The organism is Gottfriedia sp. NPDC057948 (assembly GCF_042887255.1).
Lineage (GTDB): Bacteria > Bacillota > Bacilli > Bacillales > Bacillaceae_G > Gottfriedia.
In genome coordinates this window covers 769,755-865,429 of the sequence record NZ_JBHVPN010000001.1, presented here as the reverse complement: position 1 = coordinate 865,429, position 95,675 = coordinate 769,755, and the positions used below count along the sequence as shown (strand labels likewise).

The window sequence follows — 95,675 nt, the reverse complement described above, 5'->3', positions numbered from 1 at the left end:
AAACCCCCTTGTAGTAATAATTTTCCTACAAAGGAGATTTTTTCTAAAATTATATGCTTAGATCTATTGACTAAGTTGTTTTTCAACACTCTGAAAACAAACCTTTTAAAATGAAGGTTTGTTTTTTTATATTGTATGAAAAATTGGTGATTATTCTCCATCAGCTCTTTCTCTTCTTTGCAACAAACATCCTTACTAGTCTCCTGTTTCATTACCACGAAAAAACAAACCCAAAAATACGTTTGTTTTCTTCACATAATTTACCTATACTTGACAACACTATTTTAGAAATTTATTTAAAGGAGGAATTTCATTTGAAGAGATATAATATTACAAATCATTCAGTCGAAACAATTGATGAATTTTTGCTTCCAACTAAAGATGAAATTCTTTGGTATCACTTCAATAATAAATCCTTAGATGAGTTAACTACGATTATTGAAAGCTTGAATATTCATCCTTTAGCAAAAAAGAAACTTCTACATAGCGATCATAAGCCTAGAATAAATGTCTTTAAAAACGAGGCAATTCTTTCCTTATATGCCTTAACTAAATTATTTAAACCAACAAAAATAAATATTCTTGTTTGTAGTAATTTAATTATTTCATATATAGAAGATCATGAAATAGATCTATTCAAATATGTAACTCAGGAATTCAGTCAAAATTATATTAAAGTAGACCATGCTGGTCATGTTTTATATCAAATTTTTCATGAAGTTATTGAGAAGTTCCTTATCTCAATTGATCGGTTTGCAAATGAGATTGAAGAAATTGAACGAGACTTATTTAATGACCCATTTCGAAAGGATTTAGATCAGAAAATATTCAATTGGAAAGTTCAACTTCAAGATTTAAGACAGCTTGTAGAACCACAAGTAAATGTCATTAACCAAATTGTAGAAGCAGATTTTCCTTTCTTAAGTCAGGATGCAGGCTTTTATTTTAATGAATTAAAAGAGAATTATGAACGTATTATTAATGCCCTTGATAATTTTAAAGAAAGTATGGGAGGCATAATAGAAATGCAAATGTTCTTAAAATCTGACCGTACAAATGATATTATGAAAACTTTAACACTCATAAGTGCCATTTTTTTACCGATGTCTTTTATCGCAGGATTTTATGGCATGAATTTTGTAAATATGCCTGAGTTAAAATGGAAATATGGTTATTTATATTGTATTTTCCTCAATATTTTAATTGGGGTCATTATTTCAATATATTTTAACGTTAAAGGTTGGTGGGGTAGAAAGCACCAAATAAAATAGCTAATAGTTCAATTAATCGAGTCGATTTTGTCTGAAGTAAACAGGTCTTTTTCTTCAATCCTCATTAATATTTCTCGATTAAATTCGGTCTCAGATACTAACCTTGTAGCTTGTGTCCTAATCGATTTTTCAACAATATTACGAACAAATCGCCCATTGCTAAAATGAGCACGATTTTCAAGTTTTGCCTTTTGGATAAAGTCTCTTAATCGGTATTCCGCTTCCCGAGATAGTATATATTCCCGGTCAACAAACATTTTTTTTGATATATCTAGAAGCTCCTTTACTGAATAATCCTTGAATTCTAAAATGAATGGAAATCTTGATTTTAGTCCAGGATTCAAACTTAAGAAATAATCCATTTCGGAAGAATAGCCGGCTAATATTAGTACAAAGTCGCCATGTTTATCTTCCATATGTTTAACAAGTGTATCAATCGCTTCTTTTCCGAAATCTTTTTCCCCACCACGGCCAAGTGAGTAAGCCTCATCAATAAAAAGAATTCCACCATTTGCTTTTTTTACTAAATCTCTAGTTTTTTGAGCAGTGTGTCCAATGTATTCTCCGACTAAATCAGCTCTCTCTGCTTCAATTAAGTGGCCTTTGGACAATACACCCATTTTCAAAAATAATTGACCAATAATCCTAGCAACAGTCGTTTTTCCAGTTCCTGGATTCCCTTTAAACAACATATGCAATACTTGTTTTTCGGCTTTTAAGTTTACTTCTTCTCTTTTTTTATTAATAAATATCCAAGCATAAATTTCATGAATCATTTTTTTTATTTCTTCCATGCCAATTAAATGTCGTAATTGATCTTCTATTTCAATTAATAACTCATGTTTAGGCTGTTTCACTGTTTCGATACTTGGATTTGGAGAAACCTCTCCCCTTTTCACTGTATTAAGTACAACATTTATTTGGCCGTTATCTTTTAAACGAATTGGCTGCTCCAAACATGACACCTCTCTTATTCTGTCGAACATTTTTTTTAGTATCTATAGGTAAGCACTCCACGAGAAATAAGATTACAGTTCTTTTTATGCGCTTTTGAAAGTATTTTACTAAATAAGTTTTTTACTATTATATGTACGAACAATTCATTTCAAAACTTTTATTCTCCAGACTAACTGTTAAATGGATATGATTGCTAAATTTTACTAAATTCTATTATCTTTTTTGTTATAATGAGAGAAAAAGAGAAGAGTTGATAAATTTGACGATTCCAAACTTAACGACTGCTACTTTACCTGATGTCATCTTGCAATTTGCCTCTCACTTAAATAGTAAAGGAAGAAAAGAATCTACTATTAAGCGTTATTGCTATGATTTAGAAGAATGTTTCCGTTACTTTAAAAAAGTTAATGACAGTTTTAGTACATTACAAGTTCAAGATTTTAATAATTATTTCTTTTTTTTAACATCTGAACGTGGATATAATGAAAAAACGATGCATCGAATTTATGTCGTACTAAATCAATTTTATAAATTTTTACATTCTAATAATTCTTCAATCGAGAATATCATTCCATTCACAAACTATTTAGCAGGACCTTCACGTGCTCTTTCATCGGACGATTTTATCTCAGAAGAAGAAGAAAAAAAATTGCTGTCAATCGTTCAATCCACGACAGATTTGTCTGAAAAGCAATTAAAAGCTAGATCATTTTTAATGGATCGCAACGAAATTATGATTCGTTTTATGCTGTATTATGGACTGACTTTAAAGGAATTAATTGATTTACAAATGAGAGACATTAACTTCGCTTTAAATGAACTTGTTGTCCATAGCAAGGAAGGTACTAAAAGAACAATTATTCTTACAAAAGAAGACCGAGTACTATTATATAATTATTTTGTCACGATACCCGAGCCCGTAAGACCCCACTATCATTCAACTCATCCGCTCTTTGTTGCTTTTGATTTTAACCGCATGACGTTCCATTGGGTATACGATACAGATTCACCGAAAGCACTAACTGAAATTGCATTTCAAAAAATGCTTAGATTGGAAGTTAAAAGAGCTGGACTTAGAAAAGGACTTTGCTCACAACATTTAAGAAACACTTTTATTCTACGGAAAATAAAAGAGGGATTATTAGTGGAAGATATTCAGCATTTAGTTGGATTAAAGACCTCCGTTTCTTTAAAACGATACTTTCTATTTTTTCAAGAAAATGAACGCCCAAATAAAAAGGAGTTATGATTTCGATCATCATAACTCCCTCCTTATTTATTGAAGATAACTTCTTTTTAAGAACTTGTATTTAGTTTTGCTTTCATCAGTTCTGCTATTTCTTTCGAAGAATATTTTTCTTCATTTTGCAAAGCTGTAATCACTTTTTCTCTTCTCTCAATCGAATGATTTTGACTTAATTTCTTTTTACCGATTAACTCTGTTACTTCAATTTTCAAACAAACAATGCCTGAAAGTAATTTTTCAACATATTCTGTGTGATCTTCGTATTTCCAAGGTTTAGATTGCCCTTTTTCAAAATAATCAGTCGTTTTTAAAACGATTTTTCTCATTTCATCCTTATTTTCAATTGTTGTTACTTTTCCATAAGCATGGATTGCTGTATAGTTCCAGGTTGAAACTGTATTTTTTTCTTCATACCATGAAGCAGAAACGTATGCATGTGGCCCTGGGAAGATGATTAAACATTCTTTTCCATTCATCGATTTCCATTGAGGATTTGGCTTAGCTAAATGTGTAATGATCATTAAATTCTCTTTGTCTTCTCGTATGATAAATGGTAAATGAGTTGCTTCTATTTTTGCCTCTTCATTATTCGATAATAATATTCCGAAGCTATTTTTCTTCATTTCGGCTATTAATTGATTTAAATCTGTTTCTTTAAATTCTTTTGGGACATACATTTGATTCCCTCCCTTTAGTTTACATAATATAATTATCTACATTAATATATCTAGCATAATTAAAAAAGAACATTGACCATAAGATCAATGCTCTTTTTTCAATTTATTTTACATTTCAATATGTACATTTTTAGATGGTACAAACGTTGAAATTGCATGTTTATATATTAATTGTTGCTTACCTTCAACATCTAACAATACCGTAAAGTTATCAAAGCTTTTTACTTTACCTTTGATTTGAAATCCATTTAGTAAAAATACTGTAACCGCTAGATTGTCTTTACGTAATTGGTTTAAGAACTGGTCTTGAATGTTGATTGATGTTTTCATGTCCTTTTCCTCCTCTTCTACCTCTACATATATTTATTCGAGATGAAATAGCCCTTTCCTTCAAGTATAGCTAAAATTTCCAGTTTTTTTATATCAAAATTATGTCCATCCATATCAAACCAATGGATGTTCATTTTATTTCTAAACCACGTCATTTGCCTTTTTGCATACCTTCTTGAGCTTTGTTTAATTAGATCGATTGCTTCCTCTTTTGTTAAGGTTCCATCAAAATAATCGTAAAGCTCTTTATAGCCAATCGCTTGCACAGATTGACAATTTCGAATACCTTTGTCGTAGAGCATTTTTGCTTCATCTACTAGTCCTTCTTCCAACATTAGATCAACTCGTAAATTAATTCGATTGTATAGTAGCTCTCGTTCCATCGATAATCCGATTATTTCTGCATCATATAAATACTCTGGCTCTTTTTTAAATGCGGTCTCTGAAAATTTTTGTCCCGTTAGTTTGAAAACTTCAATTGCACGGATTACTCTTCTGACATTATTCATATGTATTTGCTTTGCACTTTCTGGATCAATTTCTTTTAATTGATCATGTAATGCTTTATTCCCAAAAGCCATCGCAAAACCCTCTAATTGGTTTCTTAAAAGCTCATCACCTTCTTGCTCAGCAAATTCATATTTAGTTAATACACTTTGGATATATAATCCAGTACCACCAACAATAATTGGAATTTTACCTCGATTAGCTATTTCTTTAATTTTCTCTCTAGCTAAAGTTTGAAAATCAGCAACTGTAAAAGAATCTTTTGGATCAAGGAAATCAATTAAATGATGGGGAATTCCTTCCTTTTCTTCTTCTGTAATTTTAGCTGCTCCAATATTTAATTCTTTATAAACCTGTGTTGCATCACCATTAATGATTTCTCCATCAACAGCTTTTGCAAGTTCAATACTTAGTTTTGTTTTCCCTACTGCTGTAGGACCAACGATGACTATCACTTTTTGCATATTTACCATTGTAATCACATATACGCCTTTCTATACAACCTTTTCCTTACTTGTCTTACTAATTTTGAAAGTAGATAACTCTTTTTATTTATACCATATTTATACAAAAATTCCAATGCATTGTGAATTAATACACAATATAGAAAGAAAGTGTTTTCATTTTATATTTGTCAAAGTAAACTAGAAGTAATCTTAAAAAAATGAGGTTATGCTATGCCTGATTGGTCTTATCATACAATTTTTAAACCAATGCTCTCAAAGCTTCCTTCTAAAGTTTCAAGAGAATTCATTCATAGTAGCATGAATAAGATCTCAACTTTGCCATTTGGTCCGAATCTAATTGAATTTCTCGGTCATTTAAACACTGACAGCTCACTTGAATACGAGATTCATCATTTGAAACTTAAAAATCAAATTGGATTGGCCTCTAAGATTGACCCCAATCTATCTGGCACAAATGCTTTTATGAATTTAGGATTTGGTGTGATTGAAATTGGACCTATTTCTATAAACGATACCTATACAAACAAAATTCCTCTCATTGATTTGAAACATAACCAATTAATCGGAACAGAGGAAAATAAAGTATTAACCGTAGAACAAACAGTTTATAAACTTTCAAAAATAAATAAGACGGTTCCTATTTTTGCTAGAATAGCTGGGAGTTTTGATGAATTTAAACTGATCGAATCAAGGCTTTCTGATTTTGTTGATTTATTCATCTTAGAGCTTGATTTGGCCAAGGATTTAGCAGAAAATAATTGGGCTTCTACTAAACCTATTTGTCTATCAATTTGTTCAAATGAAATAGATGTTTTTCTTAAAAAAGAAAGTTATCCATTCGATTCAATTTTGATTGAAGAAATTCCAAATAATACTGATTTAGAGCAAAAATGTAATTTAGTAAGTACAATTCAAAAGATAAAATCAAATCAGTTTGAGAAACCGATATTTACAAAAGGCGGAGTGGTTGAACCAATTGATGCAATTGAATTAATCGATGCTGGGGCATCATTAGTATTTTTGACTCATGGATATGTACTCAGTGGTCCTGGTTTACCGAAACGGATCAATGAAGCGGTAAAGTATAGAAGAAAAAAAGAGAAACCTAGTTTAAATGACGGTTGGATATGGTACTTTTTATTTGGCCTTTTCATGTTTATTGGCGGATTACTTGCTCTATTTATTAGTTTAACTTCCATTGTCCTTCCATATGATGAGCACTTTTTAACGATTGATCGTCAATTAATTTTACAGTTTAATGATCGAATTCTCCCCTTTATGTCACATGATCGGATGACACTTTCTGGGACGATTATGTCGGGTGGAATCTTGTTCATGTCATTAGCCATAAATGGAGTTAAACATCATTATCATTGGGCAAAAAAAGCAACTGACACAAGTGCGTTCGTAGGTTTTTTAGCAATATTCTTATTTATAGGATATGGTTACTTTGACTGGTTACACGCTTTATTTTGGGTTGTTCTATTAATACCATTCTTAATTGGTTTCTTTAAAACCAGAGGGATAAATAGAAGTCCAGAATCTGAAAATTTAACAAATAACCGCTTTTGGAAACTAAGTTTAATAGGTCAATTATTTTTTATTATACTAGGATTTTCGATTCTAATCGGAGGATGTATTATTTCCTTTGTGGGTGTCACTACTACCTTTGTTAAAACAGATTTAAATTATTTATGTATAACTCCTTCTGGGTTGAATGCATTTAATCAACACTTAATACCTGTTATCTCACATGATCGCGCCGGTTTTGGAGGTGGATTAGTAAGTGTTGGCTTACTAGTACTCATGATTTCATTATGGGGTTTTAGACAAAATCAAAAATGGATTTGGTGGACATTATTGTCAGGAAGTTTACCTGCATTTATTACTGCGTTTGCAGTCCATTTTATGATTGGTTATACAGATTTTTATCATCTATTACCACCAATCATTGCCAGTTTGTTTTTATTGATTGGCGTTATTACATCTTATAGATTTTTGAATTTTACACTGGAGGATTCTTCTGAAAACATATTTATTGAAATAAGTAAATCTTAAAAAATGGCACAATTAGTAAATAATAAATTGGTAAAACCCCGTTTTAAAAAAACGGGGTTTTAATTTGGATAGTATAATAGCATACTTAATCGAGTTAAAGTTTCTCCAGAATTATGATAAGTATGAGGTCGATCTGCCTTGAATCTAATTGAATCGCCTTTTTTCACTGTATGTTCAACATTATTTACCCGGACAGTTAATTCACCATCATAAATTGTTAAAAATTCCTCAGTTCCTTCCTTGTGCGCATCAGCACTTAGGAAACCACCTTTTTCAATCTCAACAGAATATACTTCAAAACGTCTTTCATCTTCAAAGGGAAAATATGGATAAAGCCGATATTTCCCTTTATCCTCCACAAGGGTTTGAACCTCGCTCATTGAAATTACTTTTGTATCTGGCTGCGGATTATTGATTAATGAAGTAAAAGAAATTTTTAATCCATTTGCTATTTTCCAGATTGTTGTAATAGTAGGACTAGATTCACCTCTTTCAATTTGACCAATCATTGTTTTACTTACACCTGTAAATTCTGCTACCTTTTCAAGACTTAATTTTTTTCTTTCTCTATATGCTTTTAAGTTTTTTGCAATGATTTGATTTATTTCTTCCATAAAAACACTCCTAAAACAAAGTATTTACAATATAACGTACATACCATACAATATAAAGGAAAACGTTATATTGTCTATTTTAATCATTATAACATACAACCAAAGGAGGGTTCTATTTTGACTTTAATATCATTTTTGTTATATGTGTTTGTTACAGCTTTTACCCCAGGACCAAATAATATTATGGCAATGTTAGTTGCTAACAAATTCGGATTAAAAAGGTCAGTTAGGTTTTCGTTAGGGGTTGGTTCAGGTTTCTTTGTACTAATTTTATTGTGTGCTTATTTTAGTCTTTTGCTTAAAAGCTTCATTCCAAAAGTTGAATTTATCATGACTATTCTAGGGGTAATCTATATGTTGTATTTGGCCGTAAAAATTATTACGAGTAAGAATATTGGTAATCACAATGATGGAGACAAGAATAACAGTTTTTTAACAGGTATGCTTTTACAATTCATAAATCCGAAAGGTATTTTATATGGCATAACTACAATATCAACCTTTGTCCTTCCAAGTCATACTTCCAATATTAGCCTAATATTCTATTCATTCTTTCTAGCTTTTGTAGGTTTTTTAGGTACTTACTCTTGGGCTGTATTTGGTTCAATTTTCCGAAAGTTCTTATCAAAATATAATAATCAGTTTAATATTGTTATGGCTATTTTATTGATGTTTAGTGCAATTTCAATCCTTTTGGAATCAAGATGAGGGTGCTTTAGAAGGCAATCAAAAAGGTAGGAAAATTTCCTACCTTTTTCATTCATCATCTACTACAACGTGTTTTTTCTGAAACATATAATAAACAGGAAGTCCAATTAACGTTAAACCAATTCCCCAAAATGCTAAAATAGTTTCCGTCATAAGTGTATTTACGACGATAAAGACTCCCCCAATTATTGCGATTGAGAGAACTAAAGGTAAAAAAGGTACCCTATATGGCCTTTTCAGATCCGGTTCTCGTTTTCGTAAAATATAAACCGCAATAAATGTTAATGTATAGAAGATCCAAATGACAAATACTAACATATCAGTTAATAAGTCAAATCCACCTATAAACATCATAAATATGGCAACTATTAGGATAAATAGACCAGCATTATATGGGACTCCAGTTTTAGATAATTTACCAAACCAACTACTAAAAGGAAGTTTTTGTTCTTTAGCCATTACATATGGAATCCTCATACCTGTCATTGTATAGCCATTAATTGTACCAAATACTGAAATCAAAATTCCGATCGAGACGAGTTTCCCTCCAAAATTACTGAATAAAACTTTCGAAACTTCAGTGGCTGGTGTAGATGTACCAGCTAATTGCGCTGCGGTTAATACAAATAAAAATGATATGTTAATCAAAAGATAGACCGCCATTACAGCTGCTAAACCGAATACGATTGCTTTTGGCAAATCATTTTTAGGATTCTTCATTTCGCCGGCAATATTTCCAACAAGTATCCAACCGTCATATGCAAACATCGTAGCAAGTAAAGCTGAACCAAGTGCTGGCAAAAAACTTCGATCACTTCCTACCTCAATTGGAAAAAGCTGAAAAGTCACATTTCCTTCATGTAATAATCCAAATATAATTAAAATCGCCAAAGGAATTAGTTTACAAAACGTAAAAAGTGATTGAATACTACCAGCAGTTTTTGCTCCTAAGAAATTCATCAACGTGATAAAAATTGCAGTAATGACAGCAATAATCGTTACAGTGAATTGATTAGAATTGGCAGGGACCCCAAAAATGGAAACTGCTTGCGTACCAAATATGATTGAAAGTGCAGCAATATTAGCTGGAAAATAAATGATTGTTTGAGCCCATCCAAGTAAATAAGCTGTCAGATCTCCATATGTGTGTTTTAAATAAGCAACCATCCCTCCTGTTATTGGTATGGCTGCGGCAAGCTCAGCACCCGATAAACCAGCACAAATTGTAATGATTCCTCCAATAATCCATGCTAATAAACCTAAGCTTGCAGATCCAGTTGCGCCATATACAGCTGTAGCTTTAAAGAAAACTCCACCACCAATTACTGTACCAATTACAGTAGTTAAAGCTGCAATAAATCCCATTTCTCTTCTTAATTTATTTTCCGACAATAGGATCACCCATTCTTAAAAAAATCACTTTACTTCATTCCCAAAGAAATGTTCACAAACACTGGAAATTCTCTCTAGGTCAACATTTCCACCCGATATGATTGCTACTACTTTTTTATCTTTTATGTATTTTGAAGCTTTACCTGATAAAATTGCTGCTGTCGCTAGGGCACCTGACCCTTCCACAACTGCTTTACCTCGCTGTAGTAAATCCTTCATTGCAACTTCTATTTCATCCTCACTTACAAGAATGATTTCAGTTACTAATTCTTTTACAATTTCATAAGTTAATTTCCCAGGAACCTTAACAGAGCAACCATCTGCTATAGTTGGAGCAATATAATTACTCACTATTTCTCCGGCGTCTAATGATGCTTTCATGCCATGTACATTCTCTGCTTGAACACCAATTATGTCTATTGAAGGGTTAAATGATTTCAAAGCGACTGCAATTCCAGAAATGAGGCCACCACCACCAATTGGAGCAATTATTGTATCAACATCCCAGAGATCATCTAAAATTTCAATACCAATAGTCCCTTGACCAGCCATTATGTAAATATCATCGTAAGGATGGATGAATGTTTCACCAGTTTCATCTCGCACTTTAGCACAATAGTCTTTCGCATCATCAAATGTATCACCGTGTAAAATGATATTTGAACCGTAGCCTTCTGTTGCTTCAACCTTTGCTTTTGGTGCAGTTGAGGGCATGATGATTTTACTCTTAATATGTAGCAGCTTTGATGATAAAGCGACACCTTGTGCATGATTACCAGCTGAACATGCGATAATTCCTTTACTTCTTTCTTCCTCAGTTAAATGAGAAATTTTATTAAATGCACCCCGAAATTTAAAAGAGCCTGTTAATTGCATATTTTCAAGTTTTAAATAAATTTCTCCGTCCGACTTTGAAGTTAAATAAAATGATTTTACTAAAGGTGTTTTTCGTACTTTACCTTCTAAAAGTTCATATGCCGTTTTAATCTCTTTAATCGTTAATGGTAATCCCTTATGATCTAAATTATTCATTTTCTAACTTCCTTTTTTTTCAGCATTTTAATTGATCATTCTTGATACATGATAAGTTTGTGTCAAAGTACTAAACAAAATACCAAAAACAGGAATTAGTAAAGGAAGAGAAAATAAAAAGAAGGAGACAGTGGTCTCCTTCTTTTTTTAGGCTTGAGTTACGTTTAACTTTGCAGCTAATTTGTTTAACATATCTTCAGACATACGATCTAAATCAAATTTTGGATCGAAGCCCCACTCTTCTTTTGCAGCAGAGCTGTCAATTGAATTTGGCCATGAATTAGCAATTCCTTGACGAATAGGGTCAATGTCGAAATCTAATGTAAATTCAGGGATGAATTTACGAATTGATGCTGCGATTTGAGTTGGTTCAAATGACATCGCTGTAATATTAAATGCATTACGATGTTTAAGTTTTGATGGATCTGCTTCCATTAACTTAATAATTGCATCAATCGCATCAGGCATATACATCATATCCATGTATGTTCCTTCACCAATGAATGAAGTATATTTCTTATTTTTTAATGCCTCGTAATAAATATCAACAGCATAATCAGTAGTACCTCCACCTGGCACTGTATCATAAGAGATTAAGCCTGGGAAACGTACGCCGCGAGTATCTACACCAAATTTTTCAAAGTAATAATCACATAATAATTCACCAGCTACTTTTGTAACACCATACATTGTAGTAGGACGTTGGATTGTATCTTGTGGTGTGTTATCCTTTGGTGTTGCTGGTCCAAATGCACCAATTGAACTTGGAGTAAAGAATTTTAAGCTTAATTCTCTCGCTACTTCAAGAGCATTCACTAAGCCACCCATATTTAAGTCCCAAGCTAATGTTGGTTTTGCTTCTGCAACTGCTGATAATAGAGCAGCTAAATGAATGAACGTATCAATTTCATACTTTTTAGCAATCTCTAACATTTTTTCTTTATCCATTACGTCTAAAATTTCAAAATGACCAGTTTCTAAAATTGGACTTCCTTCAAGACGGCGAATATCAGTCGCAACAACATTTTCATTACCGTATTCATTTCTAAGACGCATAGTTAATTCTGAACCAATTTGTCCAAAACAACCAGTAATTAATATTTTCTTCATTCCTTAGTCCACCTTATAGTAATAAAATATCGAAATTAATATTTAAAGTTATTTAATAACGTTTAATTCGCGACCAACTTTTTCATAAATAGCTAAAACTTCATCTAGCATTTCTTTAGTATGCGCAGCTGTTGGCATATTACGAATACGACCAGTTCCAAGTGGTACTGTTGGGAATACGATTGACTTCGCATAAACTCCCTCTTCGTATAAACGTTTAGAAAATTCTTGTGTAAGATTTTCGTCTCCGATAATACATGGTGTAATTGGTGTTTCAGACTCACCAATATTAAATCCAAGTTTTGATAAACCAGCTTTTAAGTAATCACCATTTTCCCAAAGCTTTTCGATTTTTTCTGGTTCTTCAGACATAATACGAATTGCTTCAATACATGCAGCAGCATTTGCTGGTGTTAAAGAAGTAGAGAATAAGAAAGGACGTGCACGAACTTTTAACCAATCGATTAATTGTTGTGAACCTGCAACATATCCACCAACAACTCCAACTGCTTTAGAAAGTGTACCAATTTGGAAATCAATTTTATCTGATAATCCAAAATGCTTAACTGTTCCAGCTCCTTTACCCATAACGCCAGAACCATGAGCATCATCGATATATGTAATTAAGCCAAATTCTTCAGCAATTTTTACAATATCAGGAATATTTGCTACATCTCCATCCATAGAGAAAACACCATCTGCAATGTACATAACTTTTTCATATAAACCACAAGTTGTAGCTTCTTTTGCTTTTTCACGTAAATCATCCATATCTTGGTGTTTTACACGAATAATTTTTGCCCCAGAAAGTCTGCAACCATCGATAATTGAAGCATGGTTTAATTCATCAGATAGAATTGCATCTTTTTTCGTCATTACCGCTGAAATAGCACCCATATTACAGTTAAAACCAGATTGGAATGCAATAGCAGCCTCTGTATGTTTAAATTCAGCAATCGCTTTTTCAAGTTGATCGTGGATATCCATCGTACCATTAATCGTACGTACCGCTCCTGCACCAACTCCATATTTTTCAGTTGCTTCAATAGCAGCTTGTTTTAAACGAGGATGAGTCGCAAAACCAAGATAGTTATTTGAAGATAAATTTATAAATTGTTTACCACTAATTTGAATAGTAGCTTCGTTAGAACCTTCTAAAGAGTTAATCTCATTATAGAGCCCTTTCTCTTTTAACTCAGCTAATTGTGGAGTTAAAAATGCTTCTAATGTCTTGCTTGACATAAATACCAGCTCCTTAATTAAGTTTATTTATCTAAAAGGAGTAAGCCCCCATTTTATATCTATTATTTATTATTAAATAAATATAAAAAATTATCGTTTTATTATTTTCCATTTTTGTAAAAGAAAATTTTTTTATGTACTGATTACAATATACTTATTTGAGGCTTTCCGAATTCAATTATAAATCGGTTACATTGCATTAGGAATACTTTTATTCAAAATTTATTCGAAAAAGGTTGAATTTAAATTATTATAAAGATTCATATAATTCGAATATTATTCAATTTGTTTTTTTAGTAAAATATCTTTTGGTTAAAAATGGGTGAAAGGAGGGATCGTGTTTATTAACGTTTGAGGTGTAAATATATGTTTGAATTGCTGCAAATAAATAATGAAATTTCAAATAAAAGATGTAGCACACTGCAAATAAACATTTGGGAAGTGCAAATAAATAAAGACATTCAAATAAAAGATGTAGCATTGCATATAAACATTTGGGAAGTGCAGATAAATAATGACATGCTGCAAATAAACAGTGAACTGCAAATAAAATTCGAAAACAGCAAAAAAAAATTTCGTATTCTCTCTAAAAAAACTACTAAAACACAAGTACATTCCATTTTTCACATTAAAAGGGGGCACCTATTTGTCAATTAACTCGACACAACAGACAGCCCCAAAAAGTATAAATTATTTTTTCACAAAACTAAGTAATAAATTTTTTTACAACTATAAATTATCCATTTAGGCTCTTATTTGCGTGCCAACCCCTTGTCTAATTTTCTTTTCATTCATTAAATAACGAGATAATCCTACTGTTACAATTAAAGAAACCACTACAGGAATTGAACCCATCCATGTAATTGAACGGATCGACAATTGACTGACTGCAAGCCCTCCGATTGCTGCACCAAATGCAAATCCTAATTGCATCATTGACTGATTTAAACCTAATAAAACATCAGATGATTTAGGAGAAATTGTTGCTAAGTTAAATTGCTGTGTTGCCCCTGATGACCATCCAGAAAATGACCATAATGTAAGGATAATGATCACTGTATTGATTGAACTAGAGATGAATGATAATAATAAAATCGATAAAATATTGAGTACTAATCCTCTTTTTAAAGTAAGAGTAATTCCCCACTTGTCTGCACTGAATCCCCCGAATTTAGATCCAAATAAACTAGCGATACCAAGTAATAAAAGAGCAAAACTTAATACGTGATCGCTCATCTTAGTAGTTTGAATAAGGTACGGTGATAAATAAGTAAATACGATCCCATATCCGCTCATTAAGAAAAAAGTAATCGATAAAGCTAGTGCGATTTTTGGTTGTTTAATCAATGCAATCTGCTGCATTAATGGAATCGGTTGATCACCATTTGTTTGTGGAATTGCTTTAACGATAATTGCTAAAGAAATTAAAACGAATATGGCAACTCCAAGAAAGACTAATCTCCAATCATAAGCAGCTGCTATAAATCTGCCAATTGGGACCCCTATGATTAGTGAAGCCGTAAATCCCATGACAACAGTGGCAATTGAACTTGCCTTTTTATCTGCTGGAGCAATTTTTGCAGCCAAGCTAAGCACAGTTACAACCGTAACTCCCGCACTTAACGCCATTATAATGCGTGCAACCATAAACAAACCGTAACCAGGTGCAATTACTGCTAATAAATTTCCTAAAATAAATACGCTTAAAGAAAATAGTAGTAATTTTCGACGTTCCATTTTGGACAATACGGCCATTAATATCGGTGTACCGATCGCATAGATTAATGAATACACCGTAATTAGTTGCCCTGCAGCTTCAATAGAAATACCAAATTCATCGGCCATTTTATCTAAGATTCCAGAAATAACATATTGTGATGTTCCTACTAAAAAACTTATCATTGCTAAAATATAAATTTTCCCTTTATTTGTCATAAAATAATTCCTCTCAACATAATTATATATTTCTATAAATACCGTAATATGAAAATTTAGAGAAGGAAGCCACTTGATCAGCTTCCTTCCTATTATCTATTCATATCAAAGCTTAGATTAGAACATTTAGATGCTTTTTAACATCATATTCTTCAATTGCTTCACCATTTTTCAAACGGTGTAAAAGATCCGGATTCGAAATTAGAGGACGCCCGAACGCAGCAACATCAATTGTTCCCTCATTGATAGCTTTTTCTGCCATTTCAGGATTTAATGTTCCTACTCCAACAATAATTCCATCCCAGTACTTTCTAACAAGCTGATGCATCGTTTTACCATCTGCAAGTATACGATCAAATTGCATAATCGAAGGGTGTAATAAAGTTGCACCAACTTCTTTGAATGCTTCAATAAATGTACGAATTGCATATTCTGGGTCTTCCCACATATAGCCAGGAATATCAGCTTTATGAGCAGAAAATCGAATCATCGTTCTTTCAGTACCAATTGCTTCGATAACTGCTTTTATTACTTCCTTCATGAAGGTTAATCTTTGTGGAAGATCACCACCGTATTGATCTGTACGATGATTTGTAACATCTGAATTAAATTGGTCGATTAAGTATCCATGTGCAGCGTGAATTTCGACTCCATCAAAACCAGCTTCAATCGCATTTTTTGCTGCTTGAGCATATTGATTGATTACTTCTTTAATATCCTCGGAAGTCATCTCTTCTGGTATATCGTATGGTTTACGAAAACGAGAAACTAATCCTTCTGCAGGAATCGCTGAAGGTGCTTGTGGTGGCATATTTCCAGCAAGCTCGTGATGTGATAATCGGCCTACGTGCCATATTTGAGAAATCATTGTGCCACCCTCTTTATGAACAGCATCAGTTACCTTTTTCCAAGCTTTAATTTGATCCTCAGAATAAATACCTGGAATACCTGGGTAACCTTTTCCTCGTGGGCTAATTACTGTTCCTTCAGAAATAATCAAACCTACTCCATCTGCAGCTCGTTTACGATAATATTCGACTATAGCTTCTCCAACAACACCTGTTTGATCATCTGCAAAACTTCTTGTTAATGGAGCCATTGCAGTACGACTACGTAAATTCCATGCACCTATTTTTACAGGTTCAAAAAGTTTACTTTCTAGACCATTTTCTAATTTTCCCCAACTAGTTTCATCTTTGCTTACTAAACTCATATTCAATTCCCCCTTAGTTTATTCGGTATTTCTACAAATACTGAAATATAAATTAAAATTTTACCGCTTTATTTTTAAAGTAAAGCGGGTGCATATTTTTCCAAAACTTCTCGTTGTAAACTATAGTATCTGAAGGTTCCTTCTTTGCGAACTGTTAGCAAGCCGCAATCAAGTAATGGTTTTAAATGATGTGTCAATGTAGAATTGGCCGATATCTTTATTTGGTTTTTCATTTCTGAACAAGCTAATTCAGATTGCTTAGCAAGTACTTTAACAATTTGTAAACGAGTGGATTCCCCTAATGCTTTATAAACCTTTACTGCAATATCATCGTTCACCACTTTAACCTCCTTTCAAAACCAGCCCTTATTTCAGTATTTCTAGAAATATTGTATTTTAACTAATTTATGATGTCAAGAGTCATGATTGATATAATATAAAAAAATTTGGCTAATTGAAGAGCAAAGAAATAATTCATCTTGTTCACTTAATTTTAGAGTTTTTTTTCGAGAATATACAGTTTTAAGAAATACGTACTTTATTCATGAACCCATTCATGAACTATTTAAAAAAATATATATTGCTCTTGTATATTGTATTTTTTGCGAGAAATGAAAAAACCCCACAACGGAATTAATTACCTTGTGGGGTTTTTCACTTTCTACTAAATGAGTAGATTAAACAATGTTGGATTGTTGTTTATTTCCATGAATTGAATTTCATGACAATTCATTCTCTCAATCAGTGCTTTGTAATCGGATTTATTGGCCAATTCTATTCCAACTAGTGCTGGCCCATTATCTTTACTGTTTTTCTTTGTGTATTCAAACCTCGTAATGTCATCGTTTGGTCCTAATACTTTATCAAGAAATTCACGTAATGCGCCAGATCGTTGTGGGAAGTTGATGATGAAATAATGTTTTAGTCCTTCATGAATTAAAGACCTTTCTTTTATTTCTTGAAGTCGGTCAATATCATTATTTCCACCAGATACGATACAAACGACATTCTTTCCTTTTATTTCATCTTTAAATAATTCTAAAGCCGATACAGACATAGCTCCAGCGGGCTCTGCAATGATTGCATTTTTATTATAAAGCTCTAAAATCGTTGTACAAATCTCACCTTCTGGAATAGCGACAATTTGGTCGAGTACATCTCTACAGATTTCATATGTTAAATTACCAACTTGGCCAACCGCTGCTCCATCTACAAATTTCTCAATAAAAGGTAAAGTTACAACTCTTCCATTTGCAATCGATTCAGCCATCGAAGCAGCACCCAGCGGCTCTACTCCAATTACCTTAGTTGAAGGACTAATCCCTTTTATGTAAGTTCCAACTCCAGAGCTTAATCCACCTCCGCCGATTGCGACGAAAATATAATCTACTGGACGGTCAATTTCATTTAATATTTCAACTGCTACGGTACCTTGCCCTGCAATTACATCTTGATCATCAAATGGATGAATAAATGTCATTTGATTTTCATTGCAATATGCTTGTGCATTTTGATGAGCAATATCAAAGGTGTCACCGATTAAGATAACTTCAACAAATGGTCCACCAAAGAATTTCACTTGTGAAACTTTTTGATTCGGCGTTGTTGTTGGCATAAATATTTTCGCATACACCTGCAAATGATTACATGTATATGCTACGCCTTGGGCATGATTGCCTGCACTTGCACATACAACCCCTTTTTGTCTTTCTTCATTAGACAAGTTGCTAATTTTGTAATATGCTCCTCTAAGCTTAAATGAGCGGATTATTTGTAAATCCTCTCGCTTTAAAAATACGTTACAATCATATTTTTCACTAAGCATTGTACTAATCTGCAAAGGTGTTTTATTCGTAACTTCTTTTAACGTATTATAGGCAACTAAAATATCCTCAATCTTAACAGTACTTTTTACTTTCTCCATATAACTACCTACCCTTTGCATTTTTTTATATAAATTCCATTATAGTAAAAGTTAGTTAATAAATAAACAGAAAATTCAATTTCCTAATGAAAGTTTTATGTCAATTTACATAAATTAAATAAAATGTGCCTACTAACGGTTCTTTCATTCTAATTGGCAGTAATACACTAGTTATCATTTTCAGTAGGATATGCTATCATTTTTATATTAAATATATAGATATTAGGTGATTTAAAAATGGAAAATCAATCTTTATTATTAATTGATGGCTTTAACTTATTAAGTAGAGGCTATTTTGCAACTTCTTATGGGAGAAGTGATGAACAACTTTCTAAGACGAAAGATGGCGTTTATATAAATGCATTAAGAGTCTTTATTCCAAAGCTTTTTAACTTAATTAAAGAACATAACATTACTCATCTTGCCATTACTTGGGATGTTAAACGTGAAGAAACTGACCGTCGAAATAAATATGATTTTTATAAAGCAACTCGTGGAGAATTACCAACACCACTTATTGAACAATATTTCACTTTAAAAACAGCATTAGAAGAAATCGGTATTGCTCAACTAGAAATGGCACCGTATGAAGCCGATGATTTAATGGGTACTTTATCAAATAATTGGTCTAATTCTGTTAAAAATAAATGCTATATTTATAGTAATGATCGAGACTTACTACAATTAATAAACGAGCATACATCTCAAATCATTGCTCAAAAAACAGGTGAAATTGTATACTCTCTTGAGCACTTCAGTAATGATTATGGGATCCATCCGAAACAATGGGTTGATGTAAAGGCATTATTAGGTGATTCTAGTGATAATATACCTGGTTGCCCTGGAGTAGGAGAAAAATCGGCTATTCCATTAATTCAACTTTATAACTCAGTTGAAGAATTGTACGAGAATATGGAAAATCTTGATTCTAAATTTAATCGCTACAAAAAGAAATTAGAAGCTGGGAAGGACTCTACTTTTATTAGTAAAGAGCTTTCTGCAATAACAATTGATATACCTCATTTTGCAGAATATACATTTGAAGATTTAAAAATTAATATTGATGAAGATAAATTATCACTTAAACTTGAGGAATTAGAAATTCGTGTGAAGCGATAAAAGTCAAATTTTATTTAGGAGAAATATAAATGTCTGAGTATTGGAATGCGTATTTTAGTTTTATAAATGATAAACCCGCTACTGTAGTATTAGATATGGAAGTAACTGAAGAAGTAAACATTGAAGATTATCCAACTATTGTTTGTATAAAACTACAATTAAAAAATCCAGACGAACGAGGTTTTCCTAGCAAACATGAAATAGAAGTTTTAGAAAAAGTTAATAAAGATATTGAAAAACGTATTAATCTAAAGCTCTACCTTAATGTTGGAAGAGTTACGACTGATGGTTTTAGGGAACTTGTCTATTATACTTCTGAACAAGATCCTAAAATGCTTATCGAAGCTGCTGAACAAATTATTGAAGCGAATGATTACGAATTTGAAATGTATGGTATGGATGAACAAGAACTATGGGAATATTATTTCGAATTTCTTTATCCAAACCAATACCATCTGCAGCATATAAGCAATGCTGAATTAATCGAGCAATTACAAAGATCTGGTGACAAATTAAAATTACCTCGTAAAGTTGAACATTTCATTCTATTCAATGATGAAATAAAGATAAAAGAGTTTATTAGTGAAATAGCAAAAGAAGGTTTTAATTTTGAAGGAAAGTATTCAAATAATGATGAAGATTTAGATGAAGAGTATGAATTTACCGTACGTATTTCTAGATTAGATCATGTTGATCTAGATAGCATCGATGAACTAACTAATTACTTAATCGAAGCTTCAGAGCATTTCGGTGGTAATTATGATGGATGGGAAACTCTTGTGATCAAAGATAAACATTAACTTCAGTATAAAGAAAAGAACACTACCGTTTTTGAGTAACTAAAAAAGTAGTGTTCTTAATCATTTAGGAATTAACTTCTGATGGTTGATTCTTATAATAATTCATAAAAATCATCCATTAATAAAAAAGTGCTAAAAAAGGATGCAATCATTTCAATAACTATATATCAATGTTTAAGAAAAACTGAATTCATCATCTTTTATTATCCTATGTAATCTTATAAATTTATCTGACTTTGAAATGAAATGGTTACTTTCACCATTACCTAATCCTCTTGCTATCCCATCGATTCTCCCTATCATTTCATGTTTTTTCTTCCCAATTTCCCAACAATAAAGCTCATATTTTGAGCTATAGCCACCATAAAAATATGCATACTTACCTCTTATACTTATAGCATGTGAACCTCGAAATTCCCCTGGGACTTTATAAGTTTTTATGTCTCTTGATTCAGGATCTAGTTGTATCAATGGAAATTCAGAATATGGAAATAGCCATATAGACGAACCCTTTCCTTTAGAAATTGCATAACAATCATCTATACTCGGGCCTTTTAACAAATCAGAGTGATATCTAAAAAGAACTTTGCCTTCTAAGCTGAATAACACTAAACCCTCTGTAGAAATTCCACTTCCAAAAACACCTTCATCAAAATAACTAATCCAAATTCCTTCCTTACCTACTTGGACATCTTCTACTCCATCTCCACAGTAAAAGGAATCTACTATAATACCATTCATATTTATAATAAAAACATTATCTTTGTTTAATACTTCCCTAGAGTTAAGAAGTACTACTAGGCCATATTCATCTTTCCAATCTGCGTCTATTATTTCGTATGTATCAAAGCTAGATTCTAATTTTGAAAATGCAACAGTATCTAAAATTAAATCATTTAAATAATTCCCTCCAAACACGTTTAAACTATGATTCTAATCTTTTTAAAATTGAACTATCTAATGCGTTAATTGAATAAAACGAAAATTTTTTTTACTTAATTCTAAAAACACTATTTATATCCAATTCTTCTGAAATAGTTTTCGCTTGAAGGTCGAATAATAAATACACTTAAAAATAGCGCTAAAAATAACATAATAAAACTACCAGTAATTACTGACATTTTAACCGATACATAGTGAGAAGAAAATCCGATTAGCATAGTTGAAACGATCACTAATATCGCCTCAACAAAACCATAGATACTTCCAACTCTTCCCATTATCTTAACATCTACGTTGGATTGGTAAAATGTATCAAATCCCGTATTTGCAAAAGACAACGCAAATGATAATAAGAAAAATCCGAGCCCACCCATTGAAAAAGAATTAGAAAATGAATATACGATATATCCTAATGATAAAAAAATTGTCCCAATCCCCATAAGCCAAGAAGGTGTTAGTCTTTTTGCAAAAATTGTATTGATAATTGCACCTATACCAATTCCTGCACCAGCAATACTTACTAGAACTCCATATTCTGTATTACTCAAATGAAGTACGCTCTTTGAAAACACTGCTTCTAATGAATCAATAGCGGCCGTTAAAACTAATATACTATTAAACAAAAAATAAATTATCATAACGTAACTTAATTTACGGCTAAATTTTAAAACCTCAGTAAAATCTTTCTTAATTAGTTTGATGGAGAGCTTCTCATATTTTACATTTCGCACTGCTACCTTATCTAAATCAGGCAAACAAGCTGTAACAATTCCTGAAATGAGAAACGAGATCGCATTAATATTAATAGCGAACATTGGTGTACCAATCATAAAAAGTAGACCTGCAATGGCTGGTCCAGTTAGGAATCCTCCAGATTGAACTAAACTACGCAAAGCATTGAAGCGAATCCTCTGATTCTGTGGAATTAATTTAGTTATATAAGTTGTTGAAGTTGGATAAAACATTGAACTTCCCATATTAACGATAAAGACGATTACAAAGATCAGAAAGACTGATGATATACTTGGTAATAAGAATATTAATAATCCCCTCAAAAAATCCAAAAATACCATTAAATTCCTTTTGTTAAATCGATCAATTAAACTACCAGCCCATAGGTTAGTAAGTATTGTTGCTAGTGGTTTCAAGACATAAAGAGTGGATACAGCCAAAACAGATTTAGTCATATCAAAAATAATTAGATTTAGGGCGATTAAATAAATCCAATCTCCAATATTTGAAACGCCTATTCCAAATAGTAAAAGCAAAGGTTTTTTCCGAGTAACATACAACTTATTTTTTATCATTTAACACCTCTAAATAAATATTTTTAATCTGTACAAATAAAAAAACTCGCCCTCCAAGACCGTAGTCTTGGGGACGAGTTTACCTATCGTTTCGTGGTGCCACCCCAGTTTGTTAATATGTCATCATATTAACCTCGTTAAGTACATTAAAAAACATACTCAAGCTCTATAACAGGAGCGCCTGTCATACCATCGCCATTATTGGTTCCGATATGAAACTCAGAGTCTTGCTTCAATAGTACATTCATACTCCTTTTCACCAACTGGAGTTCTCTAAGATGAATGAATTCTATTTACTCTTCTCTTCAAAGTTTTTTATTTTGTTTTTATATTATTATAACTTTTCTGTCTTATTTGTCTACTGCTTTTTATTTATTCATTATTGCCACTATCCTGCCATTTAGGTCCATATAAAAAATAATTGTTTAAAAAATTAGGCTCTGCTATATCAGGTTGATTTTTCAATAAAGTGTTGGGATTTTACTGGTTCCCTAATTTTTAATAAATTCCGCGTTTTATCTGTAAACAGTTGTTTTAAATAGGCATGCTCATCGTAATGGTTCTATTTTTGAATCCAGTTTTTTCATACAGTTTAATGGCTTGATTACCTGCGTATACACTTAAACGAACTTCTGAATATCCATCTTGTTTAAGATGTTCTATACCAGAGTCTATCAATGGTTTTGAAATTCCATTTCCTCTAAATTGCTCTAACACAAATAATTCATAAATAAAACCATATTTCTTTTCAGTTAATTGGTCTTTACTTGCTCCTATAAGAATCCAACCCATTAGATTATCATTTTCAGAAGCTATTAAGTAATAGCTTCCTTTCTGCAATAACGGTTCAATAAGTTGTTTTATTTTTTCATCTGATGGTTTTGCCTCGCCTAATGTACCATCGAATAAGGCTTGTGGCGAAAGCGATAGAATCTTTTTATATTCCGACTCATTTGGTTTTCTAATTTCCATAAATTGAGTCCCCCCTCCAAAGCATTAATCTATCTACCAACGGTACTACGCTGCTATCCGACTCCCTACATCTGCTTTTGGTTTCCTTGCTTGTTATCACTTGTACACCATACTCTTCTATTAAATGAAAAGACCGGTAGAGTCTCCCAAGTTGCTGTATCATATCAATGTGTTACGTGCCAAGGTCTCTGACTCCGGAGAGGCTTTCCCCTTCTTACCTTAACGAAAGGTAAAATGTTGCTTTCTACTATGCGTAAGGCATCAGCCCTCTCGATTTACTAACATTTCAAAGCTCAATCCCTTCAACCATTTGGCTTTCGGCCCGCAACCTAACTGTCTACGCTTAAAGATTAAAGTTACCTTTAATCCTCCAAGACTCGCTACGAGTGAATGCTAGTTCTTTCTGGACAGGAATCCCACCCGCTATATGATCCGACCTAAGCTCGGTCGCACACGCATGCATTAGTTGCATTTTAAAACACTTTATTTACTTATTTTTCACAACAAAAAAAGCGCTCCTTAGAACAATGTTCATAAGGGACTACTCCCGTTAAAACATCGCACCTAAGAACGCTATAGAATGTTCGATATCCAGCGGACTTAAAAAGTCGACAAATAAAAAGAAAAATGAGATAAACTTAGTATATTAGATTTGTAAATTTATAACAATGCTATTAAGCCAATTTTACAAATACTCCCCTGACTTTTCCATACATCCCTTTTTGGTACTCATATGTAATGATGTTAACATGATGGATAGAAAAAAATGTAAAAAAGGACGATTGTTGCCATCATTTAACAATGTGTATATTTACGCAAGCATATCTTGATATTCCTTTTTGCGTTCAAATTCAGCCTTAGCAAATGGACAAAGTGGCACAATCTTTTTGTCTTGTTCTCTCATCTCTTCTACAACAGAAGCAACAAGTTTACTGGCAATGTTTTGTCCTCGCAAGGATTCATCGACAAAAGTATGATCAATGATCACTTTTGATGCTCCAGCTTGTACAAATGTAATTTCAGCGACAATTTTCCCTTCTTCATTCTCAATGAAGTGTTTTTTCTCTGCCTTTTCAATATTCATATTATTTATCCTCCTTTTTATAAATATATTGTAGTGCACCACTTGGACATAAATCGATCGTTTTCATAGCTGAATCTGCTTCTCCATTATCAGCAAGAATCCATGGCTTTCTTTTTGTATCAAACACTTTCGGCATTGTCCTTACACAATTACCTGAATGTGTACAGATATCTTTGCTGAAATAAACTTCAATCTCTTCTCCAGAATATTTCCGATATCCTTTACTTAGTAGGTCTTCTTTATTCATTTCATAATCCCTTCTCATTTTGTATATTTTCTCCTATTTTTAAGCAAACCAATTTTAAATAAACACACTCATTTATTATTAGACATCTAACCTAAAAAAAAGCACCTCCAAAATGTCGATAATTATTTATACGACTTTGGGAGTGTTTTTTCCTTTGTCTGAGGTTTTTATTTGACCGGATCCAAACCTATATAAGAATTTGGCGAGCTAAAACAGTTATTATAATTGACTCTAAAGAAGGCTTTAAACAAATAAAAAAGAAACCTAATCATTTTAAATTTATTTTTGGGTTTAGTAGTTGTTAATTCCTTATAGAACTAATGCTGATTTAGTTGAATAAGATTACATTTATTAACCAAAAATTTTGTTGATTAACGGAATGATAATACTGAATATTATTGGAAGAACTAAGAAACCAAAACTCAACGCAACTAATTTTCCAACAGAAGATAGACCCTTATTTTGTTCAACTTTTAATTTATCAAGTTTTTCATTTATTTCTCTTAATTCTTTTATAATCTCAATATTAAATTCATTAGACATTATTTAAAATCTCCTTCCTATTTAAGAATATTTTATTAGGTTTATTTACTCTGTTTTTTTAGAATTAATTGGGTAATTATGTATTCGTTAAGCTTATTCGACTATCCTGCAATTTAAATAAAATAGAGGATGATCCTGTGATCATCCTCTATTTGTTGTTTAACTAAAGCATTAGTTCGTTGCATAGCGTTCAAACGTACCAGGCATATTCTGTGAATTCATTCCATTCCACTTTAAAACTTTTCATCTTAAGTTTAATAGACAATTTCGTTGTTGTTCTAACACCTAATAAGAGACAGAAGCAAAAAAACTAACAGTAAGACTAAAAGAAACCATACTTTGTTATGATTTTGCTTTATACTTCCACTTTTTCAATTTTAAGACAAGCAGAAGTAGCGGCGGTTGTATACCAAATAAAAAAAACGCAACATTGCCCATCGTATCCCCAAGTTTAAATAGGTCATTCGTATTTTTCGGGGTCATGGAAATGATATAAATAACCGGAAGCAAGCCAAACATAAATGGATGAATGTTTTTTTTAAAGAGTTGGGCAAGCCCCAAAGAAGCAGCATAATGACTAACGTTAAAGCAAGTAAACATTTGCATTATCCATATTACAAGCAACAAAGACTCAAACCGTTCAAATAGCAAACCAGGCATTTCAAAACTTCGCACGAGATCAATCGTTGGCCAAGTTTTGGTTACTACATCATCGACGGATAGTCCACCGATGACCATTACGATAGTTATCAAGTAAAAGATCATTGGGATGAAAATTCCAACTAAAACAGCTTTTACTGCTTTGTTTGGCTGTTTCATATACGCCATTATAATCAACATGCTTTCAAAACCTATATATGAGAGAGCCGTTGTTTTGATTCCTTTTAGTACGGGCATGATCCCCAACCCCAGTACCGGGCGCAGATTATCCACTTCAAATATTTTAAAACTCATAAAAGCAACCACCAAAAAAACGCCGACCGTAATGGGGAGAATAATTTCAAACAGACGGGCAATCGGATTTATGCCGCCCGTAATTAAATAGAGACCTATCCACATAAATGGCATCGCGATGGCCCAAGTTGGGGTACCTTTCAACAAAAATAAACTTGTTACTTCTACTAATGCACAGATATGAAATCCACCCATCATTAAAAAATAACATACAAGGATTAGACTTAGTAACTTACCCATCCATTTCCCTACAATTTCTTGGCTGTATTGATAAAAGGTTTTTCCTGGAAACCGTTGTCCTAATTTGACCATAATAACTCCTGCCACCATCGCAATCAGCCCGCCTAAAATTACAGTTAACCAGGTATCTGGTGTTTTCACTTTCTCTGTAGCTGCTCGTGGCAAGGTCAGAATTCCCGTTCCAAGTATATAATTGATAATGATAACAACTACTTGAATTGTTGTAATACGGTCTTTGGGGCTAGTAATCATCGCAGGTCACTTCCTTATTCACAATTCAGGATTACTACTTTCTGAAGGCTCATTTCTTCTTATTTTTCCACATTTCTTCTTATTAAACGGTACAATTTTACATTTCCAAAAAAGAATAAAAATTATGCATATTGTATTCATGTGAAGTTTACATAATTGCAAGCCTTCCAATATCAGGATTGCTTAAACTTTTCCAATTCTCAAAACCGAATTCTTTGTTAAACTGTTTTATAATTAAAGACATCAAATTCCCATGTGTTACAACAATTGTAATTTGATTTTCACTTTTGATGATTTCATCTATTACGCTTATTGCACGATTAGTAGCTTCTTGATTTGATTCACCGCCATCGAATTTTAATTCTAAATCTTCAAATGTGGCTTTTAATTTTTCAAGCCAGTCAGGTAAATCAATCGAGCTTAGCTTACGTTCAGACAGTCGCTCATCGAGAACAATGTCTATTTTCTTTTCATTACTTGTCGGTTCGATTGATTGAATTGCACGTAAAAAAGGGCTTGAAATTATTTGGTCAACTTTAATCTTTGAGAAAAAATCACTCAATTGCTTAGCCTGTATTGAACCTCGCTTCGTTAGATTTGCTTCAAATGGCTGTCCTTCTGGTTCACAGTGTCTAATTAAATAAATCTCTTTTTTTCATTTTACCAGCCCCTACTTTTCATTAATTGATTGAAATTTTACTAATTTTCTTTCTTTTTTCTTATAATCATTAACCATCCTAATTTTGATGATTGAATTTTCTAGTTTCCAAATTGAATAATTTTTATTAATTGATGACGTTTCGAATTGAATGTATTATTTTAATTACAACAATCATTCGGGAAGGTAATTACATTTATCAAAAATTTAATGTTATTGAAATTAAAGAATATTTGATTTTAAGGAATATCATTTTCATGGCAAAATAGAGGAGTTTTCAAGAAATGAAAGAGTATTTTACAATTGGTGAAGTATCAAAATTATTCCAAGTCAAAATTGCGACTCTTAGGTATTATGATCAGATTGGTCTCTTACGTCCGGAATTTATCGATAAAAAGACCAACTATAGATATTATTCAACACAGCAGTTTGAACGGTTGAATTCAATAAAATATTTGAGGGCTTTAGATTTACCAATAAACGAAATTATAGATTTTTTTAATTATCGAGAAATTGATGCTCTTGTTGAAATGTTAAAAAAACAAAAAGATGAAGTTGCCCAAAAAAAGAAAGAATTGGAGAATATTGAAACTAAAATATCGCGTCGCCTATTGCAAATTGAAGATGCTGTTAGTACACCTTTAGATAAAATTTCGGAAATAACACTTCCTGAGATGCATGTAGCATATTTACGTCATGATTACGTTATAGGTGATGACATTGAATTACCTCTTACAGCGTTAAGGAACAGTTTTGGAATTAATGAGGAAATTTTTTTAGGGAAAATTGGCATCTCGATCTCAGCTTCTAATTTAAAAAATAATGTATTTGATAAATATTCTAGTATTTTCATGATACTTGAAGATGGTGATCAAATTCCTCCAACCTCCATTCTTATTCCATCAAGAAACTATTTGAGAGTTCGATTTAAAGGTACTCACATTGATGCAGTTGGTTATTATAAAAAATTGTTGAGCTATATGCAAAAACACGATTATGATCTGTTAGACGATTCGTTTGAAATTACACTTATTGATTATGGCTTTACCAACGATGAAGAAAAGCATGTCACGGAAATTTTATTACCTTATGAGTAAACTTAATGATAAAAACCCACTTGACCCTCTAGTAACTAGAGGGTTTATTTTTTATTAATACACTATTAATAAAAGGAGAAATGGAATTATGTTTGGCACGATTTTTAACACAATGATGATTATAGCCGGGAGCTTGATCGGAAGCATCTTTAAAAAAGGGATTAAAGAAGAATATCATGAAATTCTTATGCAGGCGATGGGATTAGTAGCTTTAGGTTTAGGTATAAACTCACTAGTTCAACATTTGCCTTCCAGCAAATATCCAGTTCTTTTTATTGTAAGTTTAGCTATAGGTGGATTAATTGGGCAAAAACTAAAGTTAGAATCAAGATTTAATAGTTTTGTTAATAAATATTCTAAAGGTAATTTAGCTGAAGGGTTATCAACCGCTATTTTATTATTTTGTATTGGAACATTATCGATATTAGGTCCAGTAGAAGCAGCCTTAAAAGGAGATTACACGTATCTCCTAGCAAATGGTACCTTGGATGGTATTACTTCGATTGTTTTAGCTTCTACTTTTGGGATCGGAATTATTTTTGCTGGTATCGCTTTATTTACGTGGCAGGGTTCCATCTATTTAATTGCAATACTAATGAAGAATTCCTTAAGCAATGATCTTCTAAATGAAGTGACGATTGTAGGAGGTATATTAATTATAGCGTCAGGCCTAAGTATATTGGGGATTAAGAAATGTAATACTTTAAATCTACTACCATCATTACTAATTCCTCCTATTGTATTTTTATTTATGCATTTATTCCATTTATAATGTTTGTGAAATTAGTTAAGAAGATTAGGGAACCTCACAAAATGAAGTTTCCCTTAATTACTATATAAAAATCAACATGTAAATGAAACAGAGCAAATAATAAGGTATTCCTAAACAAAAAAAATTGGAGTTTATTTGAACTCCAATTTCTCTTTCTATATTAATCTGTCTAAAAATACGTTTATAATTAAAAACTGAAGTTAAAAGTATTTTATTTATCCAGCTTTTTAATTATCCAACCACAAATGATAATAAATGCAACACAGCCAATCCCTACGAGTACCATTAACATTCAATCATTCTCCCCATTTAACGATCCCAGTCAAAATATTTTTATGATAGTGCTTTATTCACTCAATATAAATTCACATTGTATATAATAAAATTCCCCATCTCAGCCCCATAAACAAGCTTAAAACCATCCTTGTTATAGATAAAGAACAAACTGATAGAGTAAACCGTTATATTTTTTAAATATTGACTTTACTTTTAATTTGAATACCTTTAGTTAGACACCTTCATAAATCCTATATTCTTATGTAAAATAATTATATCAACTGGGATAATTTTTGTAACAATAAATAATCTGTTTATTCAAACTTTTTTGTCAAACCTACAAATTCTCTAGTTTTTTATTTTATTCTTTTTGCAAGTGGATGATTATCACTGAATTGTATTAAGTCCCATAGGTTTCCGTATAAATCCTTAAATACCGCAACCTTACCATAATCTTCTACTTTCGGTTCTCTTACAAACTCAATTCCTTTTGAATTCATTTCGTCGTAATCTCTCCAGAAATCATCCGTTCCTAAAAATAGAAAAACTCTCCCACCAGCTTGATTTCCAATGAATGGCTCTTGCTCTTGTTTCGATGCCTTTGCAAGTAAAATAGTCGTTCCAGAAGAACCAGGTGGACTTACAAGTACCCATCTCTTATCTTGTTCCGGCTGATATGTATCTTCAATTAAATTAAAATGAAGTTTCTTCGTATAGAACTCTATAGCTTCATCATATTCTTTTACGACTAATGCAATATGAACGATTGACTGGATCATTATCTTATCTCCTAACATGTTTTCTATTAAAAATACTACTAGTTGAACTATTTTTCAATCTAATTACCTCTTCAATTAATCTGCTATTTTAACATAATAAAAAGACTGCCGAAACAGTCTTCGTATTACTCATTTAATTTCGAAGCAAAAATTGGAATGAATAAGATTGTAATAAATATTAATGCCAAAACGATTAATGAATTTTTCCATCTAAAATCATTTTCCCCATCATTTTTATGTTTATTTATGAATTGATCATATACTTTCGATGAAACAAATTTTCCTGGATCTAGGATTTCACCTGTTTTTTCATCCAGTAAATACGTGCCATAATTTGCTGTTTTAAAGAAACGATCTCTTACAGTATCGTATTCTGCAGCAATAGCCACTACATCTTCGTTTGTGTTTTTTTCATTATTTGTTAAACTGAATTCTTTTTGTTCGACAATCACTGTTGATTTCTTAACGTAATAATTAACTTCCTTACGATTATTCTTATCTATATGATCTAAATAGCGCGATGTTGCATTTGAGGTTGATACATTCGATAAAAACAACAAAAAGAAACAGAAGATGCAAAATGCAACTCTTTTCATTAATATCCCCCCACTTCTATTCAAATCTACTAAATTATATTCACTAGATTTTTAAATAGTCCTAGAGAGTATTTCTCATCTGCCTCATTAATCTGGAGTTGTTAATTTTTTGCCGTAGATACCTTTTTATTTTACTTCTATAAAATTTAAAAATCTACGATTCCACATTTTTTCATAAAAATCAATTGTCTCTTTTGCAGACATAAATGGATTATTTAATGTAGAGGTTGCTCCGTTTACCATGTAGTTTTCGTAACCTAATCCATGTGCAAATTTAATTGTAGCATCCATACAATATTCAGTTTGAGCGCCACAAAATTCTATTTTATGTACTGCTAATTGATCTAAAAGATTTTTTAAGTTTGTTTTAAAAAAAGAATTTGCATGTATTTTGTTAATCAAATAATCTTGTTCTTGAACATCTAGATTAGCATGAATAGCCCAAAGTTCTTCTCCAGGTACTAATTCTTCATCACAATGTTGAACAAAAATAATTGGTTTATTTAATTCCCTATATAATGAAATTCTTTTATTAACTTTACTGATTAAATTTTGTAATTCGAATAAGTGCTCACCGCTGTAACATACACCATTTTGCAAATCGATAACAATCAAAACATCTGCGCCATTATCCATTGTTTTCACCTCATATAGATTTGTATTATATTTATAATTTCATCTAATCCGCTATAAATTTCATATTATATACTTTAGATATTTCGCAGGATTACCTGACACTACAGTATTAGAAGGAACATCTTTTTTAACGATAGAATCCGCATCTACAATTATTTAGGTATTAATTTCAAGATCTCACAAACCCCCTTTTAGTTTTTATTTAAATTATACCTCTTCATAAGAGTCTCGTTAATTCTTTATCAAGCCAAATGCCAAAATACTTATCAAAGGTTTAGTTTAACAAAACAAACCTCTAATGCTATCCAATGCACTAGAGGTTTGTTAATTAAGTATTAAACAGTAACTAATTCTTTTTCTTTATTTCCGATTTTTGTAACGATATCACGAGCAATCCATACGCCACATGCGCTTGCTTGAGCTAAACCACGAGTAACTCCTGCTCCATCTCCACCTAAATATAATCCAGAGATTTCACTTTCAAAATGTTCATTTAGCTTTGGTCGAGCTGAATAGAATTTTGCTTCTACGCCGTAGAAAAGTGTATGTTCTGCAGCAATACCTGGAGTTACATGATTTAATGCTTCTACCATTTCAATCAAACTTTTCATTGTATTGTATGGTAACACTAATCCTAAATCTCCTGGTACTGCTTCTTTTAAAGTTGGTTCTAAAAAGCCTTCTTTAATACGCTTTTCAGTTGAACGGCGACCTCTTAAAATATCTCCGTATTTTTGTATGATTACTCCTCCGTGTGAAAGCATGTTTGCAAGACGTGAAACCTCGTGCGCATATTCATTTGGTTTGTCGAATGGTTCTGCGAATTGATGCGATACTAATAAGGCAAAGTTTGTATTTGGACTACCTAATTTAGGGTCTTTATATGCATGTCCATTAGCAGTCATAATACCTGAATGGTTTTCAACTACTACGTGTCCAGACGGATTACTACAGAATGTTCTGACTTTTGTACCCACACTAGTATTAAATACGAATTTTCCTTCGTATAAGTGCTTGTTAATCTCTTCCATTACTACGTTTGAAGTCTCAACACGAACACCAATATCAACTTGATTCGTTGACATTTTTAAACGACGTTTTTTCATAACATCAGTTAACCATTTTGATCCATCACGTCCAGGTACAATTACAACTTTCTCAGCAAGTAATTCTTCACCTTTTTTTAATTTAATTCCCTTTATGATATGAGTACCTTCAACCTTTTCAGTTATTAAGTCCTCTACTTCAGTTTTATACTTCATATCGATTTTCGTTTTTAAATACTCATAAATGCTTTTTAGAATTTCTAAATTTTGTTCTGTTCCTAAATGACGAACTTGTGCACGTAATAATTTAAGTCCTGCTGCGTAACCACGACGTTCAATATCTCTAACTTCTTCTGTTAAAGGATCCGTAATCGATTCAGTCGCGCCATGTTCTAAATTAATTTTATCTACGTATTTAATTAATTCTACTACTTGTGAATCTGATAAGTAATCTGTCATCCATCCACCAAATTCGCTTGTAATATTAAATTTCCCATCTGAATATGCTCCAGCACCACCAAATCCATTTGTAATTGAGCAAGCTGGTAAGCAACCTGAAAATTCTTTTTTACCTGCAGCAGGCGGACATTTTTCAATTTTCTTTTGTAAAATTGGGCAATGTCTTGCAAATATATCATGTCCTTTATCAACAAGTACTACTTTAGCATTAGGCATTTTTAAAGTTAATTCATAACAAGTAAAGATTCCAGCAGGTCCTGCTCCAACAACGATCACATCATACATCTATATATACCTCCAAATAAGGTTTAAATTATTTCATTTGATCAACCTAAAATAGAATACCATCAATCAGAATACGTTTCAAGTAAAAACACGAACATTTTTTGTATTTTTCCAAAAAAATATTCGTTTATAAACAAAGTGAAACCTTTTCATTAGAAAATACCATCTGTCAATTAGCTTTTTTAACCAAATTTAGACAATTCAAATTTGAATATTAATTAATTGACATCAGATTATTTATAAATTAACAAATTTGTTTATTTCATCCTAATTTAACTAAAAGTTAATCATTGAAAAACGAAAATATCCTATTAGATAGAATCACAATCACATCAAGTTGAATAGTTATATAAATAACAGATATTTTATATTGGAGATGGAAAAGATGCTAGAAGAAATTATAAAGGAAAAGGATGGTAAAGATCATTATCAGAAAACTAATTTAGAAGAAGAGGAATTACAAGCAAGTCTTGAAAGACAAATTGTTGCTGCATCATGGGTTAAAGCAGTTGCACAATTATACGAAACGATTACATTATCAAAATTATATTCAATCGACAAAGATCCAATCTTCCAAGGAAAAAGAGATATCATATCGGGAATGTGGATTGGTACAGCCGGTCAATTATCCGTAGCTTTTTTCGTTTCTAAGCAATTGTTCACTTCAGATAAAATAGATTTACTTGAGTTACAAAGAAAAATTGTTCTTTCTGATTCAGTTCAAATAGTTGGTAACGCATTGGCACTTATTGGTGCAACTGAGGTAATTCAAGAGGAAATTGGTGATGGGGAAATATTCCTTTCATAGTCATGTAAATATAAAATCATTTATACTACTTAAAAATTTACATCTAATGTAAACATCTTCAAAAATGCAAAATTAAAAAATACAAAAATAAATAAATCCCACAGAAATTATGTGGGATTTTTAATATAGGTATTAATTTTACTAGGATTGATTCTCCATTGTAATTAATCATTTTCCTATTCTTGCACTTCTTGTTTTTCTCTCACTCCTGCATTTAATGCTTTTTGGAAGCTTGCAATCAAGTCTTCTATATCTTCTAAACCAACGGACACTCTTATTAATGTATCTTTTACGCCTAATCTTTCACGAACATTGAGTGGTATTGCAGCATGAGACATTTTTACAGGATATGAAACAATTGTCTCAACTCCACCTAATGAAACTGCAACTGCAACGTTTTCGACTGATTGTAGGAAACTTGTCGTTTGTTCGATTGTTTTTAGTGTAAATGAAAGGACTGCTCCTCCTCCAGTAGCTTGCTCAAAATGAACATCGTGACCGGGATGATCTTTTAGTCCTGGGTAATATACGTCCTCAACTTCTTCTTGTTCTAAAAGCCAATTTGCTAATTTTGATGCAGTTTGTTCATAAGCATCCATACGAACTTTTAACGTCTTTAATCCTCTTAATGTTAGCCAACAGTCTTGTGGACCTAAAATTGCTCCGAATGAATTTTGGATTGTGTATAAATCATTTGCAAGTTCTTCTGAATTTACGACCGCTAATCCTCCGATTACATCGCTATGGCCTGCAATAAATTTTGTTGCGCTATGAACGACAATATCAGCTCCTAAGTCTAATGGTCTTTGTAAATATGGTGATAAAAAACTATTATCTACAATGACAAGTATGTCATTTTCTTTTGCTATTTTGATTGCACTACTTAAATCAGTAATTTTCAAAAGAGGGTTAGACGGTGTTTCTAAATAAAGACCTTTTGTATTTGGCTTTATTCCGGCTTTAATCTCTTGTAGATTAGATGCATCTACAAAAGTAAAATCAATTCCGAAACGATTTAATACTTTTGTCGCTATTCTAAATGTTCCTCCATAAACATCTTCACAGATGACAATATGATCTCCAGCTGAGAACAAAGACAATACAGATGAGATTGCAGCCATCCCTGATGAAAACGCAAAACCTCGAACGCCATTTTCTAACTTTGCAATTGTATTTTCTAATGCTTCCCTTGTTGGGTTTCCACTTCTTGCATAGTCGTACTTACCAAAATTCTCTATATCAAATTGATGAAATGTTGAAGTTTGATAAATTGGAATACTTAATGCTCCTGTTGCCTGATCTATTTCATTTCCGTTATGAATTAATTTCGTTCCAAATTGCATGCTCATCACCCCAATGCATTTTCTAAGTCATTTAATAAATCATCAATATGTTCAATACCAACAGATAATCGAAGTGTATGGTCATCTAGACCAAGCTTTCTTTTAAATTCTTCTGGCATTTCTGAATGAGTTTGCGTATGTGGATACGTAATTAAGGATTCAACTCCACCTAAGCTTTCTGCGAATGTGATGACTTTTACGCTTCCTAAAACCTGTTCAACTAAACTTAAATCTTTCACTTTAAATGAAATCATTGCACCAAATCCAGTTGCTTGTTCTTTAATAATTGAATATCCTTTATGCGTTGGTAATCCTACATAATACACTTCAGTAACATTTGGATGATTTTCTAAAAATTGCGCAAGTACAATCGCATTTTTTTGACTGTATTCCATACGTAAATGTAATGTTTTAATGCCTCTTAAGATTAACCAAGAGTCAAATGGAGCTAATGTTGCACCTGTTGATTTTTGATAATAACGAATTCGTTCATTCGTATATTCTGAATTAGTCACGACAAAACCAGCAAGTGTATCATTATGGCCACCTAAATACTTTGTTCCACTATGAACAACAACATCTGCCCCTAATTCAATTGGTCTAAAGAAATAAGGTGTTAAAAATGTATTATCAACAATCACGATAATATCTCGTTCTTTTGCAATCTCTACTACTCTTTTTAAATCCGTTACTTTCATCATTGGATTTGATGGTGTTTCAATAAAGATTCCTTTTGTATTCGGTTTAAGTGCATCAAGAATATTTTCAATTTCAGTCGTATCAACAAAATTATGCTCAAGTCCATATGGTGAATAAATTTCTTCGAATAAACGATATGTTCCACCGTATAAATCATCTGAAACAATTAAGTGGTCACCTTTTTTAAATAAGCTTAATACTGCAGTAACGGCAGCATTTCCAGTTGAAAATGCAACTCCAAAATTTGCACTTTCTAATTTTGCTACAGTATTTTCCACTTCTTCTCTAGTGGGATTTTGTAATCTTGCATAATCATATCCAGTCGATTGATGAAGTCCTGCATGTTTAAATGTAGCAGATTGATAAATTGGATAACTAATCGCACCAGTTAATGGATCATAGCCTTTGCTTCCATGTACGGCTACTGTTTCAATTGATTTTTTATTCGTGTTTAAAGCCTCTTTTGTGTTAGTCATTATAAATCCCCCATTTTAGTCAAATAAAAAACCACTTCTTAAAAAATAAGAAGTGGTTATGTCCGCAAAATATACATATCGCTCTTATCTTCCAGGTTTTTCACCTGCAGGATTTAGCACTTTCTAGTTTTCACTAGAGTTGCCGGGTTTCGTCGGGCCAGTCCCTCCACCGCTCTTGATAAGATTATTTAATTATATTGATAAGTATATTAAAAACTCTGATAATTATCAATCATTTTTTTTCGTTATTTAATATATAGCTTTTTATTTCCATTCATCAGGTAATAAACTTTGATAAAGTGTGCTTCTATATCGATCATCAATTAGTAATAAAGTCCCTTCATCTGATTCAGAACGAATAACTCTTCCACCCGCTTGCATTACTTTATTCATACCCGGAAAGACATATGCATAATAATACCCATTTTTTCCAACCGAATGAAAATGCTCCTTTAAAATATTTCTTTCTAAACAAATCTGCGGCAACCCTACACCAACTACTACGACACCATTTAATCGATCACCTTTTAAATCGATCCCTTCAGAGAATATCCCACCTAATACAGCAAAGCCAACTAATGTTTCCTCATTATGACTATCAAACCGTAAAAGGAACTTTTCTCGTTCAATTTCAGACATACCATTTTCTTGAACGATTGTTTTTATGTTAGGGTATTTCTCTTTAAATAAATCAACACTTTGAATTAAATATTGATAAGACGGATAAAAAACTAAATAATTACCTTTTCTTTTCGTAATTTCTTTATACACCGAATCAATTAATCTTTCTAAATTTCTTTCACGATCTTGATATCGTGTTGAAAGTGGGTCAATTGTTACTTCCAGTTGTTCTCTATGAAAAGGAGGATCGATTGAAATTGTATAATCGCGGCTTTGATCACCAAGCATATCTTGAAAATATTGAATTGGTGTTAAAGTAGCTGAAAAATAAATTGTTGAGCGAAATCTTTTTATGACGTCATTTACTACTTTAGAAGGATCTAGGCAAAACAACTTTAAATGAACTTCACTTTTATAAAGTTCATAGTAGCATACGTAATTTTCATCAAAAAACTCTGCAATTTTGACGAAGTTGAGCGACTCAAAATAAGTATCAAGTAAAAGTTGTTTATTTTCGTCCTCGTCCATTTCCTGTAATTTTATTTCGACGATTTCATTAAATGTATGTAGAAGTTCCAATAAATCCTCATCAATTTCTTTTGAAACTGGTGATACAACGTCCTTCCATTTCTTTCTTAATTCAATCAATCGCTTATTTATTTCATTTATTATGGCATAAAGTTCATCTTTTAAATTTTTATATCTATTTTTCAACTCTAAAAATTTAGATTTGAATAGACTTGCAGAATACATTTCTCTTGCCCGATCAACAAGATTATGAGCTTCATCAATTAATAAAACTGAACTTCGTTTATGCTCATCAAATAATCTTTTTAACGATACTCGTGGATCGAAAATATAATTTACATCACAAATAATAGCATCTGAAGAATTTAATAAATCTAATGAGTATTCAAAAGGACAGACTGTATGTTTTGTTGCATATTCTTCTATTTTCTCCCTAGTTAGCGCTTTTTCTGATGAAAGTATATCAAGAACAGCATCATTTATCCGGTCATAATAACCATTGGCATATTCACAATAATCCTTTTGACACATCGTCTCTTCTTTAAAACAGATTTTATCTTTTGCTGTAATCGTCGTACACTTTATACAAAGCCCTTGATCTGTCATGCGCTTAAACGCTTCTTCAGCAACAGTCCTAGTAATCGTCTTAGAAGTTAAGTAAAACATTCGATTTATACTATTTTCACCAATACTTTTAACAGTGGGAAAAATAGTTGAAACCGTTTTTCCTATTCCGGTTGGTGCAACAGCAAATAAATTATTACCTTCCTGAATCGTTTGATATACCGCTCCAGCTAACTTTCTTTGACCTTTTCTGAAAGAAGGAAAAGGAAAATTCAATTCTTTTATTGACTCATTTCTTAACTCAATATGATCGTATTTCCATTTTGCAAAAGGATAATAAATTTCTAGCATTTTGTATAAGTAATTTGTTAATTCATCCTTTGTAAACAAAAGATCGAAGCTTATTTTCTGCTCAGTTAAAATATTAATATATGTAAGTCTAAGTGTAATCTTTTCAAGCTGTAATTCTTCACAAATAAAATATCCATAAACTTTTGCTTGTGCCCAATGAACAGGATATGAATTTTCATTTATTTCATTCAAATCCTTCATTGTTGATTTAATTTCTTCTATTATATATTGATCACCCTTAAATAATAATCCATCACAACGGCCTTCTATCTGAAACACCAATTGATCCAATGTTATAGTGCCGGATATAGGTCGTTCTTTTACATCCTCTTCACCATATTCTTTTTGGATTTTTTGATGAGCCTTTGTTCCTTCAATTAATGAAACCGAACTTTTATATGTTATATTGATACTTCCCGCTGTATGAGCATACTCAACTAGCGTTCGAACTGAAACCTTTATACAATTCTCCAAGTGAGTACCCTCCTTTTTTACATTTTATCATAATTCTTCTTTCTTGATTAAGAATGAAAAGTAACAATAAAAAAGTCCAAGTCAAAATAACTTGAACTTTTAGAGATTAGAATACACTATTCAACTAGCAATATAAAACTTGAATATTATATTTCCTGTAAAATTGTAATAATCTTTCCATGTCATCTTTTATTGCTTCTAGTGGCACTACAATGGCTTGCATACTTGTAAAGTAAATATAAAAGTAATTCTTCGTTCCCTTTATTTCAACTATATCATCCCACTTTATTTCATGAACACTTGATTGTGTAATTTCTTCAATCCCATTCTCATCTACCTTTAGAGAATGTTCGCCGAATAATGATTGATCGTTTTTTTCAGTTAAATGCTTAATCATTTTGTTTTTTGACGAACGGTAGAAATACTTTGGAAAATAAATGAACCAAAGAATGGCTGCTAACGAAAAGGCAAGTAAATAACCAAAAAGTGGTTGGTTGAAAAGAAAGGAAATTAAAAATGGTATTACTAAATAGATTAAACTCACAGCAATTCGTTGGTTAATTAAAGACTTTTGAACAGTTTTAGAGTGTTTTAAGTGATGTAAATTAAATTCAATATAATCATCCAAATTAATTTCATAATTAAGCTTCATACTTGACCTCCATTTTCGCAAAAATATTTTAATCACTACTATTTTAACACTAGAAAAAAACTGAAAATAAAGATATTTCATCTACTTATGTTAAGTTGATTTTTCAATATTCATAGAATTAATTCTTATATTAAAAATACGTAATAATTCATTTTAAAAGTTCTAATTTTAGATTATTGGCATAAAAATGGATCTCCTACCTGCAAATAAGGTTTTTAGAATCGAAATTAAATAGTGGACTGCAATTAAAATTACCGAAACTACAATTAAAATTTAAGAATCGTAATTAAACAGTTGACTGCAATTAAAATCTGAAAATCGCAATTAAAATTAGTGAAACTGCAATTAAGATTTGAAAATCGCAATTAAATTTAGCATAACTACAATTAAAATCCTAATAACCGCAATTAAAGTTTAAAAGTACCCCTACCAGTTAAGGTATTCAGTCCTAAATAACAGACAAAAGCAGATTATTTCAAATAGAAAACTTGTAAATATGCCCTCTGTCTAAATAAAAACTTGATTAGAACCTACAAAATAACTAAAAAAGCACGATTAGATCAACAACAAATGAAAAACGCCGTTGAAATACCCTAAAACATAGCAGCAGTAGATTTTCAAATAAAAAAGAGCCGCTCATACGTCAGTTAACCTGACTTTTGAGACAGCCCCAATCTAGTAAAAAACAAATCAATTATGCTCCATCATTAATAAAGCTATACTGCGCCATGTATAATTTATAATAATGTCCTTTTAATGCTAATAACTCCTCATGTGTACCGCTTTCCTCGACATTTCTGTTTCCGATTACCATAATTTTGTCGCAGTCACGAATTGTTGATAATCGGTGGGCAATGACAAATGAAGTACGACCTTCTAATAGCTTTTCAATTCCATTTTGGACAAGCTTCTCTGTATGTGTATCAATATTCGAAGTAGCTTCATCTAATATCAAAATTCTAGGATCGGCTAGTAGAGCACGAGCAAAAGAGATTAATTGTCTTTGACCTAATGAAAGTCTTGACCCCCTCTCGTTTACATCCGTATCATACCCATTCTCCATTTTAATAATAAAGTCATGTGCATGAACTGCTTTAGCTGCAGCAATTACTTCTTCATCTGTAGCGTTTAATTTACCGTATCGAATATTTTCCATAATCGATGTTGAGAATAGGAATGTATCTTGTAGCATAATTCCCATTTGACTTCTAAAAGATTCTAAATCTACTTTTTTAATATCGTTTCCATCTACTAAGATCTCACCTTTTAAAGGATCATAGAATCGACTTAAAAGTGAAACAATAGTCGTTTTCCCTGCTCCTGTTGCACCTACCAATGCAATTTTTTCACCAGGATTTATTGTGAAATTTACATTTTTTAGGACTGTAGATTTTTCATCATATCCAAAAGTCACATTTCTAAATTGAACTTCACCATTAATTCGTCTAATTGGAGGTGCATTTTCTTGACTAATAATTTCTGGATCAATATCCATAATGTCAAAAATACGATCAGCTGCCGAGAAGTTTGATATTAATGTATTATAAAAGTTAGATAAGTTCATAATTGGACGCCAGAACATGCCAATATACATTGAAAATGCGATTAATGTTCCGACTTCAATATCTTGACTAGTTACAAGCTTATATCCAACATAAAATACAATAACAGTACCAACACCCCAAGAAAGCTCAACTAATGGCCAGAAGAAGTCATTCATTTTTACTGCTCTCATGAATGAGCCCATTAATTCAGAAACCTTTTCTTTGAAGTCTTTTTCTTTATCTTTTTCTTTCGCAAAGGACTGAACTACTTTTATTCCTGAAAAATCTTCATGTATAAACGCAATTAAATTTGAACGTTTTTTTCTGTAATCATCCCATCTTTTACGTGCACGTGTTTCAATATAAAACATGGCAACTGCCAAAAATGGAAGAATTGATACTGATGCGATTGCAAGTTTTACATTTAAGATAAACATTACGACTGTAACGCAAACTAAGCTTAGTAATTCCGGAATTAATGTTTGAATACTTTGGTTGAATAAATTTTGGAGAGCACTAATATCCCCCATTACACGAGCCAAAATTTTCCCTACTGGTCGATTATCAAAAAAAGTAAATGATAGTTTTTGAATATGGGTGTAAAGCTCATGACGAATATTTACTAAAATATTATTCGTAACGGAGCTAATCATCGTCCAACGTATTTTTGAGGCAATCATTGCTAAGAAATTTAGAGCTAATAGTACAGCTCCAATCATTATGAGGCCTTTTACATCGTGATTTTTAATATTTGTATCAATCGCTACCTTTAGTAAATATGGGTTTAATATCCCAATAATCATTACAAATAACATTAAACAAATAACGGAGAATGTTTTTAATTTATATGGTTTTAAATACGTCCCGAGCCTAAGAATAAGCTCGGTTTTACTCCGATTTAGTTGGTCTTCATCACGATTAATCGTATTTTGTGCCATTAGACCACCCCGCTTTCTACTGTTTCAAAATCTTTGAATTGTTCTTCGTAAACTTCAAAGTATCTTCCCTTTTTATCAAGTAATTGTTTATGATTTCCTTTTTCTACTATTTCTCCATTTTCAACAAATAAAATTACATCGGCATTTTTTACTGCTGAAATACGGTGAGCAATGATAAATGTTGTACTATGTGAGAAACGTTTATTTAAATTGTGTAATAATTCATACTCCGTTTCCATATCTAATGCAGAAGTTGCATCATCTAAAATTAGGATTGGAGCGTTTCTTAGTAATGCGCGGGCAATTGATATACGTTGTTTTTGGCCGCCAGATAAACCAATTCCTCGTTCACCAATTTCCGTGTTGAAACCTTCTTCTAGATCTTCAATAAAGTCTAAACAACAAGCAATACGGCAAGCCTCACGGATTTCATTCATTGTAGCTTCTGGGTTTCCTAGTTTAACATTGTTTTCAATCGTATCTGAGAAAAGGAATGTATCTTGAGAAACGAGAGACATATTTTGACGTAAAGATGTAAGATTAAAATCTTTCACATTAACGCCATCTACTAGAACTTCTCCTTCAGCCACATCGTATGAGCGTCCAATCAGATGAAGAATTGAAGATTTCCCAGCACCTGTCGTTCCCATAATCGCTACTTTACTACCGCTTGGAATATATAGATTAATATCTTTTAAGACAATTTCATCATTGTATTTGAAACTTACATTTTTATATTCTACTGAACCGTCAACTAAATTCGGTGTATATGCACCTTCCTTGTTTTCAATTGCAGTTTTACGATCTAAAATTTCAAAAATCTTCTTCGCAGAAGCCTGGTTTTTAGAAAGTACATCTGTTAACCAGCCTAACATTCTCATCGGCCAAATTAAGTTCCAAATATATCCACTAAATGCAACTAGTTCACCTAGCGTCATACTATTTTGTAAAACGAAATATCCACCGAGGATAATCATTGCTACAAGCGCAATATTTGTTAGAAATTCAATATTAGGAAAATATTTACGCATTGTTCTGGCTTGAGCCATATTTAAATCATAATAGCCACGATTCATTTTCAAAAATTTCAAAGTCTCATGCTTTTCTCTAGCAAATGCTTTAACCAATCTTACACCCGCAATATTTTGTTGAGCTGTTGTATTGATTTCAGCTGTATGGTCACTTATTTTACCGTAACCTTTATTAAGTAAGCGATTTAGACGCGTCCCCATATATCCTATTGGGATCATAATTGCTAAACAGATTAGTGCCAGCTGCCAATTAATTAAAAATAAGATAACTGTACTGACAGTAAAATAAATGATATTTTCAACAAACAATCTTAGTCCAAACGCAATTGTTTGCCAGATATTTTCGACATCTTCATTAATTCTCGAAAGTAATTCACCCGTATTCATCGAGTCAAAATACTTAAATTCAAAACTTTGAATATGCTTGAACATATCATTTTTTATATCTTCATGTACCTTCGAACTTACTAAGTCATATAAATATTCTTTTACATAACCAAAAATTGATTTTATGATTGTGACACCTATAATACCTCCAATAACTGGTAGGACAACAGATGCTTTTCCTTTCGTAATACCATCATCGATAAGAATCATTTGTAAATAAGGAATTAAATGATCCACACCTATTACTAAAACCATTGAAATTGAACCAATAATAAATGAAAGCTTATGCCTAAAGACATATTTTAAAATTCGAGACAAAATTATACCTCCCTAGTATCAATTAACCTAACTCTACGCAACCCTCCACTTTTTTTGACAACAAAAAGACCATGGGAATATTTTCCATATCCCATGGCCATAAAAAAACGTTTCGCCCAAAAACAAACAGAAATGAATCGTTTATTTTTGGCACAAAAAAGCCATGGGTAATATAAACCCATGGCTAGATCGTCAATTGAAATCTAAATTTCAACGTGGTCCGTCCTGCGTAGAGATAGGGTTCATAATCATTATGAAATTTTGTGATGCTTCACAGTTTAATTTTCTTACAATCATCATGTTAACCTACCTCCTTCTTATTTGATATTCTTATCATATACGAGTGGACTTTAAAATGTCAAACTATTTTTAATAAATTTAATTATTTAATTTTATAAACAATTGCTTCATACGGTCTTAAGCTATTATTCACACCCGTTAAGCTTGAATCTTTATAATTACTTAAAATTTTACTTACTTCATCATAGCTATTACTATGACTAAATTTTGATTCCTCATTTGTAAAGTTAGCTACAACTAGGAATTTTTCGCCATTATACTGTCTTTCATATGCAAATACTTTTTCATCCTTTTCAGCAAGCATTTTAAAAGAACCATAAACAATTGCAGGATTTTCTTTTCGCAATTGAATTAACTGGCGATAATGATGAAAAATTGAATCTGGATCGTTTATTGATTGTTCAACATTTATTTTAGTAAAATTCGGATTTACTGTTAACCAAGGGTTTCCTTTTGTAAAACCTCCATGCTTTTCTCCATTCCATTGCATTGGAGTACGTGCATTGTCTCTACCTTTTGTATAAATCGATTCCATTATTTCTTCGTGCTTGTAACCTTTTGAAATACGGTCATGATACATATTTTTCGTTTCAATATCGTCATATTCATCTATGCTTTCAAATCGAATATTTGTCATTCCAATTTCTTCACCTTGATAAATATAAGGTGTGCCTTGCATTAAATGAAGGATTGTAGCAAGCATTTTCGCACTTTCAATACGATATTCCTTATCATTACCCCATCTAGAAACAATTCGTGGTAAATCATGATTATTCCAGAACAAGCTATTCCATGCTTTTCCATCAAGCTGAGTTTGCCACTTATTAAAAACTTCTTTTAGCTCTAACAAATTTAGTGGCTTTAAATCCCATTTTTCCTTCCCTTCTTCTTGATCAAGACCAATATGCTCAAATTGAAAAATCATACTTAATTCATTTCGAGCTGGATCCGAATAAAGCTTTGCAATTTCTGGCGTTGCTCCCCAAGTTTCACCAACAGTTAGAACATCATGATTTCCAAAAGTCTTTTTATTCATATCTTGCAAATATTCATGTAGCTTTGGACCATTTGCTGTAATCTCTTGATCAGGAATCTTCCCAATTAAATCTATTACATCCATTCGAAACCCACCAATTCCTTTATCAAGCCAAAAGTTCATCATATTATATACTTCTTCGTGTACTTTTGGATTCTCCCAATTTAAATCTGGCTGCCTTTTACTAAATAAATGCAAGAAGTATTGTCCAGATTGTTCATCATATTCCCATGCACTGCCACTGAATACAGAAGGAAGGTCATTTGGTTCTCTTCCATTCACAGGATCTCTCCAAACATAATAGTCTCTATATGGGTTATCTTTGCTTTTTCTAGATTCAATGAACCACGGATGCTCATCAGATGTATGATTCACAACTAAATCCATTACGATTTTAATCCCTCGATGATTCGCTTCTGAAATTAATTCATCCATATCATTCATCGTTCCGAACTCTTCCATAATGTCACAATAGTCACTAATATCGTAACCATTATCATCATTAGGAGATTTATATACAGGACTCAACCATATAACATCTATTCCTAAAAGCTTTAAATAATCAAGCTTTTCAATTATTCCATTTAAATCACCGATTCCATCAGCGTTACTATCCATAAAACTTCTAGGATATATTTGATAAACTACACTATTATGCCACCATTTTTTCTCCATTTAAATTGCCTCCTAGATTATGTATAAATCTTAAAAACTAAAAAAATTTAATTGTTATTTTTTCTAAATAGTTTAATATGGTACGTGAAATTTTAAATCTCAAACCCTTATACTAAAACTGTGCAATCGTGTGCATTTTTTGGTAGTAAAAGTGTCCTAGTTTTAAAAATCAATATTTCACAAACCCTATTTAAACGCTTACATTTTCTATTTTAACAAGATTGTTCATTAATGCAAACATTTACATTTTTCTTTTTTAATAATGCTTAACAGGTATTTTACCTTTAACCCAATATCAGACTTTGACTTATTAAAATAAAACTATTTTTTTACTATTTTTATTAGATAGGACAAGCGATCCTTTCATACTATATAAAGCTATGTATTTTCTATATATTGTTGGGGGGAAAAATTTGTTAAAGCGCTGTTTTATTTTTTTCATAGTTCTACTTTTATTTTTGAGCACTTCTTTTGTTCAGTCTTTCGCCGCAGAAACAAAACCTGTTTCACAATTTATCATTATTAATAAGTCGATTAATAGATTAGCTTTTTATGAGAATGGTAAATTGGTAAAAGTTTTTAAAGTGGCAACCGGTAAGAGCCAGGATTTAACTCCTGAAGGCAAGTTTAAAATCGTCGTTAAAATTGTTAATCGCCCTTATTATAAGGAGAATATTCCTGGTGGTGATCCGAGGAATCCGCTTGGTAATAGGTGGTTGGGTTTAAATGCTAGAGGGACATGGGGTACAACCTATGCAATCCACGGAAATAATAATCCAAATTCTATTGGAACTTATGCTAGTCACGGCTGTGTACGGATGTATGATGAAGAAGTAGAATGGTTATTTGATCGTGTACAGAAAAATACGACTGTTTTAATCACTTCATCAAAAATGTCATTTGAAGACATCGCAGTTGCAAATCATTTGTTTGATGATGATTCTGGCAGTGTTGTTGTAACAAAACCTACCGATATTCCTACTAGTTTACAACTTGGAAGTGTCGGTTCAGAGGTTGAATGGCTGCAGGATACATTAACAAAATTAGGTTACTCTACAAACGGGGTCGATGGTTACTTTTCTAAAGGCACAGATCAGGCAGTAAGAGCATTCCAACTTGATAATGGCTTAACTAGTGATGGAGTTGTTGGTGCTGGTACAAAAAAATTATTAATAGACAAACTCCAAGAAAAAAACCGTGAGCTAGTGTCGGCTTATTTTTATACATTTACATTAAAGAAAAATGTAAAAACGAATGGCGAGGACCGATTCGATAGTCAATTAAATGGAGTTCAAAAATTAAATTATTAAACTATTTGAGGGTGTCCAAAAGCCTAGCTTTAATGGAACCCTTGTTTTTAATGAAAATAAGATGGACTGCAATTAAAATCTGATTTCCGCAAATAAATTTAGAAAAACTGCAATTAAATCAAATAATTACCCATACCAGTTAAGGTATTACGACACCGAAACTTGTATACTAGCAGATCCTTTCAATTGGAAAACTAGCAAAAATGCACAATAGAATAAAAATTAAAAAAGTTTGCTAATTTTCTATTATAAAGAGCAACTTTATCAACTCAAAATAAAAAACACCTTTGAAATACCACATACTAGAGTTTCATTACCAAAAAAAGGCGTCCCGTGGACAGCCCCTTTTTCATTATTACTTTGTTAAATATAAGTACAATAATTTCATCGTATTTTCCATCGCACTATAATGCGTTCTTTCCATACCATGAGAAGCATGAACACCTGGTCCAATTAACGCGCCACGAATATCTTGTCCTCCGCGTAAAGCAGCAACTGTATCAGAACCGTACATTGGATAAATATCTACTGCATAGCTAAGTTCATTTTCTTTTGCTAAGTTGACTAAATCAGTCGTCATATTGTAATCATATGGGCCACCAGAGTCTTTTGCACAAATCGAAACATCGTATTCAGTACAGCTTAAATCATCTCCAATACAACCCATATCAACTGAAATTAATTCAGTAATATCTGATGGAATATAAGAAGAACCATGTCCAACTTCTTCATATGTTGAAATAAATAATTTTGTCGTATATGTAGGTACAATTTTTTCCCTTTTAAATAATTCAAGTAAGCCTATTAAACATGCAACACTTGCTTTATCATCAATAAATCTTGATTTTATAAATCCGCTTTCAGTAATTGTCGTTTTTGGATCGAAGAAAATAAAATCCCCTGGGCTAATTCCAAGATTTAATACATCCTCTTTTGACTTAACACATTCATCAATACGAACTTCCATGTTTTCTGGATCACGTTTTTTTGATTTACTATCTTCGAATACGTGAATTGATGGACTTGTAGATAAAAATGTACCTGTATATATTTTTCCTTCACGCGTTCTAATTTGACAATATTCACTATCAAGAGTTGGTACGATTGGTCCACCAATAATTGTAAATTTTAAAGTACCTTTACTTGTAATTGATCGAACCATTGCCCCTAATGTATCAACATGTGCTGATAATCCGATGACTTGCTCATTGCTTTTACCAGGAATTGTGATGACTCCACAACCTTTATTAGTCGTTTCAAAATCATATCCTAAACTATTTGTCCAAGACTGAATTAACTCCATAATTTCAAAGCAAAAACCACTTGGGCTATTAAACTCTAGTAATTGTTTAGCGGTTTGTAGCACATATTCTTTGTCAATTTTAATATTCATAGCTTTTCCCCTTCAATTTTGAAATTTTCATGCAATTCTCAACGTATTTATCATACATTTATTTGTGTTTGTTATCAATATTTCATCATCCAACCATATCATGTTTGGCGTATTGCTATTGGATTATTCTCATATATATGATGTATATCGTAGTTTAAATGAGGTGAAAATGTGTTTTTTTTCAAACCGATCACTGAGGAGATCCGATTATTTCAACTAAAATTTACTAAACAAAATAAAACAAAGAAATTTATTTTAGCTTCTATTTTTGCTTCTATTGCTGCACTCTTTCAAGCTGCAGGTGGTCTATTACCAGGTATAGGATTGTTTTTAAGTCCACTCACCACTGCACCTATTCTATTATGTTCCATGTTTTCCATTACGGATGGAGTAAAATCCTATTTTCTAACAATTATGTTGTTATTCATCCTACAGCCAACTGAACTGATTTTATTTCCTTTTACAACAGGATTAATGGGACTTGGCTTAGGCTTGGGTTTTCACTTTTTTAAAAATAGATTTTCGATTATTGCGACTGGAGCGTTACTTTTAATATTAGGCATTATGAGTCTATTATTTCTATTCCACTTTCCAGTCTTAGGGCCTGGATTTTCTGATTCACTTTCAATCAATACTGTTCTAATTATTTTATTATTTTCTTTCTTTTATTGCTGGTTATGGGTTGAAATTACTTTAATTATTTTTAGGAGATTGACTCTGATAATATAACTAATTACATAGAAAACGGTAAAAATCCCTTCAGCGAAATCTGAAGGGATTCATTTCGGTTCGGATTAAGCTGCCTGTTAGTCAAACACCACGAATCGCTCAACCTTTATTTTTTTACTTCTAATCTATGTACACGATATCATTATCTTGACACCATGCGATCGCTAAGTCTTTATATCGTCTGTCACGATAACTATACCAATCCATTTCAATATTTAACTCTATAATTACATCTTTAAATCTTCTAAATGCGCCTTTTCCCTCGATTGTTATAAGTAATAAGTTTTGTTTTTTCTCATCTTTAACTGTTAAACAAAAGTCTTTAATCATTTTATATTCATCAATTTCGTATTTTGAAGGTAATTCTTTATAGTCCTCAAAATTTTCCACTATTTCATTTGCGATTTCTAAATTTTCTATCTGCCAATCATGTAAATCATCGATAGGTTTTTCATCTTCAGCATCAATAAGATCATCTTCGGAAATCGAAAAAACTTCACCAGTTCTGATCTTAATAAATGAACGATAACCTTCCATTTGCATTTCCATTTCTTCAATAATATATTTTAACTTTGCTTTATTTGTCAAAAAGAATCACCTTCTTATTTTTTATATTAGGCAAATCAGTTGTTACATCGATAATTATACTTGATAGTTCTATAAATGAATGTACTTTCCTGCTTAACAAATCACTAAAAGAAATTAGAGCTTTAAAAGGCTCCAATTAGATGACATCAGTTGATCAATTTACATTATTTATACACTACATAAGTATTGGCTAATTTATCATGTAAGGCTATTTTCCTATTTGAAAAAGCAATCATTAGATAACCAATAAATAAAATGAAACTGGAAACAACCTGAGCTAACCAACGGCTAATTGCCTCAAATACGGATAACTTACTTCCATCTTTATTGATTACTTTAATGCCAACTGTGACCTTTCCGATTGTCCCTTGCAATTTTGTAGCTGGCAAAAGCATTAAGTAAATAATACCGATGAGATCAATGAGTAAGTTGTATGTAATATTTGTGTTAGTAAAGAATTTAAGAAGCAACGGACTTAGAATGAAACATAATAAAATAATGATACAATAATCAATGATATGTGCGCAAAATCTTATCCAAAATCCTGCATATTTAAATTCCAATATTGACTCCCCCTAAAAAGTAACTAATCTTCTATGAAAACGGTTTCAATCATTAAAATAATTATACCTATCTAGTCATATTCTGTAACTTGGGGTAATTTGCCTTTTTTTCATTGAAATTTAAATAGTCTTTATGCTTAACTGACAATTTGCTGAACTAAAAAAATGGAAACAGCACCTATTCGTTATGAAGTGTTGTTTCCATTTTTTTCTCTAATTTTCTTTTGAAACCAACTAATTAAGAGCAATGTTAATGGGATAATGATATGTAGTGGTAAATGTAAATAGTAAGGAATCTTCTCAAAACCTTCATTACGATGTTCAATATGGTTTGAAGCCATCAATAACGAACTAATTAATATGATTAGACAGATTGGATAAATTAACTGAGAACTTTTTTTTTACATTAAAAATATCAGCTGCTCCTGAGACAGCACAAAAAGCATAAATAGTTAATTTAATGAAGCCTCCACATACCAATAGAAGAATTAAAAATGTATCAAAACGTTGGATAAAATCAGCAATATTAATTGTACTTGCGGCTACTAGAATAGGATATTCTGATCTGCTCATTTCAGAAACACCTAAAATTGCTATACTTTTCATCGTAAATACTACTAACATTAAACCTGAAAAAAATATTGCAGGCATACCCACTTTAAATGCAGTTTCTTTTTTATGAAGGTGCGGCAAGATCATTGTGAATGTAATAATTTCTCCGAAAGGGAACATAATTCCCAATGGAAATATAGCCTTTATTACTAGTTCCCAACCATTTTCTAAAACCGGTCTTAAGTTACTTATCTGATACACATTTGAAATAAACTCGAAGCCAAAAATTAGTAAAATAAACATCATTATAAATAAAAATAGAAATTCTGTTGTTCTGGCAAATGTTTCAATCCCTTTGAATAGTCCAAAAATCACTACAAGCAACAATAATATACCGATTGATATTTATGATGAAGCTGTGAACAAAGTCATAGTCAACAAGTCTTCTAAATCCCGTAAAATTCTTCCTGCAATATAGATAAAAAAAATGATATAAATCATAGCTAGTATTTTTCCAGCATACTTACCTAAAATAAATTGCACGTATTTCGTTAATGGGTATTCTGGAAAAATCTCAAATAATTTTATCTGTACAAAAAATACCATAGAGCCTATAAATAAACTAATAATTATACTAATCCAAGCGTCTTGTTTAACTCCAGGTGTAATTCCAACTAATGAAGTAGACCCAATTTCAATTAGAAAAATCATACAAAAATATTGATAACCACTAATACTAGTTTTTCTGTTCATGTCTTTCCCTCGATTTAATGAAAAATTAAATTCGTTAAAACATATTTTTATTCTCACCTAAATCCTTTATTTAATTTACCTATTTTTGGAAAACACAATTACTTCGATTTATTTTTTAGAAAAACATTCAATCATACACCCCTAGATCATTGTTGAAATCTAACAAAAGTACTTAAGTAAAAAAACAGTGAATATATTGTTGTTATGTTGTTTAATTTTTTACTTAAGGAGTGATTAAATTATTATGGAGCAACCAATGCGTGTTCTTATTTCCGGAGCGAGCATTGCAGGGCCAGCACTTGCTTACTGGCTTCATCGTTATGGTTTCGAGGTGACTGTAGTAGAACGGGCTCCCGCTTTACGCCCAGGGGGATATTCTGTTGATATCCGTGGTGCAGCAATTTCTGTGCTCGAACGAATGGGTATTCTTGATCAAGTTCGGTCATTAGATACCCATATGACTGGAGTTTACTTCGTGAATGAACAAGGTAAAATTAAAGGTAAAATTAGTGAAGCAAGTATAGGCAATCAGCAAGGAATGGATATTGAAATTATGCGTGAGAACCTTGGTAACATTTTGTTCGATTTAACTAAGGATAAAGTTACATATATTTGGGGCGATTCAATTACCGCTATACATGAATCAATTTCAGGGGTAGAAGTTCAATATACTAATGGGAAACCAGATACATTCGATCTAATAATAGGGGCTGATGGAATCCATTCAAACGTGCGAACGTTGAAATTTGGTGACGAAGATCAGTTTAAACGTACTCTCGGTTGTTATATCTCAATTTTTGAATTCGAGAATTATCTTAACCTAGACCACTCTCAAATACTTTATACCGTCCCGGGTAAAACAGTTGGAATGTATAGCGCAAATGATAAAAAGGAAGCAAAGGGCATGTTAGTGTTCCAATCCGAGCCTCTTATATACGATCGTTATAATACGGAAGAACAAAAAATTCTTATTAAAAATGCTTTTGAAGAACTTAAGGGCTGGGAAACACCGAACTTGCTCAAAAAATTGGTTAATGCTTCGGATTTTTATTTTGATGAAATTTGTCAAATTCACATGCCCAACTGGTCAGATGGCCGAATTGCTTTAGTAGGTGATGCTGCTTATTGTCCCTCACCCCTTTCAGGTCAAGGCACTAGCATGGCCCTTGTAGGAGCTTTTGTACTTGCAGGAGAGCTGAAAGCTGCTAACGGTGATTACAACAAGTCCTTTATTTCCTATGAAAAAGAAATGAGAAATTTTGTTGAAAAAAATCAAAAAATAGGGCTTTTAACTGCTGGAGGAATGATTGAAAAATCAAACTTCAAAATTTTATTACGCAATGCAATGTTACGTTTTCCCATCTTAATGAATGGAATGTTTAAAATGATTACGAAAATGATCGCGAAAGCTGCCAATGAAATTGAACTGAAAGATTATTAAACTACTTTATTTATATAAAACATAAGACTTGTACAATTAAAAGAAACAACGCTCAGAGTATGTTCTGAGCGTTGCTTCTTTTAATTAATATCAAAATTTTTCTAAAGTACCCCATAATAATCAACTTACACAATAACACATTCCTTAATTTAAGAACCATTTTTCATTTTTCTTTTTTAAAATCCATTTCCCATCAACACTAATATATTTATAGTGCCTTGGAATTTTTTGTAAATCTGATGGATTTTTCGTGACAACTTCAATATCATAATATCTTTTTCGAATTAGTGTAAAGTTCCCATTTTCGGCATCATTATATCTGCTAACCATTTTAACTTTTTTTACTTTTCCTTTAACACCTGTTTCATTTTCAAATAATTCAATAGACTTTTTTGACAATTGACTTTTCGTTTCTTTTGTAAAGTAGCTTCTAGTTTCATATGATTTATATGTATTCTGAACGACTATAAACACTATAATTAGTGCGATAATTGTTGTAATTAAGGCAGTTACTGATACTACATAAGTCACTTTAAAATATTTCTGAAGTAAATAAAAATATCCATAAAAAGGTAAAAATACAATTCCTATAGGTAGGCCTACGTAGAAAATTGATAAAAATAAAGTTTGATAGAACAAATCAACAACCTTTAAAGGATCAGTAAGAAATATCAAGAGAACGCTTAATAAAAAAGGAATGCTATAAAGAACAAAAAACCTCTTTGTAAGATAATTTGGAATCGAAACTCTAGATAATATTTGCATTAATATTCCTCCGAAAAAAACATATAAATCTAACTTTAAATAAAAATGTTTATGCTTAGATAATCATTCAAACATATTCTTATGCAACTTAACTGCCATTTACTGCAATATTCTATGAAACTTGTTTAACAAACAAGGAGCTTTTAATAAGAAAAATAATTTAATATAATGAAATATCTTCCTTAATTTTTATTTTAAGTTTTCCATCTTCATCAACAGATTTGATCGTAATTAATATATTTCCTGAATAACCACCTTCAAAATACCCAATAACTGATTCTGTATGTAAATTACCTTTATTGTCTTTATACTGAAGCTCCATTGTACTCTCTCCAACATCTTTAGAGGGATTTATATTTAGCTTATAGTCCTTATGTGAAGCAATTTTAGGTATCCTGATATCTGTTTTAAAATGATCATAGGTCAAATATATTCCCGTTACATTTATATTTGTTTGATTTTTTATTTTAATATCAAATCCACTACGAAAAAGAAAATAACCTTTTATCCCTACGATCCCCATTATTAAAATCGCTATTACTACTAAGATTTTTTTCATTCTTACCCCCTATTAATTAAAATTAGAACTTTTTACCATTTCCATTTCATTAAATTATAACATTCTTTATTGCAAACTTTCTTTCAGTTTCGTGAACCTTTGGAAACCTATTACTTTATTAATTCTTTTTCAGTAAATCATAGAATAATATTTAAGTTCTAAAAATAAATTTTACAAAAGATTAATTAGATGAGGGGGGAAATTTTGAAAATAGTAAAAAGAGTAACCTTTATAGTAGTATCCATTTTAGGAGCCATTATTTTACTTTTTGTCTCTTCTTTTGCATTTTTAAATCTTGTTAAAATCAACGTTAAAAAACCTACTTCACCACTGTCAGCTGGAATAATGGGTGTGAATTGGGCGGATGAGCGCGACAATTTTGTTGATGGCGTCATTTATGTAAGTGGACTGACCAAAAATGATACATACGATTCTGCCAAAGAAGTTGGCCGACAAATCATCGGGCAGATGTTCGACGAAACAGGTGCTAACACAGTCAGGCTACCCATTAATGAAGCGACAGTCGCAAATTATTGGAGTACTTATACAGGGGCAATTGATGCTGCATTAGAGAGAGGCAAAGTGATTTTTTGCTATTGGCCTCCGAAAAATGGAAAACCTGAAGATCTCGAAAAATATTTTAGTATGTGGAGAACTGTTATCAAAAAATATGGAAACAACCCCAACTGCTATTTTGAACCCGTTAATGAGCCTTATGGCTATAATACAAAAGATTTACGTAATCTTTATAATGATTGGCTAACAAGTTTCAATGTTCCGAAGAAAAATGTAATTCTTGATGGAATTGGTTTGGCCGCTCTTTATATAAATCCTTTAGGTGATGACAAACGACTTGACGGAACAATGCTTGCCGTTCATTGCTATGCGTTTTATGCAGGGTATGTACATATTAATTCCCTCACAGAAACTGGATGGTCAAATATTTTAACAACTGAAATTGGAAAATACTCCGATCGTGCCATCATTACCGAGTGGGGAGCACCAATGAAAAGCGGCTTGGATTATTCGGTAAAAAAGAGTAAAAATGATATAAACTATGTTCGTGCAATGAGCAAAAAAATTAATACGATTGGTGCAGGAAGTGTTTATTGGCCAGGCTTGCGGGACGGTGATTCTTATAGTTTGATGGAGAAAAAAGTCACCAACAAACAAATCACTCTTAAGGTAACAAATCCATCTGGTCTTGAAAAATTGCAAGAATCCTGGGGTTTGCCTATTCACTAAAATCGCTCGAATGAAGTTGACCTCTTGACGTTAGTCGGGAGGTCATTTCAATTAAAATGTCTTTTTTTAGATAATCAATAAAATAAAAATTGTTACTAGTTTCTCATGGACGAAATTGATACCAGAAACATAATCACAAGGTTCTAATTTTCGTTTTTTTTAAACCGAGAAAAAATTTTTTCAAGTCCACTTCCGCTTGAAAACCTTGCTATTTCAGCGTTTTTTCAACTGGGACAATTCACGTCCACAGGGTGGGTAAAGTCCCTGGAGAAATCGTGATTCGAACGTGTTATAGTGGGTTTAGGAGGTGTTTCTAATGCAAATTTTAATCTGTAAAGAATGCGAAGAAACTATTGAGTACGCGGAGTATAAAAAAGTTGTGAAAATCTATTCAACTTGCGAAAACTGCAAAAACGAAGCAGCAACTTCAACTGTAAAATAACCTAGAACAAAAAAGCTAATATAGTAATTTTGGCCTTATTAAAAAAATACTTAATTTTTAAAGATTTAACAAAATATCAATTAATATATTATTAAAAATGAAAAAAGGATCTAACAAAACAGATCCTTTTTTATCTTTATATGGTCTTAATTCCACATTCTAAGTTCAATAGTTAGAATCCTTAAACAAATTTAAAATAGGAAGTTCGGGTGGATTTATTTCTGATGGAAGTTCATCAAAACTAAAAAAGCTTAACTCGAGCACTTCGCTTTCTTCTTGCTCAAATTGCCCTGTATATTCAGTACAAATATAAGTCGCAATGACATTATATACCTCATCTCCATGAGGATATTTATAATAAAATTCTTTTCCAGAAAAAATGTTAAAAAACTCAAGGTTTAATGCTGTTAGACCTGTTTCTTCCTTCAATTCTCTTTTAGCCACTTCTTCCAAATTTTCTCCCAACTCTAATGATCCACCAGGTAATCCCCAAGTCTTATTATCTTTTCTTAATTGTAATAATACTCTCTTTTGTGAATCTAGTAGAATAACATTTGCACCTGCCATTAAGATCGGTCTACTACCTACAACTTTTCTTAGATCCATAATATATCCCATTGATTTTCTCCCCAATATACGATGATTATGTTTAATTCAACTTTATCAAACAATTCCATTTTATTCCACTTATCTGACATTTACTTCAAAAAAACTAGCTGTAAATCTTAAACCTATAACCAAAAAAGTAGAATTAACAAAAGGAATATTTTACCAATTTAATTACATATATATACTCTAGTTGTTTTAATTTTAAACAATTAGAGAAGATTTAGATCAAACTATCTTTGTTAAAGGAGAAAAGTGAATGAGGTTTAATCATTTAAATTTATGTGTTGATGATTTATCAGAAGCTAGGCAATTCTTTGAAACATTTTTTGATTTTAAATTTCTAGAACAAAAAGGAAAAGCTCTTGTAGTGTTAAGTGATGGGCATGGATTTATTCTCGTGTTAAGTGATCCAAAGGCATTTAAGAGGCAAATGGAAATTAAATACCCTGAAGCTTTTCATGTAGGCTTTTTAGTGGAATCGGCAAGTGAAGTCGATCAACAGTATGACCGTTTAATAGCTGGGGGTATCCAAATAGACAAGGAACCTTATACCATGAGAGGTAATAGTTATGGCTTTTATTTTACAACGTTTAATAATTTATTGATTGAAGTTTCTTGCCTTGACTATAAAGATGGTAAAAAAATGTCAAAACTCTAAGTAATGAATAACTATAGATAAAAGCTCCTTCCCAAGGTCTAATAGAGATCTTGTATTTATACATTTTTTTTACAATAAATAACAAGATCACTTAACAAGCAAACAGACTTTTATGTTTAAGCAAGGCTCTATTCATATGAAAAACATCAATTATCCGCTAAATAAAACAACCACTGGAGTGTATTATTACCTCAGTGGTTATTAAACTCATAAAACACAAATTGACTAAAAGTTCACGGTACAATTTCATAAATCGTACCCATGTTTAAGTCAGTCACTTTCATAGAACCATAAACCGCTAAATAGATTTTTGTTTGATTTAAATTCGTTCCCACACCTACATAATAGGCCGGTTGAGATCCAAAGTCATAATCTGTTTGTATCACACTGAAATCACTTTGTTTACCATCGGGGCTAAAATTCGTATAAGCTAAAACTCCTTTAACCTGTGCTTGAGATCCCTTTCGTACCAAATCGGTAAATACAACGCTACCAGTTAAACTAGGTATTTCGTTTCCCATATATGGCTGGACTCCTGTAATTGCAGTTCCCTCAAATTTATCTGGTCTTGCATCTTTATGAAAATAACTAGTTAGAGGTTGAAGACGGCTCGCTGAAAGTGTTACTGATTGATCGTAATAAGCGATTGTTTTCTCATCCAAATCTGGATTTTCGGTGCACCCTTTTATTGTCGATGTAGGAAAAGTACCTTCCCAACCTCTCCAACCGAAGTTAATAAATCCTTCCATCTCAGATTCAGAATTCATGTGGACTAACTGAGAGACTGGTATTGGCTTATAATGAACAAATGAAAAAAGCGACTCGACTAAATCCTGACCGACATGTCCAACATATTTTATATATTGATTATAATATCTTTGATATGAAATACCTGTTATATTACGAACCCCTTTAGCGATAACTGTGAGTGTTTCTTGAATACTTGTTGGAAGTTCATTAAAACGAGTGACTATAGGTGGATTATTGCCGTTTATTTTTTTATCTACATCAATTTCAATTATTTTACCTGCAATTTCTAAATTATCCTGGCTTAAGTTAAACGGGTCATAGCCTGAGCCACCATCTCCTGTTGTTAAAACAAGTTTATTTGTTTCGGGTGAAAAATTTAAGGTGTTAAGTCCATTATGATTCAAGAATGGTCTTCTGATGTTCAATACTGTCCGACGTTTTTGAGGCTGACCATTTGATTGTAGTACCCATTCTTCAACTGTATCAATATGATTATATTGAGTTTCCCTATTTAGCCATTTTAAATTTAATGTCTTAGGATCACAAGGATTAGGTTTAAAAGAATTAGAAAGAGCACCTGGCCCCTGAGAACCAGCTATTGAATAATGAAGATAAAACAGCCCATTATGATAAAAATTAGGATGAAATGCTAGCCCAAGCAATCCACGTTCATCATAGCCTCCAGACTCACCTAATTTCAATACTCGAGGGCGAATATCTAATAAAGTCTTGATTTCTCCATTTCCTATGTAAAAGATCTCTCCTACTTGTGTTGCAATAAATAATCTTTCAACTGAATCACCTGGAAGAATAGTTGTTTTCATAACGGTTGGTAAATTAATCTTACTAACTACAGGACGTAATTTAACTTTTAACAACTAACAATACACCTCCTTCATAATATTTTCTTCTATAAAATTATGATGGGACTAGTTCTATTAGTACCGAATTTCAATTCACACAGAATGATAGTTTCTTTTAGCCTTTATTGTTAAAATAAGGGGCAAATACATGTACATATGTTTTCATTAATTTGTCTATTAATAGAAAGGAAGAATTACATTGATAACTGCAATATTTATTTTTTTATTAGCCGGTTTAGCTGAAATTGGCGGAGGATACCTTATATGGTTATGGCTAAGAGAAGGTCAATCTGCTTATTTAGGATTAATCGGAGGGATTATTTTGGCAGTTTATGGTGTCATTGCAACGTTCCAAATTTTCCCTTCCTTTGGTAGAGTTTATGCTGCCTATGGAGGCGTATTTATCGTTCTTTCAATTTTATGGGGCTGGGGAGTTGATAAAAAATCACCCGATTTATATGATTGGGTCGGTGCAGCAATCTGTTTAATCGGTGTGTCTGTCATATTATGGGCACCTCGTAATTAATACTCTTGTATAAGGATATCAAACAAGAAAATCGGCTATTTAGTCGATTTTTTATTTAAGGATTTTGAAGGATAGTACAATAAGAAATTGAACTATTTAAATAGAGGAATAATATTTTCACTTTTAAAGAGGAGAAAAATTGTCATTACAAGTGGGCGATATTATCTCATTTGAACGAACTTTTACGGTAGAAGACGTTGAATTGTTTACGAAGGTTTCCGGTGATGCGCAGTGCACACCATATTACGCCTGATGATCAAGGAAGGCTGGTTATTCAAGGTTTGTTGACTGCAACTTTACCAACAAAAATAGGTGGAGATCATAACGTACTAGCACGAACGGTAAATTTCGAATTTTTAAGACCAGTTTACTCAGGAGATACAATAACCTGTGAAGTTACTATTAAAAAATTTGAAAAAAAAGAGAATAGAATATCGATCATGTCTTCCTTTATATGTACAAATCAGAATAAAAAACAAGTATTAAGTGGGAGCTTTGCAGGAGTAATATTATAATCAAGGAAAGTAACTAGCATTCTTCTTTTCTAACAACTAAATGAAAGATGCCCGGCTCGAATTGGAGAAGCGGTAAGACTTAGACCAAATTTCAGCCAACGTCTCTAAAACGCAAATATCCTACAGTTGAGCCCGTATTAATTTTGATATAAAGACTGTAATGCCAAATCTTCTATATCTTTTTTTACATATATATCATATTGAGTATTCTCATAAAATCTCCTACCATTAAAATTCATCGGTAATTTCGTCTTATACTCAATCCCATTCTTTTTCAATTTACCAATAATCATAAAATAGTTTTGATATCCATACGTAGTATAGATTAATTTCCACTTTCGGTTTAAATATAATTGAATGAAACTATACAGTACTATAATGATAAATACATAGATTGCTAGATTTAACATATTTATTCCCTCCAAATTACACTTTTTATTTAACATATAAATAGCTACTAGTTTTTATGTCTGGATTTTATAAAATTATTATTTAAATGCCTTCTTTCTATTTAAGTAAAAATACTCCAGTAAATGAATACTGGAGTGTAAAAATTTTTAAAAGAATCCTAGTTTACTCGGTGAATAACTAACTAGCAGATTCTTTGTATTTTGATAGTGGTCCAACATCATTTTATGCGTTTCACGACCTACTCCTGAATTTTTATACCCACCAAAGGCTGCATGTGCAGGATATGCGTGATAGCAGTTTACCCAAACTCGACCTGCTTCAATATTACGTCCGAATCGATAAGCAGTATCCATATCACGAGTCCATACACCCGCTCCTAATCCGTATAACGTATCATTAGCGATTTCCAATGCCTCTTCTTTTGTTTTAAATGTAGTAACCGAAACAACAGGACCAAAAATTTCTTCCTGGAATACTCTCATTTTATTGTTCCCTTTAAAAATAGTAGGGTTTACATAAAAACCATCTTTCAATTCTCCATCAAGAACATTCCGACTACCACCAACTAAAACTTCTGCACCTTCATTCTTTCCAATTTCAAAATAAGATAAAATCTTATTCAATTGCTCGTGCGAAGCTTGAGAACCGATCATTGTTTGAGGATCCAATGGATTTCCTTGTTTAATCGCTTTAACACGTTTTACTGCTTTATCCATAAATTCCTCATAAATTGATTCATGAATAAGCGCTCTTGAAGGACATGTACATACTTCGCCCTGATTTAAAGCAAACATCGTAAAGCCTTCAAGTGCTTTATCAAAAAACTCTTCATTGTCTACTACATCTTCAAAGAATATATTAGGAGATTTACCACCTAATTCTAATGTAACAGGAATTAAATTCTTTGAAGCATATTCCATAATTAGTCGCCCAGTTGAAGTTTCACCAGTGAATGCAATTTTTGCAATTCGATCACTTGAAGCTAATGGTTTACCTGCTTCCAGTCCAAATCCGTTTACAACGTTAACAACTCCAGGTGGCAATAAATCTTGAATGAGTTCCATTAAAACTAACACTGAAGTTGGCGTTTGCTCAGCAGGTTTTAGAACAACACAATTCCCTGCAGCAAGGGCTGGTGCAAGCTTCCATACAGCCATTAATATTGGAAAGTTCCATGGAATAATCTGACCGACAACCCCTAATGGCTCTTTATAATGATATGCCACTGTATCACCATCAAGTTCACCGAGTGATCCTTCTTGCGACCTGATACATCCAGCAAAATAACGGAAATGGTCTATTGCTAAAGGAATATCTGCTGCTAAAGTTTCACGAACAGGTTTACCATTTTCCCAAGTTTCAGCGACAGCAAGATATTCTTTATTTGCTTCCATACGATCAGCAATCTTATGTAAAATATTTGCCCTCTCAGTTACAGACATTCTCCCCCATTTACCTTTTGCACCATGTGCTGCATCAAGTGCTTTTTCAATATCTTCTGAAGTCGATCTAGCCACCTCACAAAAGACTTGTCCAGTTACAGGCGATACATTTCCAAAATACTGTTCTCTTACTGGTCTTACCCATTCCCCACCAATAAAATTGTCATAACGATTTTTAAACGTAATTAATGAACCAGATTTTCCAGGTGTAGCAAATACCATAATGATTCCCCCTTAATAGCTTGTCTCTTTATAAACCTATGTAAGCGTGTATCTAACTATGACTAATAATAGATAATTTGTTTAATAGAAATTTTTTGATTCAAAACTCATTATTAGGTAGAATGATAGAAGTGAAAAAAATCTGTTAGAAAATGAGGGGTAACTGTGCGTAAAAACTTCGTAGATATTTTATATCTCCTTGTTGGATCAGCTATTTTTGCAGTCGGTGTTAATTTCTTTGCAATACCGAATAAATTAGCTGAGGGTGGTTTTACCGGCATTACGATGATAACTTATTATCTATTTAACTGGTCACCTGATGTCGTATATTTTGTTTTAAATGCTTCCTTGTTAATAATTGGATATAAATATTTAAAGAAACAACTAATAATTTATACAGTTATTTCCATCGTATCGATTTCATTTTTCTTACGAATTACGGACGGTTACGGCGTACCAACTAGCGAAACTTTATTAGGTACTATTTTTGCTGGTGTTTTAATTGGCCTGGGGTTAGGAATTGTCTTTCGTGCTGGTGGTACAACAGGTGGTTCTACGGTTCTTGCTCAAATGGTACATCAATCCTTTGGGTGGAGTATTAGTAAATCTTTACTATTATTTGATCTAATTGTCGTTTTAGGTGGTTATTTTGTAATCGGCTTTGAGAAAACATTATATACTGTAATTTCTATTTATATCGGTATTAAAGTTTTGGATTTTATTATGGAAGGATTAAATCCTAAAAAAGCGATTACGATTATTTCCGATCAAGCAAATGAAATTGCACAAATCGTATCAAATGAAATGAATCGAGGCGTAACAATTTATCCTGCAAAAGGCCATTTCTCTGGTCTAAGAAAAGAGTCCTTATATATTATTCTTAATAATAAAGAACTATTTGAACTAAAAAAAATAATTCACACAATTGATCCAAAAGCATTTGTCGTTATACATGATGTAAATGATGTACTAAAGGCGGGATAAATAGTTAAGTAAAACTCGGAAAATATGATAAAAAACAAATCACGATAAGTATTCCAACTTAAGTGATTTGTTTTTTATTTTCCCTGCACTTTTTTTATTAAGTTCTTATGCTCTTACCCTTTTTTCTCCCTTCTCTCTGTCAATAAACTTTCATTTATTCCATCAAGTTCCTTTTGTAGTTTGACGATTTTTGAAATCTGAGCTTTCTTTTCTTCATCCGTATCTTTTTCTTCTGCATTCATTGCAGCTATTTCTAGTTGTAATTTAATTCGTTCATTTAATAAAGCTTGCTGATCGTTTGAGATGTTCTGTCTTCCGTTCCAATCTGCAAAAGATCCTTTGAATTCATAAAGATTTCCATTTTCAATATGAATTACACGATTTGAGACCTTTTTTAGTAAATATGGATCATGTGACACTACAACTACTGCTCCAGGGTATGCAGCTAATGCTTCCTCAATTCTTTCTCTAGTGTGTATATCTAAATAGTTTGTTGGCTCATCAAGCACTAGTAAATTAGAATCAGAAAAGTATAATTTTACGAAAGCAACTCTACATTTCTCACCCATACTTAGTTGAGCAATATTCTTGTAAACATCCTCTCTTCTAAAAAGGAAACATGCTAAAATTGTTCTTGCCTCTGTTTCAGTCATATTTGGAAGTGATAAAATTTCATTTAAAATTGTTGAATCCTCATTTAACGCTTCAAGCTCTTGCATAAAATAACCTATTTTTAATTGAGGATTATGTCTTACAGCACCATTATTAGGAATCGTTAATCCTGTTAATAATTTTAAAAATGTAGATTTTCCAGAACCATTTTTTCCGATTACAGCTAATCGATCTTCTCTATTTAAAATAAAATCTACTTGGTTAAATAACGATTTTTCATCATATGAAAAATCAACTTTTTCAAATGTAATCATTTGTTTAGCTGAAAACGAATCATTTTCAAAGCTCGCTGAAATTGTTTTAACTTCTTTTGGTTTTTCTACTTTTCTTTTCTCTAATCGATCTAAATCCTTTTCTTTTGATTTAAATCTTAATGCGTTTTTTGCTGCTTGTTTCTTAGCAAAAGGATCACGTTCACTAGCAGCATTATGAGAGCTTGTAAACCATTGTTTATATTGATTAATTGTTTCAATAAGCTTTTTCTTTTCCGCTTCTTGTTTTTCATATTGTGCTTGCTGAGTTTTTCGCTCATGTTCTTTTTGTATTTTGTATGTTGAATAGCCACCATTATACTTAACTGTACCACTTTCACTTAATTCAACTGTAACAGTCGCAACATCATCAATGAATTGTCGTTCATGAGAAATAAAAAGGACACTACCTTTAAAATTTTGTAACCATTCCGTTAACCATTGGATTGACTCAGTGTCCAAATGATTTGTTGGTTCATCTAAAATTAATAGCTTTGGTTGCTTCATCATTACTTTTGCTAATTTAACTTTTGTTTTTTGTCCACCACTTAAATGACTGAATGGGATATTCCATAACTCTTGCGGTAATTGAAATTTCTTCAAAACTTGATCTATTTTTGTTTCCCAATCATAGCCATCTAATTCTAAATATTTACTTAAACTCTCGTTATAGTTAGCAAGATTTTCTTCATTAGACAAATCAAGTAAATACTTTTCTATATTCTTTTTGATGAAATATCGCTCTTGATCAAATGATTCAATCACTTCCCTAGCTGACAGGTTTTCCTGATTCTCTTCATCTGTTAAAAGCCATCCAATTTCATCTTTTGAATAGTGAATTTGCAGCATTCCTTTTTTCAATGGAATATTACCTAAAAGGGCATTAATAAAGGTTGACTTTCCAACTCCATTTTCACCAATTAATGCTACCCTTTCATTTTGTTTTATGTCTAAGTTTCCATTTTTAAAAATTGTTTTCCCATTTAATTCTATTTCTATATTCGATGCTTTTATAATAAACATATACTTCACTCCATCCGATTTTAAAAAATCACTCTACTTAAAAATACAATCTGTTTTCGAAAGTATTTTTTAAGAGAGAAAATAAAAAACACACAAGCAGTATCTGCCTGTGTGTAAATTGGATGTGATTTAATAAGCCATGTATATATAAAAATATATATACGTTAGAATATATTTCAAATGAAATATAATAGTAAATAAACCATGCATTTAAGACAATGGATTAATTTAATATTAGTATAGGCTCATAAATAGACATAGTTATCCAATTTCTCTGATTTCAGGCAGAGTACTTTTTTGCTATAAAATTCATTAGCTTAAAAAGTTATCGGATATTGTACATAGTGTCTAAATTTGATGCCTCCTTAAAAATATTAATTTAATCTTAGCTTAATTTTAGTATGTTTTCAATGCTTTCTTTTTATTCTTTCCAAATTAATGCCAATTCCTTACTCAATTTCTTTCTTAATTGGCGACTTTCTAAACGTTTAAATGCTAATTGCTGTAATTTAATTTCTTCCTCAGTTTCTGGAATTACCTCTACTACTTTATGTGGTTTTCCATCTTTTAGTGCAACAAATGTTACAAAACATGTTGCTGCAACCCTTTTTTCAGCTGAAAGTAGGTCTTCGGCAGTAGCTCGAACGAATACTTCCATTGAGCTTGAGCCTGTTAAGATCACGAACGATTCATAATATATACAGTCACTTTCACGAACTGGACATAAAAATTCTACTGAATCCATCGATGCGGTTACACATTCCATTCTTGAATGCTTTGTAGCTGAAATGGATGCAATTAAGTCCATTGCGGCAAGCATTTTTCCTCCGAATAATGTACCATGGTTATTTAAATCAGTTGGAAATATTCTACTACTATCAAATACTTTGGATTCTTTTACATATCTACCATTCATCGATTTCACCCTATCATTAAATAATTGAATAATATTTTTCTCGAACTTTTTTCGCAGATTTTACCATATTTGATAAGGCATCTATTACCTCAGTTTCATTACGCGTCTTTAAACCACAGTCTGGATTAACCCAAAATCTATTTGCATCACATACTTTTAAAGAACTAATAATATTTTCTTCCATTTCCTCAACCGACGGTACCCTCGGACTATGAATATCATACACGCCTAAACCAATTCCAAATGGGTAAGGGGACTCAGCTAAATAAGTAGAAAATTCTTGATGACTTCTTGCATGTTCAATTGAAATAACATCTGCATCTAAATCAATAATTGTGTCCATAATATCGCTAAAATTGCTATAGCACATATGAGTATGTATTTGCGTTTCATTTCGGACGCTTGATGTAGCTAAACGAAATGCTCTCGTTACCCAATGTAAATATTGAGCCCCATCTTTTTGCTTCAAAGGTAAACCTTCTCGAATTGCAGGTTCATCAACTTGAATAATTGAAATGCCAGCAGCTTCAAGTGCATTTACTTCTTTACGTAAAGCTAATGCAATTTCATTTGCTATTTCCTCTCTTGTTCGATCCTCACGAACAAATGACCAATTTAATATTGTTACTGGACCTGTCAACATCCCTTTGACTGGTTTTGCTGTTAAGCTTTGTGCATACTCAGTTTCATTTACAGTAATGGGCTTTGTAAATTCAACTTTACTAAAAATAATTGGCGGTTTAACACAGCGTGATCCATAAGATTGAACCCATGCTTTTTTCGTAAATGCAAATCCCTCTAGTTTCTCACCAAAATATTCAACCATATCCGTACGCTCATACTCACCATGTACCAATACATCCATATCAATATTTTCTTGAAGTTCAACCCATTCTTTAATTTTCAATTTAATTTGATTCATATATTCTGAATCATCAATTCTTCCTTTGCGCCATTGCTGTCTTATTTGTTTAATTTCCTTCGTTTGAGGGAAACTTCCAATTGTAGTCGTTGGTAAAATCGGTAAATTCATTACTTTATTTTGTAATGGATATCTTAAATGGAATGGTACTGGTCTTCTAAAATCTTCTTCATTAATGGATTCCAATTCATTACTAGTTGAATGATTTTTTTTGCTAAGCTGTTTTAAATTTACTAAACAATTACTTGCATATTTAACTTCATTTTCAAACATTCTCGCTTTGTTTATAAATAAACTTTTTAGTATAACTAGCTCTTCTAATTTTTCATCGGCAAACGATAATGCCTCGAACAATGTTTCATTTAATAATTTCTCTTCAATTTTTGTAACTGGTACGTGAAGCAAACTACAAGACGGTTGAATCCACCAATCTTTTGGACTTATTTCTTTTTTAAGAGAATTTAAAAAATCAATGGAATCATTTAAATCATTTCTCCAAATATTACGCCCATTAAGTATTCCTACGCCTAATACCTTGTCATTTGGAAATCCGTACTTCAGGATCGACTCTAAATTTCCATCTTTACCGTGAACAAAATCAAGACCAATGCCTTCTACTGGGAATGAAATTAGTTCTTTATATTGTTCAACTGCTTCAAAGTAAGTTTGAAGCATGATTGATAATGTAGGTACAGCTTTTGCGATTTGATCATATACTTCTTTCATAAAACGAATATCTTCGCTTGATTCTTCTAACACAAAACATGGTTCATCAATTTGTACCCACTCAACACCTTCACTTTCTAGCTCTTTAAGCATTTGTATATAAAGGCTTACTAGATTATTTATTATGTTTCGTTTTTCTTCTTCCTGGTAACCTTTTGCTAACTGTACAAATGAATAGATTCCTAGAATGACAGGTTTCGTTTTTATACCAAGCTCAATGAATGCCTCTTTGTATGCTTCTAAAGGCTTATTGAATAGTAATTTAGATTGCTTTTCTTTTTGATATTCAGGAACGATATAGTGATAGTTTGTATTAAACCATTTCGTCATTTCACAAGCTACAATGTTTTTACTTCCTCTTGCTAATGCAAAATACGTATCTAGACTTGGTCTATCATTAATTTCACCAAATCGACTAGGAATCCAGCCAAACATAGTGGCAAAATCTAGTACATGATCATAAAACGTAAAATCATTTACAGGGACTAGCTCCACACCTAAATCGTACTGTTTTTTTATTGAGCTTAATCTTAGTGATTTCATTTCCTTCTCAAATTCTTCTTGATTCATTTTCTTTTGCCAAAAGCTTTCTAACGTTTTTTTCCATTCACGATTTTCACCAATTCTCGGATATCCTAGATTACTTATGTGTACCACTTTTACCCTCTCCTTTTAACTAAAATAAAAAAGCATTTTTATCTCATAAGAGACAAAAATGCCTTTAAGTTGGAAAACATAAATAATTAGAATACGTTAACTTAAGCTTTCTTTCCATAAGGCACCTCCCTATCTCTCGTAGGTCAAACAGCGTCGTTAGAATAGGCAGGTCTCCTGACTTAAGAATCTTTGTAAATAAAAGCCTTCCCTATTTTAATAAGTGGCATCTTCATATTTACTCCTCTATTACAGTGGCGGGACCGTGTTGGAATTAAACCAAACTTCCCTTTTAAGTAAATGATTTCAAACTTTGAACTTCATTTACACCTATTCCCTACTATTTAGTTTTCATCATTTTGTCATAAAATGCAAAAATAGTCAAAATATTTATTTTTTATTTTCCGAACTATTTAAAAAAAATTTTTATTTTGGATTAAATAAATGCTGTTGATTTAGTAATTCAAGAAATTAAAAAATGCGTTCGTATATTAATCTCATCCAGTTTCATTACTGTTTGATCTTATCATACGAACGCATTGATTGTTTATAAAATTTATTTTTTTATTGAATAGCTATGTTCAAAGAAACATCTTACCATCAAACTAAGTAATGTATTAATTAGCTATTTCTTCATCTGATTGAGCATCTAATGGTACACGTTTTCCGATACCAAAAGCATAGAAACAAACGACAAGGATTGCCAAGAAAATAATCCCTACAATAAGTGAGATACGTGTGTCATCATTAAACCACATACCGATCAATACCATAACTAAATAGGCTAATGTTAAGTAGTTAGTAAATGGTGCAAAAGGCATTTTAAAAGGATGATTTTTAATTTCATCTCCTTTTACTTTTCTGAAACGAATATGACTAATTAAGATGACAAACCACGGGATCATCCCAGGAAGTACACTTGCACTGTATACATACACGAATAAGTTTTTTGGTGCAATAAAATTTAAAATAACACCAATTACTAAACCAATTAGTACACCGAACGTACCGAATAAAGGCACTCCGTTATTTGAGACTTTTGTAAAATATTTTGGTGCTTGTCCATTTATACCTAATGTATAAAGCATGCGACCTGCACTATAAATACCACTGTTACAACCAGACAATGCAGCAGTGATTACGACAAAGTTAATAATTCCAGCTGCAGCTGTAATACCAAATTTTGCAAAAGTTACAACAAACGGGCTACCAATCGAATTTAGTTGATCCCAAGGGAAAACTGTTACAATTACAAAAATAGCACCAATATAGAAAATTAAAATACGCCAAATAAGACTTTGAATCGCATCTTTTAATGTTTTTTTCGGATTTTCTGCTTCTCCAGCTGTAATACCGATTAATTCAACGCCTTGATAAGCTCCAACAACTAGTGAAAGTGCAAAGAAGAAACCTGACCAACCACCTGTAAAGAAGCCGCCATTTTTCCAAAGGTTAGATATACCAATCGCATTTCCACCGTTTCCAAGACCAAAGAAAATAAGACCAAATCCTGCAACAATCATCAATAAAATCGTAACGACTTTAATCATTGCAAACCAAAATTCAAATTCACCAAATGATTTAACCGAAATTAAATTTGCTGCACCAAGAATCACAATTGCAATAATTCCTGGTATCCAAGCAGGTAAGTCTGGAAACCAGTACTTCATATATGCCCCAACTGCTATAATTTCTGACATTCCAACAATAACCCACTGGAACCAGTTACTCCAAGCAGTCATATACCCTGCTAAAGGGTGTATATATTTATGGCCAAATGTCGCAAATGAACCAGTACTTGGCTCTAGGTATAACATTTCCCCCATTGCACGCATAATGAAGAAGATAAATATCCCCGAAATTGCATAAGCAAGCATTACTGATGGGCCTGTCCAATGAATGGTACTCGTTGAACCCATAAATAAACCTACACCGATTGTACCGCCTAAAGCAATCATCTGAATATGGCGCGCTTTCAATCCTTTTTTCAATTCCTTTTGTGCCATTCTATTTCCTCCCCTTCCTGATGAAACAATTGTCACTTTTTGAATCAACCTTAAAAACTTCTCCCCTAAAACCATTACTAACTTACTTTAGAATATTTACAGTTATAAAGCTTCTTTATTTTCCTATCATTAACTGATCTTTCGAATTGAACTTGGAATATTTTCCTTATTTTTCTTTCGTAAAATACTAATAAAATAACCAATAAAACCACCAATAATAGCTGGAAATATCCAACCTAAACCTAAACTATACAACGGGAGGTACTTAGTGAAGAAATGATGAATTACTTCAATTTGTATTCCAGCTGAGTTTAACCCATCAAAAAGGCTGACAATAAAAGTTAAGATCAAACTACCTTGATACACTTCTGACCTACCTTTAAATGTATAGTGTAAGAATGTTAAGAAAATTAAAGATATAGCGATAGGGTATAGTGTCATTAATACAGGAATTGAAACTTTAATTAACTGAGTTAACCCTATATTAGCTATAAGTGTACTAAATACAGTCATAATGATCGCAATTTTTTTGTAAGAAATGGCTGGAAACAATTCATGAAAAAAAGTAGAACAAGCAGTGATTAGACCTACACTCGTAGTCAAACATGCCACTGTAATCATTAAACCTAATAATATTGCCCCATAAGAACCAAAATAATAGTCTGAAACTTTCGCTAAAACTTCAGCTCCATTATCTAATCGACCAAGTTTCTCAACACTAGAAGCTCCCATATAAGAAAGAGCTGAATAGATTATTGCTAAAAGTGAAGCAGCTATTGCTGTTGACTTTCCACAAATGATCATAAGCTGTTTTTTATTCGTAACTCCTTTTCCTTTAATTGCGTTTACAATAATAATTCCAAAAACAAAAGCTACAAGAGCATCCATTGTTAAATAGCCTTCTTGGAAACCTTTAAAAAACACATTTGTTGTGTACCCTTTAAATGGCTCTTGAAATTTCCCAATTGGATGAACAATAGCGATAACAACAAGCAATCCGATAAACGTTAATTTAATAGGAGTTAGAAATTTTCCTACTACATCAATAATCTTTGTAGGATTAAGTGATAACAAGCATGTAACTGTGAAAAATAAGATTGTAAATATGATTAATGCACCAGGACTTGCATCATTTGATAAAAAAGGTTTAACGCCAATTTCAAACGATACATTCCCTGATCTAGGGATAGCAAAAAATGGACCAATTGCTAGATAAAGAACCGTAGTAAATACAATACCAAACCACGGATGTACACGTCTAGCTAAAGATTGCAAATTTTTTTCACCTGAAAAAACAAAAGCTGTAACACCTAACAATGGTAATCCAACTCCAGTAACTAAAAAGCCTGCATTGGCGATCCATAAGTTTTTTCCAGCTAACTGTCCAAGTATAGGTGGAAAAATCAGATTTCCTGCTCCAAAAAACAGTGCAAATAACATAAAACCTAGAATGATTATAAAAGTATTAGGTACTCTTGGTGACATAAACAACAACTCCGATTAATAATTTGTATAAAGTTCCAAATTGGACTAATTTTCAGACCAAACAATCTTACCTCACATTTTCATCAAATTCAATAAAATTATATATAATAAGATCTTGTTTCTTCGCGTGATTATATTTTGTCACAAATTTTTCAAAACTATATAACCCAATTCAATTGATTCTCTTTAGATTTGTTGCTTCTAGAGTAAAGAATTTGGATTTAAGTGATCTAAAAGTAATAAAAAAAAGCACCTCAGTTGATAAACTTGGGTGCTTTTTTGCTGTTGAAATACAACCTTGTCAATTAAGATCGAATCTATGTATTATAAGAATCATTTCAAACTTTTTTCAAACTTAGCTCTTAAATATTTTTAACTTCTCAAGAATAACCAATTACTAAAGTTTGTTGATCTTATAAACCCGCTCAAACATATTAACATTTAAAATCATTATTAGAAAAGCAAAAATGAATAATAATATATAACAAGATTCACTTAAATTACGTCTGTCCATTTTATAATTCAACCCTCTACAGATACCCCATTCGTTAAACAGGAATGCTTTTTTAAAATCTAGTTCTATTTTCCTATTTTTTGATCAATCAATGGTTATTTTAAGGTACACTTTCATATTGTGAGCTTGTAGGAAGATCAGTATTTTAAAAGTTATTGAATATAATCATAAATATTCTTCACTAATAGTAAACAGGTTACTGCAATAAAAAGAGCACGTACATATCCACTTCCTTTTTTTATCGCAAATTTCGAGCCACATATCGCGCCTGCAATTTGTGCAATTCCCATTATGATTCCATAAGTGTAGTTTACTTGTCCTAAAAACATAAACATTAACAATCCAGCAATATTACTACTAAAGTTTAAAAATTTTGCATTGCCTGCAGACTTTAAAAAATCAAACCCAATCATTAAAAAAGCAAAAATTAAAAAGGATCCTGTTCCAGGTCCAATGAACCCATCATAAAAGCCAATCGCAAATATCGTAACTAAAAAAATAATGAATTGATAATTGGGTAAGTTTTTTTGTGTTGAAATGCTTCCCCAATCTTTCTTGAAAATAGTAAAAATTGCTACTGCTCCGAGCATAATTAACATCAATGGCTTAAGCAGTTCAGGGTTTAACAAATGTACAGTGTATGCACCTAATAATGAGCCAACAAATGAGAGTGGAAAAAATTTAAGCACTGATTTTAATTCGATTTTACCAGAACGATAAAACATTAATGTACTTGTTAGAGAGCCAATTGTCGCTGCTAATTTATTGGTAGCTACTGCCGCGGCAGGGTTAAGTCCAGTGAATAATAGTGCAGGTAGTGTAATCAACCCACCACCCCCAACAACAGAATCAATAAATGAAGCTAAAAATCCAAAACAAATTAAAATAATTAATAAAGATGAGTCTAGATGCATTTCTATCAACCTTTCAAAATAGTCACTACTGAAATAGTAACTAACAAATTGCTATCTGTAAATAGTTATTGTAAATTTATTACATAAACAAAAAATAGGAGTGCGAAAAAATGGAAGATCTAGTGCAACAGTTCAAAAAATTAGGTTTTAACGAATATGAAGCTAAATCTTATGTATCACTCGTTAAACAAGGTCCTGTAACAGCCTACCAAGTTAGCAAGGACTCAGGTATACCAAGAGCGCGTATTTATGATGTGTTAGGTAATCTTGTTGAAAGAGGAATTGTCTTGAAAGAGGAAATAAATGACACGACACGATATTCACCTCTGCCGGTTGAGATCTTTTTACAGAAGGCCCAATCAGAGTGGCAATCAACTTATTCTGTAATAAGTGACTCTTTAAACGACCTAGAATCATTTGGTGAAAAAGAGGACAACCGTGTAATTACATTAAAAGACTATAAAACGATTATTAACTATTGTGAGACGCTGATAAAAAAAGCAGAAAAACGGATTGTGATTTCAATGTGGGACGAAATGTATGAGGTTTTGAAAAAAGATCTGGTTCATGCGACTGAAAAAGCTACCATACAAGGAATTACGCTACACGTCGAAAATCCAATAGGGAATCTAGAAAGTCATCGTATTACACCATTTACTGAGACCAAGTCTACAGATCATTGGTTTATTTTGTCGATTGATTCTAAAGAGATGATTTATGGACCATCAATTGAAGAGCGCAGTGTTGCTTTTTATACAAATGATCCAGTTCATATTTATTTATTAGAGGATTATATATGGCACGATGTATTAGTAAATAGACTTGTCCGACGTAGTCAAGACCATTTAGAGCAATGGATTACTTCTGAGCGAAGAGCCTTTTTCACTGAATAATATTAAGCAAATTTAAGGAACAAATAAAATAAAGCATAAGGTCTTGATGAACTTATGCTTTGTTTCCAGTCTATTGTCTGTTAAACACATTTTGGTAATAACTTTTTTCAAGGTTTGAATTTTATCTTATAATTTTTAATACTGACAATCCCTTTATGCTTTTTTGAGTAATAATTGGTTGAAGATTATTTATGTCATTTGACCTGCATTTTTTCCAGTCCAAAATTATTAACAAAAGTAAAAAAAATTACCATATATCTTTAAATTTAGGTCTGTTTAACCAAAATAATATTATGCACTAAGCCTCAAACCTATATTCTTACAGAACTACATCTTTCAATAAATAAAGGGTATCATTACCTAATCGATTACCACGTTGAACTTGTCACGTTCTTCATTGAATGTCGATTAGTTCTTAAAGACTGAACGATAATAAAATAAAGAGCAGTATACCACTACTATAATACGTAAAAGTTTCTAAGTATTATAATGAGGATACTGCCCTAATAAATAATTAACCTATAGTAGGAGAAAAGTAAAACATCCTGCTAGTTTTTTCCATTATACGAATAAACTTAATAAAAGAATAAAAATCAATCCACAAACGGAAATTATTGTTTCTAGTAATGTCCAAGTTAAGAAAGTCTCTTTTATGCTTAACCCAAAATACTCTTTAAACATCCAAAAACCTGCGTCATTTACATGTGAAGCAATTAAACTACCTGCTCCAGTTGCTAGAACGACTAAAGCTAAGTTAACGTCAGAATGACCTAGCATTGGAAGGACTAAACCAGAAGTAGTTAATGCTGCAACAGTAGCAGAACCTAGGGAAATTCGTAGGATTGCTGCTATAATCCAAGCAAGTAAAATCGGTGAAATTGATGTTCCTTTGAATAACTCAGCTACATAATCACCAACACCGCCATCTATTAACACTTGTTTGAAGGCACCGCCACCTCCGATGATTAAGAGCATCATCCCAATATGTGTAATTGCAGTTGTACAAGAGTTCATAACTTCTTTAATTGGTATTTTTCTAGCTAATCCCATTGTATATATCGCCACTAATAATGAAATCACCATTGCAGTACCAGCATTACCAATAAATCGAATCGCTACTAGTAAACTATTATCTTCAAATCCAATTGTTTTTTGCAGTAAATTAACAATTGTTGCAAATGACATTAAAATAACAGGAAGTAAAGCTGTAAAAACACTGATCCCAAAACCAGGAGTTTCTTCAAGTTTAAATGTTTTTTGTTCACCTAAAGATGCAATATTACCCGTTTTTGTGAAGGATGCAGGTACTAGCTTTTTAGCAAGCTTTGTAAATAAAGGACCTGCGATAATAACAGTTGGAATCGCAATAATAAAACCATAAAGTAATACTTCACCAAGATTTGCACCATATTCACCAGCAATTGCTGTTGGACCTGGGTGTGGTGGTAAGAAACCGTGTGTTACAGATAATGCAGCCGCCATTGGAATGCCTAAATATAAAATAGAAACCCTTAATTGTTTTGAAATTGCAAATACGATCGGTATTAATAAAACTAATCCAACTTCAAAGAATAATGCTACACCGATAATAAACGAAGCAACAACGACAGCCCATTGAATATTCTTTTCACCAAATTTGTTAACAAGCGTCATCGCAATACGTTGTGCGCCACCAGAGTCTGCAATCAACTTACCAAGCATTGCACCAAGTCCGAAGATTAATGCTAAATGCCCAAGTGTTGCACCTAATCCAGCTTCAATAGTTGTGCCAATATTATCTGGTTTTATTCCAAGTGCTAAAGCAACCCCAAATGAAACAATAATTAATGAAACAAAAGTGTTTAATTTAAACTTCATAATTAAAAACAGTAATGCTAATATTCCTATTCCTACTATAACTAGTGGCATGGAAATCCCCCCAAAAATCTATTTATTTTTTTTAATTAATCCTCTTTGATAATTAGCAATTCGCTTATAATCTTTTTCTAACACTCTCGATAGGCTAATAAAGATTGGCAATAATTCTCGATATTCTCTTACTGCATCTTCATTAGGAGTATGTTTGTGAGTATTACCGACCATTTCAGATACTACTTCAAAGGATTCTATTTTTCCTGTTGCATAAAGACCTAAAATACAAGCACCAAGACATGAACTTTCATAGCTTTCTGGTACGACTACATCTAAATCAAAAATATCAGACATCATCTGACGCCATACATTTGATCTTGCAAACCCACCAGTTGCTTGGATTTTAGATACTGGTCCATCCATACATTCAACTAAAGCTAAAAATACTGTGTAAAGATTGTATATAACCCCTTCAAGTGCAGAGCGAATCATATGCTCCTTCTTATGTGCCATCGTTAAGCCGAAAAAGGATCCTCGAACATCAGGGTTCCATAATGGTGCACGTTCACCCGCTAAATAAGGATGGAATAACAAGCCATCTGCACCAGGTTTTACTCCTTCGGCAATTTTTGTTAATACTTCATATGGATCAATACCTAATCTTTTTGCAGTTTCAACTTCTGAAGCCGCAAATTCATCACGAATCCAGCGAAAAATCATACCACCATTATTCACTGGCCCACCGATGACCCAATGTTTTTCCGTTAATGCGTAGCAAAATATTCGTCCTTTTTCGTCAGTTTGTGGTTTATCAATAATCGTTCGAATTGCACCACTTGTCCCGATTGTGACTGCAATTTCTCCTTTTCGAATCGCATTCACACCAAGATTGGAAAGCACGCCATCACTTGCACCAATTACAAATGGAGTTTGTGGATCAATTCCCATTTGTCTAGCTAAATCAGGATTACAGTTTGTAAAAATCTCCGTAGTAGGTACTAGTCTTGATAGTTGATCAGTTGAAATCCCTGCTATCTGTAAAGCTTCCTCATCCCAATCTAATTTTTTAAGATTCATCATACCCATGGCTGAAGCAAGCGAATGATCTACAACATATTGGTCAAAGAATTTTTTAAATACATATTCTTTAATCCCAATATATTTTTTCGCTTTTTGTGCGATCTCTGGTCGTTCGTTTACAATCCAGGTAATCTTGCTTAAAGGTGACATTGGATGAATAGGAGTTCCTGTTCGTTTGTATATTTCGTGACCATTTAATTCATCTTTAATTTTATGAGTCCAAGACTCACTTCGATTATCTGCCCATGTAATACAAGGCGTTAAAGGTTGATCATTTTCATCCATGGCAATTAGGCTATGCATTGCACTACTAAAAGAAATAAATAATATCTCTTTTTGAGAATGTTGTTTCATTATTTTAGAAACCGCTTGCACTAAAGCTGTAAAGATCTCCTCTGGGTCTTGTTCAGCTGTTGAAATATCAGGTGTATAGAGTGGGTATCCGATATTCTCTTGCTGGATGACTTCACCTGTTTCAGTAAATAAAACGGCTTTTGTGCTTGTGGTACCGATGTCTAACCCTAACATATAGTTTGTCATTATTCTTGTTCTACTCCTTTTGAAAACATTTGTTGAGATCTCCATAGATCTTCTACTTTTCCTTGAACATCATCAAAGTTTTGATGTAAAGATTGAATCATAAGATCTCTATTCTTCGTACCAATTGCATCAATATATAATTGGTGATTATCGACTATTCGTAGAAAGTCTTCGTATTTTTCCTTAAACCGTACTCTCATTGATAAAAGTATAAACGCTTCCATAACTGGTTTTGCATTATTCCAGATCATCAAAATATAAGAATGATCAATCGCTCGAATAATCGTTTCATGGAATAATACATCTTGAAATGAAAACTCATCGGCATCTTGATATTTAATGGCAATTTTCATCATTTCAAGAATTTTACTCAGTTCCATTACCAATTCTTTCGTGTCTAATTTTACTAACCGTTCAAATACAAATGTTTCGATTAGTAATCGCACATCATATATTTCTTCTATTTCTTTTTCAGTTAATCCAATAACAACTGCACCCATTCTTTCTAAACGAATCAGATTTTCAGATGCTAAAGTTTTCAATGCCTCTCTAATAGGAGAACGACTTACATTAAAATCAGCAGCCAATTTATTTTCTGATAACTTGGTACCGCTTTCAATTAGACCAGAAATTATCTGCATCCTTAATTCATATGTTACACGATCACCAGCTGAAGCTTTTGATAGCCATTTTTCCGGATAAAGATATTTCTTTAATTCTGTCATAAGTTCACCTTCATTTCCATACGAGTATACTTGTATACAAGTATTATAAGAACATAATTTAAAAAATGCAAGCGCTTTTACTTCAAATTACTCTACTAGGTAATAGATTTTGAATATCATGAACAATTTATTACAACAAGTTTTTTTAATACGACGCTCCCGCCTAATTATGTATAACTAGTCATTATTTGTGGCTATTCATTGTTTAGGATTCCCATAATATCAATAGATTAGAGCAATCGAAATGACTTTGTATTGCTTTTAGAAGTAAAAAAGAACATGAAGAATAAAGTCATCATGTTCTTTTTTTATAAAATGATTTAGTTGCGTAATTTACCACATATTCCCAAGAGAGTTGAGGTATTCTTGAAAAAATTTTTATCATGTTTACTGCACCCTTTCAAGTATTTTCTTCATTATCAATTGACATGAATTTATGATTGACTCTAAATTTCTCTCTTTAATAAAAACGACAGCCTCCATTATTTTGGAGACTGCCGTTTTCTACTTTAAAACCCATTTATATCGCGAATTAAATTAAATGCATCTGGTGTCCCAATACCTGAAGCCATATCATAGCCAAATGTAGCCGGATAGTACAAGTTTGTTCCAGACGTAATATCATGATATGCTGCATATTTTTGAGTTGTATTAAAGACTTGATAAAGAGTTGGATTTGCTTGACCGAGGTTGCCTTTGCCATTTGCTTGTGCAAATTGATTATTGAGTGCAGCGATTCCAGCCCATAATGGTGCGGCAGCTGATGTTCCACCGACTACATGCCAAGCACCTCCAGTATAGATTGAATATCCGGTGTTAGGGTCGGCAGCTGCCGAAACATCTGGAACCTCTCTTTTTCCATTCGAATAACTGTTTTGGACACCAGGACCTGATTGGAATGACGGCATAGCATAAACTTTAGATAACCCTCCACCGTCACCTGATTTGGTTGTTTTGTTACTCCAAACGGATTCTGAACTGTATGAAGTACCGCTTAAATTCAGGTGAGTTCCGCCAACTCCAGTCACATACGGGTCATTTGCGGGACTATCGACCTCTAAAGTTCTACCTCCGGAATCGTAGGCACCATTGTCTCCAGACGCAGCAAAAATACTTTGTCCTTGGGCAGCAAATTGCTGGAATATGGTATGTAAGCTATTCATCGTCGCAGTTGCTTCATGCTGCTCACCGATTCCCCAGCTAACAGAAATTGACTTTGCCGTATTATCAGAGGCAATTTTTTGATAAGTATCAATTAAGCCTTGGGCGCTATTTGGGCCTTCGTATACAACCACTTGTGCTTTTGGAGCAATTGCATTGATTACCTCAATATCAAGTTCAACTTCAATTGCACCTTGCCCGGCAGCACCACTATAACCATCAATATATACATTAGTTGGTGCAGGGCTTCCTAGGCCATAGTAGTTGTTATAGGTACTAATGTTCGTTGCTTTATATCCGTCCAATTCCATGACTGCTACAGTTTGGCCAGATCCAGTATATCCGGCAGTTGCCAGTGGGTTGACATCGTAAGCACCTTTTAATTCAGACGGTGTATAACCGCCAGCTGGACCACTGCCCACTTTCGGTGTCACTGCTTTATTCTGTTGAGATGAACTACTAATTTTCGAATGTGTATAATGTGGTTCATTATTCAGACCTTCAACATTCGTAATCACTCCAGAAAATTCAGCGGGAATGGAAGGAGCTTGATCATTGGCATAGTAGGTTTCTCCATTTGAATCTTTATAGTTATTTATAGTTACACCAAAAGTATCCTCCATTTGACCAATGGTGCCACTGACGGTAATAAAGGCATTATTGGAAGAAACATTTTCGACTTTAAAGCCTTGGCTTGTCAAATAACTTTTAACATTGGCAACAGTTGTATCAGTTGGTCCATATTGATTTTTAAATTCGTCGGGAGTTAAGTATTTCTTGTAGTTGATGGAGTAAGGGTTTTTTAAGCTGGCAATATAATTATCCAGTTTATCGCTGTTTCTTAGCTGAAGGGAGATCGTTATAGAAGCTTTGGAGTTACGGTTTGTGTGACCAATGGAAGTGCCGTGATTTGCAGCGGTTGGAACTGCCTGAATAAGTTGTACATGTTTGGAAGCTGCGGCAAAAGTTGAGCCTCCTGGGAAATACATCGATAATGTTAACAATGAAGCAACAGTCGGTACTAATAATTTTCGGTTTCTTATTTTCATCCTTATACCTCTCCTTAGTTCCTAAATAATATTTTACCAACAATCTAGAAATCAAAAGACTTTTTTGAGGTTACCCGACTACCATGAAATTAAAATTCCCAGTCATTCCTTTTGGCGATCGGCTTCGGGTTATGTATCACCTTCTTTCAATAATACAATTTTCCATTTAGCATATATTTTTGTTATGTAAATGTTTATGATTTGAGTTTGACGTAAAAATTAGAATCTCCTGCAAAATCCATTTTTTTTAATTGAATTATAAAGAATCTTAAAGAATCTTAAAGTAACTAAACTCCCGGATAATTGTCGTACAAAGAAAAAAAGAGTTATTTTTAGCAACTCTTTTAAACTTTTTCTTATTAAAACCTCTTTTTTCTCACTCATGAATCCAATATGAGTAATAAATATATTACGAATATTCCTAAATAGTTTTAAGTTACCTTCCTCTAGAATAGAATTAATTTAAAGATGCCCTCACCTGATTTTTCGTGTCATTTTAGCTAACTGTTTTCCATTAAGTTTCATTAGTTCGTTTTGAAGAAACTATAATGATAGAAGGTGATCTATTTTATGAGTCATTTCTTATTAAGTAGACTTGGCAACTGGAAAATACAAATTCATTGCCATCCCGGTATTAGAACAGTTGGGAATGAGCGAGAAGTGCTTTTACTCGATGAAGAACATGAAAAAATTGCACATTTTTCAATTGATACAAAGGGATCCTTTTTAATACTACAAACCCCTTGGGGTGGTTATGTAAAAATTAAAGAAGGCTACCAAACAATCGTTGTACATATTCCGTATGAAGAAGATACAGAGGAATAGTAGAATGCAATACTGCTTTAAAAATAACTGCATAATTCAATAAAAAAAAAAGAGTGTGCCATTTAGCACACTCTTTCCTCATTATTTACGTAATGTTAAAAATTCTAATTGTCTTAATCTTACTGTGAAGAATGTAATCGGATCAAAGTAAATACTTGGATTTGATTTCATATCTTCTAAAGTTTGATTATAGTTAGCAATAGCTACTCTTGTTTCATCAACTATTTCATGGATTTGCTCAAATGGAGCATGTAGGAACATTGATAAATCTCTTGGTAAAGTTTTTTCAAACATTTCAAATTGTAGGAAAAACTTCATTGATAATTCTGATGTTACATCATCATAGTTGACATTATCAACATACTTTTGATATTGAGCAACAAGCTTCGATTTATTTTGTGGTAGTAAACCTAATAAGATACCTGAGCTCTTTAAGATAAATTGAGATGGTGATGAATTTAATAAAATATTCATGTCATCTAGCTGAGTCATAGAAGTCATTCGATCAGCATCACGGCGCCAGTCATCTAATACTTTAAAATCACACTCAAGATTTAAATATTCATTTCCAATGTACTCATTTAAAGAATCACTCATTTCAGTTAAGTAACCTTGAGTACCTTCTAATAAAACACCTGATTCTTTAATCCAATTTTGAAGAGCATCATTTAGTTTCGGTAAAGTATTCTCTCTTACATACTCACCAATTCGAAGATTCATCTCTTCGTTAATCGTTTCAAGAATTGTACCGAAATCACTATCTTCTTTAATTAATTCTTTACATTCTTTGAGTAGACCAGGAATACTTAGCTTCAGGTCATATTTTAATTCGTCTTTTAATTCACGATACGAGCTTTTAATTGTATTTAAATGTTCCATTTCTTTATCTTTTAAAGAATGTAATAGACCATTTAATTTGTCATCAAGAACTTCATTCCATTTAACATTAGCACGTAATTCGTCTTCTTTCTCAACTCGTTTTTCTAATAAGAAATTAATTAATTTGCGAATAGCTAATAATAATTTCTCTGTTTGTTTAGAATTTGCTTCAGTTGAAAGAACGTTATCCTCTATAAATAATTCTAAATCTTTAAATTGATCGTGATTACTATAAATTGAAGAATAAGGTAATACTTTAGCGCTAGGGAAATCCAGATTAACTTTCGCTTGGATTTCAGCGCGAACTCGATCAATTTCTTCTTTACTATAAATAGAATCCATCTTATTTAAAATAAAGTGAATCGGTAGAGTTGGTAATTCTTTATGAATTTTAACTAGTAAAGATCGTTCGTTTTCTGTATAAGGTGCAGTAGCATTTAAAACATAAACAAGTCGATCTGCAAGTTTTACAGACTGAAATAATGCTTTTGTATTAACCTGGTTTCCATCAATTCCAGGTGTGTCAATGATTGATAGGCGATGCTTTTCTAAAAATGAATTTGGTAATTTATAATATACTAATTCATCACCTTTTAACAGATTATTTTCAACTGTTGTTAAATCGTAAAAATCTGCAAATTCAGCAAGCTTTGTATTTCCTTCCTTCGAAAATACGCTAATATTTGAATCATTATCTTGTTCAAATAATACAGGCATTGTCGTAGAAGAACCCATCATTTTCTCACCTAAAAGTGAGTTTACAAATGAAGATTTACCGTTACCTGATGTACCAGCAACAAGCATAGTTGTATTTTCAAATTGAGTTAATTTACTTGTCCACCACTCAAATCGTTCTCCAACTTCTATTTCATTTAAAGCAGACCATTGTAAAATGTTTTCAAATAATTCTTTTCCAATTTCGAAGCAATCAGGCGTTTTTAATAATTGTTCAAATGCCATTTCTGCGTCAGCAACAATTTGATAATCAATACGGCCTGGGAATAATCGATCCCATGCAAGTGTTGCAGTCGTTGCTAAAACTGCTCCTTTTAAATCGGTAATACGTAACCAATTTGTTAAGAAGCTTGGCATCACTTCCTCAAGCTGAGCTACAAAATAATCACCTTCAACTAATTCTTCGTATGACATTGAATAGATTGATGGCAAACGATTCCACTTCACACCTGTCTCAACATTGATTTGGAATAACATATCATTAAATGTTTGTAACCAATTTACATAAACTGATTGTTCTCTGTAACTATTCCAAAGTGCTTCTACCATTAATTCAAAGTGCTCAAGATCGACTTTAGCCAATGATAGTAACGGTTGCACAAAGTAACTTGGTGCCATTTCTTTTGTTACACCATTTATAATGTATTCTCTTAATATAATAAACCATTTTAAATCTTCTGTACGAATTGATTCATCTGAAGCTAGCGCTACAGCACTAGTCCAATCATGATTTTTTTCATAAAAATTACGTGCAATTCTCGTTACATTTGGATAATCAGGATTATATTTTACTGCTTCTTTAATAATACGATCTGCTTCCTCGTATTTCGAAACATCGATATAAAGAGAGAATAGATTTAAGAAAATTTCAGATGTCAAAGTACTACTATCTGTTTTAACTTCTTTATATAGCTTTTCTGCTGTTTCATATGCACCAATTTCATAATAAGAATCAGCAATATTTTTCTTTGCCCAATCGCTTAACTGGTTTCCTACTTTTTCCCATTTGAAAACTGCAGATTCAAAATCTTTATTTTCAAAATAAACTTCACCTTGTGCAAATCGGATAGATGAAAGATCCATATCATCATTTTGTTCATTGTAAAGGTCAGCTAAAACTGCAATAGGATGGTTATCGTTTTCATTTTCATTTAAATACGATTTATAAAATTGTTTTTTAATAAATTGTTCTTTCACTTTAACTTCAACTGTCATGTTATCACCTACTATGTATAATAAAATCAAATTAATTCCAAAAATATGCCAAAAGGATTATGTTAAATTTATACAGCATTATTATTCTACCAAATTAGAGTAGCTGAAATTGTGACAATTCTATGTCATTTTCAAAAGATTTTTGTTATATTTGTTACGTTACATACAAAACATAGGTAAAAGAATATTTTTTTGGAGGCATTATGCTAACTTACGAAGAAAAACTAACAATTATTGAATCATTTCCAGAATTAACTAAAAAGCCAGTCTCACTTGGACGTACAAATTTTCAATACGAAGAAAGTTTAAAAGAAAAGAAGAATGTGGTATATCATTTACATCCTAATGGAAACGGCTTTGTATATGCTGAAGGTATTAAAGGGTACAAAACAAACGATAAAGGTATGGTAAATATAAGAGAATTTACTGAAGACGAACTTCGTACACTACTTACTAAATCAATTGAAAGTCTATCTTTTGAACCTATTTTTGAAGAAGATGAAGAAGTTGAAGAAATCTGGGTTAATGCGAACGGTCAAGTCCTTAAACTTGTTTCAGAAATGGACATGTGGAATGTTTACGCAGGAGAAAATCTTGATGGTACATTCAATAGCTACGGTGAAGCTTGTGAATATTTAGATGAAGAAGGATTTAATGTTCAAGACTAAACATCGTTAGAAAAAATTTAGAGCTTGGGAAATCCAAGCTCTTTTTTAATTAAATATTTTAGTGTAATTCTGTTTGTGATTTACTACCTTTTTTAGAGCGATAGACATTTCCTTTTGTGTTGTCACCACTAGTAGGTGCTTGTCCATGAAGTTCAGGTGCGTTTTGATTTTTACTTCCTTTGCTGCCATTTTTACTTGTCATTTTGCTTCCTCCTAATACCATTTATCATAAATAGATTCCCATTTTAAATTAAAGATTATTCAAGGAATTTAAGCACATAATAATAAAAAAGGAGGGTTAAACATGGCAAAAGGACATACAAACAAAGGTCCACAGAAAAGTTCTGTAGATCAATTTGGACATTCAGAGGAATCTGCTTATTCGAAGAGTAAAAAAATGGAAGAGTTTCATAAAAAAAATACTGAAAAAGACAGCTAATAGAACTTTTAATTCTTTTAAATGTACTTGCTAATTTTCCTTCAACAAGTCATTATAAAAGTATGATTAAATTGGAGGAAACAAAATTTATGAGCGAAAATAACAATGAACCAAAAAAAGTTAGTCTTCAGGAATTAATGAAACAAAAGTTGGCTAGCAAAAAACAGCAAAATTCTATTCAAAATTCTGGAGTAAATGCTGTTAAAGATATGACGAAAAAGAATCAAATTTCTAAAAAGCCAAATAATCAACGCAAACGTATGGGTGTGTAATTAGAAAAAACGACTGAGGCAATCAGTCGTTTTTGATTTCACATTTTTATATGTCTTCTAAGAGATTTTGATTGCTATTATTTTCACCAAAGGTTAAAACTTCCTCTACTGGCTGATAAGATTCACCGTAAAAATGTGTATCTCTATATGTATGAATCATATTATATGTTTTTTTCATTGCTTTAAAAATCATCTCTTCACTCTCATTATTTGGAGACCAGTACAAAATTTCCATAGGGTTTATTTCTTGAGTAGCTAGTGAACGTCTGTTATAGCCAATCGATTGAGCATGCTCAAAACCTTCTCTTTTATAAAAGCGAAGCCTTTTTTCTGTATCCGTATCTTCATAATTAACTGGTTCAACCTCTAAAATAATCGGTTTGCCCTTCTTCTTTAGCTTTTCAAGCAATTTATACCCAAGACCCTGCCCACGGGCATCTTTCGAAACGAACAAGTAATCGATAAAGACAAAATCATCTAGTTCCGCATACATTAAAACATGATGTGGACCTTCATCTTTATGGTAAATATCTGGTCTCTCTTTCAATAAGGTTTCCATATGTTCCCTTGATTTCATTTCTTCAACTGGAAAATACTGATTTAGTTTTTCATACCAATGCATTGATATTCTCCTTTTCTTACATGCAGTTTATAGCATCACACTAGACAAGTCATTATTTCATTTAACTCATTAGTAAATATCTATCCAAAAATAATTAGTAAGTCCTTTCAAATGAAGTATTTGAAGTATTAATACTTTTCATGCAAGAAAAAAAGTTCATTGATATGAAATTAACATTATTTCCTTAAGGAAACCCAATCTTCCGCTAACATTCCATAAACGATGTGATCTACATAATGATCATACAACCATTCTGCTTTCCTGATCCGGCCTTCTTGAAAGAATCCTAACCTCTTGGGAATAGCACGACTTTTTGTATTTTCAACAGCAGCACGAATCTCGACCCGATTTAGCAATAGATCTGTTAATGCATAATGAACAAATGCATGACAAGCTTTTGACATTATGCCTGTACCTTCAAACCCCTTTCCTAGCCAATAACCGATACTTGTCGACTTATTTGACCAATCAATTTTATGGAACCCAATAACCCCAACAAGTTTTGAATTTGACCAAATACCAGCTTGAAATCCATTATTTTCAGCAAATTGTTTCATAGTTGATTTTATAAAATTCTCTGTATCCTCAGGTTTTTGATTATATGCTATTAATGGCAACCATTCTTTTAAATGTTCCATAGAATTGATTGTTAATTTGTATAACTCATCTGCATCTTGTAGAGTTAATAACTTTAATTGCAAGTTTTCTTCAATTTTATAACTAAACATAATCATTACTCCCTCAAAATTTGGTTTTTTTCAACCTAATTGCTGACTTCTTACTCAATAAAATCTCGGTCATTAATTGAACTAAGCTTTCCTGTCGGCAAATCATCAGGAACTCTTATAAAACGAGAATATAGTTCAGTTCCTGTTTGAAGCTTTTTATCAAATAAATTAAAGCAATCGATTACTCTTATGAACTTCCATTCTACTGTTTCATCATATTGATTTAAGTATTCCACTTCATTTTTTATTGCTACTTTTTCACCAATTAAATAAGCTTCTTCCTCTGAAGGTGCTTTAATAAGTAAAATGCTATCCTCAAATGTCTTTTGTCCGTCACTACCGTAATCTTCATCGATTTTTTCTGGTGAAGGATTTCCTGATATTTTACATTCATTTAACACTTTTACTGAAAACCATTCCCATTTATTTAATCTTTTTTTTCGTAATCTTTTTCTCATTTTTCCCCTCTAAATATATTACGATTAATAATAATACACTCGATTAATTATACCAGGAATATCCAATTTCTATTTCCGTACTTCCTCCCCGATTGTCTAATACAAAAAAGACAGCTTTAAGCTGCCTTAGTCGATTATGTCAACGATGTGATGGCCACGATCCTTGCATTTTTCTTATTTGAATAATTTGTCCGGTATGGTAAGCGTCATGTAGTAATAAATCCATTAATTTGACTTCAAAAGAATTTCTCATTAATTCCTCATCTGTCATATTACTCAATAGCTGTCTTAAACTACAACTAATATTTTCCAAACGTTCAACTACCTTCTTCCATTCATTTACATCATTCGATGGTTCAGTAAAAAAGAATGTTTGGTCACCGTCTAGATTCTGTGTCCACTCTCTACCTTCTAAATTTGCTACAATCCTCTCTTTGTAATAAAGAAGATGATTAACGTTTTCCCAAATTGATTTAGTTGCATCCCCTGATGGTCTCCAACCAGCTTGTTCAGCTGTAATTCCTACAATTGAATCTTTTAGTGGAGCAAACCAACTTTCCTTATCATATGTTTTGTCTAATACGTTTAAAAACATTTCTTTTCGATTCATAAAAATTCCCTCCTTTTTTTAAACTCTAATAATTTTAGAAATTACTTCTGTAAAGTCTCCTCATAACCATTAAACTTCATTAAAAAAGTTGGACTAAACTTGAACTAAATGATAACAATTGATTCATATAGAGGTCACCACTGTTTATTTATTCAACAAATGGCTATTTTTACCTTTTATTTTTAACTTTCTAATAACATTTGCATCTTTGGGATCAACCTTCTAGAAATTAGCCATAAATACATCTATTAAAAGAAAAAAAGAGTCACAACCATGACTCTCTAAGTAGCATTAACTTTTAACTACAATGTTAAGTACAAACATAACTATAAACACACCAGAAAGAACACTAACTTTTTGAAACTTTGTTCGTTTTTCAAACCAGTCCCATCTTTGGTACTCGGTATGAACAAGCCCAAAATGAAACATCAAATAATCAATCGTACTCATTAATAAAGCCCCTAATACAACCCAAATAATATTTGACATTCAAATTCTCCCTTTATAAAAACTATATTTAGAAATAATTTCTAAATTTTTCTTAATTGTACAATAATATTTGATTTTTGTAATTAGGGGGAATTTCACCATTCCAAGAAAATTATCACAAAAAAAACGATAAATTATCAATTTATCGTTAGCGTGTTGAAATAATACATAATCATAACATTTAATGAGTTAGTTAATGAGTTAGTTAATTAGCAAGCTGATGTAAATTACTTACTCAAAATGTTCTAACAGATCAGTATCCTCTTATTAATATCACTTGATCGTCAGCAAGATTTTTTACTATTTAAAGAATAAACCTCATATCCTCTTCCAACATCTTTTACACTATGGGAATCAGAACCATACATTAACTCTATATTTAAGGAATTCGCAATTTCAACGACATGGTTTGGTGGATATGTTTCCCCACAATACTCTTTAAATAATCCTGCAGTATTATAGTCTAAAATATAGTTTTTTTCTTTTATTAGCTTTAGTAGTTCAACTTGTTTATTTAAGATCTTTTCCGTATCTTCACATTTCAAAAATTGTTTAAATTTATTGCATAGAGTCATATGGCCGATTCTTTTTGGTTTAAACGGACCTAAATCATCAATGATTGACTGTTTTACTAAATCGTAATATGCGAGTTGAAATGCTTCTGTGCTACCATAGTAATGTACTAAACCAGAAAGAGTATCTTCAGCTTTATAATCAATACAATGCCAACCATTTTTTCCTTCCAGATAATGAACTGACAAAAGTCCTGTGTCACAATATTTACCATATTCTTTTAAAAAATCTTTAAACCATACTGATTCACTCGGTAAATAATCGTATTCAAATCCAATTTTTATACGAATTCGATCCTTATACTTGTCTCTTACTTTATACATTTCGTTAATATATTCGTCTACTTCATTTTCAGACATCGCAAGCGAAGCAACTGCTTCATTTGGCTTTAAGCAGTTTTGAAATGTTGCTGGTACTGGTGAATGCTCAGTGATATGGTATTCATCAAACCCAAGATCAATTGCTTTTTCGATCATTAATTGTACGTCATCACCACTTCCGTGCGGACAATATTGCGTATGTGTGTGGCCATCAATTTTCAAGATTTTACTTTCTCCTTTCTATTTATTAAGCAATTGTTTATCTCTTCTAGTTTTATTCCTTTTTCAACCATTAAAACAATTGTGTGATAAACTAGATCACTAATCTCATATATTAATTCTTCTGTTCCTTCATTTTTAGCTCCAATAATTACTTCGCTTGTCTCTTCACCTACTTTTTTCAAGATCTTATCAATTCCTTGATTAAATAAATAGGTAGTATAAGATCCTTCAATCGGATTCTCTTTTCGATCTCGTATCGTTTCATAGAGATTAGGCAAATAGCTTAATGATTCATTTTGAACAATATTTTTTTCTTGCATTAAAGTTAGTTTTTCGGAAAAACAACTGTAGCTTCCTGTGTGGCATGCTACTCCTACTTGTTCAACCTGTAGTAATATTGAGTCTTGATCACAATCATAAGAAATCGATTTAACATATTGAAGATTCCCCGATGTTTCTCCTTTTTTCCAAATTGACCTGCGACTTCTACTATAAAATGTGGCAAATCCAGTATCGATTGTTAGTTTAATTGATTCATTATTCATATATGCCAACATTAATACTTCTTTCGTATTAATATCTTGTACAATAGCTGGTACTAACCCTTGTTCATTAAAGCGAATTTTTTCGATATCAAAAAACATGTTTTCTCCTCCTATAGTCGAACTGGAATATTTTTTTCATTTAAATAGTCTTTTAATTCACTAATTTTGATTTCTCCAAAATGGAATACTGATGCAGCTAAAACTCCATCGACATTTGCATATTCAATCGCATCATAAAAGTGTTCTACTTTTCCTGCGCCACCAGATGCGATAACCGGAACATTAACGGCATTTGTAATTTTTTGCAGCAATCGGATATCAAAGCCTCTTTTCATACCATCTTCATCAATACTATTTAAGACGATTTCACCCGCTCCAAGTTCTACACCTTTCTTTGCCCAATCAATCGCATCCCATTCAGTCTCTTTCCGACCACCATTTATAAACACTTTATAATTGCCTACTTTATTTAACTTTACATCAATTGAAAGCACAACGCATTGCGATCCAAAACGATCAGATGCTTCCTTAATTAAATTCGGATTTAAAATTGCGGCAGAATTGATTGAGACTTTATCGGCTCCATTTCTTAATAGTTTCGTAATATCATCAATCGAACGTACTCCCCCTCCAACACTGAACGGAATACGCAATTCCTTCGCTACTTCTGAAACAAATTTCAATGATATATCTCTTTCTTCATTTGAGGCTGTAATATCATAAAATACTAACTCGTCAGCACCATTATCACTATAATATTTTCCTAGTTTTGTAGGTGAGTCAACATCTTGAATACTTGAAAACTGTTTTCCTTTCACGACTCGTCCATTACGAACGTCTAAGCACGGTATAATTCTTCTTGCAAGCATTTAAGTGCCTCCTCAACTGTAAATTTTCCTTCATATAATGCTTTACCTGAAATCGCGCCATAAATATTTAACTTACGAAGTGACTTTAGATCATTCAATGAGCTCACTCCACCTGAAGCGATAATATTTAAATTTGTTTCTTCAGTTAATCTTTTATATGCTTCTAAATTAGGTCCACTTAACATTCCGTCCTTTGATATATCAGTGTAAACGACTGTTTTCACACCGAGTTGCTCTAGCTGTTTACAAAATTCAAAGCTATCTTGATTTGTCGACTCTTCCCATCCATTTATGGCTACAAAACTGTTTTTTGCATCTACTCCTACAATAATTCGATCACTATATTTTAAAACAGCTTGTTCTAAAAGCTGTCTATTAATAATTGCAGCTGTACCTAAAATCACTTTTTCCACACCTAATTCTAACCAAAATGAAATCGAATCAAGTGATCTTATTCCTCCACCTAATTGAATGTTTAAATTCGTATTTTGAACGATTTCTTTAATAATCGAAGCATTTTTCCGTTCTCCAGTTCTTGCACCATCTAAATCAACGATATGTAATACTTTTGCACCTGCTTTTTCAAAATCTAACGCAACTTCAAGTGGTGAATTCTTATAAATTACTTTCTTATTAAAGTCTCCTTGCTCAAGGCGAACGCAATTACCGTCCTTTAAATCAATTGCTGGATATAGAATCATATAAACACATCTCCTTAAATGCTTTTAATAAATTTAGACCTGTTTCTGCACTTTTTTCAGGATGAAATTGCATTCCGTAAATATTATTGGATTTAATAATTGCTGGAATCTTTACCCCGTAATCGGAATAAGCTAAAAGCTCATCATTTGTTGAACTTATATAAAATGAGTGTACAAAATAGACATAATCGCCTTCATTTATATATTTTAATAATGCTTCCTGTTTAGTAAAATTTAACTTGTTCCAGCCCATATGTGGAACTTTTACAATGTCAGGTATACGTTTTACTTGACCTTTAATTAAGCCGAGCCCACTTGCCCCGAAATTTTCTTCACTAAATTCATATAGTAATTGCATTCCTAGACAAATTCCTAAAATCGGAGTACCGCTTTTTGCCTTTGACTTTATACAATCTACTAAACCAAGTCGATTTAATTCGTTCATCGCTGCTTCATATGCCCCAACACCTGGTAGAATAATAGAAGAAGCTTGCTCAATCACTTCAATTTCATTCGTAATGACTACAGGAAAATCAATTTCTTCACATGCTCTTTTTAATGAATCTAAATTACCAACACCATAATCAATAATAATATTCACTTATAACATTCCTTTCGTGGAAGGTAACTTAGTCGAAGTTACTTCAACTGCTTGTTTAACCGCTCTACCAAACGCTTTAAATAAAGCTTCAATTTTGTGATGATCATTTTCTCCATATAAAACTTCCATATGACAATTCATTCTAGCTTCAGAACTTAATGATTTAAAAAATTCTTTAAAATTCTGTGTATCAATCATTCCTATTCGTTCTCTTACTGTTCGATCATTATAAACAAGATACGGTCTTCCACTAAAATCGACGACAACTCTTGCTAACGTTTCATCCATTGGAATGTAGCATGAACCGTAACGATTAATGCCAATTTTTTCTTCTAAGGCAATTAATAAGGCTTTACCTAATGCGATACCAACATCTTCTGTTGTGTGATGATCATCTACTTCAAGATCACCCTCACAAAATACTTCTAAGTCTATTCCGCTATGGAATGAAAATAACGTTAACATATGATCCAAAAAACCAATTCCAGTTTGAATCGTACTTACTCCATCACCATCTAAATTTAGCTTCAATTGAATATTTGTTTCATTTGTTTGTCTTGTTATCACTGCAGTTCTCACATTGAATCCTCCTCAAATCGAATACTAATTGCTTTACCGTGACCAAATAGTCCTTCTTCCTCCGCGATCAATTCAATATGTTTTCTTGCTTCACTTAAGGCAGCCTTATTGTAATAAACAACGGATGTTTTCTTTTGAAAATCATTTACATTTAATGGCGAGGTAAATCTTGCAGTTCCGCTAGTCGGTAATGTATGATTTGTTCCAGCAAAGTAATCGCCAACCGGCTCTGGAGTATAGTCTCCTAAAAAAATAGCACCAGCATTTTTAATTTTATGAACGATCGACTCTGGATTTTTTATCATTAGTTCAAGATGTTCAGGCGCTAACTTATTAACAAGCTCAATACCTTCCTCGATTGTTTTAACGACGATAATGGCTCCAAAATTTTCGAATGAGCTTTGAATAATTTCTTTTCTAGGTTGTTCTTCTAATAAGTTAGGTATTTCTTGCTGTATTTTTTGTGCAAACTCTTCTGAATTCGTAATCACAATACTAGATGCCATTTCATCATGCTCCGCCTGTGCCATTAAATCAGCAGCAATAAATCTCGGATTGGCTGTTTCATCTGCTAATATGACAACCTCTGTTGGACCTGCAACCATATCAATTCCTACTATGCCTGAAACACTTTTCTTAGCGAGCGCCACATAAATATTGCCTGGACCAACTATTTTATCTACTTTTTCAATTGTTTCAGTTCCATACGCCAGTGCCCCGATTGCTTGTGCTCCACCAATTTTTAGCACTTTTGTAACACCAGCTAATTTGGCAGCTACTAGAATGGAAGGCTTAATTTTTCCTTCTTTATTTGGTGGCGTTACAATGACAATTTCATTCACCCCGGCTATTTTTGCAGGAATCACATTCATTAAAACTGTTGATGGGTATGCCGCTTTTCCACCTGGGATATACACACCTACTCTTTCAATCGGATTAATTAATTGTTGAACATATGAATTTTTTCCATTTATTTTATAACCATCTTGCAGTTGCTTTTCATGATATGTCTCTATATTTTTCTTAGCTTCAATTAATGCATTTATTAAGTTTTCATCAGTATGTTCTAGGGCTTCATTAAACTCATCTTCACTTACTTCAAAGCTTTTTAGTTTCACCTCATCATAAATTAAAGAATACTGACGTACAGCTTCATCACCATTTTCTTTCACATTTAATAAAATCTTTTCTACGCTTTTTGTAATCTCAACAGTAGGTAAATTCGTTCGACTTATAATACTTTCAAGTTTTTCGCTTTTTTGATTAATCGATAAAATTTCCAGCATATATGTTCCTGCCCTTCTTAATTTTTTCGATAAATTCAGTAATACGGAAATAGTTAAATCGATAACTTACACGATTTGAAATCACTCTAGCACTGATCGGGATCATTTCTTCTAAGATGACTAACCCATTTGCCTTTAAAGTACTTCCCGTTTCTACTAAGTCAACAATAATATCTGACATTCCTACAATTGGTGCTAATTCAACAGAACCGTTTAAATAGATAAGTTCAATATTTTGCCTAAACTGAAAATACTTCGAAGTAATATTTGGATATTTTGTTGCAACTCTTAACGTTTCATCACCTCGATCAATTAACGTTCCTGGAAAACCCGCTGCTGCAAAAATGCATTTTCCAAGTTCTAAATCCATCAACTCATAGACATCTTTCTCTTGTTCTAACAGAATGTCTTTTCCTACAAAACCAAGATCGCAAACACCTCGTTCAACGTATGTAGCGACATCTACAGGTTTCACTACTAAATATTTAATTTTATTTAATTCATCTTCAAAAATTAGTTTTCTAGTTTTAGAATCAATTACTTTTCGATAACCAGACTGACTTAATATTTTAATAACCTCATCTTCAAGTCTTCCTTTTGCAACCGCAACTGTTAGCCAACTCACTTTACATCCCTCATTTGACATGTTATCCAAGCATTTGTATCAATCGAAAATCCGATCGCATCAATACTGTTTTCCGAATCTTCAGACACCAGAAGGTAGCGTCCTCCACTTAAAACCTCTTTATTTAACTGATCATAATACCCTTTAAAAACAATTCCGTCATAATAATCAAATTCATTTACGATTGATAAATCAAGAAGAATATTTGGACTAATTTCTT

At 32.1% G+C, this 95,675-nt stretch carries 92 protein-coding genes, 2 pseudogenes, 2 riboswitches and 1 other annotated feature (1 of these 97 only partly in view); of the genes and pseudogenes, 25 read left to right on the top strand and 69 right to left on the bottom strand.

Annotated elements, in window-relative coordinates:
• On the bottom strand, positions 1-218 hold a 218-nt coding region (locus ACFVRR_RS04030; protein WP_387324871.1), incomplete at its 3' end, for a hypothetical protein.
• Positions 219-314: 96 nt separating this feature from the next.
• On the opposite strand from ACFVRR_RS04030, the gene ACFVRR_RS04025 reads away from it, so the two are divergent.
• Positions 315-1,271, top strand: coding sequence for a magnesium transporter CorA family protein (locus ACFVRR_RS04025; protein WP_387324869.1), 957 nt, complete (start codon positions 315-317; stop codon positions 1,269-1,271).
• Between the two features lie 8 nt (positions 1,272-1,279).
• Here the strand turns inward: ACFVRR_RS04025 and spoVK are convergent, their stop codons facing one another.
• The gene (gene spoVK, locus ACFVRR_RS04020; protein ID WP_387324866.1) at positions 1,280-2,227 is read right to left on the bottom strand and encodes a stage V sporulation protein K; all 948 of its coding nucleotides are present in this window, start codon (positions 2,225-2,227) and stop codon (positions 1,280-1,282) included.
• Positions 2,228-2,487: 260 nt separating this feature from the next.
• Between spoVK and ACFVRR_RS04015 the strand changes: the two genes are divergently transcribed.
• Positions 2,488-3,477, top strand: coding sequence for a tyrosine-type recombinase/integrase (locus ACFVRR_RS04015; protein WP_387324864.1), 990 nt, complete (start codon positions 2,488-2,490; stop codon positions 3,475-3,477).
• Between the two features lie 47 nt (positions 3,478-3,524).
• Here ACFVRR_RS04015 and ACFVRR_RS04010 read toward each other — a convergent pair whose 3' ends face one another.
• The 3 genes from ACFVRR_RS04010 to miaA form a co-directional block, all read right to left on the bottom strand.
• Positions 3,525-4,151: an FMN-binding negative transcriptional regulator gene (locus ACFVRR_RS04010; RefSeq protein WP_387324863.1), complete on the bottom strand. Its 627-nt coding sequence runs from the start codon at positions 4,149-4,151 to the stop codon at positions 3,525-3,527.
• 108 nt (positions 4,152-4,259) lie between these two features.
• On the bottom strand, positions 4,260-4,481 hold the full coding sequence (gene hfq / locus ACFVRR_RS04005) for an RNA chaperone Hfq (RefSeq protein WP_387324861.1): 222 nt from the start codon (positions 4,479-4,481) through the stop codon (positions 4,260-4,262).
• Positions 4,482-4,504: 23 nt separating this feature from the next.
• The gene (miaA, locus tag ACFVRR_RS04000; protein WP_387324990.1) at positions 4,505-5,467 is read right to left on the bottom strand and encodes a tRNA (adenosine(37)-N6)-dimethylallyltransferase MiaA; all 963 of its coding nucleotides are present in this window, start codon (positions 5,465-5,467) and stop codon (positions 4,505-4,507) included.
• 198 nt (positions 5,468-5,665) lie between these two features.
• Here miaA and ACFVRR_RS03995 point away from each other — a divergent pair, with 198 nt between their 5' ends.
• The gene (locus ACFVRR_RS03995) at positions 5,666-7,513 is read left to right on the top strand and encodes a beta/alpha barrel domain-containing protein (protein ID WP_387324858.1); all 1,848 of its coding nucleotides are present in this window, start codon (positions 5,666-5,668) and stop codon (positions 7,511-7,513) included.
• A gap of 59 nt (positions 7,514-7,572) precedes the next feature.
• On the opposite strand, the gene ACFVRR_RS03990 is transcribed toward ACFVRR_RS03995, so the two are convergent.
• On the bottom strand, positions 7,573-8,127 hold the full coding sequence (locus ACFVRR_RS03990) for a helix-turn-helix domain-containing protein (protein ID WP_387324855.1): 555 nt from the start codon (positions 8,125-8,127) through the stop codon (positions 7,573-7,575).
• 117 nt (positions 8,128-8,244) lie between these two features.
• Here ACFVRR_RS03990 and ACFVRR_RS03985 point away from each other — a divergent pair, with 117 nt between their 5' ends.
• Entirely contained in the window at positions 8,245-8,835 is a 591-nt protein-coding gene (locus ACFVRR_RS03985; protein ID WP_387324852.1) for a LysE family transporter, read from the top strand.
• Between the two features lie 48 nt (positions 8,836-8,883).
• Here the strand turns inward: ACFVRR_RS03985 and ACFVRR_RS03980 are convergent, their stop codons facing one another.
• The 4 genes from ACFVRR_RS03980 to ACFVRR_RS03965 form a co-directional block, all read right to left on the bottom strand.
• Complete coding sequence (locus ACFVRR_RS03980) at positions 8,884-10,200, bottom strand: APC family permease (RefSeq protein ID WP_387324987.1); 1,317 nt, start codon at positions 10,198-10,200, stop codon at positions 8,884-8,886.
• Positions 10,201-10,251: 51 nt separating this feature from the next.
• A complete protein-coding gene (tdcB, locus tag ACFVRR_RS03975; protein WP_387324849.1) occupies positions 10,252-11,259 on the bottom strand; it encodes a bifunctional threonine ammonia-lyase/L-serine ammonia-lyase TdcB in 1,008 nt (335 codons plus the stop codon).
• 147 nt (positions 11,260-11,406) lie between these two features.
• Positions 11,407-12,369, bottom strand: coding sequence for an L-threonine 3-dehydrogenase (locus ACFVRR_RS03970; protein ID WP_387324846.1), 963 nt, complete (start codon positions 12,367-12,369; stop codon positions 11,407-11,409).
• Positions 12,370-12,417: 48 nt separating this feature from the next.
• A complete protein-coding gene (locus tag ACFVRR_RS03965) occupies positions 12,418-13,611 on the bottom strand; it encodes a glycine C-acetyltransferase (protein WP_098233631.1) in 1,194 nt (397 codons plus the stop codon).
• Positions 13,612-13,977: 366 nt separating this feature from the next.
• Here ACFVRR_RS03965 and ACFVRR_RS03960 point away from each other — a divergent pair, with 366 nt between their 5' ends.
• Positions 13,978-14,268: a hypothetical protein gene (locus ACFVRR_RS03960; RefSeq protein ID WP_387324842.1), complete on the top strand. Its 291-nt coding sequence runs from the start codon at positions 13,978-13,980 to the stop codon at positions 14,266-14,268.
• An 87-nt stretch (positions 14,269-14,355) separates the two neighbouring features.
• Here the strand turns inward: ACFVRR_RS03960 and ACFVRR_RS03955 are convergent, their stop codons facing one another.
• From ACFVRR_RS03955 to ilvA, 4 genes are all read right to left on the bottom strand, one after another.
• Complete coding sequence (locus ACFVRR_RS03955) at positions 14,356-15,546, bottom strand: MFS transporter (RefSeq protein WP_387324840.1); 1,191 nt, start codon at positions 15,544-15,546, stop codon at positions 14,356-14,358.
• Between the two features lie 112 nt (positions 15,547-15,658).
• Positions 15,659-16,759 (bottom strand): alkene reductase, encoded by a 1,101-nt coding sequence (locus tag ACFVRR_RS03950; protein WP_387324837.1) that lies wholly within the window; start codon positions 16,757-16,759, stop codon positions 15,659-15,661.
• A gap of 74 nt (positions 16,760-16,833) precedes the next feature.
• Entirely contained in the window at positions 16,834-17,097 is a 264-nt protein-coding gene (locus ACFVRR_RS03945; RefSeq protein WP_097978717.1) for an ArsR/SmtB family transcription factor, read from the bottom strand.
• A gap of 326 nt (positions 17,098-17,423) precedes the next feature.
• Positions 17,424-18,683, bottom strand: coding sequence for a threonine ammonia-lyase IlvA (gene ilvA, locus ACFVRR_RS03940; RefSeq protein ID WP_387324834.1), 1,260 nt, complete (start codon positions 18,681-18,683; stop codon positions 17,424-17,426).
• Between the two features lie 237 nt (positions 18,684-18,920).
• On the opposite strand from ilvA, the gene ACFVRR_RS03935 reads away from it, so the two are divergent.
• Positions 18,921-19,802, top strand: a complete 882-nt coding sequence (locus ACFVRR_RS03935; RefSeq protein ID WP_097978715.1) for a 5'-3' exonuclease — start codon at positions 18,921-18,923, stop codon at positions 19,800-19,802.
• 29 nt (positions 19,803-19,831) lie between these two features.
• Complete coding sequence (locus tag ACFVRR_RS03930) at positions 19,832-20,602, top strand: DUF695 domain-containing protein (protein ID WP_387324832.1); 771 nt, start codon at positions 19,832-19,834, stop codon at positions 20,600-20,602.
• 174 nt (positions 20,603-20,776) lie between these two features.
• Here ACFVRR_RS03930 and ACFVRR_RS03925 read toward each other — a convergent pair whose 3' ends face one another.
• From ACFVRR_RS03925 to ACFVRR_RS03905, 5 genes are all read right to left on the bottom strand, one after another.
• Positions 20,777-21,520 carry a TetR family transcriptional regulator gene (locus ACFVRR_RS03925; RefSeq protein ID WP_387324830.1) on the bottom strand — a complete coding sequence of 248 codons (744 nt, stop codon included), beginning with the start codon at positions 21,518-21,520 and terminating at the stop codon, positions 20,777-20,779.
• A gap of 92 nt (positions 21,521-21,612) precedes the next feature.
• A complete protein-coding gene (locus ACFVRR_RS03920) occupies positions 21,613-22,851 on the bottom strand; it encodes an MFS transporter (RefSeq protein WP_387324827.1) in 1,239 nt (412 codons plus the stop codon).
• Between the two features lie 66 nt (positions 22,852-22,917).
• Positions 22,918-23,169: a binding site (T-box leader), on the bottom strand.
• A gap of 216 nt (positions 23,170-23,385) precedes the next feature.
• Positions 23,386-23,823 carry a GNAT family N-acetyltransferase gene (locus ACFVRR_RS03915; protein ID WP_387324824.1) on the bottom strand — a complete coding sequence of 146 codons (438 nt, stop codon included), beginning with the start codon at positions 23,821-23,823 and terminating at the stop codon, positions 23,386-23,388.
• A gap of 811 nt (positions 23,824-24,634) precedes the next feature.
• Positions 24,635-24,907 carry a GNAT family N-acetyltransferase gene (locus ACFVRR_RS03910; protein ID WP_097978711.1) on the bottom strand — a complete coding sequence of 91 codons (273 nt, stop codon included), beginning with the start codon at positions 24,905-24,907 and terminating at the stop codon, positions 24,635-24,637.
• Between the two features lies 1 nt (position 24,908).
• Positions 24,909-25,154: a (4Fe-4S)-binding protein gene (locus ACFVRR_RS03905; protein ID WP_387324821.1), complete on the bottom strand. Its 246-nt coding sequence runs from the start codon at positions 25,152-25,154 to the stop codon at positions 24,909-24,911.
• A gap of 128 nt (positions 25,155-25,282) precedes the next feature.
• Here ACFVRR_RS03905 and ACFVRR_RS03900 point away from each other — a divergent pair, with 128 nt between their 5' ends.
• Complete coding sequence (locus tag ACFVRR_RS03900; protein WP_387324984.1) at positions 25,283-25,459, top strand: DUF3977 family protein; 177 nt, start codon at positions 25,283-25,285, stop codon at positions 25,457-25,459.
• Positions 25,460-25,505: 46 nt separating this feature from the next.
• On the opposite strand, the gene ACFVRR_RS03895 is transcribed toward ACFVRR_RS03900, so the two are convergent.
• The 3 genes from ACFVRR_RS03895 to ACFVRR_RS03885 all read right to left on the bottom strand — a co-directional run bounded on the left by ACFVRR_RS03895 (position 25,506) and on the right by ACFVRR_RS03885 (position 27,780).
• Complete coding sequence (locus tag ACFVRR_RS03895) at positions 25,506-25,697, bottom strand: hypothetical protein (RefSeq protein WP_387324818.1); 192 nt, start codon at positions 25,695-25,697, stop codon at positions 25,506-25,508.
• Between the two features lie 342 nt (positions 25,698-26,039).
• On the bottom strand, positions 26,040-27,143 hold the full coding sequence (locus tag ACFVRR_RS03890) for a spore germination protein (RefSeq protein WP_387324816.1): 1,104 nt from the start codon (positions 27,141-27,143) through the stop codon (positions 26,040-26,042).
• Between the two features lie 148 nt (positions 27,144-27,291).
• Positions 27,292-27,780 (bottom strand): histidine phosphatase family protein, encoded by a 489-nt coding sequence (locus tag ACFVRR_RS03885; protein ID WP_387324981.1) that lies wholly within the window; start codon positions 27,778-27,780, stop codon positions 27,292-27,294.
• Positions 27,781-28,085: 305 nt separating this feature from the next.
• Here ACFVRR_RS03885 and ACFVRR_RS03880 point away from each other — a divergent pair, with 305 nt between their 5' ends.
• Both ACFVRR_RS03880 and ACFVRR_RS03875 read left to right on the top strand, forming a co-directional pair.
• On the top strand, positions 28,086-28,898 hold the full coding sequence (locus ACFVRR_RS03880) for a MerR family transcriptional regulator (protein ID WP_387324813.1): 813 nt from the start codon (positions 28,086-28,088) through the stop codon (positions 28,896-28,898).
• An 88-nt stretch (positions 28,899-28,986) separates the two neighbouring features.
• A complete protein-coding gene (locus ACFVRR_RS03875; protein ID WP_387324811.1) occupies positions 28,987-29,670 on the top strand; it encodes a DUF554 domain-containing protein in 684 nt (227 codons plus the stop codon).
• Positions 29,671-30,302: 632 nt separating this feature from the next.
• Here the strand turns inward: ACFVRR_RS03875 and ACFVRR_RS03870 are convergent.
• The 4 genes from ACFVRR_RS03870 to ACFVRR_RS03855 all read right to left on the bottom strand — a co-directional run bounded on the left by ACFVRR_RS03870 (position 30,303) and on the right by ACFVRR_RS03855 (position 33,747).
• Positions 30,303-30,725 carry a VOC family protein gene (locus ACFVRR_RS03870; RefSeq protein WP_387324808.1) on the bottom strand — a complete coding sequence of 141 codons (423 nt, stop codon included), beginning with the start codon at positions 30,723-30,725 and terminating at the stop codon, positions 30,303-30,305.
• Positions 30,726-30,850: 125 nt separating this feature from the next.
• Positions 30,851-31,321 carry a hypothetical protein gene (locus tag ACFVRR_RS03865; RefSeq protein ID WP_387324806.1) on the bottom strand — a complete coding sequence of 157 codons (471 nt, stop codon included), beginning with the start codon at positions 31,319-31,321 and terminating at the stop codon, positions 30,851-30,853.
• A gap of 126 nt (positions 31,322-31,447) precedes the next feature.
• Entirely contained in the window at positions 31,448-31,957 is a 510-nt protein-coding gene (locus tag ACFVRR_RS03860) for a cysteine hydrolase family protein (protein ID WP_387324803.1), read from the bottom strand.
• A gap of 335 nt (positions 31,958-32,292) precedes the next feature.
• Complete coding sequence (locus ACFVRR_RS03855; RefSeq protein ID WP_387324801.1) at positions 32,293-33,747, bottom strand: NAD(P)/FAD-dependent oxidoreductase; 1,455 nt, start codon at positions 33,745-33,747, stop codon at positions 32,293-32,295.
• A gap of 385 nt (positions 33,748-34,132) precedes the next feature.
• Between ACFVRR_RS03855 and ACFVRR_RS03850 the strand changes: the two genes are divergently transcribed.
• Positions 34,133-34,555, top strand: a complete 423-nt coding sequence (locus ACFVRR_RS03850) for a hypothetical protein (protein ID WP_387324799.1) — start codon at positions 34,133-34,135, stop codon at positions 34,553-34,555.
• A 176-nt stretch (positions 34,556-34,731) separates the two neighbouring features.
• Here the strand turns inward: ACFVRR_RS03850 and ACFVRR_RS03845 are convergent, their stop codons facing one another.
• From ACFVRR_RS03845 to ACFVRR_RS03810, 7 genes are all read right to left on the bottom strand, one after another.
• Entirely contained in the window at positions 34,732-35,898 is a 1,167-nt protein-coding gene (locus ACFVRR_RS03845; RefSeq protein ID WP_387324796.1) for a trans-sulfuration enzyme family protein, read from the bottom strand.
• Between the two features lie 5 nt (positions 35,899-35,903).
• Complete coding sequence (locus ACFVRR_RS03840; protein ID WP_387324794.1) at positions 35,904-37,073, bottom strand: trans-sulfuration enzyme family protein; 1,170 nt, start codon at positions 37,071-37,073, stop codon at positions 35,904-35,906.
• Between the two features lie 81 nt (positions 37,074-37,154).
• Positions 37,155-37,258: riboswitch (SAM riboswitch) on the bottom strand.
• 79 nt (positions 37,259-37,337) lie between these two features.
• Positions 37,338-39,611: an ATP-dependent DNA helicase gene (locus ACFVRR_RS03835; protein ID WP_387324792.1), complete on the bottom strand. Its 2,274-nt coding sequence runs from the start codon at positions 39,609-39,611 to the stop codon at positions 37,338-37,340.
• 124 nt (positions 39,612-39,735) lie between these two features.
• On the bottom strand, positions 39,736-40,263 hold the full coding sequence (locus ACFVRR_RS03830; RefSeq protein WP_387324790.1) for a YcxB family protein: 528 nt from the start codon (positions 40,261-40,263) through the stop codon (positions 39,736-39,738).
• A 694-nt stretch (positions 40,264-40,957) separates the two neighbouring features.
• The gene (locus ACFVRR_RS03820) at positions 40,958-42,745 is read right to left on the bottom strand and encodes an ABC transporter ATP-binding protein (RefSeq protein WP_483867337.1); all 1,788 of its coding nucleotides are present in this window, start codon (positions 42,743-42,745) and stop codon (positions 40,958-40,960) included.
• A complete protein-coding gene (locus tag ACFVRR_RS03815) occupies positions 42,745-44,481 on the bottom strand; it encodes an ABC transporter ATP-binding protein (RefSeq protein WP_387324788.1) in 1,737 nt (578 codons plus the stop codon). Before ACFVRR_RS03815 ends, ACFVRR_RS03820 begins: the two co-directional genes overlap by 1 nt.
• Positions 44,482-44,863: 382 nt before the next feature.
• Positions 44,864-46,492 (bottom strand): glycoside hydrolase family 13 protein, encoded by a 1,629-nt coding sequence (locus ACFVRR_RS03810; RefSeq protein WP_387324785.1) that lies wholly within the window; start codon positions 46,490-46,492, stop codon positions 44,864-44,866.
• 413 nt (positions 46,493-46,905) lie between these two features.
• Between ACFVRR_RS03810 and ACFVRR_RS03805 the strand changes: the two genes are divergently transcribed.
• The gene (locus ACFVRR_RS03805; protein ID WP_387324782.1) at positions 46,906-47,802 is read left to right on the top strand and encodes a L,D-transpeptidase family protein; all 897 of its coding nucleotides are present in this window, start codon (positions 46,906-46,908) and stop codon (positions 47,800-47,802) included.
• A 355-nt stretch (positions 47,803-48,157) separates the two neighbouring features.
• Here ACFVRR_RS03805 and ACFVRR_RS03800 read toward each other — a convergent pair whose 3' ends face one another.
• The gene (locus ACFVRR_RS03800; protein WP_387324779.1) at positions 48,158-49,195 is read right to left on the bottom strand and encodes a M42 family metallopeptidase; all 1,038 of its coding nucleotides are present in this window, start codon (positions 49,193-49,195) and stop codon (positions 48,158-48,160) included.
• A 171-nt stretch (positions 49,196-49,366) separates the two neighbouring features.
• Between ACFVRR_RS03800 and ACFVRR_RS03795 the strand changes: the two genes are divergently transcribed.
• Entirely contained in the window at positions 49,367-49,924 is a 558-nt protein-coding gene (locus tag ACFVRR_RS03795) for a hypothetical protein (RefSeq protein WP_387324776.1), read from the top strand.
• Positions 49,925-50,044: 120 nt separating this feature from the next.
• On the opposite strand, the gene ACFVRR_RS03790 is transcribed toward ACFVRR_RS03795, so the two are convergent.
• From ACFVRR_RS03790 to ACFVRR_RS03780, 3 genes and pseudogenes are all read right to left on the bottom strand, one after another.
• Positions 50,045-50,512 carry a UPF0158 family protein gene (locus tag ACFVRR_RS03790; RefSeq protein WP_387324773.1) on the bottom strand — a complete coding sequence of 156 codons (468 nt, stop codon included), beginning with the start codon at positions 50,510-50,512 and terminating at the stop codon, positions 50,045-50,047.
• 164 nt (positions 50,513-50,676) lie between these two features.
• Positions 50,677-51,075 carry an RDD family protein gene (locus ACFVRR_RS03785; protein ID WP_387324772.1) on the bottom strand — a complete coding sequence of 133 codons (399 nt, stop codon included), beginning with the start codon at positions 51,073-51,075 and terminating at the stop codon, positions 50,677-50,679.
• Between the two features lie 351 nt (positions 51,076-51,426).
• Positions 51,427-52,380, bottom strand: a pseudogene (locus ACFVRR_RS03780) (GerAB/ArcD/ProY family transporter).
• A 244-nt stretch (positions 52,381-52,624) separates the two neighbouring features.
• On the opposite strand from ACFVRR_RS03780, the gene ACFVRR_RS03775 reads away from it, so the two are divergent.
• Positions 52,625-53,821, top strand: a complete 1,197-nt coding sequence (locus ACFVRR_RS03775; protein WP_387324769.1) for an FAD-dependent monooxygenase — start codon at positions 52,625-52,627, stop codon at positions 53,819-53,821.
• Positions 53,822-53,965: 144 nt separating this feature from the next.
• Here the strand turns inward: ACFVRR_RS03775 and ACFVRR_RS03770 are convergent, their stop codons facing one another.
• Positions 53,966-54,586 carry a hypothetical protein gene (locus ACFVRR_RS03770; RefSeq protein ID WP_387324767.1) on the bottom strand — a complete coding sequence of 207 codons (621 nt, stop codon included), beginning with the start codon at positions 54,584-54,586 and terminating at the stop codon, positions 53,966-53,968.
• 160 nt (positions 54,587-54,746) lie between these two features.
• Positions 54,747-55,145 carry a hypothetical protein gene (locus tag ACFVRR_RS03765; protein ID WP_387324765.1) on the bottom strand — a complete coding sequence of 133 codons (399 nt, stop codon included), beginning with the start codon at positions 55,143-55,145 and terminating at the stop codon, positions 54,747-54,749.
• Positions 55,146-55,349: 204 nt separating this feature from the next.
• On the opposite strand from ACFVRR_RS03765, the gene ACFVRR_RS03760 reads away from it, so the two are divergent.
• Together ACFVRR_RS03760 and ACFVRR_RS03755 are read left to right on the top strand one after the other, a co-directional pair.
• Complete coding sequence (locus ACFVRR_RS03760; RefSeq protein ID WP_387324763.1) at positions 55,350-56,390, top strand: glycoside hydrolase family 5 protein; 1,041 nt, start codon at positions 55,350-55,352, stop codon at positions 56,388-56,390.
• A gap of 316 nt (positions 56,391-56,706) precedes the next feature.
• The gene (locus tag ACFVRR_RS03755) at positions 56,707-56,832 is read left to right on the top strand and encodes a GapA-binding peptide SR1P (RefSeq protein WP_097978684.1); all 126 of its coding nucleotides are present in this window, start codon (positions 56,707-56,709) and stop codon (positions 56,830-56,832) included.
• A 165-nt stretch (positions 56,833-56,997) separates the two neighbouring features.
• Here the strand turns inward: ACFVRR_RS03755 and ACFVRR_RS03750 are convergent, their stop codons facing one another.
• Entirely contained in the window at positions 56,998-57,450 is a 453-nt protein-coding gene (locus ACFVRR_RS03750; protein ID WP_387324759.1) for an NUDIX hydrolase, read from the bottom strand.
• A gap of 247 nt (positions 57,451-57,697) precedes the next feature.
• Here ACFVRR_RS03750 and ACFVRR_RS03745 point away from each other — a divergent pair, with 247 nt between their 5' ends.
• Entirely contained in the window at positions 57,698-58,099 is a 402-nt protein-coding gene (locus tag ACFVRR_RS03745; protein WP_387324757.1) for a VOC family protein, read from the top strand.
• Positions 58,100-58,332: 233 nt separating this feature from the next.
• On the opposite strand, the gene ACFVRR_RS03740 is transcribed toward ACFVRR_RS03745, so the two are convergent.
• Entirely contained in the window at positions 58,333-59,673 is a 1,341-nt protein-coding gene (locus tag ACFVRR_RS03740) for a PQQ-dependent sugar dehydrogenase (RefSeq protein ID WP_387324975.1), read from the bottom strand.
• Positions 59,674-59,911: 238 nt separating this feature from the next.
• Here ACFVRR_RS03740 and ACFVRR_RS03735 point away from each other — a divergent pair, with 238 nt between their 5' ends.
• On the top strand, positions 59,912-60,238 hold the full coding sequence (locus ACFVRR_RS03735) for a YnfA family protein (RefSeq protein WP_387324755.1): 327 nt from the start codon (positions 59,912-59,914) through the stop codon (positions 60,236-60,238).
• A 139-nt stretch (positions 60,239-60,377) separates the two neighbouring features.
• Positions 60,378-60,753 (top strand): annotated as a pseudogene (locus tag ACFVRR_RS03730) (FAS1-like dehydratase domain-containing protein).
• A 137-nt stretch (positions 60,754-60,890) separates the two neighbouring features.
• Here the strand turns inward: ACFVRR_RS03730 and ACFVRR_RS03725 are convergent.
• Together ACFVRR_RS03725 and exaC are read right to left on the bottom strand one after the other, a co-directional pair.
• Positions 60,891-61,163, bottom strand: coding sequence for a hypothetical protein (locus ACFVRR_RS03725; RefSeq protein ID WP_387324753.1), 273 nt, complete (start codon positions 61,161-61,163; stop codon positions 60,891-60,893).
• Positions 61,164-61,310: 147 nt separating this feature from the next.
• The gene (gene exaC / locus ACFVRR_RS03720; RefSeq protein WP_097978679.1) at positions 61,311-62,828 is read right to left on the bottom strand and encodes an acetaldehyde dehydrogenase ExaC; all 1,518 of its coding nucleotides are present in this window, start codon (positions 62,826-62,828) and stop codon (positions 61,311-61,313) included.
• 165 nt (positions 62,829-62,993) lie between these two features.
• Here exaC and ACFVRR_RS03715 point away from each other — a divergent pair, with 165 nt between their 5' ends.
• Positions 62,994-63,812 carry a YitT family protein gene (locus ACFVRR_RS03715; RefSeq protein WP_387324751.1) on the top strand — a complete coding sequence of 273 codons (819 nt, stop codon included), beginning with the start codon at positions 62,994-62,996 and terminating at the stop codon, positions 63,810-63,812.
• 113 nt (positions 63,813-63,925) lie between these two features.
• On the opposite strand, the gene abc-f is transcribed toward ACFVRR_RS03715, so the two are convergent.
• The 6 genes from abc-f to ACFVRR_RS03685 all read right to left on the bottom strand — a co-directional run bounded on the left by abc-f (position 63,926) and on the right by ACFVRR_RS03685 (position 73,895).
• Complete coding sequence (abc-f, locus tag ACFVRR_RS03710; protein ID WP_387324748.1) at positions 63,926-65,758, bottom strand: ribosomal protection-like ABC-F family protein; 1,833 nt, start codon at positions 65,756-65,758, stop codon at positions 63,926-63,928.
• Between the two features lie 421 nt (positions 65,759-66,179).
• Entirely contained in the window at positions 66,180-66,674 is a 495-nt protein-coding gene (locus tag ACFVRR_RS03705; protein ID WP_387324746.1) for an acyl-CoA thioesterase, read from the bottom strand.
• 16 nt (positions 66,675-66,690) lie between these two features.
• A complete protein-coding gene (gene metE / locus ACFVRR_RS03700) occupies positions 66,691-68,979 on the bottom strand; it encodes a 5-methyltetrahydropteroyltriglutamate--homocysteine S-methyltransferase (RefSeq protein WP_387324744.1) in 2,289 nt (762 codons plus the stop codon).
• Between the two features lie 147 nt (positions 68,980-69,126).
• A riboswitch (cobalamin riboswitch) is annotated at positions 69,127-69,325 on the bottom strand.
• A 268-nt stretch (positions 69,326-69,593) separates the two neighbouring features.
• A complete protein-coding gene (locus tag ACFVRR_RS03695; protein WP_387324741.1) occupies positions 69,594-70,982 on the bottom strand; it encodes an amino acid permease in 1,389 nt (462 codons plus the stop codon).
• A 129-nt stretch (positions 70,983-71,111) separates the two neighbouring features.
• Positions 71,112-72,467 (bottom strand): branched-chain amino acid transport system II carrier protein, encoded by a 1,356-nt coding sequence (brnQ, locus tag ACFVRR_RS03690; protein ID WP_387324739.1) that lies wholly within the window; start codon positions 72,465-72,467, stop codon positions 71,112-71,114.
• Between the two features lie 666 nt (positions 72,468-73,133).
• Positions 73,134-73,895 (bottom strand): TSUP family transporter, encoded by a 762-nt coding sequence (locus ACFVRR_RS03685; protein ID WP_387324737.1) that lies wholly within the window; start codon positions 73,893-73,895, stop codon positions 73,134-73,136.
• Positions 73,896-74,005: 110 nt separating this feature from the next.
• On the opposite strand from ACFVRR_RS03685, the gene ACFVRR_RS03680 reads away from it, so the two are divergent.
• Positions 74,006-74,788 carry a TrmB family transcriptional regulator gene (locus ACFVRR_RS03680; RefSeq protein WP_387324735.1) on the top strand — a complete coding sequence of 261 codons (783 nt, stop codon included), beginning with the start codon at positions 74,006-74,008 and terminating at the stop codon, positions 74,786-74,788.
• Between the two features lie 561 nt (positions 74,789-75,349).
• On the opposite strand, the gene ACFVRR_RS03675 is transcribed toward ACFVRR_RS03680, so the two are convergent.
• The 4 genes from ACFVRR_RS03675 to ACFVRR_RS03660 all read right to left on the bottom strand — a co-directional run bounded on the left by ACFVRR_RS03675 (position 75,350) and on the right by ACFVRR_RS03660 (position 81,134).
• Positions 75,350-76,696 (bottom strand): GntP family permease, encoded by a 1,347-nt coding sequence (locus ACFVRR_RS03675; protein ID WP_387324732.1) that lies wholly within the window; start codon positions 76,694-76,696, stop codon positions 75,350-75,352.
• An 18-nt stretch (positions 76,697-76,714) separates the two neighbouring features.
• Entirely contained in the window at positions 76,715-78,259 is a 1,545-nt protein-coding gene (gene gntK / locus ACFVRR_RS03670) for a gluconokinase (RefSeq protein ID WP_387324730.1), read from the bottom strand.
• Complete coding sequence (locus tag ACFVRR_RS03665; RefSeq protein ID WP_387324727.1) at positions 78,259-78,984, bottom strand: GntR family transcriptional regulator; 726 nt, start codon at positions 78,982-78,984, stop codon at positions 78,259-78,261. Before ACFVRR_RS03665 ends, gntK begins: the two co-directional genes overlap by 1 nt.
• 509 nt (positions 78,985-79,493) lie before the next feature.
• On the bottom strand, positions 79,494-81,134 hold the full coding sequence (locus ACFVRR_RS03660; RefSeq protein WP_387324972.1) for a S53 family peptidase: 1,641 nt from the start codon (positions 81,132-81,134) through the stop codon (positions 79,494-79,496).
• A 630-nt stretch (positions 81,135-81,764) separates the two neighbouring features.
• Here ACFVRR_RS03660 and ACFVRR_RS03655 point away from each other — a divergent pair.
• Complete coding sequence (locus ACFVRR_RS03655) at positions 81,765-82,019, top strand: hypothetical protein (RefSeq protein ID WP_097978664.1); 255 nt, start codon at positions 81,765-81,767, stop codon at positions 82,017-82,019.
• Positions 82,020-82,100: 81 nt separating this feature from the next.
• On the opposite strand, the gene ACFVRR_RS03650 is transcribed toward ACFVRR_RS03655, so the two are convergent.
• Complete coding sequence (locus tag ACFVRR_RS03650) at positions 82,101-84,848, bottom strand: dynamin family protein (protein ID WP_387324724.1); 2,748 nt, start codon at positions 84,846-84,848, stop codon at positions 82,101-82,103.
• Positions 84,849-85,051: 203 nt separating this feature from the next.
• On the opposite strand from ACFVRR_RS03650, the gene ACFVRR_RS03645 reads away from it, so the two are divergent.
• Entirely contained in the window at positions 85,052-85,516 is a 465-nt protein-coding gene (locus ACFVRR_RS03645) for a hypothetical protein (protein WP_387324722.1), read from the top strand.
• Positions 85,517-85,574: 58 nt separating this feature from the next.
• Here ACFVRR_RS03645 and ACFVRR_RS03640 read toward each other — a convergent pair whose 3' ends face one another.
• On the bottom strand, positions 85,575-85,718 hold the full coding sequence (locus tag ACFVRR_RS03640; RefSeq protein WP_097978661.1) for an imidazoleglycerol-phosphate dehydratase: 144 nt from the start codon (positions 85,716-85,718) through the stop codon (positions 85,575-85,577).
• Positions 85,719-85,820: 102 nt separating this feature from the next.
• Here ACFVRR_RS03640 and ACFVRR_RS03635 point away from each other — a divergent pair, with 102 nt between their 5' ends.
• Together ACFVRR_RS03635 and ACFVRR_RS03630 are read left to right on the top strand one after the other, a co-directional pair.
• Entirely contained in the window at positions 85,821-85,955 is a 135-nt protein-coding gene (locus ACFVRR_RS03635; protein ID WP_286131686.1) for a hypothetical protein, read from the top strand.
• Between the two features lie 89 nt (positions 85,956-86,044).
• Positions 86,045-86,227, top strand: coding sequence for a hypothetical protein (locus ACFVRR_RS03630; protein ID WP_387324719.1), 183 nt, complete (start codon positions 86,045-86,047; stop codon positions 86,225-86,227).
• Between the two features lie 46 nt (positions 86,228-86,273).
• Here the strand turns inward: ACFVRR_RS03630 and ACFVRR_RS03625 are convergent, their stop codons facing one another.
• The 14 genes from ACFVRR_RS03625 to ACFVRR_RS03560 all read right to left on the bottom strand — a co-directional run.
• A complete protein-coding gene (locus ACFVRR_RS03625) occupies positions 86,274-86,849 on the bottom strand; it encodes a GNAT family N-acetyltransferase (RefSeq protein WP_097978659.1) in 576 nt (191 codons plus the stop codon).
• Positions 86,850-87,025: 176 nt separating this feature from the next.
• Entirely contained in the window at positions 87,026-87,577 is a 552-nt protein-coding gene (locus tag ACFVRR_RS03620; protein WP_387324716.1) for a GNAT family N-acetyltransferase, read from the bottom strand.
• A 50-nt stretch (positions 87,578-87,627) separates the two neighbouring features.
• A complete protein-coding gene (locus ACFVRR_RS03615) occupies positions 87,628-88,035 on the bottom strand; it encodes a DUF4288 domain-containing protein (protein ID WP_387324713.1) in 408 nt (135 codons plus the stop codon).
• A 139-nt stretch (positions 88,036-88,174) separates the two neighbouring features.
• Entirely contained in the window at positions 88,175-88,645 is a 471-nt protein-coding gene (locus tag ACFVRR_RS03610; protein WP_387324711.1) for a DinB family protein, read from the bottom strand.
• A 291-nt stretch (positions 88,646-88,936) separates the two neighbouring features.
• The gene (locus ACFVRR_RS03605) at positions 88,937-89,134 is read right to left on the bottom strand and encodes a hypothetical protein (protein ID WP_387324709.1); all 198 of its coding nucleotides are present in this window, start codon (positions 89,132-89,134) and stop codon (positions 88,937-88,939) included.
• A gap of 284 nt (positions 89,135-89,418) precedes the next feature.
• Positions 89,419-90,249, bottom strand: a complete 831-nt coding sequence (gene hisJ / locus ACFVRR_RS03600) for a histidinol-phosphatase HisJ (RefSeq protein WP_387324707.1) — start codon at positions 90,247-90,249, stop codon at positions 89,419-89,421.
• Positions 90,246-90,893, bottom strand: a complete 648-nt coding sequence (gene hisIE / locus ACFVRR_RS03595) for a bifunctional phosphoribosyl-AMP cyclohydrolase/phosphoribosyl-ATP diphosphatase HisIE (RefSeq protein ID WP_387324705.1) — start codon at positions 90,891-90,893, stop codon at positions 90,246-90,248. Before hisIE ends, hisJ begins: the two co-directional genes overlap by 4 nt.
• 11 nt (positions 90,894-90,904) lie before the next feature.
• On the bottom strand, positions 90,905-91,663 hold the full coding sequence (gene hisF, locus ACFVRR_RS03590) for an imidazole glycerol phosphate synthase subunit HisF (RefSeq protein ID WP_387324702.1): 759 nt from the start codon (positions 91,661-91,663) through the stop codon (positions 90,905-90,907).
• On the bottom strand, positions 91,633-92,364 hold the full coding sequence (gene hisA, locus ACFVRR_RS03585) for a 1-(5-phosphoribosyl)-5-[(5-phosphoribosylamino)methylideneamino]imidazole-4-carboxamide isomerase (protein ID WP_387324700.1): 732 nt from the start codon (positions 92,362-92,364) through the stop codon (positions 91,633-91,635). Before hisA ends, hisF begins: the two co-directional genes overlap by 31 nt.
• Positions 92,342-92,965 (bottom strand): imidazole glycerol phosphate synthase subunit HisH, encoded by a 624-nt coding sequence (hisH, locus tag ACFVRR_RS03580; protein WP_387324697.1) that lies wholly within the window; start codon positions 92,963-92,965, stop codon positions 92,342-92,344. Before hisH ends, hisA begins: the two co-directional genes overlap by 23 nt.
• On the bottom strand, positions 92,966-93,544 hold the full coding sequence (hisB, locus tag ACFVRR_RS03575; RefSeq protein WP_387324695.1) for an imidazoleglycerol-phosphate dehydratase HisB: 579 nt from the start codon (positions 93,542-93,544) through the stop codon (positions 92,966-92,968). It abuts the gene before it with no gap.
• A complete protein-coding gene (hisD, locus tag ACFVRR_RS03570) occupies positions 93,541-94,827 on the bottom strand; it encodes a histidinol dehydrogenase (RefSeq protein WP_387324969.1) in 1,287 nt (428 codons plus the stop codon). Before hisD ends, hisB begins: the two co-directional genes overlap by 4 nt.
• Positions 94,808-95,455, bottom strand: coding sequence for an ATP phosphoribosyltransferase (gene hisG, locus ACFVRR_RS03565; protein WP_098426913.1), 648 nt, complete (start codon positions 95,453-95,455; stop codon positions 94,808-94,810). Before hisG ends, hisD begins: the two co-directional genes overlap by 20 nt.
• Positions 95,452-95,675: the 3' end of an ATP phosphoribosyltransferase regulatory subunit gene (locus ACFVRR_RS03560; protein ID WP_387324692.1), read on the bottom strand. 694 nt of this gene lie beyond the right edge of the window; the window shows 224 of its 918 coding nt (coding positions 695-918); its start codon lies off the right edge, out of view; it ends in the stop codon at positions 95,452-95,454. The genes hisG and ACFVRR_RS03560 overlap by 4 nt, the downstream gene beginning before the upstream one ends.

Excerpts from the sequence above, each read along its gene's own strand:
- ACFVRR_RS04010 (WP_387324863.1), bottom strand. The coding sequence starts at position 4,151 with ATGTATGTCCCAAAAGAATTTAAAGAAACAGATTTAAATCAATTAATA.
- hfq (WP_387324861.1), bottom strand. The coding sequence starts at position 4,481 with ATGAAAACATCAATCAACATTCAAGACCAGTTCTTAAACCAATTACGT.
- ACFVRR_RS03995 (WP_387324858.1), top strand. The coding sequence starts at position 5,666 with ATGCCTGATTGGTCTTATCATACAATTTTTAAACCAATGCTCTCAAAG.
- ACFVRR_RS03990 (WP_387324855.1), bottom strand. The coding sequence starts at position 8,127 with ATGGAAGAAATAAATCAAATCATTGCAAAAAACTTAAAAGCATATAGA.
- ACFVRR_RS03980 (WP_387324987.1), bottom strand. The coding sequence starts at position 10,200 with ATGGGATTTATTGCAGCTTTAACTACTGTAATTGGTACAGTAATTGGT.
- tdcB (WP_387324849.1), bottom strand. The coding sequence starts at position 11,259 with ATGAATAATTTAGATCATAAGGGATTACCATTAACGATTAAAGAGATT.
- ACFVRR_RS03970 (WP_387324846.1), bottom strand. The coding sequence starts at position 12,369 with ATGAAGAAAATATTAATTACTGGTTGTTTTGGACAAATTGGTTCAGAA.
- ACFVRR_RS03965 (WP_098233631.1), bottom strand. The coding sequence starts at position 13,611 with ATGTCAAGCAAGACATTAGAAGCATTTTTAACTCCACAATTAGCTGAG.
- ACFVRR_RS03960 (WP_387324842.1), top strand. The coding sequence starts at position 13,978 with ATGTTTGAATTGCTGCAAATAAATAATGAAATTTCAAATAAAAGATGT.
- ACFVRR_RS03955 (WP_387324840.1), bottom strand. The coding sequence starts at position 15,546 with ATGACAAATAAAGGGAAAATTTATATTTTAGCAATGATAAGTTTTTTA.
- ACFVRR_RS03950 (WP_387324837.1), bottom strand. The coding sequence starts at position 16,759 with ATGAGTTTAGTAAGCAAAGATGAAACTAGTTGGGGAAAATTAGAAAAT.
- ilvA (WP_387324834.1), bottom strand. The coding sequence starts at position 18,683 with ATGGAGAAAGTAAAAAGTACTGTTAAGATTGAGGATATTTTAGTTGCC.
- ACFVRR_RS03935 (WP_097978715.1), top strand. The coding sequence starts at position 18,921 with ATGGAAAATCAATCTTTATTATTAATTGATGGCTTTAACTTATTAAGT.
- ACFVRR_RS03930 (WP_387324832.1), top strand. The coding sequence starts at position 19,832 with ATGTCTGAGTATTGGAATGCGTATTTTAGTTTTATAAATGATAAACCC.
- ACFVRR_RS03920 (WP_387324827.1), bottom strand. The coding sequence starts at position 22,851 with ATGATAAAAAATAAGTTGTATGTTACTCGGAAAAAACCTTTGCTTTTA.
- ACFVRR_RS03915 (WP_387324824.1), bottom strand. The coding sequence starts at position 23,823 with ATGGAAATTAGAAAACCAAATGAGTCGGAATATAAAAAGATTCTATCG.
- ACFVRR_RS03910 (WP_097978711.1), bottom strand. The coding sequence starts at position 24,907 with ATGAATATTGAAAAGGCAGAGAAAAAACACTTCATTGAGAATGAAGAA.
- ACFVRR_RS03905 (WP_387324821.1), bottom strand. The coding sequence starts at position 25,154 with ATGAATAAAGAAGACCTACTAAGTAAAGGATATCGGAAATATTCTGGA.
- ACFVRR_RS03895 (WP_387324818.1), bottom strand. The coding sequence starts at position 25,697 with ATGTCTAATGAATTTAATATTGAGATTATAAAAGAATTAAGAGAAATA.
- ACFVRR_RS03890 (WP_387324816.1), bottom strand. The coding sequence starts at position 27,143 with ATGATTACTAGCCCCAAAGACCGTATTACAACAATTCAAGTAGTTGTT.
- ACFVRR_RS03880 (WP_387324813.1), top strand. The coding sequence starts at position 28,086 with ATGAAAGAGTATTTTACAATTGGTGAAGTATCAAAATTATTCCAAGTC.
- ACFVRR_RS03875 (WP_387324811.1), top strand. The coding sequence starts at position 28,987 with ATGTTTGGCACGATTTTTAACACAATGATGATTATAGCCGGGAGCTTG.
- ACFVRR_RS03870 (WP_387324808.1), bottom strand. The coding sequence starts at position 30,725 with ATGATCCAGTCAATCGTTCATATTGCATTAGTCGTAAAAGAATATGAT.
- ACFVRR_RS03865 (WP_387324806.1), bottom strand. The coding sequence starts at position 31,321 with ATGAAAAGAGTTGCATTTTGCATCTTCTGTTTCTTTTTGTTGTTTTTA.
- ACFVRR_RS03860 (WP_387324803.1), bottom strand. The coding sequence starts at position 31,957 with ATGGATAATGGCGCAGATGTTTTGATTGTTATCGATTTGCAAAATGGT.
- ACFVRR_RS03855 (WP_387324801.1), bottom strand. The coding sequence starts at position 33,747 with ATGTATGATGTGATCGTTGTTGGAGCAGGACCTGCTGGAATCTTTACT.
- ACFVRR_RS03850 (WP_387324799.1), top strand. The coding sequence starts at position 34,133 with ATGCTAGAAGAAATTATAAAGGAAAAGGATGGTAAAGATCATTATCAG.
- ACFVRR_RS03845 (WP_387324796.1), bottom strand. The coding sequence starts at position 35,898 with ATGCAATTTGGAACGAAATTAATTCATAACGGAAATGAAATAGATCAG.
- ACFVRR_RS03840 (WP_387324794.1), bottom strand. The coding sequence starts at position 37,073 with ATGACTAACACAAAAGAGGCTTTAAACACGAATAAAAAATCAATTGAA.
- ACFVRR_RS03830 (WP_387324790.1), bottom strand. The coding sequence starts at position 40,263 with ATGAAGCTTAATTATGAAATTAATTTGGATGATTATATTGAATTTAAT.
- ACFVRR_RS03820 (WP_483867337.1), bottom strand. The coding sequence starts at position 42,745 with ATGGCACAAAATACGATTAATCGTGATGAAGACCAACTAAATCGGAGT.
- ACFVRR_RS03810 (WP_387324785.1), bottom strand. The coding sequence starts at position 46,492 with ATGGAGAAAAAATGGTGGCATAATAGTGTAGTTTATCAAATATATCCT.
- ACFVRR_RS03800 (WP_387324779.1), bottom strand. The coding sequence starts at position 49,195 with ATGAATATTAAAATTGACAAAGAATATGTGCTACAAACCGCTAAACAA.
- ACFVRR_RS03775 (WP_387324769.1), top strand. The coding sequence starts at position 52,625 with ATGGAGCAACCAATGCGTGTTCTTATTTCCGGAGCGAGCATTGCAGGG.
- ACFVRR_RS03770 (WP_387324767.1), bottom strand. The coding sequence starts at position 54,586 with ATGCAAATATTATCTAGAGTTTCGATTCCAAATTATCTTACAAAGAGG.
- ACFVRR_RS03765 (WP_387324765.1), bottom strand. The coding sequence starts at position 55,145 with ATGAAAAAAATCTTAGTAGTAATAGCGATTTTAATAATGGGGATCGTA.
- ACFVRR_RS03755 (WP_097978684.1), top strand. The coding sequence starts at position 56,707 with ATGCAAATTTTAATCTGTAAAGAATGCGAAGAAACTATTGAGTACGCG.
- ACFVRR_RS03750 (WP_387324759.1), bottom strand. The coding sequence starts at position 57,450 with ATGGGATATATTATGGATCTAAGAAAAGTTGTAGGTAGTAGACCGATC.
- ACFVRR_RS03745 (WP_387324757.1), top strand. The coding sequence starts at position 57,698 with ATGAGGTTTAATCATTTAAATTTATGTGTTGATGATTTATCAGAAGCT.
- ACFVRR_RS03740 (WP_387324975.1), bottom strand. The coding sequence starts at position 59,673 with ATGAAAACAACTATTCTTCCAGGTGATTCAGTTGAAAGATTATTTATT.
- ACFVRR_RS03725 (WP_387324753.1), bottom strand. The coding sequence starts at position 61,163 with ATGTTAAATCTAGCAATCTATGTATTTATCATTATAGTACTGTATAGT.
- exaC (WP_097978679.1), bottom strand. The coding sequence starts at position 62,828 with ATGGTATTTGCTACACCTGGAAAATCTGGTTCATTAATTACGTTTAAA.
- abc-f (WP_387324748.1), bottom strand. The coding sequence starts at position 65,758 with ATGTTTATTATAAAAGCATCGAATATAGAAATAGAATTAAATGGGAAA.
- ACFVRR_RS03705 (WP_387324746.1), bottom strand. The coding sequence starts at position 66,674 with ATGAATGGTAGATATGTAAAAGAATCCAAAGTATTTGATAGTAGTAGA.
- ACFVRR_RS03695 (WP_387324741.1), bottom strand. The coding sequence starts at position 70,982 with ATGGCACAAAAGGAATTGAAAAAAGGATTGAAAGCGCGCCATATTCAG.
- brnQ (WP_387324739.1), bottom strand. The coding sequence starts at position 72,467 with ATGTCACCAAGAGTACCTAATACTTTTATAATCATTCTAGGTTTTATG.
- ACFVRR_RS03685 (WP_387324737.1), bottom strand. The coding sequence starts at position 73,895 with ATGCATCTAGACTCATCTTTATTAATTATTTTAATTTGTTTTGGATTT.
- ACFVRR_RS03680 (WP_387324735.1), top strand. The coding sequence starts at position 74,006 with ATGGAAGATCTAGTGCAACAGTTCAAAAAATTAGGTTTTAACGAATAT.
- ACFVRR_RS03675 (WP_387324732.1), bottom strand. The coding sequence starts at position 76,696 with ATGCCACTAGTTATAGTAGGAATAGGAATATTAGCATTACTGTTTTTA.
- gntK (WP_387324730.1), bottom strand. The coding sequence starts at position 78,259 with ATGACAAACTATATGTTAGGGTTAGACATCGGTACCACAAGCACAAAA.
- ACFVRR_RS03665 (WP_387324727.1), bottom strand. The coding sequence starts at position 78,984 with ATGACAGAATTAAAGAAATATCTTTATCCGGAAAAATGGCTATCAAAA.
- ACFVRR_RS03660 (WP_387324972.1), bottom strand. The coding sequence starts at position 81,134 with ATGTATTTCCCAGGAGGCTCAACTTTTGCCGCAGCTTCCAAACATGTA.
- ACFVRR_RS03655 (WP_097978664.1), top strand. The coding sequence starts at position 81,765 with ATGAGTCATTTCTTATTAAGTAGACTTGGCAACTGGAAAATACAAATT.
- ACFVRR_RS03650 (WP_387324724.1), bottom strand. The coding sequence starts at position 84,848 with ATGACAGTTGAAGTTAAAGTGAAAGAACAATTTATTAAAAAACAATTT.
- ACFVRR_RS03645 (WP_387324722.1), top strand. The coding sequence starts at position 85,052 with ATGCTAACTTACGAAGAAAAACTAACAATTATTGAATCATTTCCAGAA.
- ACFVRR_RS03640 (WP_097978661.1), bottom strand. The coding sequence starts at position 85,718 with ATGACAAGTAAAAATGGCAGCAAAGGAAGTAAAAATCAAAACGCACCT.
- ACFVRR_RS03635 (WP_286131686.1), top strand. The coding sequence starts at position 85,821 with ATGGCAAAAGGACATACAAACAAAGGTCCACAGAAAAGTTCTGTAGAT.
- ACFVRR_RS03630 (WP_387324719.1), top strand. The coding sequence starts at position 86,045 with ATGAGCGAAAATAACAATGAACCAAAAAAAGTTAGTCTTCAGGAATTA.
- ACFVRR_RS03625 (WP_097978659.1), bottom strand. The coding sequence starts at position 86,849 with ATGCATTGGTATGAAAAACTAAATCAGTATTTTCCAGTTGAAGAAATG.
- ACFVRR_RS03620 (WP_387324716.1), bottom strand. The coding sequence starts at position 87,577 with ATGTTTAGTTATAAAATTGAAGAAAACTTGCAATTAAAGTTATTAACT.
- ACFVRR_RS03615 (WP_387324713.1), bottom strand. The coding sequence starts at position 88,035 with ATGAGAAAAAGATTACGAAAAAAAAGATTAAATAAATGGGAATGGTTT.
- ACFVRR_RS03610 (WP_387324711.1), bottom strand. The coding sequence starts at position 88,645 with ATGAATCGAAAAGAAATGTTTTTAAACGTATTAGACAAAACATATGAT.
- ACFVRR_RS03605 (WP_387324709.1), bottom strand. The coding sequence starts at position 89,134 with ATGTCAAATATTATTTGGGTTGTATTAGGGGCTTTATTAATGAGTACG.
- hisIE (WP_387324705.1), bottom strand. The coding sequence starts at position 90,893 with ATGTTTTTTGATATCGAAAAAATTCGCTTTAATGAACAAGGGTTAGTA.
- hisF (WP_387324702.1), bottom strand. The coding sequence starts at position 91,663 with ATGCTTGCAAGAAGAATTATACCGTGCTTAGACGTTCGTAATGGACGA.
- hisA (WP_387324700.1), bottom strand. The coding sequence starts at position 92,364 with ATGATTCTATATCCAGCAATTGATTTAAAGGACGGTAATTGCGTTCGC.